At 67.0% G+C, this 115,343-nt stretch carries 106 protein-coding genes and 1 riboswitch (2 of these 107 only partly in view); of the genes, 44 read left to right on the top strand and 62 right to left on the bottom strand.

Going from position 1 to position 115,343, the window contains the following annotated elements; translation table 11 throughout:
- The 7 genes from GOPIP_RS21920 to GOPIP_RS21890 all read right to left on the bottom strand — a co-directional run.
- On the bottom strand, positions 1-926 hold the 5' portion of the coding sequence (locus GOPIP_RS21920) for an MCE family protein (RefSeq protein WP_035728673.1). The gene continues 322 nt to the left of window position 1, outside the view; only the first 926 of its 1,248 coding nucleotides appear in the window; the start codon lies at positions 924-926; the stop codon falls past the left edge of the window.
- The gene (locus GOPIP_RS21915; protein WP_006371998.1) at positions 923-1,984 is read right to left on the bottom strand and encodes an MCE family protein; all 1,062 of its coding nucleotides are present in this window, start codon (positions 1,982-1,984) and stop codon (positions 923-925) included. Before GOPIP_RS21915 ends, GOPIP_RS21920 begins: the two co-directional genes overlap by 4 nt.
- Positions 1,977-3,158 (bottom strand): MCE family protein, encoded by a 1,182-nt coding sequence (locus GOPIP_RS21910; protein WP_006371997.1) that lies wholly within the window; start codon positions 3,156-3,158, stop codon positions 1,977-1,979. Before GOPIP_RS21910 ends, GOPIP_RS21915 begins: the two co-directional genes overlap by 8 nt.
- A gap of 3 nt (positions 3,159-3,161) precedes the next feature.
- Positions 3,162-4,013, bottom strand: coding sequence for an MlaE family ABC transporter permease (locus GOPIP_RS21905; protein WP_006371996.1), 852 nt, complete (start codon positions 4,011-4,013; stop codon positions 3,162-3,164).
- Between the two features lie 4 nt (positions 4,014-4,017).
- A complete protein-coding gene (locus GOPIP_RS21900) occupies positions 4,018-4,782 on the bottom strand; it encodes an MlaE family ABC transporter permease (RefSeq protein ID WP_006371995.1) in 765 nt (254 codons plus the stop codon).
- A gap of 82 nt (positions 4,783-4,864) precedes the next feature.
- The gene (locus tag GOPIP_RS21895; RefSeq protein WP_006371994.1) at positions 4,865-5,758 is read right to left on the bottom strand and encodes a 3-oxoacyl-ACP reductase; all 894 of its coding nucleotides are present in this window, start codon (positions 5,756-5,758) and stop codon (positions 4,865-4,867) included.
- Positions 5,759-5,857: 99 nt separating this feature from the next.
- The gene (locus GOPIP_RS21890) at positions 5,858-6,049 is read right to left on the bottom strand and encodes a ferredoxin (protein ID WP_006371993.1); all 192 of its coding nucleotides are present in this window, start codon (positions 6,047-6,049) and stop codon (positions 5,858-5,860) included.
- 113 nt (positions 6,050-6,162) lie between these two features.
- On the opposite strand from GOPIP_RS21890, the gene GOPIP_RS21885 reads away from it, so the two are divergent.
- The 4 genes from GOPIP_RS21885 to GOPIP_RS21870 all read left to right on the top strand — a co-directional run bounded on the left by GOPIP_RS21885 (position 6,163) and on the right by GOPIP_RS21870 (position 12,004).
- Positions 6,163-7,380: an acyl-CoA dehydrogenase family protein gene (locus tag GOPIP_RS21885; RefSeq protein ID WP_006371992.1), complete on the top strand. Its 1,218-nt coding sequence runs from the start codon at positions 6,163-6,165 to the stop codon at positions 7,378-7,380.
- A 35-nt stretch (positions 7,381-7,415) separates the two neighbouring features.
- Complete coding sequence (locus tag GOPIP_RS21880) at positions 7,416-8,564, top strand: acyl-CoA dehydrogenase family protein (RefSeq protein ID WP_006371991.1); 1,149 nt, start codon at positions 7,416-7,418, stop codon at positions 8,562-8,564.
- Positions 8,565-8,580: 16 nt separating this feature from the next.
- Positions 8,581-10,116 (top strand): AMP-binding protein, encoded by a 1,536-nt coding sequence (locus GOPIP_RS21875; RefSeq protein WP_006371990.1) that lies wholly within the window; start codon positions 8,581-8,583, stop codon positions 10,114-10,116.
- A gap of 598 nt (positions 10,117-10,714) precedes the next feature.
- The gene (locus tag GOPIP_RS21870) at positions 10,715-12,004 is read left to right on the top strand and encodes an HNH endonuclease (protein ID WP_006371989.1); all 1,290 of its coding nucleotides are present in this window, start codon (positions 10,715-10,717) and stop codon (positions 12,002-12,004) included.
- 309 nt (positions 12,005-12,313) lie between these two features.
- Here GOPIP_RS21870 and GOPIP_RS21865 read toward each other — a convergent pair whose 3' ends face one another.
- Together GOPIP_RS21865 and GOPIP_RS21860 are read right to left on the bottom strand one after the other, a co-directional pair.
- Positions 12,314-13,453, bottom strand: coding sequence for an NAD(P)H-dependent flavin oxidoreductase (locus GOPIP_RS21865; RefSeq protein WP_006371988.1), 1,140 nt, complete (start codon positions 13,451-13,453; stop codon positions 12,314-12,316).
- Positions 13,450-15,114 carry an acyl-CoA synthetase gene (locus GOPIP_RS21860; RefSeq protein WP_006371987.1) on the bottom strand — a complete coding sequence of 555 codons (1,665 nt, stop codon included), beginning with the start codon at positions 15,112-15,114 and terminating at the stop codon, positions 13,450-13,452. Before GOPIP_RS21860 ends, GOPIP_RS21865 begins: the two co-directional genes overlap by 4 nt.
- Before the next feature lie 81 nt (positions 15,115-15,195).
- Here GOPIP_RS21860 and GOPIP_RS21855 point away from each other — a divergent pair, with 81 nt between their 5' ends.
- The gene (locus GOPIP_RS21855; RefSeq protein WP_014361509.1) at positions 15,196-16,017 is read left to right on the top strand and encodes a crotonase/enoyl-CoA hydratase family protein; all 822 of its coding nucleotides are present in this window, start codon (positions 15,196-15,198) and stop codon (positions 16,015-16,017) included.
- A 51-nt stretch (positions 16,018-16,068) separates the two neighbouring features.
- Positions 16,069-17,484, top strand: a complete 1,416-nt coding sequence (locus tag GOPIP_RS21850; protein WP_006371985.1) for a cytochrome P450 — start codon at positions 16,069-16,071, stop codon at positions 17,482-17,484.
- 7 nt (positions 17,485-17,491) lie between these two features.
- Here the strand turns inward: GOPIP_RS21850 and GOPIP_RS21845 are convergent, their stop codons facing one another.
- On the bottom strand, positions 17,492-18,529 hold the full coding sequence (locus GOPIP_RS21845; RefSeq protein WP_006371984.1) for an LLM class F420-dependent oxidoreductase: 1,038 nt from the start codon (positions 18,527-18,529) through the stop codon (positions 17,492-17,494).
- A gap of 133 nt (positions 18,530-18,662) precedes the next feature.
- Between GOPIP_RS21845 and GOPIP_RS21840 the strand changes: the two genes are divergently transcribed.
- From GOPIP_RS21840 to GOPIP_RS21830, 3 genes are read left to right on the top strand one after another with little or no spacing between them, the layout of a single operon-like run.
- Positions 18,663-19,652 carry a Zn-ribbon domain-containing OB-fold protein gene (locus tag GOPIP_RS21840; protein ID WP_006371983.1) on the top strand — a complete coding sequence of 330 codons (990 nt, stop codon included), beginning with the start codon at positions 18,663-18,665 and terminating at the stop codon, positions 19,650-19,652.
- A 40-nt stretch (positions 19,653-19,692) separates the two neighbouring features.
- A complete protein-coding gene (locus tag GOPIP_RS21835; protein ID WP_006371982.1) occupies positions 19,693-20,739 on the top strand; it encodes a thiolase family protein in 1,047 nt (348 codons plus the stop codon).
- Entirely contained in the window at positions 20,739-21,917 is a 1,179-nt protein-coding gene (locus GOPIP_RS21830; protein ID WP_006371981.1) for a thiolase family protein, read from the top strand. The genes GOPIP_RS21835 and GOPIP_RS21830 overlap by 1 nt, the downstream gene beginning before the upstream one ends.
- 85 nt (positions 21,918-22,002) lie before the next feature.
- Here the strand turns inward: GOPIP_RS21830 and GOPIP_RS21825 are convergent, their stop codons facing one another.
- The 3 genes from GOPIP_RS21825 to GOPIP_RS21815 all read right to left on the bottom strand — a co-directional run bounded on the left by GOPIP_RS21825 (position 22,003) and on the right by GOPIP_RS21815 (position 24,924).
- On the bottom strand, positions 22,003-22,962 hold the full coding sequence (locus GOPIP_RS21825; RefSeq protein ID WP_231386585.1) for a hypothetical protein: 960 nt from the start codon (positions 22,960-22,962) through the stop codon (positions 22,003-22,005).
- Between the two features lie 208 nt (positions 22,963-23,170).
- Positions 23,171-23,620 (bottom strand): nuclear transport factor 2 family protein, encoded by a 450-nt coding sequence (locus tag GOPIP_RS21820; RefSeq protein WP_006371979.1) that lies wholly within the window; start codon positions 23,618-23,620, stop codon positions 23,171-23,173.
- Positions 23,617-24,924 (bottom strand): cytochrome P450, encoded by a 1,308-nt coding sequence (locus tag GOPIP_RS21815; protein WP_035728627.1) that lies wholly within the window; start codon positions 24,922-24,924, stop codon positions 23,617-23,619. The genes GOPIP_RS21820 and GOPIP_RS21815 overlap by 4 nt, the downstream gene beginning before the upstream one ends.
- A 337-nt stretch (positions 24,925-25,261) precedes the next feature.
- Here GOPIP_RS21815 and GOPIP_RS21810 point away from each other — a divergent pair, with 337 nt between their 5' ends.
- Entirely contained in the window at positions 25,262-26,425 is a 1,164-nt protein-coding gene (locus GOPIP_RS21810) for a steroid 3-ketoacyl-CoA thiolase (protein ID WP_006371977.1), read from the top strand.
- A 4-nt stretch (positions 26,426-26,429) separates the two neighbouring features.
- On the top strand, positions 26,430-26,915 hold the full coding sequence (locus tag GOPIP_RS21805; protein WP_006371976.1) for a nitroreductase family deazaflavin-dependent oxidoreductase: 486 nt from the start codon (positions 26,430-26,432) through the stop codon (positions 26,913-26,915).
- Between the two features lie 28 nt (positions 26,916-26,943).
- Here GOPIP_RS21805 and GOPIP_RS21800 read toward each other — a convergent pair whose 3' ends face one another.
- Positions 26,944-27,555: a TetR/AcrR family transcriptional regulator gene (locus GOPIP_RS21800; RefSeq protein ID WP_026919857.1), complete on the bottom strand. Its 612-nt coding sequence runs from the start codon at positions 27,553-27,555 to the stop codon at positions 26,944-26,946.
- 122 nt (positions 27,556-27,677) lie between these two features.
- Here GOPIP_RS21800 and GOPIP_RS21795 point away from each other — a divergent pair, with 122 nt between their 5' ends.
- From GOPIP_RS21795 to GOPIP_RS21785, 3 genes are read left to right on the top strand one after another with little or no spacing between them, the layout of a single operon-like run.
- Positions 27,678-28,940, top strand: coding sequence for a cytochrome P450 (locus tag GOPIP_RS21795; RefSeq protein WP_006371974.1), 1,263 nt, complete (start codon positions 27,678-27,680; stop codon positions 28,938-28,940).
- 43 nt (positions 28,941-28,983) lie between these two features.
- Positions 28,984-29,814, top strand: coding sequence for a glycosyltransferase family 2 protein (locus GOPIP_RS21790; protein WP_006371973.1), 831 nt, complete (start codon positions 28,984-28,986; stop codon positions 29,812-29,814).
- Positions 29,774-30,622 carry a glycosyltransferase family 2 protein gene (locus tag GOPIP_RS21785; protein ID WP_244421197.1) on the top strand — a complete coding sequence of 283 codons (849 nt, stop codon included), beginning with the start codon at positions 29,774-29,776 and terminating at the stop codon, positions 30,620-30,622. Before GOPIP_RS21790 ends, GOPIP_RS21785 begins: the two co-directional genes overlap by 41 nt.
- Positions 30,623-30,644: 22 nt before the next feature.
- Here the strand turns inward: GOPIP_RS21785 and GOPIP_RS21780 are convergent, their stop codons facing one another.
- The 4 genes from GOPIP_RS21780 to GOPIP_RS21765 all read right to left on the bottom strand — a co-directional run bounded on the left by GOPIP_RS21780 (position 30,645) and on the right by GOPIP_RS21765 (position 35,988).
- Positions 30,645-31,991, bottom strand: coding sequence for a condensation domain-containing protein (locus tag GOPIP_RS21780; RefSeq protein ID WP_006371970.1), 1,347 nt, complete (start codon positions 31,989-31,991; stop codon positions 30,645-30,647).
- Positions 31,988-33,355 (bottom strand): condensation domain-containing protein, encoded by a 1,368-nt coding sequence (locus GOPIP_RS21775; protein WP_244421196.1) that lies wholly within the window; start codon positions 33,353-33,355, stop codon positions 31,988-31,990. Before GOPIP_RS21775 ends, GOPIP_RS21780 begins: the two co-directional genes overlap by 4 nt.
- An 80-nt stretch (positions 33,356-33,435) precedes the next feature.
- Positions 33,436-34,914 (bottom strand): condensation domain-containing protein, encoded by a 1,479-nt coding sequence (locus GOPIP_RS21770; RefSeq protein ID WP_006371968.1) that lies wholly within the window; start codon positions 34,912-34,914, stop codon positions 33,436-33,438.
- A gap of 54 nt (positions 34,915-34,968) precedes the next feature.
- Complete coding sequence (locus GOPIP_RS21765; protein WP_014361522.1) at positions 34,969-35,988, bottom strand: alpha/beta hydrolase; 1,020 nt, start codon at positions 35,986-35,988, stop codon at positions 34,969-34,971.
- A gap of 263 nt (positions 35,989-36,251) precedes the next feature.
- Here GOPIP_RS21765 and GOPIP_RS21760 point away from each other — a divergent pair, with 263 nt between their 5' ends.
- From GOPIP_RS21760 to GOPIP_RS21740, 5 genes are all read left to right on the top strand, one after another.
- The gene (locus GOPIP_RS21760) at positions 36,252-37,244 is read left to right on the top strand and encodes a daunorubicin resistance protein DrrA family ABC transporter ATP-binding protein (protein WP_006371966.1); all 993 of its coding nucleotides are present in this window, start codon (positions 36,252-36,254) and stop codon (positions 37,242-37,244) included.
- A complete protein-coding gene (locus GOPIP_RS21755; protein WP_006371965.1) occupies positions 37,241-38,110 on the top strand; it encodes an ABC transporter permease in 870 nt (289 codons plus the stop codon). Before GOPIP_RS21760 ends, GOPIP_RS21755 begins: the two co-directional genes overlap by 4 nt.
- A complete protein-coding gene (locus tag GOPIP_RS21750) occupies positions 38,107-39,459 on the top strand; it encodes a non-ribosomal peptide synthetase family protein (RefSeq protein WP_006371964.1) in 1,353 nt (450 codons plus the stop codon). The genes GOPIP_RS21755 and GOPIP_RS21750 overlap by 4 nt, the downstream gene beginning before the upstream one ends.
- Positions 39,456-40,700, top strand: a complete 1,245-nt coding sequence (locus GOPIP_RS21745; protein ID WP_006371963.1) for a glycosyltransferase — start codon at positions 39,456-39,458, stop codon at positions 40,698-40,700. The genes GOPIP_RS21750 and GOPIP_RS21745 overlap by 4 nt, the downstream gene beginning before the upstream one ends.
- 91 nt (positions 40,701-40,791) lie before the next feature.
- Positions 40,792-41,871, top strand: a complete 1,080-nt coding sequence (locus GOPIP_RS21740) for a DUF5685 family protein (RefSeq protein WP_006371962.1) — start codon at positions 40,792-40,794, stop codon at positions 41,869-41,871.
- Between the two features lie 20 nt (positions 41,872-41,891).
- Here the strand turns inward: GOPIP_RS21740 and fadD8 are convergent, their stop codons facing one another.
- Positions 41,892-43,529: a fatty-acid--CoA ligase FadD8 gene (gene fadD8, locus GOPIP_RS21735; protein ID WP_026919855.1), complete on the bottom strand. Its 1,638-nt coding sequence runs from the start codon at positions 43,527-43,529 to the stop codon at positions 41,892-41,894.
- A gap of 159 nt (positions 43,530-43,688) precedes the next feature.
- Here fadD8 and GOPIP_RS21730 point away from each other — a divergent pair, with 159 nt between their 5' ends.
- Entirely contained in the window at positions 43,689-44,345 is a 657-nt protein-coding gene (locus GOPIP_RS21730; protein ID WP_006371960.1) for a GNAT family N-acetyltransferase, read from the top strand.
- Between the two features lie 30 nt (positions 44,346-44,375).
- Here GOPIP_RS21730 and GOPIP_RS21725 read toward each other — a convergent pair whose 3' ends face one another.
- From GOPIP_RS21725 to GOPIP_RS21715, 3 genes are all read right to left on the bottom strand, one after another.
- On the bottom strand, positions 44,376-44,747 hold the full coding sequence (locus tag GOPIP_RS21725) for a DUF8021 domain-containing protein (RefSeq protein ID WP_006371959.1): 372 nt from the start codon (positions 44,745-44,747) through the stop codon (positions 44,376-44,378).
- A 31-nt stretch (positions 44,748-44,778) separates the two neighbouring features.
- Positions 44,779-45,678, bottom strand: a complete 900-nt coding sequence (locus GOPIP_RS21720) for an SDR family oxidoreductase (protein ID WP_006371958.1) — start codon at positions 45,676-45,678, stop codon at positions 44,779-44,781.
- A 64-nt stretch (positions 45,679-45,742) separates the two neighbouring features.
- Positions 45,743-46,552, bottom strand: a complete 810-nt coding sequence (locus tag GOPIP_RS21715; RefSeq protein ID WP_006371957.1) for an SDR family oxidoreductase — start codon at positions 46,550-46,552, stop codon at positions 45,743-45,745.
- A gap of 73 nt (positions 46,553-46,625) precedes the next feature.
- On the opposite strand from GOPIP_RS21715, the gene echA20 reads away from it, so the two are divergent.
- From echA20 to GOPIP_RS21695, 4 genes are read left to right on the top strand one after another with little or no spacing between them, the layout of a single operon-like run.
- Entirely contained in the window at positions 46,626-47,396 is a 771-nt protein-coding gene (gene echA20, locus GOPIP_RS21710) for a (7aS)-7a-methyl-1,5-dioxo-2,3,5,6,7,7a-hexahydro-1H-indene-carboxyl-CoA hydrolase (protein WP_006371956.1), read from the top strand.
- A 1-nt stretch (position 47,397) separates the two neighbouring features.
- The gene (locus GOPIP_RS21705) at positions 47,398-48,327 is read left to right on the top strand and encodes a CoA transferase subunit A (RefSeq protein WP_006371955.1); all 930 of its coding nucleotides are present in this window, start codon (positions 47,398-47,400) and stop codon (positions 48,325-48,327) included.
- On the top strand, positions 48,324-49,082 hold the full coding sequence (locus GOPIP_RS21700; RefSeq protein WP_006371954.1) for a CoA-transferase subunit beta: 759 nt from the start codon (positions 48,324-48,326) through the stop codon (positions 49,080-49,082). Before GOPIP_RS21705 ends, GOPIP_RS21700 begins: the two co-directional genes overlap by 4 nt.
- A 1-nt stretch (position 49,083) precedes the next feature.
- Positions 49,084-50,214: an NAD(P)H-dependent flavin oxidoreductase gene (locus tag GOPIP_RS21695; RefSeq protein WP_006371953.1), complete on the top strand. Its 1,131-nt coding sequence runs from the start codon at positions 49,084-49,086 to the stop codon at positions 50,212-50,214.
- Here the strand turns inward: GOPIP_RS21695 and GOPIP_RS21690 are convergent.
- A complete protein-coding gene (locus GOPIP_RS21690) occupies positions 50,201-50,770 on the bottom strand; it encodes a TetR/AcrR family transcriptional regulator (protein WP_006371952.1) in 570 nt (189 codons plus the stop codon). The two genes, GOPIP_RS21695 and GOPIP_RS21690, sit on opposite strands and share 14 nt — an antisense overlap.
- A 42-nt stretch (positions 50,771-50,812) precedes the next feature.
- Here GOPIP_RS21690 and zapE point away from each other — a divergent pair, with 42 nt between their 5' ends.
- A complete protein-coding gene (gene zapE / locus GOPIP_RS21685; RefSeq protein WP_006371951.1) occupies positions 50,813-51,799 on the top strand; it encodes a cell division protein ZapE in 987 nt (328 codons plus the stop codon).
- On the opposite strand, the gene GOPIP_RS21680 is transcribed toward zapE, so the two are convergent.
- Positions 51,770-52,195 carry a DUF7832 domain-containing protein gene (locus tag GOPIP_RS21680; RefSeq protein ID WP_006371950.1) on the bottom strand — a complete coding sequence of 142 codons (426 nt, stop codon included), beginning with the start codon at positions 52,193-52,195 and terminating at the stop codon, positions 51,770-51,772. The genes zapE and GOPIP_RS21680 overlap by 30 nt on opposite strands.
- A 122-nt stretch (positions 52,196-52,317) precedes the next feature.
- On the opposite strand from GOPIP_RS21680, the gene GOPIP_RS21675 reads away from it, so the two are divergent.
- Both GOPIP_RS21675 and GOPIP_RS21670 read left to right on the top strand, forming a co-directional pair.
- Complete coding sequence (locus GOPIP_RS21675; RefSeq protein WP_006371949.1) at positions 52,318-52,968, top strand: NAD(P)-dependent oxidoreductase; 651 nt, start codon at positions 52,318-52,320, stop codon at positions 52,966-52,968.
- A gap of 146 nt (positions 52,969-53,114) precedes the next feature.
- Positions 53,115-53,951, top strand: a complete 837-nt coding sequence (locus tag GOPIP_RS21670) for an SDR family oxidoreductase (protein WP_006371948.1) — start codon at positions 53,115-53,117, stop codon at positions 53,949-53,951.
- Positions 53,952-53,958: 7 nt separating this feature from the next.
- Here the strand turns inward: GOPIP_RS21670 and GOPIP_RS21665 are convergent, their stop codons facing one another.
- Positions 53,959-55,554 (bottom strand): acyl-CoA synthetase, encoded by a 1,596-nt coding sequence (locus GOPIP_RS21665; RefSeq protein ID WP_006371947.1) that lies wholly within the window; start codon positions 55,552-55,554, stop codon positions 53,959-53,961.
- Between the two features lie 139 nt (positions 55,555-55,693).
- Here GOPIP_RS21665 and GOPIP_RS21660 point away from each other — a divergent pair, with 139 nt between their 5' ends.
- Positions 55,694-57,301: an AMP-binding protein gene (locus GOPIP_RS21660; RefSeq protein WP_006371946.1), complete on the top strand. Its 1,608-nt coding sequence runs from the start codon at positions 55,694-55,696 to the stop codon at positions 57,299-57,301.
- A gap of 246 nt (positions 57,302-57,547) precedes the next feature.
- On the opposite strand, the gene GOPIP_RS21650 is transcribed toward GOPIP_RS21660, so the two are convergent.
- The 5 genes from GOPIP_RS21650 to GOPIP_RS21630 form a co-directional block, all read right to left on the bottom strand.
- Positions 57,548-58,138 (bottom strand): TetR/AcrR family transcriptional regulator, encoded by a 591-nt coding sequence (locus GOPIP_RS21650; protein ID WP_014361540.1) that lies wholly within the window; start codon positions 58,136-58,138, stop codon positions 57,548-57,550.
- Between the two features lie 51 nt (positions 58,139-58,189).
- Positions 58,190-59,698, bottom strand: a complete 1,509-nt coding sequence (locus GOPIP_RS21645) for an aldehyde dehydrogenase family protein (RefSeq protein WP_006371944.1) — start codon at positions 59,696-59,698, stop codon at positions 58,190-58,192.
- Positions 59,699-59,965: 267 nt separating this feature from the next.
- Positions 59,966-61,123 carry an acetyl-CoA C-acetyltransferase gene (locus GOPIP_RS21640; RefSeq protein WP_026919854.1) on the bottom strand — a complete coding sequence of 386 codons (1,158 nt, stop codon included), beginning with the start codon at positions 61,121-61,123 and terminating at the stop codon, positions 59,966-59,968.
- 22 nt (positions 61,124-61,145) lie between these two features.
- The gene (locus tag GOPIP_RS21635; protein ID WP_006371942.1) at positions 61,146-61,967 is read right to left on the bottom strand and encodes an SDR family oxidoreductase; all 822 of its coding nucleotides are present in this window, start codon (positions 61,965-61,967) and stop codon (positions 61,146-61,148) included.
- Positions 61,964-63,214, bottom strand: coding sequence for an acyl-CoA dehydrogenase family protein (locus GOPIP_RS21630; protein ID WP_006371941.1), 1,251 nt, complete (start codon positions 63,212-63,214; stop codon positions 61,964-61,966). Before GOPIP_RS21630 ends, GOPIP_RS21635 begins: the two co-directional genes overlap by 4 nt.
- Positions 63,215-63,257: 43 nt before the next feature.
- Here GOPIP_RS21630 and GOPIP_RS21625 point away from each other — a divergent pair, with 43 nt between their 5' ends.
- On the top strand, positions 63,258-64,805 hold the full coding sequence (locus GOPIP_RS21625; protein ID WP_006371940.1) for a FadD3 family acyl-CoA ligase: 1,548 nt from the start codon (positions 63,258-63,260) through the stop codon (positions 64,803-64,805).
- Positions 64,806-64,926: 121 nt separating this feature from the next.
- Positions 64,927-66,447 (top strand): bifunctional aminoglycoside phosphotransferase/ATP-binding protein, encoded by a 1,521-nt coding sequence (locus GOPIP_RS21620; protein ID WP_006371939.1) that lies wholly within the window; start codon positions 64,927-64,929, stop codon positions 66,445-66,447.
- Positions 66,448-66,475: 28 nt separating this feature from the next.
- Here the strand turns inward: GOPIP_RS21620 and lysS are convergent, their stop codons facing one another.
- The 14 genes from lysS to hpt form a co-directional block, all read right to left on the bottom strand.
- The gene (gene lysS / locus GOPIP_RS21615; protein WP_006371938.1) at positions 66,476-68,011 is read right to left on the bottom strand and encodes a lysine--tRNA ligase; all 1,536 of its coding nucleotides are present in this window, start codon (positions 68,009-68,011) and stop codon (positions 66,476-66,478) included.
- Between the two features lie 129 nt (positions 68,012-68,140).
- The gene (locus tag GOPIP_RS21610; protein ID WP_006371937.1) at positions 68,141-68,560 is read right to left on the bottom strand and encodes a hypothetical protein; all 420 of its coding nucleotides are present in this window, start codon (positions 68,558-68,560) and stop codon (positions 68,141-68,143) included.
- Between the two features lie 231 nt (positions 68,561-68,791).
- Complete coding sequence (locus tag GOPIP_RS21605) at positions 68,792-69,592, bottom strand: type III pantothenate kinase (RefSeq protein WP_006371936.1); 801 nt, start codon at positions 69,590-69,592, stop codon at positions 68,792-68,794.
- 33 nt (positions 69,593-69,625) lie between these two features.
- Positions 69,626-70,060 (bottom strand): aspartate 1-decarboxylase, encoded by a 435-nt coding sequence (gene panD, locus GOPIP_RS21600; RefSeq protein ID WP_006371935.1) that lies wholly within the window; start codon positions 70,058-70,060, stop codon positions 69,626-69,628.
- A gap of 70 nt (positions 70,061-70,130) precedes the next feature.
- The gene (gene panC / locus GOPIP_RS21595; RefSeq protein ID WP_035728667.1) at positions 70,131-71,051 is read right to left on the bottom strand and encodes a pantoate--beta-alanine ligase; all 921 of its coding nucleotides are present in this window, start codon (positions 71,049-71,051) and stop codon (positions 70,131-70,133) included.
- A gap of 32 nt (positions 71,052-71,083) precedes the next feature.
- On the bottom strand, positions 71,084-72,142 hold the full coding sequence (locus tag GOPIP_RS21590) for a Rossmann-like and DUF2520 domain-containing protein (RefSeq protein ID WP_035728620.1): 1,059 nt from the start codon (positions 72,140-72,142) through the stop codon (positions 71,084-71,086).
- Between the two features lie 192 nt (positions 72,143-72,334).
- The gene (locus GOPIP_RS21585) at positions 72,335-73,606 is read right to left on the bottom strand and encodes a DUF6779 domain-containing protein (protein WP_006371932.1); all 1,272 of its coding nucleotides are present in this window, start codon (positions 73,604-73,606) and stop codon (positions 72,335-72,337) included.
- A gap of 126 nt (positions 73,607-73,732) precedes the next feature.
- The gene (locus GOPIP_RS21580; RefSeq protein ID WP_006371931.1) at positions 73,733-74,275 is read right to left on the bottom strand and encodes a DUF3180 domain-containing protein; all 543 of its coding nucleotides are present in this window, start codon (positions 74,273-74,275) and stop codon (positions 73,733-73,735) included.
- Positions 74,272-74,829: a 2-amino-4-hydroxy-6-hydroxymethyldihydropteridine diphosphokinase gene (folK, locus tag GOPIP_RS21575; RefSeq protein WP_006371930.1), complete on the bottom strand. Its 558-nt coding sequence runs from the start codon at positions 74,827-74,829 to the stop codon at positions 74,272-74,274. Before folK ends, GOPIP_RS21580 begins: the two co-directional genes overlap by 4 nt.
- Positions 74,826-75,197, bottom strand: coding sequence for a dihydroneopterin aldolase (gene folB / locus GOPIP_RS21570; protein ID WP_006371929.1), 372 nt, complete (start codon positions 75,195-75,197; stop codon positions 74,826-74,828). The genes folK and folB overlap by 4 nt, the downstream gene beginning before the upstream one ends.
- The gene (gene folP, locus GOPIP_RS21565) at positions 75,197-76,084 is read right to left on the bottom strand and encodes a dihydropteroate synthase (protein WP_014361552.1); all 888 of its coding nucleotides are present in this window, start codon (positions 76,082-76,084) and stop codon (positions 75,197-75,199) included. The genes folB and folP overlap by 1 nt, the downstream gene beginning before the upstream one ends.
- Entirely contained in the window at positions 76,081-76,695 is a 615-nt protein-coding gene (gene folE / locus GOPIP_RS21560) for a GTP cyclohydrolase I FolE (RefSeq protein WP_006371927.1), read from the bottom strand. The genes folP and folE overlap by 4 nt, the downstream gene beginning before the upstream one ends.
- Positions 76,696-76,732: 37 nt before the next feature.
- Positions 76,733-79,114: an ATP-dependent zinc metalloprotease FtsH gene (gene ftsH, locus GOPIP_RS21555; protein WP_006371926.1), complete on the bottom strand. Its 2,382-nt coding sequence runs from the start codon at positions 79,112-79,114 to the stop codon at positions 76,733-76,735.
- A gap of 513 nt (positions 79,115-79,627) precedes the next feature.
- On the bottom strand, positions 79,628-80,197 hold the full coding sequence (gene hpt, locus GOPIP_RS21550; protein WP_006371925.1) for a hypoxanthine phosphoribosyltransferase: 570 nt from the start codon (positions 80,195-80,197) through the stop codon (positions 79,628-79,630).
- Between the two features lie 350 nt (positions 80,198-80,547).
- Between hpt and GOPIP_RS21545 the strand changes: the two genes are divergently transcribed.
- Complete coding sequence (locus tag GOPIP_RS21545) at positions 80,548-81,294, top strand: DUF8020 domain-containing protein (RefSeq protein ID WP_035728617.1); 747 nt, start codon at positions 80,548-80,550, stop codon at positions 81,292-81,294.
- A gap of 35 nt (positions 81,295-81,329) precedes the next feature.
- Here GOPIP_RS21545 and tilS read toward each other — a convergent pair whose 3' ends face one another.
- From tilS to dacB, 3 genes are read right to left on the bottom strand one after another with little or no spacing between them, the layout of a single operon-like run.
- On the bottom strand, positions 81,330-82,280 hold the full coding sequence (gene tilS, locus GOPIP_RS21540) for a tRNA lysidine(34) synthetase TilS (RefSeq protein ID WP_006371923.1): 951 nt from the start codon (positions 82,278-82,280) through the stop codon (positions 81,330-81,332).
- Complete coding sequence (locus GOPIP_RS21535) at positions 82,259-83,335, bottom strand: Rv3626c family coenzyme F420 biosynthesis-associated protein (RefSeq protein WP_006371922.1); 1,077 nt, start codon at positions 83,333-83,335, stop codon at positions 82,259-82,261. Before GOPIP_RS21535 ends, tilS begins: the two co-directional genes overlap by 22 nt.
- A complete protein-coding gene (gene dacB / locus GOPIP_RS21530) occupies positions 83,326-84,753 on the bottom strand; it encodes a D-alanyl-D-alanine carboxypeptidase/D-alanyl-D-alanine endopeptidase (protein ID WP_006371921.1) in 1,428 nt (475 codons plus the stop codon). Before dacB ends, GOPIP_RS21535 begins: the two co-directional genes overlap by 10 nt.
- A gap of 159 nt (positions 84,754-84,912) precedes the next feature.
- Here dacB and GOPIP_RS21525 point away from each other — a divergent pair, with 159 nt between their 5' ends.
- Positions 84,913-85,425 carry an inorganic diphosphatase gene (locus tag GOPIP_RS21525; protein ID WP_006371920.1) on the top strand — a complete coding sequence of 171 codons (513 nt, stop codon included), beginning with the start codon at positions 84,913-84,915 and terminating at the stop codon, positions 85,423-85,425.
- An 88-nt stretch (positions 85,426-85,513) separates the two neighbouring features.
- Here the strand turns inward: GOPIP_RS21525 and GOPIP_RS21520 are convergent, their stop codons facing one another.
- The gene (locus GOPIP_RS21520) at positions 85,514-87,226 is read right to left on the bottom strand and encodes an MDR family MFS transporter (protein WP_006371919.1); all 1,713 of its coding nucleotides are present in this window, start codon (positions 87,224-87,226) and stop codon (positions 85,514-85,516) included.
- Positions 87,223-87,753 (bottom strand): MarR family winged helix-turn-helix transcriptional regulator, encoded by a 531-nt coding sequence (locus tag GOPIP_RS21515; protein ID WP_006371918.1) that lies wholly within the window; start codon positions 87,751-87,753, stop codon positions 87,223-87,225. The genes GOPIP_RS21520 and GOPIP_RS21515 overlap by 4 nt, the downstream gene beginning before the upstream one ends.
- A gap of 186 nt (positions 87,754-87,939) precedes the next feature.
- On the opposite strand from GOPIP_RS21515, the gene alc reads away from it, so the two are divergent.
- A complete protein-coding gene (alc, locus tag GOPIP_RS21510) occupies positions 87,940-88,923 on the top strand; it encodes an allantoicase (RefSeq protein WP_006371917.1) in 984 nt (327 codons plus the stop codon).
- Between the two features lie 19 nt (positions 88,924-88,942).
- On the opposite strand, the gene GOPIP_RS21505 is transcribed toward alc, so the two are convergent.
- Positions 88,943-89,374, bottom strand: a complete 432-nt coding sequence (locus GOPIP_RS21505; RefSeq protein ID WP_006371916.1) for a hypothetical protein — start codon at positions 89,372-89,374, stop codon at positions 88,943-88,945.
- Positions 89,371-90,675: an aminotransferase class V-fold PLP-dependent enzyme gene (locus GOPIP_RS21500; protein WP_006371915.1), complete on the bottom strand. Its 1,305-nt coding sequence runs from the start codon at positions 90,673-90,675 to the stop codon at positions 89,371-89,373. The genes GOPIP_RS21505 and GOPIP_RS21500 overlap by 4 nt, the downstream gene beginning before the upstream one ends.
- Positions 90,676-90,692: 17 nt before the next feature.
- Positions 90,693-90,806: riboswitch (SAM riboswitch) on the bottom strand.
- Positions 90,807-90,896: 90 nt separating this feature from the next.
- Between GOPIP_RS21500 and GOPIP_RS21495 the strand changes: the two genes are divergently transcribed.
- A complete protein-coding gene (locus GOPIP_RS21495) occupies positions 90,897-91,994 on the top strand; it encodes an isochorismate synthase (RefSeq protein WP_006371914.1) in 1,098 nt (365 codons plus the stop codon).
- 94 nt (positions 91,995-92,088) lie between these two features.
- Positions 92,089-94,470, top strand: a complete 2,382-nt coding sequence (locus GOPIP_RS21490; protein ID WP_006371913.1) for a serine/threonine-protein kinase — start codon at positions 92,089-92,091, stop codon at positions 94,468-94,470.
- 30 nt (positions 94,471-94,500) lie between these two features.
- Here GOPIP_RS21490 and GOPIP_RS21485 read toward each other — a convergent pair whose 3' ends face one another.
- The 5 genes from GOPIP_RS21485 to GOPIP_RS21465 are packed head-to-tail and all read right to left on the bottom strand — an operon-like array spanning position 94,501 to position 97,933.
- Complete coding sequence (locus tag GOPIP_RS21485; protein ID WP_006371912.1) at positions 94,501-94,983, bottom strand: GNAT family N-acetyltransferase; 483 nt, start codon at positions 94,981-94,983, stop codon at positions 94,501-94,503.
- The gene (locus GOPIP_RS21480) at positions 94,977-95,810 is read right to left on the bottom strand and encodes a hypothetical protein (RefSeq protein ID WP_240524002.1); all 834 of its coding nucleotides are present in this window, start codon (positions 95,808-95,810) and stop codon (positions 94,977-94,979) included. Before GOPIP_RS21480 ends, GOPIP_RS21485 begins: the two co-directional genes overlap by 7 nt.
- A 22-nt stretch (positions 95,811-95,832) precedes the next feature.
- Complete coding sequence (locus tag GOPIP_RS21475; RefSeq protein ID WP_006371910.1) at positions 95,833-97,032, bottom strand: O-succinylhomoserine sulfhydrylase; 1,200 nt, start codon at positions 97,030-97,032, stop codon at positions 95,833-95,835.
- Complete coding sequence (locus GOPIP_RS21470) at positions 97,029-97,442, bottom strand: rhodanese-like domain-containing protein (RefSeq protein WP_006371909.1); 414 nt, start codon at positions 97,440-97,442, stop codon at positions 97,029-97,031. Before GOPIP_RS21470 ends, GOPIP_RS21475 begins: the two co-directional genes overlap by 4 nt.
- The gene (locus tag GOPIP_RS21465; RefSeq protein ID WP_006371908.1) at positions 97,439-97,933 is read right to left on the bottom strand and encodes an Rv0361 family membrane protein; all 495 of its coding nucleotides are present in this window, start codon (positions 97,931-97,933) and stop codon (positions 97,439-97,441) included. The genes GOPIP_RS21470 and GOPIP_RS21465 overlap by 4 nt, the downstream gene beginning before the upstream one ends.
- 120 nt (positions 97,934-98,053) lie before the next feature.
- On the opposite strand from GOPIP_RS21465, the gene GOPIP_RS21460 reads away from it, so the two are divergent.
- Both GOPIP_RS21460 and GOPIP_RS21455 read left to right on the top strand, forming a co-directional pair.
- Positions 98,054-99,106, top strand: coding sequence for an ABC transporter substrate-binding protein (locus tag GOPIP_RS21460; protein WP_006371907.1), 1,053 nt, complete (start codon positions 98,054-98,056; stop codon positions 99,104-99,106).
- A 157-nt stretch (positions 99,107-99,263) separates the two neighbouring features.
- Complete coding sequence (locus GOPIP_RS21455; protein WP_006371906.1) at positions 99,264-100,655, top strand: FAD-dependent oxidoreductase; 1,392 nt, start codon at positions 99,264-99,266, stop codon at positions 100,653-100,655.
- Positions 100,656-100,855: 200 nt separating this feature from the next.
- Here GOPIP_RS21455 and GOPIP_RS21450 read toward each other — a convergent pair whose 3' ends face one another.
- On the bottom strand, positions 100,856-101,401 hold the full coding sequence (locus tag GOPIP_RS21450; protein WP_006371905.1) for a hypothetical protein: 546 nt from the start codon (positions 101,399-101,401) through the stop codon (positions 100,856-100,858).
- 206 nt (positions 101,402-101,607) lie between these two features.
- On the opposite strand from GOPIP_RS21450, the gene GOPIP_RS21445 reads away from it, so the two are divergent.
- From GOPIP_RS21445 to GOPIP_RS21435, 3 genes are read left to right on the top strand one after another with little or no spacing between them, the layout of a single operon-like run.
- Positions 101,608-102,642, top strand: coding sequence for a FecCD family ABC transporter permease (locus tag GOPIP_RS21445; RefSeq protein WP_035728614.1), 1,035 nt, complete (start codon positions 101,608-101,610; stop codon positions 102,640-102,642).
- Entirely contained in the window at positions 102,639-103,784 is a 1,146-nt protein-coding gene (locus GOPIP_RS21440; RefSeq protein ID WP_006371903.1) for a FecCD family ABC transporter permease, read from the top strand. The genes GOPIP_RS21445 and GOPIP_RS21440 overlap by 4 nt, the downstream gene beginning before the upstream one ends.
- A complete protein-coding gene (locus tag GOPIP_RS21435; RefSeq protein ID WP_006371902.1) occupies positions 103,781-104,626 on the top strand; it encodes an ABC transporter ATP-binding protein in 846 nt (281 codons plus the stop codon). Before GOPIP_RS21440 ends, GOPIP_RS21435 begins: the two co-directional genes overlap by 4 nt.
- A 34-nt stretch (positions 104,627-104,660) precedes the next feature.
- Here the strand turns inward: GOPIP_RS21435 and GOPIP_RS21430 are convergent, their stop codons facing one another.
- From GOPIP_RS21430 to GOPIP_RS21415, 3 genes are all read right to left on the bottom strand, one after another.
- Positions 104,661-105,140, bottom strand: a complete 480-nt coding sequence (locus GOPIP_RS21430) for a DUF456 domain-containing protein (protein ID WP_006371901.1) — start codon at positions 105,138-105,140, stop codon at positions 104,661-104,663.
- Between the two features lie 12 nt (positions 105,141-105,152).
- On the bottom strand, positions 105,153-107,003 hold the full coding sequence (purT, locus tag GOPIP_RS21425; protein WP_244421195.1) for a formate-dependent phosphoribosylglycinamide formyltransferase: 1,851 nt from the start codon (positions 107,001-107,003) through the stop codon (positions 105,153-105,155).
- A 107-nt stretch (positions 107,004-107,110) separates the two neighbouring features.
- Positions 107,111-107,452, bottom strand: a complete 342-nt coding sequence (locus GOPIP_RS21415; RefSeq protein ID WP_006371899.1) for a UBP-type zinc finger domain-containing protein — start codon at positions 107,450-107,452, stop codon at positions 107,111-107,113.
- Between the two features lie 34 nt (positions 107,453-107,486).
- On the opposite strand from GOPIP_RS21415, the gene GOPIP_RS21410 reads away from it, so the two are divergent.
- Together GOPIP_RS21410 and GOPIP_RS21405 are read left to right on the top strand one after the other, a co-directional pair.
- Entirely contained in the window at positions 107,487-109,082 is a 1,596-nt protein-coding gene (locus GOPIP_RS21410) for a Na+/H+ antiporter (protein WP_006371898.1), read from the top strand.
- Positions 109,083-109,244: 162 nt separating this feature from the next.
- The gene (locus tag GOPIP_RS21405; RefSeq protein ID WP_244421194.1) at positions 109,245-109,910 is read left to right on the top strand and encodes a hypothetical protein; all 666 of its coding nucleotides are present in this window, start codon (positions 109,245-109,247) and stop codon (positions 109,908-109,910) included.
- A gap of 68 nt (positions 109,911-109,978) precedes the next feature.
- Here the strand turns inward: GOPIP_RS21405 and GOPIP_RS21400 are convergent, their stop codons facing one another.
- Together GOPIP_RS21400 and GOPIP_RS21395 are read right to left on the bottom strand one after the other, a co-directional pair.
- Positions 109,979-111,550 (bottom strand): adenylate/guanylate cyclase domain-containing protein, encoded by a 1,572-nt coding sequence (locus tag GOPIP_RS21400; protein WP_006371896.1) that lies wholly within the window; start codon positions 111,548-111,550, stop codon positions 109,979-109,981.
- 41 nt (positions 111,551-111,591) lie between these two features.
- On the bottom strand, positions 111,592-113,076 hold the full coding sequence (locus GOPIP_RS21395) for a PucR family transcriptional regulator (RefSeq protein WP_035728662.1): 1,485 nt from the start codon (positions 113,074-113,076) through the stop codon (positions 111,592-111,594).
- Between the two features lie 154 nt (positions 113,077-113,230).
- On the opposite strand from GOPIP_RS21395, the gene GOPIP_RS21390 reads away from it, so the two are divergent.
- Together GOPIP_RS21390 and speB are read left to right on the top strand one after the other, a co-directional pair.
- The gene (locus GOPIP_RS21390) at positions 113,231-114,739 is read left to right on the top strand and encodes a purine-cytosine permease family protein (protein ID WP_006371894.1); all 1,509 of its coding nucleotides are present in this window, start codon (positions 113,231-113,233) and stop codon (positions 114,737-114,739) included.
- A protein-coding gene (gene speB / locus GOPIP_RS21385; RefSeq protein ID WP_006371893.1) for an agmatinase crosses the window boundary here: on the top strand, positions 114,736-115,343 show its 5' portion. It continues 382 nt past the right edge of the window; only the first 608 of its 990 coding nucleotides appear in the window; its start codon is at positions 114,736-114,738; its stop codon lies off the right edge, out of view. Before GOPIP_RS21390 ends, speB begins: the two co-directional genes overlap by 4 nt.

Genomic DNA, 115,343 nt, shown 5'->3' with positions numbered 1-115,343 from the left:
TTGAGGATGTCGAGCACCTTGTTGAACTTGTCGAGCACCGGCGTCAGCTGGGCGTTGTTGTCGTTGATGAATCCGCTGATCTGCGCGGCGACATCGCGTGTGCCGCTGATGAGCTCGGCGATCGCCGCACGCCGGAACTGCAGCTCGCCGAGCAACATGTTGGCGTCGAGGAGCAGTTGGTTGAGCTGCTTGCTGCGGTCACCGATGACCTGGGTGACACCGGAGGCCTTGGCCAGCAGCTCACGCAGCGCATTGTCGCGGTCGGCGACCGCCTTGGACAGCTTCGCGACACCGTCGACGGCGCCCTGGACCTGGTCCGGGGTGGCCGAGAACGTCACCGACAGAGTGTCCAGCGCCTTGTTGAGTTCGGCGGTGTTGGTCTGCGAGAGGGTGTCGGTCGCATTGTCGAGGGCGTCGGTCAGCGAGTACGGGGCGACGGTGTTGCGGTTGGGGATCTCCCCACCCGGCTCGATCCGCCCGGTCCCGTGCGGCAGGATCGTCAGATTCCGTCGGCCCAGGACGGTTTCGGTCTTGATCGCGGCCTGGGTGTCGGTACCCATCGAGACCGTGTCGTTCATCCGGAAACTGACGGCGGCCTTGGTTCCGGCGTCGGTCGACGCCAGGCGGATACCCTCCACGGTGCCCACGTCGACCCCGGCGACGGTCACGATGTCGCCGGTGACCAGACCGCCCGCGTCGTCGAAGTAGGCGGTGTAGGTGCTGATCGGCGAGATCAGCGGCAGCTTGTCCATCTGCAGGGCCACCACGACCACCATCGCGGTCACCACGATGCCGATCAGACCGATCTGCCTGCGGGTCCGCCCGCCACGCTTGTTCTCGCGGGCGACATCGGCCTCATCCGACCCGGACCGATTGCTGCGGAACAGATTCCCGAACGGACCCCTACTCGTTCCCGACGTACTCATGATTGCGACGAACACCTCCCCCCGGCCTTGGTGGTGTCCCCCATGACGTCGTTGGAGGTGAAGAAATACTGTTTGCCGTCCGGACCACTGAGCAGCAGGCGAATCCGGCAGAAGTAGATCTGCAACCAGGCGCCATAGCTACCGAGATTCGAGAGCATCTTGTAGTCGTTGGGCAGGCGCGGCAGCAGCGACCGCAGGAACGGTTCGGCCGCAAGCACATTGTCCGAGGCGACGCCGATGCTGGTCAGGGTGGACTTGAGTCCGGGGCGGGTCGACGACAACAGGTCGGCGAGTCCATCGGTCACCTGCGCGGTCTGGGTCAGCGAGTTGCCGATGGTGCCGCGCTGCGCCGACAGTCCGGTGATGAGCATCTGCATCTGGTCGAGGCTGGTGTCGAGGCCACCGCGGTCGCCGTCGAGGGTGCCGAGCATCTGATTCAGGTTGTCGATGACGCTGTCGATCAACTGATCCCGGTCACCGAGGGCGTTGGTGAACGAGGCGGTGTCGGCGAGCAGTTTGTTCAGCGCCGGACCCTGCCCCTGGAAGACGGCCACCAGCGAGGTCGACAGTTCGTTGACCTCGTTGGCGTCGAGGGTGCGGAACAACGGTTTGAATCCGCCGAGGAGCTTGTCGAGGTCGAGTGCCGGTTCGGTCTGCGAGGCCGGGATCTCATCCGATGGCGCGAGGGTGTCGTCGGGGTCGCCGGGTCCCTGCTGCAACTCGAGATACCGGTCGCCGGTGAGGTTTTCGTAACGGATCAGCGCGCGCACCGACTTGGGCAGCTTGTACTGGTCGTCGACGGAGAACTTCACCAGCGCCTCGTTGTCGGGGGTCAACGAGACGTTGTCGACCGAGCCCACCTCGACACCGGCGATCTTGACCTTGCTGCCCGACTTGATCTGCGAGGCGCTGGTGAACAGCGCCCGGTAGTCGTCGGAGCTGCCGGACCGGTAGTTGCTGAACACGACGACGAGTCCGATGAACACCAGCACCATCACGATGGCGAAGGCGCCGAGTTTGATGACGGTCGCGCGGAACGCGCGTGCGCGGTTATCCAAGGTCGGGCTCCCCGAACAAGAGCTGGAAGAGCTTCTCCCGGTTGACCTTCGGCGTCATCCGCGGCTGGTAGGGCACCGGCGCGTTGTCGGTCACGTAGAACTTCGAGTGCTCGGTCGTGTTGGGATTGCTCAGCCCGCCCGCGCAGGTCGGAGAGCCCTGGGCGTCGACCCGCGGCAGACTGTTCGGATAGGTGTAGGGCTCCTTGCCCGGCAGCAATCCGGCGTAGAGCTTCAACATGCCGTTCTCGCCGCCCTCGTAGGGTTTGGCCATGTCGGCACCGATCGCCGTGGTGCGCAGGAAGCACGAGATACCCGGTGACTGGTATCCGAGAAGCTGTGACACCGGGTCGAATTGGGACAGCGTCGCCATCAGGTCGGCCTTCGACGGGGCCAGGACGTCGTTGTTGATCGTGTTGGCCATGCCGGTCACGTTGATCAACAGCGCATCGAAGTTGGAGGCGTTGTCGCGCAACGTGTTCCCCGTGTACACCGCGTTGTCGATGGTGCGCATGAGATCACCCATCACATCGCCGTAGACATTGGTCACCGTGGCCGTCTGGCGGATCAGCTCGTCGAGTTCGGGCAGATGCGGATTGGTCTTGCCGAGCAGCCCCGACAGCGTGCCCAGCGAATTGCCGATGTCGGCGCCACGGCCGGACAATGCCGTGTTGACCGCGCCGACGGTGGCGTTGAGTTTGTCGGGCTGGATGTCGGCGAGTACCGCGACCAACTGCTGATAGACGGTGTTGAGTTCGACGACGACGTGTTGGGCGTCGATGTTCTGGCCGGGCTGCAATTGTCCACTCGGTCCCGTCGTCGGCACCTCGAAGTACACCGACTTGGCCCCGAACACGGTGTTGGACTTGATCTGTGCGGTCACGTTGCCGGGGATCTGCGACATCTGATCGGAGTTGATGTCGAGGGCGAGCACCGCGTGGTCACCGGTCTCGGTGATCGATTTGACCGTGCCCACCTGCACCCCGCGTAGGCGCACCTTGGCGTCGGGACTCATCACCAGGCCGGCACGCGGCGCCTGCAGGGTCACCCGCTCGGTGGAGGCGAACCAACCGAGGAACGACCCGGAGGCGGCGGCGATGATCGCGATCAGCCCGCCCACCATGATGACCGCGGCCAGCTTGCGTACCCAGTTACTGCGTCCCTGTCGACTCGCCATCCCTCAGCCCGCCAGATTGAACTTGCCGTCGGACCCGTAGATGGCCAACGAGGTGAGCAGGGTGATGACGACGACCACGACCAGCGACGCGCGCACCGCGTTGCCGACCGCCACGCCCACGCCGACGGGACCGCCGGTCGCGTTGTAGCCGTAGTAGGTGTGGATGAGCATGACCGCGATCGCCATGCAGATGGCCTGCACGAACGACCACAGGATGTCCGACGGGATGAGGAAGGTGTCGAAGTAGTGGTCGTAGACGCCGGGTGACTGTCCGTAGATGAACACCGTCGCAAACCGGCTGGCGAGGAAGGAGGCCAACGAGGCCAGCGAGTACAGCGGGATGATCGCGATCATCCCGGCGACGATGCGGGTGCTCACCAGGTACGGGATCGAGGCGATGGCCATGGTCTCGAGGGCGTCGATCTCCTCACTGACCCGCATCGCGCCCAATTGTGCTGTGGCACCGGCCCCGATCGTCGCGGCCAGGGCGATGCCGGAGATCACCGGGACCGCGATGCGCACATTGATGAACGCGGAGAAGAAGCCGGTGAGCGCCTCGACACCGATGTTGGCCAGCGAGCTGTAGCCCTGCACGGCGATGGTGCCGCCGGTGAACAGGGTGAGGAAGCCGACGACCACGACGGTGCCGCCGATCATCGCGAGAGCGCCCGTACCCATGGAGATCTCGGCGATCAGCCGCAGCGTCTCCTTCTTGTAGAGGCGGACCGCACGCGGGATCGACACGACGCTGTCCCAGTAGAACAGCGCCTGATCGCCGATCTGGTTCCAGTCCTCGCCTGCGCGCTTGACCGCAACGCGCGCGGTGCGCAGCCGGGTGGTGAACGGAAGTACCATCGCTCTACCCCGCCGTCGCCTTCAGCCCGACCGCGGTGACCACGACGTTCACCACGAACAGCGCCATGAAGGAGTAGACGACGGTCTCGTTGACCGCGTCGCCGACACCTTTCGCGCCGCCCTTGACGTTGAGTCCCTGATAACACCCGACCATGCCGGCGAACAGGCCGAACAGCGCCGCCTTGACCATCGAGATCATCAGCTCGCCGAATCCGGTGAGCAGCGTCAGATTCGCGATGAACGCACCGGGATTGACGTCCTGCAGGTACACCGAGAAGACGAACCCGCCGCCGATGCCGATGGTGCACACCAGGCTGTTGAGCAGGATGGCGACACCGGTCGAGGCGATGATGCGGGGCACGACGAGGCGGTGCACCGGGTTGATGCCGAGCACCTTCATCGCGTCGATCTCCTCGCGGATGGTGCGGGCACCGAGGTCGGCGCAGATCGCCGTCGCCCCGGCACCGGCGACGATGAGCACCGTGACGATGGGGCCGATCTGGGTGATCGTGCCCAAGGCGGCGCCCGCGCCGGAGAGATCCTGGGCACCGATCTCGCGCAGCAGGATGTTGAGGGTGAAGCTCACCAGCACGGTGAAGGGGATCGCGACGAGCAGCGTCGGCACCATCGACACACGGGCGATGGCCCAGGACTGTTCGACCGTTTCCCGCCATTGGAATGGCCGGCGGAACAGTTCCCGGACCGAGTCGACCCCGAGTGCGACGAAGTCGCCCACCCCATCGAGGGGTCCCGCCAGCCTGCTCAGCACAGCACTCCTCAAGCCTTGGAACTCACGCGCAACATATCACTGGGTTCGGTCAATACTAGGACACTTGACCCACAACAACCGGTCAGGACATCAGGTCGCGGGCCGAGAACGTCCGACGCGGGTCGCGGTCGGCGAAATAGCTGCTCAGCGTCTTGGCGAGATCCCCGTCGTCCCATGCATCCCCCTCCGCGGTGAAGACCTCATCCACAGTGGGCGCGGCCATCACCATGACTCGGGGACCGTACACGACGAATACCTGCCCCGTGACCGAATCGGCGTCCGGACCGGCGAGGTAGGTGACGAGCCGGACGACGTGATCGGGCGAGAGCGGATCGACACCGTCGCCGGGTGCGTCACCGAAGACCCCCGCGGTCATCGCGGTGCGCGCCCGCGGGCAGATCGCATTGGCGCGAACCCCGTAGCGGCCCAACGCCCGTGACGCCGACATGGTCAGCGCGGTGATGCCGGCCTTGGCCGCGCCGTAGTTCGCCTGGCCCTCCGGTCCGAGCAATCCGGCCTCGCTGGAGGTGTTGACGATGCGCCCGTAGACGGGACCGCCGGCGGCCTTGGATTCGGCTCGCCAGTGGGCGGCGGCGTTGCGGGTGAGCAAGAAGTGGCCGCGCAAATGGACCCGGATGACCAGATCCCAGTCGTCATCGGTGAGGTTGAAGAGCATCTTGTCGCGAACGACCCCGGCATTGTTCACCACGATGTGCAGCCCGCCGAGCTCGGCGGTTGCCGTGCGCATGATCTCGGCGGCGGTGGCCGAGTCCGAGATGTCACCGGGCACCGGTACCGCGGTGCCCCCGGACGCGGTGATCTCGTCGATCACATCGCTCGCGTCGAGCGCGTTCGCGAGGTCGTTGACGATGACCGTCGCACCGTGTCCGGCGAGCCCGAGAGCCTCGGCGCGACCCAATCCGGCACCCGCGCCGGTGACCACCGCGACGCGCCCCTCCAACGATCCAGCAGCCACTGCCAACCCCTCCAGCCGAACGCGGTGTGAACGAAAACTAGAACCTGTTCTAACACGCTAACCGGTCGGGGCGTCAAGCCGGGGCGGTTTCGGCGAAATTCACTCCTCGATCGACAGCGCCGACTTGGGGCAGTTGGCGACGACCTGACGCAGTTCCTCCTCGCGACCCTCGGGTACCTCGTCTTTCAGAATGACCAGGTAGTCGTCGTCATCGAGATCGAAGATGTCGGGTGCCATCCCGACACAGATCGCGTTCGATTCGCACAGGTCGAAATCTGCCTTGATATGCATCGACTCGCTCCTCCTCAGCGTGCCCGCTGGTTGACGGGCTGTGCCAAACAGGTTAGAACGTGTTTCAGATATTGGCGAGTCCCCCACCGATCGATCCACGACGGAGTCCACCCATGCGCATTGCCTACACCGACGAGCAATCGGCGCTGCGGCGCGAGTTGCGCGCCTACTTCACCGATCTGATGACCGAGGACCGGCGGGCGGCACTCACCGGCGGCGACGGTGAACTCGGCGAGGGCGACGCCTACCGCGACGTGGTACGTCAGATGGGTGCCGACGGCTGGCTGGCACTGGGGTGGCCGACCGAGTTCGGCGGCCAGAACCGCTCGATGATGGATCAGCTGATCTTCACCGACGAGGCAGCGATCGCCGGCGCGCCGGTACCCTTCCTGACGATCAACTCGGTGGCACCGACGATCATGCACTACGGCACCGACGAGCAGAAGGCATTCTTCCTGCCGCGCATCGCCGCGGGCGAATTGCATTTCTCCATCGGCTATTCCGAGCCCGGTGCCGGCACCGACCTCGCCGGGCTGCGGACCACCGCAGTGCGCGACGGTGACGACTACGTCATCAATGGGCAGAAGATGTGGACGTCGTTGATCGCCTACGCCGACTACATCTGGCTCGCATGCCGCACCGACCCGGCGACCCTCACCGACGAGGGGCGAGCCCGTGGACTCAAACGCCACCACGGCATCTCGGTGCTGATCGTGCCCGCCGACGCCGATGGGTTCTCCTACACCCCGGTGCACACCATGGCCGGTGTCGACACCAGCGCCACCTACTACTCCGACGTCCGGGTGCCGGTCAGTTCGCGGGTCGGTGAAGAGGGCCGGGGCTGGTCGCTGGTCACCAATCAGCTCAACAACGAACGGGTGGCACTGTGCAGTGCCGCCCCGATCCAGACCGCGCTGCGGGAGACGCTGGCCTGGGCGCAGCAGACGAAAACCGGTGACGGACAACGCCTCGTCGACTCCGAATGGGTTCGTCAGAACCTGGCGCGGGTGCACGCCAAGGTCGAGTTCCTCAAGCTGCTCAACTGGAAGATCGCCTCCGCGGCCAGCTCCGGTGGCGCGCCGAGCCCCGCCGATGCCTCGGCCACCAAGGTCTTCGGTACCGAATTCGCCACCGAGGCCTACCGATTGCTGATGGAGGTCGTCGGTCCCGCCGCAACCATTCGGGCGGGCAGCCCGCGAGCACATCTCCTTGGTCGTCTCGAACGCTTCCAGCGCACCTCGCTGATCCTCACCTTCGGTGGCGGTACCAACGAGGTCCAGCGCGACATCATCGCGATGACCGCCCTCGGCCTGCCCCATCAGCGACGCTGATTGCCGCCCACCCACATTGAAGCGAGAGCAACACAATGGATTTCACACTCCCCGAAGTGACCGAGGACCTGCGCGGACTCGCCCGTGACATCACCGAGAAGGTGAGCACCGACGACCGCGTGGCGCGGCTCGAGGCCGACGACGCCGCACTCGACGATGTGCTGTGGCGCGAACTCGGTGCGGCCGGACTCCTCGGCCTCGAGGTGGGGCCGGAGGTCGCGGGCGACGCCGGTGCCGGCCAGTCGATCCTCGAATCGATCACCGTCGCCGAGCAATTGGGCCGCGGGCTCGCTCGGGTGCCGTACGGAGTGCACGCCATCGCCGCACTTCCCGCGATCGCCACACACGGTTCGGTGGCCCTTCGGGGGCGCCTCGTCGGCGACGCCGCGACCGGCACGGCCGTGCTCACCGTCGCCCTCGAGGAGGACCTCGGAACCGGCTCCGATCATCCGCAGACCCTGCTGAGCCGCACCGAACACGGTTGGGCCCTGACCGGATCCAAGGTCAACGTCGCCTATGCCGGTGCCGCCACGGCGATCGTGGTCAACGCGATGTCGCCGGACGGGGTTTGCGCGGTGGTCATCGACGCCGACGCCGCGGGGATCGGACTCACCCCCACTCCGGCGACCGGGAAGACGCCGACCTTCGTCGTGGATTTCGACGGCGTGGTCGTCGACGACGATCACGTGTTGGATGGTGGCGCGGGTACCGTCGCCGACATCGTCGACCGCGCAACCCTGGCGGTGTGTGCCGATCAGTCCGGAAACCTCTCCCGTGCATTGGAACTCACCGCCGCCTATGCCGTCGAGCGGGAGCAGTTCGGTAAGCCGATCGGGTCGTTCCAGGCGGTCGCCCAGCGACTCGCCGACGGCTACATCGACACCCAGGGACTGTCGCTGACCACGCTCGCCGCGGCTTGGCAGTTCACCCGGATCGCCGACGCCGACGAGGACAACGACGACGGTGGACTGCACGTCGCGGTGCAGACCGCCAAGTTCTGGGCATGTGACGCCGGACATCGGGTGGCACACACCGCGGTCCACGTCCATGGAGGCGTCGGCCTGGACACCACCCATCCGGTACACCGGTATTTCCTGCGCGCCAAGCAGAACGAATACACCCTCGGTTCGGCACCGATCACGCTCGCGGCCATCGGCGACGTGCTGGCAGCGGCGCCGGCCTGATGACCGAGCCACGTCCATGACCGAACCGTCGACGGCGGTCGCGCTCGGGTCGTCGACCGCGACGATCACCTCCCTGTTGCCGGCGCTGACCGATGTCGAGGACCGTGGCATCGAGCACGAGGGCGGCTTCCTGTCGTATGCGGAGCACCTGCGGCGATCCGCGGCCTGCGCGCGGCGCCTGCGCGATCAGTTGGGCGACACCGCGACTCCCCATGTCGGGGTGTTGCTGGACAACGTCGTGGAGTTCAGCATCCTGGTGGCCGCGGCCGCGCTCGACGGCCTGGTGGTCGTCGGTCTCAACACCACGCGGCGCGGTGCCGCGCTCGCCGCCGACATCGCCCGCGCCGACTGTCGGTTCGTGCTCGTCGACGACCACACCGCACCGTTGTTGGCCGATGTGCCACTCGATGTCCCGGTGCACCGGGTGAGCCGCTACACCGAGCCCGATTCCGTGGTGGCGTCGGTGATTCCCCGAGAAGCATCCCCGGACGAGTTGCTGATGCTGATCTTCACCTCGGGCACCACCGGCGACCCGAAGGCCGTGCGCTGCACCCAACGCACCTTCGCCGCGGCCGGGGTGATGCTCGCCGAACGGTTCGGGATCGGCCCCGACGACGTCGTCGGACTCTCGATGCCGATGTTCCATTCCAATGCGATGATCGCCGGATGGTCGGTGGCACTGGCCGGCGGTGCGTCAATGGTGTTGCGCCGCAAGTTCTCCGCGAGCGGATTCGTTGCCGACGTGAGACGTCACGGGGTCACCTACGCCAACTATGTCGGTAAGCCGCTCAACTACATCCTCGCCACCCCGGAGTCGCCCGACGATGCGTCGTCGAGTCTGCGCATCATGTACGGCAACGAGGCCTCGGCGGCCGATCGGGAACGCTTCGCCGCGCGTTTCGGCTGCCGGGTGGTCGACGGTTTCGGTTCCACCGAGGGTGGCGTCGCGATCACCCGCACCCCCGATACTCCCCCGGATGCGCTGGGCCCCATGCGCTCTCCCGTAGCGGTGGTCAACCCGGACACCGGTGCACCGACGCGTATCGGAGAGATCGGGGAGATCGTGAACACCTCGGGGCCAGGCCTGTTCAGCGGCTATTACAACGACCCGGACGCGACCGCCGAGCGGATGCGCGGCGGCATCTACCACACCGGCGACCTGGCCTGGGTCGATGACGCCGGTTACCTCCACTTCGCCGGCCGCCTCGGCGACTGGATGCGCGTCGACGGCGAGAACCTGGGAACCGGACCCATCGAGCGAATTCTGCTGCGCCATCAATGCATCCGCCAGGCCGCCGTCTTCGGTGTCCCTGTCGAGATCGGCGACCACATCGAGGCGGTGCTGGTGACCGACGGCGATCTCGACCCCGTTGAGTTCACCGATTTCCTCTCTGCACAAACCGATCTCGGGCCGAAGCAATGGCCGCACCGGATTCGCATCGTCGACGCTCTACCGGAGACGGCCACCTTCAAAACCCTCAAGCGCCGGCTGCGGGAATCCACCGAGCCGCCGACCTGGGTCCGCATCGACGGCCGTTATCAGCGGCCCTGACGTCCGAGACGGTCGAGAACACAGTCGGCACAAAAGGTCTCGAGGCTCGTCGCTATCGCTCCTCGGCACCTCGACCACCGGGGTGGGACGAGCATCGGATGAGACGGGCCACGGGACGGGAAGGCCGAACGTCCTTCGATCGCATCTTCCCCCGCTGGTCGAGGTGCGAGCCGCGTGCGGCGAGCCTCGAGACCCGGCGAGATAACAAGCCTCCCAGCCACATCCATCCACCCCGGCTCCTGAACGCGCACCGAACTCGTAGACTCCGCCTTTGCACGAGCCGCGCCTGAGCGCTGACACCGCGTACCGCGTTCCCCGATGACCGAGCAAACCCTCCTGATCGATGGTCGAGGTGCGAGCCGCGTGCGGCGAGCCTCGAGACCCGGTGAGATAACAAGCCTCCCAAGCACATCCGTCCACCACAGCAAGAACCGCCCCCTACCAGACCCCACCGACAGAAAACTGCCGCCAGCCCACCACCGAAACCCGTTGTCCACAAGCACCTTTCCCCACCCAGAATCATCGAACACCCTTGCCCTGATCCATATGTTCGAGTATGATGGAGTCATCACACCGATCAGCCACCGGGGAGGGGCCCATGATCGACACCACCGCAACTCTTGACGTCAAAGATGTTGACGCCGAGGCAATCTTCGCCAACATCGTCACCCAGCTCAGCGACCTGCAATGGGATCCGGAGATGACCGGCCCTCAAGCCTTCGGCGCGATGAAACAAGTCCTGCTACTGCGGAATTTGGTTGATCACCACGCCACATCACTTACCGGTGAGATGGATCGCCTGGGGGTGGGCGATCACAAGACCACCCGGCTTCGGGAGTTGTTGATCAGCATGGGTTTCGCACCCGCCGTCGCAGGTCGGTATGTGCGGATCTCGGCCACCACCGATGTGGATCTGTTGTTGGCGCATGCCGCGGACGGGTCCATCTCCTCCGAACACGTCGATGCCATCGTCCGCGGATTGGCGCACATCGACACCCGATGCCCCGAACCTTTGGACACCGTGCAACGGTGTGAATACCTCCAAAAGCTGCTGTCGCATTACTTCGCGGGTTTCACCCCCGCCGAGATCAACATTTACGCGCGGCAGTTGGGTAACGAGTTGGCGGCCGAAACACCTGGCGGGTTACCGGCCGCGGAGGACAAGACGATCAACTCCTACACCGACCGCATCACCGACGACGGCCGGTTGGAAATCTCGGCGAACCTCGACATCATCGCCGGGGAGAAAACCAGAACTCTGATGGAAACCTTGTCGGCGCCCAAGCCTCAACCCGACGGCTCCCCCGATCCCCGGACACCCGAACAAATCTGCGCGGCCGCGTTCGAAACGATCGTGGAGTTGGCAGCACAAGGCCTAACGGACACCACGTTCTCGGCCAAACCCACCAACGGCCTGTTGTGGACCTGGTCAGCGGACAACCCGGCACTCGGCGGGGATTTGCAGAATATGGGTGCCATCACCGAAGCCACCGCCCGTATGTTGTCGTGCGACACCACCATCACCAAAATCATCCTCAACACCGACGGCGTACCCCTCGACGTCGGACGCCAGGAACGGTTGTTCACGCCCGGCCAACGGAAAGCGTTGTTGGTGCGGGATCGCGGGTGCATCAAATGTGGTGCACACGCCGGGCGCTGCCAAGGACACCATTTGCACCATTGGGCCGATGGTGGGCCCACCGACCTAGATAACGGTTGCCTACTGTGCACCAGCTGTCACGACGACGTGCACCACCACGGCTGGGACATCATCATGGGATTCGACCGGCACCCCTGGCTGATCCCACCCGCCAGCATCGACCCGAAGCGCCGACCAATACCGTCCTACCACCGACGCACCATGCGACTCGACGACGCAGCAGCCTGACCCGAAGCGCCTCTACTACAGCCTGATTCCCCCGCACCCGGCCCGGCCGGGACCGCATCTGTTGTTTGAGAACTTCATAGAGAATTCCCCACGCCCGATGGTCGAGGTGCGCGTGCCACCGTGGCCCGGAATCCTTTCGGCACAAGGGGTCTCGAGGCTCGTCGCTATCGCTCCTCGGCACCTCGACCATCGGAGTGGGACGGCCGTCGGGCAGGTAGGGTGGGGCATCACAGATCGATGGTCGAGGTGCGAGCCGCGTGCGGCGAGCCTCGAGACCACCTGCGCCAAGGCTGGTTTCGTACCGAAGCGCTACCCCTCCAATGTTTTCTGCATCCGGGCGACGGATTCCTCGTATTCGGCGACCATGTCGGCGATCAGCTCGGCGACCGGGGTGATCGCGTTGAGGCGTCCGACGATCTGACCGGCGGGCATCGCCACGACCCCGGGGTCGCTGGACGCGGAGATTCGGGCGTGCGCCTCGGAGACGAGGATGTTCTGCAGCGGCATCGGCAGCGGCTCCGGTGCGCCCTGGGCATCCCACGCGTCGGTCCACTTCGTCTTGAGCAGTCGAGCGGGCTTGCCGGAATAGATGCGGCGGCGCACGGTGTCCCGCGAGCTCGCGTCGAGCAGCGCCTGCTGCACGGTCGACGGCCCCTCCTGTCCCTCGGGCACCCCGAGTTTGTACTCGGCGGCGGTGAGCCAATAGGTCCCCATCCAGACACCTTGTGCGCCTAGGGCAATCGCGGCAGCGATCTGTCGGCCGCTGCCGACGCCGCCGGCCGCAAGCACCGGGGCCCGGTCGCCGACGGCGTCGACGAGTTCGGGCCACAGGATCATCGACGTCACCTCACCGGTGTGACCGCCACCCTCGTATCCCTGGGCGATGACGATGTCGACTCCGGCGTCGACGTGATGCAGCGCATGATCTTTCGCGCCCGCCAGGGCGGCCACCGACACACCGTGGTCGTGGGCGGTGGCGATGACGTCGGCGGGGGGTGACCCGAGGGCATTGGCGATGAGCTTGATCTGGCCGTACTTGTCGGCGTGGGTCATCGCGACGTCGACATGCGAACGCGCCACCGAATGCAGCCAGCCGAGTACTCCGGCATTGACCCGGTCGCCGTCGGGCAGCGGCGGCACACCGAGGTCGTCGAGCGTGCGTTCGACGAACGCGCGATGCTCGGGCGGGATCATCGCGTCGAGGTCGGTGTGGCTGCCCTCGGTCGGGATCTTCGCAGGCATCACGATGTCGACGCCGAACGGCTTGCCGTCGGTGTTGTCGTGCATCCACCCGAGGACCTCGTCGAGTTCCTCCGGATCGTTGAACCGCACACACCCCAGGACGCCGAGGCCACCGGCCCGGCTGATCGCCGCGGCCACGTGTTGGCTCGGCGTGAATCCGAAGATCGGGTAGTCGATCCCGAATCGTGTTGCCAGTTCTGTCTTCATCGAGTGGCCCCTTTGATCTCTGTGTCTGCTGTCTCATCGGCCGGGCGGCTCTCGGTGACCGACGCCGCCCACCGGTAGTCGGGCTTGCCCGCCGGTGATCGCTTGATCTCATCGACGAACCACACGCTGCGCGGCGTCTTGTAGCCCGCCAGTTCTTTGCGCACCACATCGGCGAGCTCTCCGAGCGTCGGCCGCGCCGAGTCACGCGCGGCGATCACCGCGGCGACTCGCTGCCCGAACCGGTCGTCGGCGACCCCGACGACAACGGTGTCGAAGACGTCGGGGTGTGCCTTGAGTGCCGCCTCGACCTCTTCGGGATAGACCTTCTCGCCGCCGGTGTTGATCGACACCGATCCGCGGCCCAGCATGGTGATGGTGCCGTCGGCCTCGACCCGCGCGAAGTCCCCCGGAATCGAGTAGCGAATCCCGTTGAATTCCTTGAACGTCTTGGCCGATTTCTCCGGATCGTTGTGATAGCGCAGCGGGATGTGACCGGTGCGCGCGAGCACCCCGACCTCACCGGTGCCGGGCTCCACCTGGGTCCCGTCCTCGCGCAGCACGTGGGTTTGCTTGTCGGCGTTGACCCGTGGCGCCCCGACGTGTGACTCACCCTTGACGACGGCGGCCATCCCGCCGAATCCGGTCTCCGACGATCCGATCGCGTCGATGATGACGGCGTTCGGGAAGCGTTCGAGGAACTGCTCTTTGATGCTCGGCGAGAACAGGCACGCGGACGACGCCACGGAAACGAGTGTGGAGGTGTCGTAGTCGCGCTGACCGAGCGCCTCGATCATCGGTCGCCCCATGGCATCTCCGGTGATGAACATGACGTTCACCCGGTGCCGGCCGACCGCCTCCCAGACGGCGTGCGCGTCGAAATCGGGATACACCACCGCTTTTCCGCCACCGAAGAGCGCCTGGAACACCGCCCACTGCGAGCCTCCGTGGATGAACGGCGGGATCGGGAATCGGACGAGTTGTCCGCCCGCGGCGCCGGTGCGCGCGTGCTCCCACTCGTCGGTGACCGGCTCGCCGGTGTACCAGTCGATGCCGCCGCCGAGAACCCGCCAGACGTCGGCCTGCCGCCACACGACACCCTTGGGTTTGCCGGTCGTGCCGCCGGTGTAGAGCATGTACAGGTCGTCGTCGGAGCGCTCCTCGAAGTCACGCTCGATCGATTCGCCTGCGATCGCGTCGTCGTAGAGGACCGGGGCGGCGAGCGTCCCGATCTCGACGTCACTGCCATCGGGGATGACCACGCGGTGGGCGACGACCGGCCGCACACCGCCGGCCGCGTCGCGATTCGACAACACGTTGCACACCCGCGTCGAATACTGACGTTCGTGGATGAGCACGGTCATCCCGGAGTCGGAGAAGATGTGGTCGAGTTCGGCCTCGACGTAGCGGTAGTTGACGTTGACCATCACCGCCCGCGCCTTGAAGATCGCGACCATCGCCTCGATGGATTCGATCGTGTTTCGGCTGTACAGACCCACTCGGTCACCTGGCTGCACGCCCAGCGAACGAAGGTGGTGCGCGAGGGCGTTGCTGCGGGCCTCGAGTTCGGCATAGGTGCGCGAACGGTCGCCCGATTCGACGGCGGTGCGGTCCGGCATGAGGTCGACCGCATGCTCGATGAGGTCCCCGATGGTGAAAGCCATGACACAAAACTAGAACGTGTTATCGTTTCCGGCAAGAGCACGTTCCTCCCACATGCCACTTCCACCGATCTGGGGGTCGAGATGACCACGATGTCGCATGCCGAATCCGCCACCGACGAGGCGCCACACTGTCTGGTCGAGCAACGCGGACACGTTCTGATCGTCACCATGAACCGCCCCGCCGCCCGCAACGCGCTGTCCTCGGAGATGATGGCGATCATGACCGAGGCCTGGGACCGGGTCGACTCCGATCCCGAGATCCGGGCGGCGATCCTCACCGGCGCGGGGGGCGCGTTCTGCGCCGGCATGGACCTCAAGGCCATGTCGCGCAACGCTCCCGGCGACACGGTCAAACAGGGCGCCTGGGACCCGGCGTCGCTGCCTGCGCTGCTCAAAGGCCGCCGACTGACCAAACCGCTCATCGCCGCCGTGGAGGGCCCGGCGATCGCCGGCGGTACCGAGATCCTGCAGGGCACCGACATCCGGGTGGCCGGCCGAAGTGCCAGATTCGGTGTATCCGAAGCACGTTGGGGACTCTTCCCGCTCGGCGGCAGCGCAGTACGGCTGGTGCGACAGATCCCCTACACCGTCGCCTGTGACATTCTCTTGACGGGCCGTCACATCACCGCCGACGAGGCCAAGGAATACGGTTTGATCGGCCACGTCGTCGACGACGGCGCCGCCCTCGACAAGGCTCTCGAGCTCGCCGATGCGATCTGCGCCAACGGTCCCCTCGCCGTACAGGCGATCCTGCGGACCATCCGCGAGACCGAGGGGATGCACGAACTCGACGCCTTCGCCATCGAGGCGCCGATCGGCATCTCGGTGTTCCAGAGCAAGGACGCCAAGGTCGGCCCGAAAGCATTCGCCGCCAAGGAAAAGCCGGTCTTCACCGGCGAGTGACGTCGGGCGACGTTGACACCACCGCCCACGACGAGCATCGTCGAGGATGTGTTGCGACGCCCGCTGAAAAACGACTGGTCCGGCCAACGATTCCCGCATGCCGGCACCCGGCGCCCGGTCATCGGTGACCTCGGGGTCTCCGATCCGCGTAATCCGGTGTTGAGCATCCTCGAGTGGGGCCCGGGCCTCGGCCCGATCTTCGAGATGCAGATCTTCCGGCAGAAGTTCGTGTTCGTCGCGTCGGCCGAGCTCTCCGCCGAACTCTGCGATGAGACCCGTTTCTGCAAGGCGTTGCCACCGGCGATCACCGCGCTGCGCCAGTACGCCGGCGACGGTTTGTTCACCGCGCGCAACGACGAACCCAATTGGCAACTGGCGCATGAGCTGTTGATCCCTGCATTCACCAAGTCGGCGATCCGCTCCTACCACCCGACGATGATCTCCACCGCGAGTGAACTCTTCGACTATTGGGACCGTCGCGGTGGCGACACCGATGTCACCCGGGACATGACCAAGTTGACCCTCGAGACATTGACGCGCACCGCTTTCAGTCAGGATTTCGGCTCGTTCTCCTCTGCGCAGCCGCATCCGTTCATCGGTGCGATGATCCGCGCCCTCGAGACCGGCCGACGCAAGGGCGGCTTGGGTACCGCTCCGGGTGGCCGATTCCTGATGCGCTATCTCGACCGCCGCAACGCCGAGCACCAGGAGTACGTCGACTCACTCCTCGACGGGGTGATCGCGGCCCGCGCAGGCGATCCGAACCGTGACGATCTACTCGGCATCATGCTCAACGTCGCCCATCCCGAGACGGGCGAGAAGCTCTCGATGCTCAACATCCGCTACCAGATCCTCACCTTTCTGGTCGCGGGGCATGAAACCACCTCCGGGGCATTGTCATTCACCCTGTACTACCTCTCCCAGAACCCGGAGTGCCTCGCGCGCGCCCAGGCCGAGGCCGACGAGATCCTCGGTACGGATCCGTCGGCGATGCCGGAGTTCGAGCAGGTGCCGAAGTTCCGCTACATCCGACGCTGCCTCGATGAGGCGCTGCGGATCTGGCCGACCGTCCCCGCCTTCGCCCGCAGCCCGCGGGAGGACACCGTGATCGGCGGTCACCACCGGATGCGGACCCAGGACTGGGCGATCGTGCTGCTGGGCCTGGTGCACCGCGATCCGCAGGTGTGGACCGACCCCGACGTCTACGACCCAAATCGGTTTCTCTCGGCGAACATCAAGAAGCGGCCCGCGCACACCTACCAGCCGTTCGGCACCGGGGTGCGCTCGTGCATCGGACGCCAGTTCGCCCTGCACGAGGCGGTGTTGGTGCTCGCGAGCCTCCTACACCGATACGACCTGCGCGCCGACCCCGACTACCAACTGACCGTCGACGAGCGTCTCACCATGGTGCCCAAGGATTTTCACTTGTCGCTGAGCGAGCGCCGGGTGTCGGCGACCGCGGGTTGAGCGTGGTTCAGACCAGCCCGGCCAAGGCCTCGATGGTCTCGACGTCACGCGCGGTGACCATCAGCATGTCGACTCCGGCAGCCTCCCACAAGGAGATCTGCGCGCGTACCTCGTCGGCGGTGCCGGCGATCAGGGTTTCGCGGACCATCTCGTCGGGCACGGCCGCGATCGCCTCTTCCCTGCGGCCCGCCCGGAACAGACGGCCGATCTCCTCGACGGCGTCGCCGTAGCCCATCCGTGTGTAAAGCGCGGCGTGAAAGTTCTTCTGCTCGGCCCCCATTCCGCCGACGTACAGCGCCGTCGACGGACGGTACCGCTCGACGGCCGAGGCGACGTCGTCGGTGACGACGACCTGCACGGTCGCCGCGACCTCGAACTCCTCACGCGTTCGTCGCGCCCCCGGTCGGGCGAAGCCCTCGGCCAACCACTGCTCGTACTGATCGGCCAGGGCGAGACTGTAGAAGATGGCGAGCCAGCCATCGGCGATCTCCGCGGTCTGCGCCACGTTGCGCGGCCCCTCGGCACCGAGCCAGATGGGGATGTCGGCCCGCAGCGGATGGGTGATCGGCTTCAGTGACTTGCCCAGGCCGGTCGATCCGGGCGCGTCTGTCGGATACGGCAGCGGGTAGTGCGGCCCGTCGCTGCGCACCGGTGTCTCGCGCGCCAGCACCGCGCGGACGATCTCGACGTATTCGCGGGTCCGGGCAAGGGGTTTGGCGAATGGCGCGCCATACCAGCCCTCCACCACCTGCGGGCCCGACACCCCGAGTCCGATGATGTGGCGGCCGCCGGAGAGGTGGTCGAGGGTGAGCGCGGCCATCGCCAGGGAGGTCGGCGGTCGCGCCGACAGCTGGGAGACCGCCGTGCCCAGGCGGACACGGGACGTGGCCGATCCCCACCACGCCAGCGGGGTGTAGGTGTCCGAGCCCCACGATTCGGCGGTGAACACGGCGTCGAAGCCGTTCGCCTCGGCGGCCGCGACGAGCTCGGCCGCGCCGGCGATGGGACCGGCTCCCCAATATCCCAGTTGCAAAGCCAGTTTCACGGTCGATGCCGTCCTCTCGGGGTTGTCGATCCTCGGCGTGCCGACGTGCGTCTTGTGCCCAATACTAGAACGTGTTCTACTCGATTGTGTGAGCAGCATCGCAACCAGTGACCGTCCCGGAGTCCCAGACCCGGTGGCGGTCGTTCCCGAACCCGAGACCCCCGTCCTCACCGCACCGCTGACCAACACCTTCGGGTACACCCGGTCGCTGGGTCCGGTGCTGTCGCAGTTCGCGCTCGGTCTGCGCGACGGCCGGATCGTCGGCTCACGCGCCGCGGATGGCACGGTCTCGGTGCCGCCGGTCGAGTTCGATCCCGGATCGGGTGCCCCGACCACCGATCTCATCGACGTCGCCGCCACCGGCACCGTCGTCTCGTGGACGTGGGTCGACCAACCCGCCGCTCCCCAACCGCTCGACGTGCCGTTCGCCTGGGCGTTGATCCGCCTCGACGGCGCCGACACCGCTCTCTTGCACGCCCTATTGGTGGATTCGGCCGACGACGTGACGACGGGGCTGCGCGTGCACGCCGTCTGGCGCGCCGCACGGACCGGCCGAATCGACGACATCAGCCATTTCGCCCCGGGTGAGACCGCAACGCCGGCCGAACCGAATACCGCCGAGGTCGACGCCGGCGAGCGCGTCGTCATCACGACCCCGATCACCACCACGATCACCCACTCGGCCACCGAGGAGGAGTCCTGGTACCTGGAGGGGCTCAAGGCCGGCAAACTCTACGGCTCCCGGATCGGGTCGGGCGTCGACGCCGGCCGGGTGTACTTCCCGCCGCGCAAGGTCAGCCCGTCCGACGGTGCACCCGCGGTGGAGCGGGTCGAGTTGGCCGACACCGGGATCGTCACCACCTTCTGCATCGTCAACGTCCCCTTTCAGGGACAACGCATCAAGCCGCCGTACGTCGCCGCCTACGTGCTGCTCGACGGCACCGACATCCCGTTCCTGCATCTGATCCTCGACTGCCCGGCAGACGAGGTCCGGATGGGGATGCGCGTGCAGGCGGCGTGGGTCCCCGAGGACGAGCGTGAACTCTCGTTGGGCAGCATCAGCCACTTCCGGCCGACCGGTGAGCCGGACGCCGACTACGCCTCCTACCGCGAATTCCTCTGAGCCCGAACACTTTCTCGCCCATCACAAAGGACATGTCGTCATGACCCTCCCCCGGATCGCGATCGTCGGGTTCGCCCACAGCCCGAATGTCGTCGGGACCCACGGCACCACCAATGGGGTGGAAATGCTGATCCCCTGTTTCTCCAAGCTCTACGCCGATCTCGGCATCAGCCGGACCGATATCGGCTTCTGGTGTAGTGGATCGTCGGATTACCTTGCCGGACGCGCTTTCTCGTTCATCTCGGCCATCGACTCGATCGGTGCGATGCCGCCCATCAACGAGTCGCACGTCGAAATGGACGCGGCGTGGGCCCTCTACGAGGCCTGGGTGAAGATCGCCACCGGCGAGGTCGATCTGGCCCTGGCCTACGGCTTCGGCAAATCGACTGCCGGCGACATGGATCTGACCCTGGCGCTGCAGACCGACCCGTACACGGTGGCACCGCTGTGGCCACAGGCCCGGTCGCTCGCCGCACTGCAGGCCCGCGCGGGACTCGATGCCGGAACGTGGACCGAGGCCGACATGGCGGCGGTGGCCGCCCGTACCACCGGCGCCTCGATGGACGACCTCCTGGGTGCCGACTACGTCGCGAATCCCTTGCGCGCCCACGACATCGCGCCCTACACCGATGCCGCGGCGGCGGTCATCATCGCCTCCGAGCGTCGGGCGCGTGAGCTGGTGGCCAATCCCGCGTTCATCACCGGGTGGGATCATCGCATCGACACCCCGAATTTCGGCGCGCGGGACCTGACGGTGTCGCCGTCGACGACCCTGGCCGGCGATACCGCGTTCGGCGACCGGAGCCGCGCCGTCGACGTCGCCGAGATCGCGGCACCCTACACGCATCAAGAACTGATCGTGCGCAACGCGTTACGCCTGCCGGAGTCGGTGCGCATCAATCCGTCCGGCGGTGTCCTCGCCGGGAACTCGCTGTTCTCGGCCGGATTGCAACGGATCGGTTACGCCGCGAACGAGATCCTCGGCGGCAACGCGCAGACCGCGCTCGCGCACGCGACGAGCGGTCCACTGCTGCAACAGAACATGGTGGTCACCTTGGGCGCCGACACCGCGGGAGACGAGAACTGATGGCACACAACAATCGGGCGGCGGTTCTGGGCACCGGCCAGACACACTATGTCGCCAAACGGCACGACGTGACGATGGCCGGGATGTGCCGGGAGGCGATCGACGCGGCGCTGGCCGACGCGAAGGTCTCGATCGATGACATCGACGCCATCGTCATCGGCAAGGCCCCGGATCTCTTCGAGGGCACCATGATGCCCGAGCTGGCGATGGCGGAGGCGCTCGGCGCCGTCGGCAAACGACTGATCCGGGTACACACCGCGGGTTCGGTCGGTGGTTCCACCGCCAACGTCGCGGCGTCACTGGTATTCGCCGGGGTGCACCGTCGGGTGCTGGCCGTCGCGTGGGAGAAGCAGTCGGAGTCGAACGCCATGTGGGCGTTGTCGATTCCGGTGCCGTTCACCAAGCCGGTGGGCGCAGGCGCGGGCGGATTCTTCGCGCCCCACGTGCGCGCCTACATCCGGCAGTCCGGTGCCCCCGAGCACATCGGTGCGATGGTCGCGGCCAAGGACCGTCGCAACGGCGCCCTCAATCCGCTGGCACACCTGCATCAGCCCGACATCACCACCGAGTCGGTCATGGCGTCGCAGATGCTCTGGGACCCGATCCGCTACGACGAGACGTGCCCGTCGTCGGACGGGGCGTGCGCCGTGGTCATCGGCGACGAGCAGATCGCCGATGACGCTGTGGCACAGGGAACTCCGGTCGCATGGATTCACGCGACCGCGATGCGTACCGAGCCGTTGGCCTTCGCGCACCGCAACGTCGTCAGCCCACAGGCCGGTCGGGATGCCGCCGCGGCACTGTGGAAGGCCGGCGGCATCGACAACCCCGTCGAGGAGATCGACGCCGCCGAGATCTACGTGCCCTTCTCCTGGTTCGAGCCGATGTGGTTGGAGAACCTGGGTTTCGCGCCGGAAAACCAGGGCTGGAAGCTGACCGAGGCCGGCGAAACCGAGATCGGTGGACGCATCCCACTCAACGCCTCCGGCGGCGTGTTGTCGTCGAATCCGATCGGCGCGTCCGGCATGATCCGCTTCGCCGAGGCTGCGATCCAGGTGATGGGCAAGGCCGGAGCACACCAGGTGCCCGACGCCCGCAAGGCCCTCGGCCACGCGTATGGCGGTGGTTCGCAATACTTCTCGATGTGGCTCGTGGGGTCCGACAAGCCACAGCACTGACGTCTGTCTCGGATTCTTCCCCAAGGATTTCGTTGTTCCCCTGGAAATTGTCAGGGGAGGAATGGGTTTCTTGGGGAAGAACAGGTCAGCCAACGATTCCTGCGCGGCGGAGAGCCCCGAGGATCTTGCGGACGAAGGCGTCGGGGTCGCGCAGATCCTGCCACGTCCACCGCACCACGACGATCCCGCACTCACGGATCGCGTCCTCGCGCAGCTTCTCCGCGTAGATGACGTCCTCGGCAAGCCGATGCCCGCTGGCCGCCGAGGCACGGTGATACTTGAACCTGCCGTCGAACTCCCCGACGACCAGCAAACTTCCCTGCGAGTCACGCCACCCGAAATCGCAGCGTTTCACCGAGCCGTCGGCGACGACGACCTCCGCCTGGAGCTCGGGCCGCGGCACCGACTTCGACTCCATCATGACACCGCGGCTCAGCGACTCGCCGATGCTCTCGGATCGATCGTCCGCCAAAGGCAGGGCGCTGCGCAGTAACGCAATTCCGTGCTGTCGCCGCATACCCGCTGCGACACCTTCAAGGTCGACGGAAATACCACGCTTACGGCCCTGGTAGAGCCCGGAGTCGAGAGCGCACAACGCTTGCCGGAAAGTGCCTTCCCGCGCGACGTCACAGACGGTACGTGCGATCGACGTCACGAGAACTCCGTTGGCCTCGACGAGATCGGTCGGAGTGATGTGGGCTTGGTGAACGATCAGACTCTGCGTGGTACGGCCTGAGGCTTTCGAGGTGAAATGAACCTTCGAGGTATCGCTGTCCAGCAACGGAATGCCCAGCAGCGCCGCCGCCGACTGATGGCTCGGGTAACGCCGTTCCCCGCCGATCCGAACCGCCGCGAGGACCGAATCGCGATACCGCTCTTCGCGAACCGCAAACTCATCGAGCTCGCAGTCGCCTTTCACCGGGACGTACCCACCCCACCCCACACGCGCAAGAGTCCCGTCGCGTAGACCACGTGCGATCTCGGCGTCGGTCGCACCTCGCTTGATCGCATCACGTCGCAGGATCAGACGGTCGTCGGAATTCATGGGGATGAGCATGCCCGAGAACGAGCAGGCGTGGTCAAGCTCATCCACAGCTGTGGATAATCGCCTTTCCACCGGGATCCTGGCGATTCTTCCGCAAGAAATCCGTTCCTCCGCAGGAAATTTCGCGGGGAAGAACGAGAAAGTAGGGGAAGAAGATTCTTCCCCTACTTTTCATGGGTCGAGCGCTCCGAGCGGGTGAGAGGGTCCGCTAAGCCGGGCGCACCGAGTTGATCGTCTTCTCGACCTCCCAGAACGCCCGCAGCGCAGCGAGTTTCCCGTTCTCGTCGGCGCGATAGGTGAACACACCGTGGGCTTCGGAGACGTGACCGGCGATGTGGGTGACGATCTTACCGACGTAGGCGACCTCGTTGCCGCAGATGATCTCGTCGTCGAAGACGAACTCGATGCTCTCGGTGGTCGCTATCGACAGATCCCAGAACTCCGAGATCCGTTGGTGCCCGCTGAATCCGACGCCCTCGGCGTCGAACATCGACGGCCCGACCGGGTCCTCGACCTTCGCGTCGGCGGCGAAATTGTCCACCCAGGCCTGCTTGTCCCGGGCCTCGACGAACTCACGCGAGCGCCGTCCGGCGACCACCGCCGGATGGTTCTCCCGATCGATGTTCAGATACGCTGGTGCGGTTTCGGAATGAGTCATTTCGTCCCGTAGTCGACCCGGAGTTCCTTGACGCCGTTGATCCAACCGTGCCGCAGGCGACGCGGTGCCTCCAGCCTACTGATGTCGGGCACCAGGTCGGCCAGCGCGTTGAACATCAGGTTGATCTCCATCCGTGCCAGGTTCGCACCGACGCAGAAGTGCGCACCGTTGCCGCCGAAACCGACGTGCGGGTTGGGATCTCGCAGGATGTTGAACTCGTAGGGCTTCTCGAAGACCTCGTCGTCGTAGTTCGCCGAACCGTAGAACAGCCCGACGCGCTCGCCCTCGGCGATGTCGACGCCGCCGACCTGCGTGTCGCGCTTGGCGGTGCGCTGGAAGCAGTTGACCGGCGTGGCCCAGCGGACGATCTCGTCGACCGCGGTGGCCGGCCGCTCCCGCTTGAACAGCTCCCACTGATCGGGGTGCTCGAGGAAGGCGTTCATGCCGTGGCTGATCGCGTTGCGCGTGGTCTCGTTGCCGGCGACGGTCAGCAGGATGAAGAAGAAGCCGAACTCGGCCTCGTCGAGCGACTGGCCCTCGATATCGGCGTTGACCAACACGCTGACGATGTCGTCGACCGGATTCTTGCGGCGCGCCTCGGCCATGTTGTAGCCGTAGCCGAGGATCTCCGCCGACGCCATCTGCGGGTCCTCGCCGAACTCCGGGTCGTCGTAGTTCATCATGTTGTTCGACCAGGTGAAGAGCTTGACCCGGTCGTCCTCGGGCACACCGAGCAGATCGGCGATGGCCAACAACGGCAGGTCGACGGCCACATCGTGGACGAAGTCTCCGGTGCCCTGTTCGGCCGCATGCCTCACGATCGTCCGGGCCGCGTCATCGAGCTTGTCCTCGAGCGCCTGCACCGCGCGCGGCGTGAAGGCCTTGGACACCAGCTTGCGCAACCGCGTGTGGTCGGGCGGATCGTGGTTGATCAGCAGAGCCTTGGTGACGTCGAGCTGCTCCTGGGTCATCTCGTCGTCGAAACGCATGATCACGCCCTTGGACGCGGTCGACCAGTCGGCGTTGTTCTTGGAGATCTCGCGGATATGGGCGTGCTTGGAGATCACCCAATAGCCGCCGTCGTGGAATCCGCCGCCCTTGCCCTCGCGCTGCGCATTCCACCACACCGGGGCCGTCGAACGCAGGGCTGCGAACTCCTGGACCGGGATTCCCTGTTCGAGCAGGTCGGGATTGGTGAAATCCCAGCCCTCCTGCGTCATGAACGGGCTGCTGCCCGCGTCTTCCGTTGACGACGTCGCCCCGCTCGGCGACTCCCCCGCGGAAACGTTGACGGTCTTGACCACTGTCACACCACCTGTCGTTACCTGTAGTGAGATGAGAACGGATTTCGGTCTCACTTGTGTGATCCACGGTACACAAGAAACCCGGACTACACGAGAACCTGTTCTACTTTTTTCTGGACGGTCGCCCCAGTCCACGCCGCCTATACAGTGTTGGGCGACCGTCCCACTTCGACTTTTCTGGACTGATGTCCAGGAAACTGTCCCTTTCGCCCCTTCCCCGACCCATCGGCGTCGCCATATCGATCCCGAGGCTGGACGCAAACGAGAACATGTTCTAATTTGAGCAGGACAGTGCCGGTCGTCAGACGGCAGCGAACCTCGTAGGAGAGGAACCACCATGGGTGTTCCGGTGATCGTGGAAGCAGTGCGGACGCCGATCGGAAAGCGGGCCGGCTGGCTATCGGGTCTGCATGCCGAAGAGCTCCTCGGGATGACCCAGCGCGGCCTCATCGAACGGGCGGGCATCGACCCGGCCTTGGTCGAACAAGCGATCGGCGGCTGTGTCACCCAGGCCGGCGCCCAGGCGGGCAACATCACCCGCAAGGCCTGGCTGTCGGCGGGTCTGCCCGAACACACCGGCGCGACCACGATCGACTGTCAGTGTGGGTCGGCGCAGCAGGCCAATCATCTGATCGCCGGACTGATCGCGACCGACACCATCGAGGTCGGCATCGCCTGCGGCGTCGAGACCATGACACAGGTGCCACTGGGCGCCAACGTCGGGACGAATGCCGGTCCCTACCATGCCGATTCGTGGCACATCGACCTGCCCAACCAGTTCGAGGCCGCCGAGCGCATCGCGCGCCGACGCGGCATCACCCGCGCCGACATCGAGGCGCTCGGACTGCGGAGCCAACAGCGTGCGCGAATCGCCTGGGACGAAGGACGTTTCGACCGCGAGGTACTCGCGCTCAAAGCACCGGAACGCACCAAGGACGGTGAACTCACCGGCAACATCCTCGACGTCGTCCGCGATCAGGGGCTGCGCGAGACGACCGCGGAGTCGCTGGCCGGACTCAAGCCGGTGATCGAGGGCGGCATCCACACCGCCGGGACCTCGTCGCAGATCTCCGATGGCGCCGCGGCGATCCTGCTGATGGACGAGGGGCGCGCACGGGAACTGGGCCTCACCCCCCGGGCTCGGCTGCGCGCGCAGGCGCTCGTCGGCGCGGAGCCGCACTACCATCTCGACGGTCCGGTCCAGGCCACCGAACGAGTACTGAGCAAGGCCGGAATGTCGTTGTCGGACATCGACCTCGTCGAGATCAACGAGGCGTTCGCCTCGGTGGTACTCAGTTGGGCCCAGGTCCACGGCGCCGACATGGACAAGGTGAACGTCAACGGCGGCGCGATCGCACTCGGACATCCGGTGGGTAGCACCGGTTCCCGGTTGATCACCACCGCCCTGCACGAACTGGAACGCACCGACAAACAGACCGCCCTGATCACGATGTGTGCGGGCGGGGCGATGGCCACTGGCACGATACTGGAACGCATCTGAGCCGGTGGATGCGAACAACCGTCCACCCCAACTCGATTCGCCTGTTGTCGCGCAGCTGATCAAGGTGGGCTCGCGGCTCAACACGGTGGTCTACCGCGCCACCGGTGGCCGCCTGGGCAACACGTGGCGAATCGGGGCGGCACTGCACAAGCCGGTTCCGGTGTGCCTGTTGACCACGACCGGCCGCAAGTCTGGTAAGCCTCGCACCGCACCGTTGCTCTATCTGCGCGACGGCGAGAACTTCGTCGTGGTGGCCTCACAGGGCGGACTGGCGCATCACCCGGCGTGGTATCTCAACCTGCGCGCCAACCCGGCGGTGACCATCGAGGTCGGGCGTGATCGCCACGAGTTGCGGGCCCGCACCGCCGATGAGGCCGAACGCGCGCGCCTGTGGCCGAAACTGGTCGACGTGTATGCCGACTTCGACACCTACGACGCCTGGACCGAACGCGAGATCCCGGTGGTGATCTGCGAACCCGCCACCGGCTGACGCCGCCTCGGACCTCGGCCGGGCGGGCTCAACGAATTCCGCTCGGAAGTGCACGGATCGCCGATCCCAACCAGCGGTCGAGGAACTCTCGGCGATCCGGAGCCGAGTGCGCGTGGCCGGGGTCGATGATCAGTGATTGCAGGGTGCGCAAGACGATCTCGACGAGGATCTCGATGTCCTGGTCGCCGTAACCGCGTGCGGTCCAGTCGACATCCATCCGCTCGATCATGCTGCGCGCGAATACGCGCGCGTTCTCCGAGGTGATCTGTCCGATCACCGGGAGGCTCTGATGTCCGGGCAGCAGCAGGATGCCCATGTAGCGGTCGTCGGCGAGCGCCTCCAGCACCGCTGAAACACCCTCGACCACAGCCACATCCGGCTCGGTGAGTCCCGCCAAGCGGCCGGCGATGCGGTCGAGGAACGCTCCGACGGCGTCGATGGCGGTTGCCGAGAGCAACGCCTCGGTGCTCGGGAAGTAGCGATACACCGTCTGGCGGGTCACGCCGAGTCGTCGCGCCACGTCGGTCAGACGCGTGGCCTCTCCCTGTTCGTCGATGACCTCTCGGGTGGTCGCGAGAATGCGCGCGACCGCCTCCTCATCGGTGGCGGGTACCGCACCGGCCCATCCGTGCGTCCGCATCAGCGTGCCCCATGGTCGATCGGCCTCACCGGGCACTCGCGCGTCATGAGAATCCACCCTAATCGGCGAACGACGCCGAGATGTTTGACCATACAGATATTCTTCTGGTGTATGGTGTGGTGATGCAGACCACATCGGCCCGTCCGTTCGACGCGGGCATCGACTTCACCGATCCCGACCTCCTCGAACGCGGTATCCCCCTTGTCGAGTTCGCTCATCTGCGCCGGACGGCACCGGTGTGGTGGAACGCCCAGGAGGAGGGCAAGGGCGGCGGATTCCACGATGGCGGATTCTGGGTGGTCTCGAAGCATGCTCACGTCCGCGAGGTCTCACGCAATCACGCGCTGTGGTCGACCAATGCCAACGGCGCGATCATCCGCCTCCCCGAGTACGTGACGGCCGATCAGATCGAGTTCACCAAAGCGCTTCTCATCAACCACGATCCGCCGTCGCACACGCGTCTACGCAAGATCGTCTCGCGCATCTTCACGCCGAAATCCGTTGGTGCGCTGACCGACACGTTGCAGGAGTCGGCACGCCGGGTGGTCACCGAGGCCGCGGCGCGCGGCAGCGGGAACTTCGTCGACGACGTCGCCGTCCACCTCCCGTTACAGGCGATCCTCGACCTCATCGGTGTACCCACCGCCGATCGACCGAGAATTCACGAACTCGTCGACGCCATCATCAATTCCGACGATCCGGATCAGCTGATCGATCCCACCACGGCGAACGCCGAATTGCTGGGTTACGCATACCAGATGGCCGAGGATCGGCGACGTAATCCGCGTGAGGACATCGTCACCACCCTGGTGCAGGCCGACATCGACGGTGAGGCCCTCGACGAGATGGAGTTCGGTTTCTTCGTCATCCTGCTGATCACCGCCGGGAACGAGACCACCCGAAATGCGACCACACACGGAATGAATGCGTTTCTCGATCATCCCGCCCAGTGGGAGCTGTTTCGCCGTGAGCGGCCCGCCTCGACGATCGATGAGATCCTGCGCTGGTCGACGCCGGTCAACGCCTTCCAGCGAACCGCCCTCGCCGACACCGAACTCGGTGGCGTCGCGATCACCGCTGGGCAGCGGGTCGGACTGTTCTACAGCTCGGCCAATTACGACGAGGACGTCTTTTCCGACCCATTCACCTTCGACATTCTTCGTGACCCCAATCCCCATCTCGCGTTCGGCGGGAATGGGGCACATTTCTGCATCGGGGCCAACCTCGCCCGCCTCGAGCTGAACCTCATCTTCAACGCCATCGCCGACGTGCTGCCCGACATCTCCCGGGTCGGGCCGATGCGGCGGGTCCGATCGGGCTGGCTCAACGGGGTCAAGGATCTCCCGGTGGACTACGGCACCCTCTCCCGGGTGCCTGGTCCCTGACGCTCGGTGGCCACGACGCGAAAGGCCACATAGACTTTCGTCCATGGCCGACGAATCCGATTCCACAGCCGACCACCTCTGCCCATCGACGCCCGCAGTCGCGGTGATCATCCCCGCATACAACGAGGAACGCCTGATCGTCGACACCCTGCAGGCCTTGCAGGATCAGGAGTTCGACGCCCCACTGCATCGTGAGGTCCTGCACGGATTCCGCGTGGTGGTGGTCGACAACAACAGCACCGATCGCACCCCGGACCTCGTCCGCGAGTTCATCGAGGCCGGAACCCGGTTCCCCACCGAATTGATCTCCGAAACCGAAAAGGGTTCGGGCTGTGCGGCCGACACCGGCGCGCGTCACGCCATCGCTTCCGGAGCTCGCTACATCGCGCGCACCGACGCCGACTCGCATCCGGCGCCGGACTGGCTCGCCACCCTGCTGACCCCGCTGTTCGCCGGGAAACGGCTCGTCGGCGGCCGGGTGAAAGCCCGTGACGACGAAGACGTCTCACCGTTCCTGTTCAACGCGGTCGGCAAACTCTGGCGGGTCGGCCACGCCGTGGAGTACCTGCGGACCGCCCGCGGACCGGCCGCCGCCCGCCGCAGTTATGCGGTGGTGGGCAACAACATGGCCATCGACGTCGAGATGTACCTGGAATCCGGCGGCTTCCCGCGGACGCGGATGGAGGACGTCGACGACGACACCGTGTTACAGAGTCGCGTGCGGTCGCTGGTGGGCCCCAAGGGAATCGCCTTGCAGAAGAATGCCCTGGTCTACACCTCGCAACGCCGCCAACAGGCCTTCGGGATCAAGGGCCTGCTCGAATGGTATTCGGGTGACCGCAGTTCCACCGACCTCGCCGCCGATGTCCGCTGAGCCCCGCGTGGCGGTGATCGTGCCGGCCTACAACGAGCAGCGTCTGATCACCTCGACGCTGCGCGCCCTCGACGCCCAACGCTTCGATACCGTGCTCGAACGTCAACTGCTGAACGGTTTTCGGGTCATCGTCATCGACAACAGCAGCACCGACACCACCGCAGAGGTGGTCGAGAAGTTCATCGCCGAGGGCACCCGCCGGCCGTTCGAGCTGATCACCGAGACACAGAAGGGCATCGGATCGGCCGTCGACACCGGCGTACGGCACGCCATCGACACCGGCGCGGTGTTCGTCGCCCGGACGGATTCGGATTCGGTCCCCGATCCGACGTGGCTACACGAGCTGCTCCAGCCGTTGCTGGCCGGCCGGCGACTCGTCGGCGGCCGATTACGGGCACGCCACGACGAACCGTACTCGCCCGTTCCCTACGACCTGCTCGGCCTGCTGTGGCGAGTCGGACACCTGCAACAGAAGTGGCGGACCCGACACGAACCCCCGTATGCGCAGCGGACTTTCGGGGTTGTCGGCCCGAACTGCGCCTTCGACACCGAGGTCTACCTGGCCGCAGGCGGGTATCCGCGACTGCCTCTCGAGCAGGTTTCCGACGACTGGGAGTTGCAACAACGTGTACGCAAGGTCGCACCGAAGTCCGCGGTGGCCCTCGCACCCCGTGCCATCGTCCGCACCTCCCAGCGACGTGTACGACATCTGGGCATTCGTGGGAATTCGGCGTGGTACGCCGCCGACCATCGGGGCGGACGAGCCGACCTCGCGGAGTCGACGGGTCAGGCGATCGACATCCGCTGAGCAGTGACGCCGGTATGAGATCTCATGCCATACCGTGTGCCTGCGCAGCAGGCATCGTGACACGATCGACGATCTCACCGATCACCGAAACCGTCTCGGACAGAACGGCGTCGATGATCTTCTCGGCCTGATCGGTATCGGGATAGCGAACCCGCACATGGATGCCGCTCTCGTCGCGCCACAGCCACCACTGCGCGTTGTCGGTGTCGTGATCGCCGGAGAGTTGACGGACCTCGACGCCGTCGGCCGGTGTGTACCAACGGGTGTAGTCCACATAGGACAGCATGAACACGTCGTCTCGGCTGCGGCGCAACCGATCTCCGAAGGTCTGATAGACCGGGGTCAATCCGATCTCGGCCAGCGGTGTCGCCTCGGCCACCCGTCGTGCGTTGATCCGGCTGAGCTCCAACGGATCACCACTACCTGCGACGCGCATCGGGATGTTGTCGACCACCCAACCCACGAAGCGTCGGTCCGTCTGGGGTCCGGCCGGGATGATCGTCGACATCTCCTCCGGGCCTCCGGACCGATGGACGGCCACTCCGATGGCGGTCAGCAATGCCGAGAGCGTACGGCCGCCGAGGCGTCGGATACCGGAACTGAGTTCGGGGGCGTCGTCGGCGGCCACCAGTGTGCGCATCGCGGTGCGCATCGGCTTGCGCTCCCCCGGGCCGACGCCGAGATCCAAGGGGAAATCCGGTATCTGCCAGTCGGATTGTTCGAGAAAGCGTTCCCAACCGGCCAGCCGCGGGTCGTCGGCGGGCACGTTCGGAACACGGATGTGGGCGCGCACCTCGTCGAGACCCGATGCCGCGGGTCGTAACGGGCGTTCGGCGAGAACATCGGTGATGTCGGCGGCGATCACCGTCAACGACCGGGCGTCGACGTAGGCGTGGTCGAAGGCGCAGATCACCGTCGTCGAGTCCGGCCGGCAGACGGCGGACAAGAAGTGCCCACCGGATCGGAGTGGATTACACGCCGATGCCGTTCGTCGCAGTACTTCGTCGGTGAGTGCCTGCGCGTCCCAGTCGCGCGCATCGATCTCGTCGTCGACCATCGCCAGGACTTCCTGATGATGTTGGCGCACATAGTCGTCGCCGGCGACGAAATGGCTGCGCAATGCGTCATGACGCGACATCAGCTCCGATGCCATGCGGCGCAGCAGTTCCCGGGGCACCGATCGGGGTAGATCGACGACGAGGGTCATCCAGCCCAGGTGACCCTCCTGCACCGAGTCGAGATGGAAACGCTCGTTCTCCGAGACCGCCATGACCGTCACAGCCGACGAGTTCGCCGCTCCGCACTCCGGCACCCACTGCACGAAGCAGCCGGGTTGCACCGAATAGTGTTCCAGGCTCGCCAGTTTCATACCGCTGCCCCGGTCGCGCCGGTGTGCGGTGCGGGCCGCTCGGCACCCGCGGCGAAGTCGTGCAGGATATCGGCGATCGCGTCGAGGTAGTTACCGATGTTCCGCCGGGCGGTCGCGTTGTCGGGGATCTGGGTCTCGACCGTCACGCAGTCGGTCATCCGGCTCACCCAGAGGTTGGCGTTCTTGGTCTTTCCGACACCGGGGAAACCGACCGTCGTCCGCACCGTCGGGTCCTCGACCCCCGGCAGCCGACGATGATCGAGGTAGGTCACCATCTGCGGCGAACCCGTGATCGGCGGCAACTCACCGGTCTGTGCCAACACCCCGAGTACCGCACCCACCGGCGCGGCTGCGGCGGAGCGGGCGTCGCGGACGGCGTCGGTGGCCGCCCCGATCAGCGACACGAAGTCGGCGTCGGGGTCCACCTCGAAACAGATCGGCGCAAAGTTGCACAACCAGCCCTGGGTGCTTTCGTGCCCGGGGGGACGCGTCGCCAGGGCGGTCGTCGTACAGAACAGGCGATCACCGGTCACCGCGAACTGCGCCGATGCCATTGCCGCGTACAGACACCCGGTGAAGGTGCAGCCGGTCCCGGCGAGCCGCTCGTCGATCCGGGCGGCGTCATCGGCGTCGATCAGATCGCGACGGGCACGGACCGCCGGTACGGCGGTGTCACCGTCGAGCCCGAGATCGAGCGGCGAGGTCGGAACCCCGCCCTTGGCCCGCAGTGCCGCCCGCCAGGTGTGGACGCTGTCGGCGTCGGCGGCGACCGCCGCGGCCGACATCGCCTCGGCCCGGATGAAATCCGCGTACTTGCCGACCGACGGCAGATCCGCGGGCTCGCCGTGCACCCGTGCCCGGTAGAGCGCGACGATCTCGGCGAGCGCGAGCCACACCGAGTATCCGTCTCCGTGGACATGGTCGGCGCCCAGATAGAACGTGAAACCCCGCTCACCCGCCGCCGCCCCGAATGCCATGGCGGGTACCGAATCGAAATCGGTCAGCGAGGTGATGCGTTGCGCCGCATACTCGCCGACCGACGCCTCGTCGAGGACGAGGTCGGGGTCCGGCACGGTGGTGACCATCTCCACCGAATCCGGTGGCGCGACCACGCGGGTGATCCCCGATTCGTCGACCACGTAGTGCGCACGTAGTTCCTCGTGGCGCCGCACGAAGTCGGTGAGCGCCTGCGCCATGACCTCGGCGTCGAGCGGCTCGTCGAAACGCGTGAGGGAGCCGATGATCGCCCGATGCGGTTCGCCGCGTAGACGAGCGGCGACCGCGGTCGCGAGGTGATCGGACTGCAGGAAGGTTCCCGCACCCGAGGGAGACGAGCCGAGTCTGGCCCGATCCGGGGAGCGCATGGTCCACTCCACGACGGACCCACCCGGAAACGCCTCGCGCAGAAGCGGTCCGAGCTCACCGGGTGGTGAGAACCGCACCGTCACCGGCGCCGGCCGGTCAGTGCGGAGGTATCGGCGAGGACGACCGGGCAGTCGCCGTCGGCGATCACCGAGCGCAGTATGGCGTGGAACGTCGAGAGGAACGCCTCGACTGCAGCGCCCTGCGGACCGGCGGTGAACCGGGCGGAGACGTTGAGGCCGTCCGGGATTCGGTTGATCCAGAAGTACACCTCATCGGCGTCGGCGGTGGCGCTGCGCAGGACGCGGGCATTGCGCGCGTCCCACTGGTCGGCGCCCTCGGCACGTCGCAGGTCGATGTAGGAGATGACGAATCCCGGCGGGGTCACGTCGCCGCCGATCAGGTCGGCAATCGGGGCGAACGGAGCGCTGCCGGCATCGCGGTACCGTCCGACACTCGCCGCCACGGAGGGCAGTGCCTCACGGAATGTGGTGGCACCGCCCAATCGGGCGTGCATCGGGATCACACCGACGAACCATCCCACCGCCTCGCCCCACTCGGGGCCGGTGCGGGTGTGGACGGGGCTGATGAACCGCAGATCGTCGGCCCCGCTGCAGGCGGCACCGGCCATCGTCAGCGCCGTGTACACACCGACGGCCATCGAGGTGCCCGCGGCTTTGCACACCGTGTCGAACGCCTTGGTCTGGGCGGGATCGAGGAGATATGTCGACAGGCTCGACTGGTATCCGTCGTCGGGGATGCGAGGGCAGGTGATCGTCGGAGAATGGCCGTCGGGAACCTCGAAACGAGGGAAGGTCGGCATCGGCCCCGGCTGCGCGACCGATGTCGGGGTCTCGAAGAACTCGCGCCACAGGGTGACGGCGATGTTGTTGGCGTCGATCTGCTCGCCGAGATCGCGTTCGGCGTCGGCGAAATCGAGGTAGCTGCCGTAATCCAGCAGATTGTGCGGCGTTGCGTCCAGTGCGGCCTCGTACAGGGTGGTGAGCTCGCGGATCGCGAAAACCTGTGTGTAGGCATCCATCACGGTGTGGTCGGCGGCGAAGACCAGCAAGAAACGATTGTCGTCGCCGTCCGGTTCGACGGTGACCGCAACGCAGTGGGGCCACCGGAGCGGTGACACGGTGGTGTTGAAGTACTCCTGCACGCAGGCCTGGGCGTCGTCAGCGCTCATCGCGTCGCCGAGTGCGCTCGTGCGGACCGAGATCGCCTGGGCCCCGGTGGTGATCCGGGTCAGATCGTCCTCGGGGCCGGTACCGGCATCGGTGCGCACCGACGACCGGAACGCCTCATGTCTGCGGTACCACTCCTCGATGGCGGCCGCGAGTGCCTCTCGATCGAGGGGACGGTCGATCATGAACGCTGTGCCGATCCATTCGCTGTACCAGTCGGCACCCATCGTCTGGGCGCGGCGCGCGTGCTCGAGGTGCATGTAGGACAGCCGCCGCGGATCGGGCTGCCAGGCGGTGGCGTCGGCGGTCGGCTCCCACGCGGTCACCCGACCGCCGGGAATCCGATAGTCGGCGAGCTCTGTGTATTCCATCGAAACCTCCGGTAATGATCGTGTGAACGGGACGGAGCAATTGTTGAAAGCGCATCAACTGTTCAAGCCGCGGGCAATGGTGGGCCAACTCTGCGTCTGCTGGTCGCGCCAGTACGGCCAGGAGTGCGTTCCCGGATCGACGTATCGAATCGTCGCGGGAATGCCGGAGGCGACGAGTCGGGACTGCAATTCCCGTGTACACAGGTAGGTACCGAATTCGATTCCACCCCCGACGACCTGGCGATTCGCCGGGTCACTGTTTCCCGGGTACCCCGGCTCGTCGTACTTGCCGGGCATCCCGGTTCCACTGGAGACATACACCGTCGTGCCGCGCAGATTGCCGGCCAGCGACACCACGTCGTGCGCGGCCCATTGGGGATCGTTGGGAGGGCCCCACATGTTGTCGGGGTTGCCGCCGAATGCGGTGACGATTCCCCGCGGATACGTCTGTCCGGCCAGGCCGGTGGTGGTGTAGCAGCCACTGTAGGAGGCGACCGCCCGATAGAAACCCGGATGGCGTGCGGCGAGCACCAACCCGGCACCCGCACCCATCGAGATGCCTGCGATCGCCCGCTTGCCGTTACCGTTGAACGTGGCATCGATCAGCGGCGGCAGCTCGTCGATCAGGAATGTTTCCCATTGGTAGCGGCCGAGTTTGGGATCATCACGTTCCCAGTCGGTGTACAGGCTGCCGTTGCCCGCCAGCGGCATCACGACGTTGACGTTCTTGTCGGCGTAGAAGCGCCTGGCATCGGTCTTGCGCAACCACATGCTGTTCTGCGGGTCTTCTTCACCGAGGCCGCTGAGCAGGTACAGCGACGGACGAGTCCGGTCGGCGTGTGCCGGGGTGAGCACCTGCACCTTGATCGTCTTGCGCATCGCCGGGGAGTACACATAGAGGGCGGTGAGGTCGGTCCCCTCCGACGCCGTCCGTACGATGGACGCCTTCTGCGGCGTCGCGTATGCGGCCCCCGGCTCACCGACGACCCCGGTCATCACCGCGGCAGCGACGACCAGAAGACCCGCGGAAACGCGGAAACGCCACCGCGAACGGCGACCAGAATCACCCGACAAATCAGCACCTCGCGAACAGTGAACAACCGAGAAATGTGGCTCAGATAGACCGCCAGCACGCTCAAGATAACCCGAACCCGCGGTATTCGTCACAATTTCTTTCTCCGGATCAATGAATTACGTTGTCGAACCATGTGGCGCTTTCTGCGAGATTCCTGTGAAATCACCCGTGGCGGGTAAACCAAAGCAGACTTTGAATGGCGCCGAATCGTCCGGATCTCGGTAGGCTACGTATCGCAATCGCGTCGAGAAAGGAGCCCGGCATGGTCGTTTTGCCTTCGACCGCCATCGAGGCCGCGTCGCTGCGCAAGACGTTCGGGCGGGTCACCGCGGTCGATGACGTCTCCCTGTCGGTCCCGACCGGCTCGGTGTGCGGACTGCTCGGCACCAACGGCGCAGGTAAGACCACCACGGTCCGCATGCTCTCGACGCTCCTCCGCCCCGATGGGGGCAGCGCGCGCATCTTCGGCCGCGACGTGGCGACCCAGGGCACCGCCGTGCGCTCCCTCATCGCATTGACCGGTCAGTATGCATCGTTGGACGAGGATCTCAGCGCCGAGGAGAACCTACGATTATTCGCCGAGCTGCGTGGTTTCAGCAAAGTCCGAGCGCGTTCTCGTGCCGACGACCTGATCGGACAATTCGGACTTTCTCACGCCGCCCGCCGTGCGGTCTCCGGCTATTCCGGCGGAATGCGCCGTCGCCTGGATCTGGCGTGTTCCCTGATCACCGCGCCGCCATTGCTGTTTCTCGACGAGCCAGCCACCGGCCTCGATCCGGCGACCCGGGCACGGGTGTGGCAAGCCGTGCGTGAACTCGTCTCGGGCGGCACTACGGTACTGCTGACCACGCAATATCTCGACGAGGCCGACAAGCTGTCGGATTCCATCGTCGTGATGGATTCCGGACGTGTCGTCGCCGAGGGCACGGCCGACACCCTCAAGGAACGCATCGGCACCAAGTCGCTGCACGTGATCATCACCGACGCCGCACAACTGCCCCGCGCGGCCGGGGTCTTGCAGCAGAGCCTGGGTACCGAGGTGGCGCAGGTGGCCGGCGAGGCACGACTGTCGGCGTCGATCACCGATCCCGGACTGGCGGCGCGCGCTGTCGCCGATCTGGAGGCCGCGTCGGTCGGTATCGTCGAATTCTCGGTTCAACGCCCGACGCTCGACGATGTGTTCTTCGCCCTCACCGGCGATCCGGCGACCCACGATGCAGCGGGCAACGAGATCTCGTGGCAGGACGCCTCATGACCGAAGACGTGCTGGGCGCCCGCACCATCGAGACCGCCGACGCCATCGAGGGTGCCGAGAACCCGGCGGTCGGCATCGAATGGCCGATCACCCCACTCGATCGGGTGCCGCTCTCGCAGGCGCTGCGACAGATCCTCGCCCTGGCACGGCGAGGTTTCCTGCGGATGCGCCACTCGCCGCAAGGCCTCATCGACGTCGTCGTCGTACCGATCGTCTTCACCGTGATGTTCGCCAACATCTTCGGCGGTGCGGTCGCCGGTGGCGTCGGAAATTACCTGCAGCTCTTGGTTCCCGGCGTGTTGGTCTCGGTGTCGGTGACGACGTCCATCGTCACCGGAACCCAATTACGGGAGGACATCGACAGCGGCGTCTTCGACCGGATCGTGTCGATGCCGATCGCTCGGATCGCCCCCTTGGCCGGACTGCTCATCGCCGACACGGCGCGCTACCTCATCGCGACCACGGTCTCGCTGGCGGTGGGTCTGGCGATCGGTTATCGACCCACGAGCCCCCTCGGTGTGCTGCTCGGCGTGGTCCTCGTCGTCTTCGCCGCGTTCTCGTTGAGCTGGATCTTCGCCCTCATGGGTGTGCTGCTGTCGAAGGTCTCGGCGATCCAGGGCATCTCGATGCTGATCCTCATGCCGATGACGTTCACCTCCAACGCCTTTGTGCCGACCTCGACGATGCCCGGATGGCTCGGGGTGATCGCCGAGATCAACCCGATCTCACACCTCATCTCGTCATTTCGCGCACTCGCCAATCACGGGCAGTTCACCGCGGACGTCGGATGGACACTCCTCGGCTGTTGCGTGATCCTGGTGATCTTCGCCCCCGCGACCCTGCGCGCCTACCTCACACGCCTATGACCAACCACGACAGGGACATCCGGCGTCGCCCCACCGAGCGTTTGGGTACCGAGCGCCTGGGTACGGAGCGCCTGGGCACCGACGACGACCTGTTCATCCGCATGGAGCACGCCCTCGGACTCGGTGTCATCAACCAGGGGGCATGGCGATTCGACGGCCGTCTCGATCCGGATGTCTTGTCCACCCTGGCGACTCGGCTACGGTACGGGCGTCTGTCCCGCCTCGCACGACGTCGCCCGCCTCCGGTCCGTGATCGCTGGCACTACACACCGGCAGCGGGGATGACCCACTTCGAGAACGAGCCCGTCGCCGAGGGTGACGCCGTGGCATGGGCGCGACGGCAGGCCGAGCGCGGGGTCGACAGCGTCGACGGACCGGCGTGGCGACTGACCGCCGCGTACTCGGCGGACGGGCGCTCCACCCTGGTCTCGCTGATCGCCGCACACGCCGTCGCGGACGGATGGTCGATGGTGACCGCGGTCGAAGAAGCCGTTCGCGGAAACGATTACGCCGTCACCACCGAACCGGTGGGTCCACTCGACGACGTCATCGACGGTGCGCGGACCGCCGCTCGAGCCGCGCTGGCCACGGGTCGACTCATCGCCGGCACGGTCGGGTCCCGGCGCGAACCCACCCCGGCCGGCCCGGTGCGACCGGCGGGACTCATCGCGGAGGAACCCTGCGGAATCCTGTTGAGCATCCCGGCCGACGACTACGCGCGCGCTGCCGCACGTGCGCACGGCAGCGCGAACGCGTTGTTCGTCGCGATCATGGTCGGACTCCTCGCCGAGGCCGGGATCGTGGGACCCGATGACGTTGTTCCCGTATCGATTCCGGTGTCGATGCACCCCGAGGGGGACCGTCGGGCCAACGCCACCACCGGGACGACGGCCCGGATCCGGGTATCCGACGACCGCTATCACGATCTCACCGCGATTCGGGTGGCCTGCAAGGAGGCCTACCGCAGCGTGACCACGGCCGCGTCCTCGATGGGGAACCTCTCGCAGATCGCGCAGGCGCTCGGCGACGGGCTGGTGCGACGCCTGGCCGCCAACGGCTCGACGCCGATGTGCCTGGCGTCGAACCTCGGCGAATTGTCGCCCGAATTCTGCAGCCTGGGAAGCGGACTCGATGCCGAGATCGCGGTGCGCGCCTTCACCGGCCGGCCGGCGGGCACGGCCGACTTCGGTGGCGGTGTGAGCGGATGGTTCGGCGTCGGACCCCGTGCGATCGGGCTGGCGGTGACGTCCCTCGATCCGCGGCTGGCCGCCGATGACGCCGCCCTGGCGGCCCTGGTGCGCGCCGAGTTGAAGCGATGGGAACTCGAGGCGAGCGAGTGGGGCGGATGAGAATCGCCTTCGCGCTGCACGGCAGCCGCGGCGATGTCCAACCGGCGGCCGCGGTGGCCGCCGAGTTGGTGCGGCGTGGTCATTCGGTGCGATTGGCCGTGGCGGCCGATCTGGTGGAATCCTTTGCACGAACGATGATTCCGACCACCGAGCTCTGTCCGTCGACCGCGGATCTGCTCGCCAGTCCACTGATCCGCAACGACCTCAAGTCGCGCAATCCGCGCACCCGATTCCGGGCGCTGCGCGAGGTCAGCGCGTACGGGGTGGAGCAGTCCGAGCGGGTGATGGCCGAGCTCGCCGACGAGTCGGACGTCCTCGTCACCGGCCTGCTCGCCCAGGACCGGGCCGCGACCATCGCCGAGAGCCGCGGGATCGCCTTCGTTCCCCTGCACTACTGCCCGGTGCGTGTCTCGGGCTCGGTCTCGCCGGTGTATCGGGATGTGCCGCAGTTGGTCTCACGCGTGGCATGGACGCTCGCCGATCGGGTCATGTGGCGCTCGACCCGCGGCGCCGACCGCCGACTGCGCGCACGTTTGGGGTTGCCGCCGGACCGGCGCCCATTCAGCAGACGTCTGCGCGCGGACGGAACCCCCGAAATCCAGGTATATGACCCGGTCCTGTTCCCCGACCTGCCGCGCGAGTGGGGATCGCAGCGCCCCTTCGTCGGATTCCTGTGCCCGGACAAGGAGATCCGGACGGCGATCAACGACGGCCTGGACCGGACCGACGCGGCCATCGGTTTCGCCTGCTCGGGACCGCCGCCGGTCTATGTCGGTTTCGGCAGCATGCGAACCCCCGTGGACCGGATGGAGTTCGTGGTCACCACCCTGCTCGATCGAGGTCTGCGAGTGATCGCCCACACCGATCTGGACCTTCCGATCACGGATTCCCGTCTGTTCCGGGTATCCGGAACGGTGGATCACGAAGCGCTGCTGCCGCATTGCCGCGCCGCGGTGCACCACGGTGGCGCCGGGACGACGGGTTCGGTCCTGCGGGCCGGGATTCCGTCAGCCGTCGGATGGTTCAGTGCCGACCAACCGATCTGGGCGGCCGCGTTACGCCGCTGCGGTGCGGGTACCGGAAGCCGGTTGAGCCGGATGAGTGCTGACGATCTGTCGGTGCTGACCGACCCGGGCGCGCAAGCAGCCGCACGTCGGATCGCCGAGCGACTCCTTCCCCCGCATCATGCGGTCGACGTCGCGTGCGAGATCATCACGACCGCCGCGGCGTCGACGACCTGAGTTGTCGACCACCGAAGGGTTGTCGTCCGCCTGAAGGACACGGCTGCGACTCGGATGGCGTCGAGCCGGAGCGTGATGTTTGGATGGCGGCATGTTCGGGGTCCTCACACCTTGTCGTCACCGTCTGGGAGACGAACTCGCCGACCGGTGGCGCGCACATCTTTGCGGGTTGTGTCTGGCGTTGCGCGACGGTCACGGCCAAGCCGCGCGACTGACCACCAACACCGACGCGGTGATGATCTCGATCCTCACCGAAGCCCAATACGGCGGTGCGGCAACGACCACACGAGCGGGCCGATGCCCACTCCGGTCCCTGCGGACGGCAACGGTGGTGACCGCCACCGACCCGGGTATCCGGCTGGCGGCCGGCGCGTCGCTCACCTTGGCCGCGGCCAAGGCCGACGATGTCCGCGCCGAGCAGCGCCTCGGACTCGCGCCACACTCACCGATGAGGTCGGCAACCGCCCGGGTGATCGGATCACGGTTACATGCGGCGGCGTCGAATGCACCGGTTGTCGACGTCGAGCGCATCCTGCTCACCCTGCACCGTCAGCCCGAGATCGAGTGCACTGCCACATCTCTCGGCGAGATCACCGATCCCAGCGGCCAGGCGTGCGCCGAGGTGTTCGCTGCGACCGCCGATGCCTCGGGCGTGCCGGACAACCGCGCCGACCTCGCGGCCATCGGTTACGACTTCGGCACGATCGCCCACCTGCTCGACGCCGTCGACGACTATCACGCCGACGCGCTCGATGGTGCATACAATCCATTGCGCGCCACCGGAACCGAGGTGACGACGGCGCTGGCCGAGTGTCGCGACCGGCGTGACCGGATCACCGAGCGATATTCCCGGCTCCGACTCGACGACGACCGGTTGCTGCGGGCAGTATTCCTCGACGGTCTACGGCACGCGATCGCCCGCCGGATGCATGCGCGGACCCGGTGGCCCGCCACGCGACCACCGGACTTCCCCGACTCCTGGCCCTATCCCCCGCCGTTCCCACCGAACCGACGATTTCGTGATCGCCTCGGCCCGTTCCTGTGGACCGGCTGCACGGGCCGGGCGTGCTGCGCCGACCACTGGAATCACTGCAGTGACAAATTCACCGGCCCCTGCTGCAACGACGACTGCGGGGATTGCTGCGACTGCTGCGACTGTGATTGCACCTGAACGCTTTCGGTCGATGCCGCTCAGCCGACCCCGCGTCCGGCCGACTCCCAGAACTGTGCGCGCAACGCCTTCTTGTCGGGCTTGCCCAGCGCGGTCAACGGCAGCGCGTCGGCGAAGATCACCTGCTTGGGTGACTGCACCGCACCCTTGCGTTCCTTGACCGCACTCTGGATCTCGGCGGTGATCCGCGCCCGTCCCGCATCGTCGGATGCGGCGTCGGCACGCAGCACGACGACCGCGGTGACCGCCTCGCCCCATTTGTCGTCGGGTACCCCGATCACGCCGACCTGTGCGACGGAAGGATGTTCGGCGACAACGTCTTCAACCTCCCGCGGAAAGACGTTGAAGCCGCCGGTGACGATCATGTCCTTGGTGCGGTCGACGATGTACCAGAAGCCGTCGTCGTCTTCCCGGGCGACATCACCGGTCCGCAGCCAACCGTCCCGGAAGGTCGCCGCGGTCTGCTCGGGTAGGCCCCAATAGCCGCCGGCGAGAAGCGGTCCGGCCACACAGATCTCGCCGGGTTCACCCGGCGCGACGGGCGCGTCGTCGGGGCCGAGGAGCGCGGTGCGCAGGAAGGCCGACGGCCGGCCACAGCTCGACAGTCGGCGGGTGTCCTCGCCCGGTTTCGGGTGGTCGTGCTTACCGAGGTAGCTGATCACCATGGGGGCCTCGGACTGCCCGTAGTACTGGGCGAAGATCGGACCGAAACGTTCGATGGCCTCGGCGAGCCGCACCGGATTGATCGGCGAGGCACCGTAATACACGGTTTCCAGCGACGAGAGGTCACGGGTTTTCGAGTCGGGATGATCGAGGAGCGCATAGAGCATCGAGGGCACCAGCATGGTGGCGCTGATCTTCTTCTCCTCGATCGTCGCGAGAACCTGTGCGGGGTCGAACTTCGACAGCACGATCATCGTGCCGCCCTTCATCAACGTCGGCACGAAGAACGCCGCACCGGCGTGCGAGAGCGGCGTACACATCAGGAACCGTGGTCGCTCCGGCCATTCCCACTCCGAGAGCTGGATCTGGGTCATCGTCGCCATCGCCGACGCGGTTCCGATGACACCCTTGGGTTTTCCGGTGGTCCCGCCGGTGTAGGTGATCGACACGATGTGATCGCCGGGCAGCGCCGCCGCGGTCAGCGGGCGGGGCGAGAACGTGTCGGCCTCGGCGATGATGTCGCGACCGTACGCGGACAGTTCCTCCGGCACCGGCCCCAGGGTGAGGACCTGCTTGAGGCTGTCGACGCGGTCCACCAGCGCCACCGCCCGCTCGACGAACATCGGCACCGGATCGATGACCAGTGTGGTGACCCCGGCGTCGGAGAGCACGTAGGCGTGATCGTCGAGCGAGCCGAGCGGATGCAGCGCGGTGCGCCGCCAGCCCTGGGTCTGCCCGGCACCGATCACCAGGAGTACCTCCGGACGGTTGAGCGCCAGGAGTCCGACCGCGGTTCCCGATCCCGCCCCCACCGACTCGAAGGCCTGCACGTACCGGCTGACCGCGTCGGCCATCTCGCCACCGGTGAGTTCGGTGTCGCCGAGCTCGAGCACCTTGTGGTCGCGATGCCGTCGCAGGGCCGCGACCATGAGATCACCCAGATGGACCCCGCTGCGCAACGGGTCGTATTCGGTCACAGAGCTGTCCTCAGTCATACGACCAGACTAGGACGTGTTTCAGAACTGAGGAAGGGTGTGGCAAAGATTCGTCGATGACGTGCACAGATATCGCCGATCGTAGGAGAGAATAGGACTAGAACGTGTTACAGATCGAGTCTGCCCTCATGGGCGGCGACTCCACACTAGGATCGAGTCATGACTGACCTGGACCTGGCGACCTCCCGTCGCGACATCACCGACGCACTTCTGACCGCCCTCGAGCGGCGCCACGAGGTTCTCGACACCATCGTCGAGGCCGACAACCACTCCGAGGCGGTCGCCGCGATTGCCGAGCTGCTGGACAAGTCCCAGCTCGGGGCCGAGGCGATCCTCGACATGAAACTCGATCAGCTCACCAAGGACGAGCGCCGCAAGAATCAGGCCGAACTCGACGACCTGAACTCGGCGCTGACGTTCACCCTCGCCGAGCGACCGGCCTCGAGCGGTGACACCCTCGATCTGCGCCCGTTCTCCCCGGAGGAGGACGCCGACCTCTTTGCCACACGTACCGCCGAACTCGGCGTGGCCGGTGACGGCTCGGGCGCTCCCGCAGGCGATCTGGCCGAGGAACTGAGCAAGGCGACCGCGCGCGTCGACGACGAGGAAGCCGTCTGGCTCGTCGCCGTCGAAGGGGAGTCCAAGGTGGGCTTCGTCTTCGGCGAGTTGACCTCCGGCGAGGTCGATGTGCGGATCTGGATTCATCCCGAGCACCGCAAGAAGGGTTACGGCACCGCCGCCCTGCGCAAGTCACGCTCGGAGATCGCGGCCTACTTCCCGGGTGTGCCGATGGTGGTTCGGGCGCCTGGCGCCTGAACGGTGGTGACCTCGTGCGGGTCGGTGCGCTCAGCCGACCCGCCGGGGCAGCCCGAATCGGGCGACGATCGCGCGAATTCGGGTGTCCTCGTCGATGACGAAGGTTTCCGACACCGGCGCCGCGAGCCCCAGCATCTTCGGTGCGACGTGTACGAGGTAGCGGGTGGTGACGCTGTGCCCGTCGACGGTGGCCTCGAATCCACTGACACGGTGGATCAGCCGGAACTGCGGTCCGCGTTCCAGACTGCGTGCGATATGAGGTCCGTTGCGCCCGGTCTTGACACCGAATTCGACTCGGGTGCAATCCGGATGCAGGTCGACCCCGCTCGCGTCGTGACTGACCAGTGCGTCGACATAGGCCCGTGCCGCCGCGACACGGGCCGCCGCCACGGAGTCGGTCATGGTTCCCCCAAGAGGTATCTGCCCAACGGTGTCAGCGCGCGCCGTAGACCGGCATCGGCACCGGCGCCTTACCGATGATCTCGGCGATCACCGGGCCGAGTTCGGACGATTCCCAGCGCGCACCCTTGTCGCGTTCGACGCTACGCTGCCAGCCGTCGGTGATCGAGATCTTGCCGCCTTCCACCTCGAAGACCCGACCGGTGACCTCACCCGACTGCGGCGAGGCGAGCCAGCACACCAGCGGCGAGATGTTCGCCGGATCCATCACGTCGAAGGAGCCGTCGTCGGGGGCGGCCATCTGCGCGGCCATCGCCTCGCCGGCACCGAGGGTCATCGCGGTGCGTGCCGCCGGTGCGATCGCATTGACCGTGACACCGTAACCGCCCATCTCGGCGGCCGCCTGAACGGTCAACGCAGCGATACCGGCTTTGGCCGCGACGTAGTTACCCTGACCGACCGAGCCGTACAGGCCCGCCCCGGACGAGGTGTTGACGACGCGGGCGGTGCGCGGGCTGCCGGCCTTGGCCTGCGCCCGCCAGTAGGCGGCGGCATGACGCAGCATCACGAAGTGCCCCTTCAGATGCACGCGGACCACGGCGTCCCACTCCTCCTCGGCCATCGAGACCAGCATGCGGTCACGCACGAATCCGGCGTTGTTGACCAGGACGTCGAGTGCGCCGTATTCGTCGACGGCCGTGGCGATGATGCCGGCCGCGGTGTCCCAGTCGGCGACGTCTCCGGTGGCGGCAATCGCGTCCCCGCCACGGTTACGGATCTCGTTGGCCACCGCGTCGGCGGCCTCGGCCACGAAGTCGTTGACGACCACCTTGGCGCCGTCGGCGGCGAAGGCCACCGCATGGGCCCGGCCGATTCCCTGACCCGCACCGGTCACCACGACCACACGACCCGCATTGGACGCGCTCTCAGCCACTGTTGTTGTCCTCTCAGATGTTTCGGTTCACAGCGTAGTTGTACAGATCAGGCGTCCGGGCAGATCAGACGTCGTTGCCTGCGTTCGCGGCGGCGAGGAAGGCCGGTAGCTCGCCCCCGCCGTGGACGGTCAGTGTGGCGCCGGTGATGTAGCCGGCCAGTGGCGAGAGGAGGAACGCCGCGGCGGCGCCGACATCGGCGGGGCGCGCCATGCGACCCATGGGAATCGTCCGGCCGACCGCGGCGATGCCCGCGTCGTCGCCGTAGTGCAGGTGGGCCTGCTCGGTTTCGACCGGTCCGGCGACGATGGAGTTCACCCGAACCCGGGGCGCCCATTCCACGGCGAGTGAGGTGGTGAGACTGTCGAGTCCGGCTTTGGCGGCCCCATACGCGGAGGTACCCGGGGAGGCGCGATGCCCACTGACGCTCGAGATGTTGACGATCGCGCCACCGCCCTCCTGACCACGCATGACGGCCTGCGCCGCACGCGCGACGATCAGCGGGGCAAGCAGATTCAGTTCGACGATCTTGCTCGCGAAGCGTGGTGAGGCGTCGGCCGCCAGCGCGAACGGCGACCCGCCCGCATTGTTGATCACGCCGTCGATCCGCCCGTGGGTCTCCACAATTCGCGCGAGGGTGGCGGCCACGGCGTCCTCATCCCGCACATCACACGGCAGAAATGTTGCAGCGGAAACTGATTCGAGCTCGTCACTCGAATGTCGAGCGCAGGCCACCGGGGTCGCGCCGAAATCGGCGAGGGCGGCAACGATGCCGAGTCCGACACCTCGGGCACCGCCGGTCACCAACACGACCCGTCCGGCGAGCCCGAGGTCGTATCGGCCCGGCCGTCCGGTCACCTGTGCCCCTGTCGTCATGGGTGCTACCCTACCAAAGAACCAAGCAATTGCTTGGTTGGTTTTCTTCAGCGCTTCGCCGAGAGGAGCACGCGTGCCGATCACCACTACCCGCACCGATGGCGGGGTCGTCACCGTCACCGTCGACTACCCGCCGGTCAACGCGCTGCCGTCGTCGGCGTGGTTCGACCTCGCCGAAGCCATCACCGCAGCGGGCAACGACCCCAGCACGCACGTGGTGATCCTGCGGGCGGAGGGCCGCGGTTTCAACGCCGGCGTCGACATCAAGGAGATGCAGGCCACGGAGGGATTCGGGGCGTTGATCGCCGCCAACCACGGCTGCACCGCGGCGTTCAGCGCGGTCTACGACTGTGCCGTCCCGGTGGTCGTCGCGGTCAAGAACTTCTGCGTCGGTGGCGGAATCGGGCTGGTCGGCAACGCCGACGTGATCGTCGCCTCCAAGGGCGCGGTCTTCGGTCTTCCCGAGGTCGATCGCGGGGCACTGGGCGCCGCAACACATCTGGCGCGCCTGGTTCCCCAGCACATGATGCGCACCCTCTATTACACGGCCCAGAACGTCACCGCCGAACAACTCCTGCACTTCGGCTCGGTCCATCGGGTGGTGGCCGCCGACGAACTCGATTCCGCGGCACTCGATGTCGCTGAGAAGATCGCCGCCAAGGACACCCGGGTGATCCGCGCGGCAAAGTCGGCGATCAACCACATCGACCCGGTGGACGTGAAGGCCAGCTACCGCCTCGAGCAGGGATACACCTTCGAGCTCAATCTGGCCGGCGTCGCCGACGAACACCGCGACGAGTTCGTGGCGACCGGCAAGGCCCTCAACACAGGAGGACACGCCTGACATGGCAGCAACACCCACCCCATCAACACCCACCGCGTCAACACCCACCGACAAGACGAGCACTCTCGACGATGTCATCGGCGAGCTGCGCGACGGGATGACGATCGGCATCGGCGGCTGGGGGTCGCGGCGCAAGCCGATGGCACTCGTCCGGGCGTTGGCCCGCTCGGCGGTGACCGATTTGACCATCGTCACCTACGGTGGACCCGATCTCGGATTGCTGTGCGCCGCAGGCAAAGTCCGACGCGTCTACTACGGCTTCGTCTCCCTGGACTCCGCCCCGTTCTACGATCCGTGGTTCGCCCACGCCCGCACCACCGGCGCCATCGAGGCACGCGAGATGGACGAGGGCATGGTCAAGTGCGGTCTGCAGGCCGCCGCGGCCCGGTTGCCGTTCCTGCCGATCCGGGCCGGACTCGGTTCCGACGTGCCGGCATTCTGGGAGGGTGAGCTCAAGACCGTCGAGTCCCCGTATCCCGACCCCGACGGCCGCACGCAGACGCTCATCGCGATGCCCGCCCTGCGACTCGACGCAGCCTTCGTCCACCTCGATCTCGCCGATGCCCGCGGCAACGCCGCCTACACCGGTGTCGACCCGTACATGGACGACCTGTTCTGTGCCGCCGCAACGCGCCGATATCTGGAGACCGATCAGCTCGTCGACACCGAGGTGCTCGTCAAATCCGTTCCCACCCAGCGTCTTCTGCTCAACAGGATGAATGTCGACCGGGTGGTGCATACCCCGAATGGGGCGCACTTTTCTTTCGCGGGGGACTACGGTCGCGACGAGGCGTTCCAACGGTTCTACGTCGAGCAGGCCAAGGACGCCGACACGTGGGCCGCGTTCCGCGCGCGCTTCCTCGACGTCGACGAACCCACCTATCAGCGCGAGGTTGTCGCCTGGCGTGCCGAACAGGAGGACCGCAAGTGACCACAGCGACCACCGGGGTCACCCGGGCCGAGTACTGCGTCGTCTCCTGCGCCGAGATCTTCCGTGGCGCAGGCGAGATCATGGCGTCGCCGATGGCGCCGATCCCGCTACTCGGGGCCCGTTTGGCGCGGCTGAGCTTCGCGCCCGATCTGCTCATCACCGATGGGGAGGCGTTGATCCTCGCCGACACACCGGGCATCGGCAAAACGGGCGCCATCGAGGGGTGGATGCCGTTCTCCAAGGTGTTCGACGTCGTGGCCTCGGGCCGGCGCCATGTGGTGATGGGCGCCAACCAGATCGATCGTTTCGGTAACCAGAACCTGTCGGCGTTCGGCCCGTTGCAACACCCGACCCGACAGATGTTCGGCGCCCGTGGCGCTCCCGGCAACACCATCAACCATCCGACGAGCTACTGGGTCCCACGGCATTCGGCACGCGTGTTCGTCGACGCCGTCGACATCGTTTGCGGACTCGGCTTCGACAAGGTCGACCCCGACAACCCCGCCTTCGACGACGTCGACATCGCGCGCGTCGTCACCAATCTCGGTGTCTTCGACTTCGGCGGGCCCGACCACACGATGCGTGCACTGTCGCTGCACCCCGGGGTGAGTGCCGAGGAGGTCGCGGAGAACACCTCCTTCGAGATCGACGGACTCGCCGAGGCCCCGACAACGCGGGAACCCTCCGACGAGGAACTCGGCCTGATCCGGGATGTGCTCGATCCCAAGGGTGTTCGCGCCAAAGAGGTGCGGTGAGATGACCGGCGATGAGAGGACCGGCTCTGACACAACGGGTGCTGGGCGCGCCGCGCCCCTGCCGACGAGCTTCACCGACCTCGTCGGCGTCGAGTACCCGATCGTGCAAACCGGGATGGGCTGGGTGTCGGGGCCGTCGCTGACGTCGGCAACGGCCAACGCCGGCGGTCTGGGAATCCTCGCGTCGGCAACGATGACCTACGACGAACTCGAGGCGGCCATCGCCAAGACGAAAGCGTTGACCGACAAGCCCTTCGGGGTCAATATCCGCGCCGACGCCACCGACGCACCGCAGCGGATCGACCTGCTGATCCGCGAGGGCGTCAAGGTCGCCTCGTTCGCGCTGGCGCCCAAGAAGGAGCTGATCGCCAAGCTCAAAGAGCATGGTGTGGTGGTGATCCCGTCGATCGGCGCGGCCAAGCACGCGGTGAAGGTGGCCTCCTGGGGCGCCGACGCGGTGATCGTGCAGGGTGGCGAGGGCGGCGGACACACCGGACCGGTGGCCACCACGTTGCTGCTGCCGTCGGTACTCGATGCCCTCGCGGAGAACGGATCCGACATGCCGGTGGTGGCGGCCGGCGGATTCTTCGACGGCCGCGGACTCGCCGCCGCTCTGGCGTATGGCGCACAGGGGGTGGCGATGGGGACGCGGTTCCTGCTGACCTCGGATTCGGCGGTGCCCGACGCCGTCAAGCAGGAGTATCTGGCCCGTGGCCTCGGCGACACGGTGGTGTCGGTGAAGGTCGACGGGATGCCGCATCGGGTCTTGCGTACCCCGCTCGTCGAGGCACTGGAGAGCGGTAGCGCCGTCAAAGCCCTTGTCGCCGCGGCCCGTAACGCCAACGAGTTCAAGCAGCTGACCGGGATGCGCTGGACGACGATGCTGCGCGACGGCCGCGCCATGCGACGCTCCGGAGAACGCACCTGGCAGCAGATCATCATGGCAGGCAACACCCCGATGTTGTTGCGCGCGGGACTCGTCGAGGGCGACACCCGCGCGGGCGTCCTCGCCTCGGGTCAGGTCGTCGGCATGATCGACGATCTGCCCAGCTGCGACGAGTTGATCCAGTCGATCATGATGCAGGCCCACGAGCGGCTGCACGCACTCGCCGCGCCGGTCAGCGCAGTGTGAGGAGTGTTCGCGTAACGAGATCGGCGACGATGCCGCGACGCGAGGAGTGCGGCTCATCGCGGTCGAGACCTTGGGTGTGGCTGTAGACCACTCCCTCCAGGACGGTCACCAACCGCCGGGCCGCCACGTGCGGCTGCGCGGACCCCAGCGACTGCATCAGCCCCGCGGCAGCGTCCTCGGAGAAGAAGCAGCGGCGCAGGCGCCCACGGACGTCGTCTCCGATTCCGGCGTCGAGTAACAGTGCCTGGCGCGCGGTCACCTCGGCCACGCGGTCGGTGACGAGTTCGGTGACGTAGTCGCTGATCACCTCGACCGGATTGGTCTGTCCGGCGGACAGTTCGAGCGTGCCGCGGAACCGCTCACGGGAGATGGTGATCAGCCGGTCGGCGGCGGCCAGCAAGAGCGCTTCGCGAGTGCGGAAGTAATACGAGGTCGATCCCTTCGGTAAGTCGAGCCGACGATCGATCGCCTGATGGGTGAGCGCGTGTGTTCCCCCGGACGCCGCGAGTTCCAGCGCGGCATCGGCGATTCGTGGGCGACGGTCGGGACGGGGCACACATCACATGATAGCCAGACTCTACGATGATAGAGTTTGGGAATGTTCGGTCGTCGAAAGCAGTCCGCGCCGCTGGTGGGTGACGACGTTGTCGTCGAGGCCGCGACCCGGGCCGGCTTTCGACTCGATCCAACCCAACTCGTTGCTGCACAGCATCTCTCGGGCCGTGATCATCTCTATCTCTCCGGGCCGGTAGGTCGAGGGAAGACGTGGCTTGTCGACACCTACCTCGGCGCACTGCCCCCGAAGTGGGTACGGCGGCTGCATTGGCACGAGTTCGGACGTGATCTCGATGCGTTGATCAAAGACCGCGGCGTCGAGGGAGCGCTGGCGACGATCACGTCGGGTGTCCGGGTCCTGTGTTTCGATGAATTGACCGTCGACGACCGCGCCGACGGGATCTACGTCGACGCGGTGATCCGGCGAGCGATCGAGCGCGACATCCGCCTGATCATCACGTCCAATCATCGACCTTCTGATCTTATGCCCCACCCGTTACTCCACGCCTCCTTCCTGCCGACCATCGACTTCATCGAAACACACTGTATGGCGGTAGAACTCGACGGCGGTACGGACTACCGCACGATTCGCCGTCCGAACCCGCGCCGCGACCACGGCTTCGCCGGCGGTCTGTGGATCACCGTGAACGGCACACCAACACAACGGGTCTCGCAGTCCACGTCGGTCAACGGACGAACCATCTCCGTGTGGGACTCGACTCGCGACCATCTCGGGGTGACGTTCGGGGAGATCTGTGGCCGCCCGCTCGGTGCCGCCGACTATCTTCGCCTTGCTCACCGATACCGTTCGTGGACCGTCAGCGGCGTGCCCGGTCTGGCCACAACCGACCGCCAGAGTGCCCGTCGCTTCGTCCACCTCGTCGACATCCTCTATGACCAGGAGGCGGAACTGAACATCGAGTGTGCGCTCGACAGAACAGAATTCGCCCTTTGCGCCGCTCTGGATCCCATGTCGCGGGCCCGCGTGACGAGCAGACTGTCAACGCTCGGCGAGTCTGCCGCCTTGTGACTCCCACTCCGCGTACAACTCGTCGAGCAACGCGCCGATCTCCTCCACGGTGTCCCAGGTGTCGGGTACGCGGTAGTCGTTGTCGTACCGGGCCATCAACTCGGTGCCGGGTAACGCCCGGAGATACGCGTCGTAGCACTGCTCGGCGAAGAGATTTCCGCGCGGAGTGAGGTTGTTGACGTTGATCTGCGAGACGAAGTGTGTCGCCACGAACCCGGTAGGACGGTCGGTTTCAGAGGTGGCGTCGGCGATCGCGTCGGCATGGTCGTCGGCGGGCACCAACCCGCGTCTGCACGCCCAGCCCATGAAGGCCGCGATGTGGATGGCGCCCGCGGACTCATCGAGGCCGAGGTCGATCACCGAATCCGTGTGCCACTCGGCATCGTCATAGGTCACGACGGTCAGCGTAGGGTGCGGAGCCCGACCCGCCCAGCCATGTCGACCGGACGACGGACCGAGCCGAGAAAATCCCGCAGACCCGCGGAATAACTGCGGACCACGGTCCGGTTACATCCGGTATGAGTTCTCACATCGCCATTTTCGGAGGCACCGGGTACGCCGGTGGTCACATCGCCGCAGAGGCCGTTCGCCGCGGCCATCAGGTCACCTCGTACAGCCGCTCCGGCGCACCCGCAGACCCCGTCGACGGCGTGACCTACGACGTCGGATCGCTCGCCGACGCCGACTTGGTGAATCGTGTCGCCGAGACCGCCGACGTCGTGGTGATCGCGGTACACGGTGCCGATGTGGATGGGAAGCCTCTCGTCGATCTGATTCCTTCGGTGACCGCGGCGGCGCTCGCGCACAACACACGCGTCGGTGTGGTCGGAGGAGCGGGTAGTTCGTTGGTGGCCGAGGGCGGTCCACGGCTGGTCGACACCCCCGACTTCAACGACGAATGGAAGCCCGAGGCGCTGGCCCACGCGGATGTACTCGACGCACTACGCGCCGGCCCCGAAGAGCTCGACTGGTTCTATGTCTCCCCCGCCGCCCTGTTCGGGTCCTGGGCACCCGGTGAGACCACCGGTAGCTATCGCACCGACGATGATCTCCTGGTGACCAAGGACGACGGCAGCTCGGAGATCTCGGGTACCGACTACGCTCGCTCCTTCGTCGACGAGATCGAGCAGCGCGCGCATGTCCGGAAGCGGTTCACCACCGGACACTGACGACCTTACCGGCGACACCGCCGGTGGCCGGTTGCACCGAGTGCCGAACCGACGAGGACCCGAAACGCCCAGGCACGATGCCGGTGTAGCATCCGAACCGATTTGCCGCATCGGCGGCAACTCGGTCGACGCCAGAGGGGGCTCGCGTGTCCGGACATCTCACCGAGAAGGTCATCATCATCACCGGTGCTGCAAGCGGCTTCGGCGCGCTCATCGCCGAGAAATGTGCGGCCGGCGGCGCGCGGGTCGTCGGGGTCGACGTCAACGAGGCGGGCCTCGGAGCCGTCATCGACGGCATCCGCGACGCCGGCGGGCAGGCACTGGCGATCGGCGCCGACGTCACCGATCTCGCCCAGATGCGCGATGTGGCAACACAAACCGTCGCGGAGTTCGGGGCTGTCGACGTCATCGTCAACAATGCCGGCGTGATGCCGCTGGCGTTCTTCGCCGACCACGAGCGGGCCGCCGACCGTTGGCATCGGGCCATCGACATCAACATCAAAGGCGTGCTCAACGGCATCTCGGCGGTCTACGACCAGATGATCGAGCAGGGTCGAGGCCATGTCGTGAACATCTCGTCGATCTACGGCAACGCGGGCGTCGCCGGGTCCGGGGTGTACAGCGCGACCAAGGCGGCGGTCAACGCGCTGTCGGATTCGCTGCGCATCGAGACCAAGGGCAGGATCAAGGTCACCACGGTGCGCCCCACCGGCGTCGCCGGAACCAACCTGGCCAGCTGGATCGTCAACGGCGCAGCCATCTTCGGGATGGTCGGGCAACGCGCGGCACAGTACGCCGAGCACACCAAGCAGATGATCGCGGGCACGCTGCCCGACGAGCTCACCGACCCCGACTCCGCCGAGTACTGGTTGATCACACCCGACGAACTCGCCGACGCCGTCGTCCATGTGATCGATCAACCTTGGGGCATCAGCCTTTCCGACGTCACCGTGCGCGCGAGTGGCGAGGACTACCTGTACTGACGCCCCGCTACCCCGCGATCGAGTTGTGCTCGACGCGCAGGTCCTTCTTGAGGATCTTGCCGCTCGGGTTCTTCGGCAGGGCATCGGCGAACACGATGTATTTCGGCCGCTTGTATCCGGCGAGGATCGGCTCGAGATGGGCTGCAACGGCCTCTTCGGTGAGGGTCACGCCATCTTTCGGGACGACGACGGCGGTGACCGCCTCGATCCACTTCGGGTGTGGCACACCGAAGACCGCGACCTCGGCCACCCCGTCGAGCAGATAGATGGCTTCCTCGACCTCACGTGAGGCGACGTTCTCCCCACCGGTCTTGATCATGTCCTTCTTGCGGTCGACCACCGAGAGGTAGCCGTCGGCGTCGATGATGCCGAGGTCGCCGGAGTGGAACCATCCGTTGCGGAATGCCGCTGCGGTCTTCTCCTCGTCCTGGTAATAGCCCAGCGCCGCATGGGGACTGCGGTGCACGATCTCGCCGACCTCCCCCACCGGTACCGGATTGTCGTCGTCGTCGACGACCTTGGTCTCGACGTTCAATGATGCCCGCCCGGCCGACCCGGCGCGGTCGATCTGCTCATGCGGCTGCAGAATGGTTGCCAGCGGCGACATCTCGGTCTGGCCGTAGAAGTTCCACAACAACACCTCGGGCAATCGGCGCGACACCTCGCGCAGGATCTCCACCGGCATCGGTGAGGCGCCGTAATACCCCTTGCGCAACGACGACAGGTCGCGCGTGTCGAAGTCGGGGTGACGCAGCAGCGAGATCCAGACCGTCGGCGGGCAGAAAAGTTTGGTGACACGCGCGGACTCGATGGTCGCCAGGATCGTCGCCGGATCGGGCGCGGGCAGGATGATGCTGGTCGCCCCGAGGTAGATGTCGGTGGAGAAGAAGCAGTCGAGTTGCGCGCAGTGATACATCGGCAGCGAGTGGATCTCGACGTCATCACCCGACATGCCGCCGTCGACGATGCACGAAACATACTGCGTGATCAGCGATTTGCTGGAGAGCAGCACACCCTTGGGCCGGGACTCGGTGCCGGAGGTGTACATCATCCGAACCGGCTCGTCGTCGCCGACGACGATGCCGGGAGCAGTCACGTCGCCGGTGGTCATCCATGCGGTGGCGTCCTCCCACCCGTCGGCAGGCGCGGCACCGGACAACGCGATCCATCCGCGGATGTCGACCGCGGCGGCGGCGAGGTCGATCGCCGCGATGACCGTCGGCCCGAGAGCATCCTCGACGACGAGGCCGCGTGCCCCGCTGTGGGTCAGGATGAACGCGATCTCCTCGGCGCCGAGCCCGAAGTTGATCGGCACCAGGATCACCCCGAGGCGGGCGGTCGCGAAGTTGAGAACGCCGAACTGCCAGCAGTTGTGACTGATCAGCGCCAACCGGTCTCCGCGTTGCAGACCGCGCGCGGCCAGGGTGTTGGCGCACCGGTTCACCGCGGAATCGAACTCGGCGAACGTCAGTTCCGTGTCCCCGTCGATGATCGCGATCTTGTCGGGGCTGCGCTGGGCGCTGCGATGCAGCAACGCGCCGATCGAATGCTCGCGCGCCGTCCGGATCGCGGCGTCGGTCGATTCGCTGAATTCCGATCCCATCACTGCCTCCGTTGCCCGCGGGGTGTCGTCGACCTCACAAATTACTAGGTCGTCCAACCATGCGGAACCGCCCGCCACCCATCCGCTCCGTTGTTGGCACATATTGATCGATTCGTTTCTTTGAGGCAGAATCCTGTCGGTGACCCACAGCCTCGCCGGCCTGCGCCGGATCGCCGTCGAACTCCGCGCCACGGGCCGGCTCGCCCGCGCCGGCATCCTGCCCGGCCCGACCGAACTACCCAGGTCGCTTCGCGCCGCTCGAGCCGGCGGTGGAGCGATGCTGACCGAGGTGCTCGCCGCCCGGTTCGGCGACTCGGTCGCCGTCGTCGACCGCGGGGTTCCGCTGACCTACCGTGACCTCGCCACCGCCACCCGCCGGTGGATCACGGTGTTGCGTGACCTCGACACCACCCGCGAACGCCCGACCGTCGGCATCATGTGCCGCAACAGTGCGCAGCTGGTGATCGCCCTGCTCGGAGCACTCGCCGGCGGTGTTCGGGTGGTCTTTCTCAACACCGACATGGGTTCCACGCAGCTGACGACCATATGCGAGCGCGAGCACATCGATCTGTTGCTCCACGACGACGAATTCACCGGTCGGCTGTCGGAGCTCACGGGAGTGCGCACCATCCGCACCGAAGACCTCGACTCGGTGCTCGCCGCCGCCGACGATTCCATTCCCCCACGCGCGCATGGCAATCCCGAGCTGGTCATCCTCACCTCCGGAACCTCCGGCGTGCCCCGCGGCGCAGCCCGCAGCAGTTCTCCGCTGACCATGCTCTCGACGCTGGCCGGACTGCTGGAGAAGATCCCGCTGCGTCGATCCGACGTGATCTACCTGGCGCCGCCGGCATTTCACGGATGGGGCCTGATCGCCACCCTCACCGGACTGCTCGCCGGGGCCACCCTCGTCTTCGACGGGCGGTTCTCCGCCGAGCGTGCCGTGGCAACGATGCTTGCCGAGAACTGCACCGCCTTCGTCGCGGTACCGACGATGCTGAAGCGGATCATGGATCTCGACGACGCAGTGCTGCAACCACTATCCGGTCGTCTGCGCATCCTCGGGTCGGGCGGCGCGCGACTCGACCCCGATCTCGTCACCGCCGTCACCGAACGGTTCGGCCCGGTGTTGCACAACCTCTACGGCGCCACCGAGGTCTCCTACATCACCATCGCCACCCCCGCCGACCTCGCGCACGACCCGTCCTGCGCCGGGTCCGCTCCGCTCGGTGTCCGGGTGGCGATCCTCATCGACGGCATGCCCGTCGGACCCGGACGGGTCGGCGATATCTACGTCCGCACCGGAGCCCAGATGCGTTCGTATACCGATGGAAGCTCCAAACACAGCGTCGACGGCATGGTCGCCACCGGCGACACGGGTTACCTCGACGGCGCCGGCCGCTTGTACGTCCGCGGTCGATCGGACTCCATGATCGTCTCCGGCGGTGAGAACGTCTACCCCGAAGAGGTCGAACTCGCACTGCACCGTCACCCCGGTGTCGCCGACGCCACGGTCTTCACCGTGGACGACGCCGATTTCGGTCAACGGCTCTCGGCGGTGGTCGCCCGCCGCGCGGGCCACGACGTCGACGACACCGCCCTCAAGGAACACATCGGCCGGGAGCTGTCGCGCTCACGTGTCCCGCGCGACATCGTCTTCGTCGACGAGATCGCCCGCACCGCAACCGGAAAGGTCACCCGCGCCTGGCTCGACGAGGTGACCGCCGGCAACTCACACGTCGGCTGAGACCGTCATCGTCCACCCCGCCGCGGCGTTGCGCCGCGTCCAGAAGTCGACGTAGGTGCCACCGCGCGCCAACGGTTCGTCGCGCCGTCCGATGTCAGACCCGCGCGGTCTGCACCGGCCCGTCGAGCAGCAGGCCCGACCCAGTTCCACGATTCCCACGAACGGGACGACCGTTGCCGCCGAGGCGATCACCTCGTTAACGCGGACAGCCAGCCGGAAGCAAGGGTTACCTAAGTCAAGGAGATCTCAGCGCGGCAGGATGCCGTCGAGGACCACCGACAAGTATTGGTCGGCGATCTGCTCCACGCTCAACGATCCGCCCGGCCGATACCAGCGGACCGCCACCCACACCGTGTCACGCAGGAAGCGGTAGACGAGTTCGACGTCGAGGTCGGCGCGGAACTCACCATCGGCGACCCCACGCGCCAGCACCGAATGCCACAGCCCGCGAAACTCTTCATTGCGGTCGCCGATATAGGAGAAACGATCTTGCGGGGCAAGGCGCTTGGCCTCGTCCTGATAGATGGCCACAGCATGGTGATCGGCGTCGATGGACTCGAATGAGGCAATCACCAACTGCCGCAACGTCTCGGCGGCCGACAGACCGGCGTCGGCGATCTGCCGATAGCGGGCGAACAAGGCGTCGAGGAAACCCCGCAGGATCTCGTCGACCATCGACTCCTTGGAATCGAAGTGATGATAGAGACTCCCCGAGAGAATGCCTGCGGCATCGGCGATGTCACGCACGGTCGTCGACCGCAGACCCTGCTCCGCGAACATCCGACTCGCCGTCGTCAGCAGTTCGTCGCGTCGGGAAGTTCCGTTACGTGGCGCCACCCCCGTACCCTAGCAAGCGCTTGGGTACGGGGGTGGCTCCCGTGAGAGGATTCAGCGCTTGCGCACCTTCTTCTGCGCTCGCGCATTGAGCTTGGTCCACAGCTTCAGCTGTCCGTTGGCCATCTTCTTGTCGCGATTGGTGAACGGCGGCGACATCATCTCGGCAACGGTGAACGGCATCGTCGAGAACGCCACGGCGCGTGCATGACTGAAGGTCTCGAAGCCGGTCTTGCCGTGGTAGCTGCCCATCCCACTACGCCCGATGCCACCGAACGGCAGTTCGGCACCGAACATGTGCAGGGCGAAGTCGTTTCCGTTGATCGATCCGCTGCGGGTGTTGTCGGCCAGCCGTGCGAAGTTGTCGTTGTCGTCGCCGCACCAGTACATCGTCAGCGGGTGCGGATGGCCGGCGATGTAACTGATCGCCTCGGTGAGATCCCGGTACGGGTAGACCGTCAGCACCGGACCGAAGACCTCGTCCTCGGTGATCTTCATCCCCGACTTGACCCCGGTGAGCAGGGTCGGCGGGATCTTGCGACGCTCGGCCGACGGCAGCGGTTCACCACCGGGGATGACCTGTCGCTTCTCGGCACCGAGTGAGACCGCGTCGTCGATCAGCCCGATGATGCGCTCGTAGTTCTTCTGGTTGATCGTCGAGGTGTACTCGGGATTGTCGTAGATCGTCGCGAAGTTGGCGGTCCAGCGGGCCATCACCTTGTCGGTGAACTCGCCGAGTTTGGCCTCCGGCACGAAGACGTAGTCGGGGCACAGGCAGACCTGACCGCCGTTGACCATCCGGGCGTCGGCGAGCATCTTTGCCGCCTTGTCGATGTCGGCGGAGACGTCGACGACGGCCGGGTTCTTGCCGCCGAGCTCGAGGGTGACCGGCACAAGGTTCTTTGCGGCCTCCTGGGCCACCGAGGAACCGACCTCGGGCGAACCGGTGAAGAACATGTGGTCGACCTTGAGTTTCGCGAAATCCGATCCCGACCCGTGCTTGGGCGTGATGACCGCGAGTTCCTCGATCGAGAAGTAGTCGGGGGCGTACTTGGCGATCACGCCGGTGGTGCGCGCGGTGATCGACGACGGTCTCATCAGCACCCGGTTGCCGGCCGCGAACGCCGACGCCGCGGGCACGAAGGTCAGCTGCAGCGGGAAATTCCAGGGGCCCATGATGCCGACCACGCCCAGCGGATCGTGACGCACCCGCTGCTTGAAGCCGAGGGCTCCCTGCACGCGCGCCGAGACCGAATCGGCCATCCACTCCTTGACCCCGCGGCGCTGGTGGGTGAGGTCGATCATGCAGCCCGCGACGTCCGCGGCGATGCTCAGTTCCCTTGGCCGCGAACCGAAGTCAACGGTCAGCGCCTCGGCGATCTCGTCACCGTGATCGAGCAGCAGCGACGACAGCCTGGTGATGCGGTCGATGCGGGTCGCCGCGTCCGGGATACCGTCCCGCAGGAACGCCGCACGCTGGATCTCGAGCAGTTCGGTCATCGAATGCGCCTCCGACGAGACACGTCCCTCGATCTTGCTGGTCACGTCAGCAGGTTTGGTCATTCGCCACCCTCCCAAGGTCGAGCGGCGTCTCGCGACCGTCGCTGAGACGTTTACGCTCGCTCGTTCCTCCATAGTATGCGTCACGTCACAGTGATGTGGCTACACGTGTTCCCAGATCCCTCGCGACAGCACTCGTCATATCGCCGACAGCGCTCGATTTTGCGCCCACAGCGCTCGAGTTTGCGCCGATAGCGCTCGCCATGGCGTCGACGGCGCTCGGCAAAGCGCTACCGGCATCGTGGCGGGCGGTGTCGGCGAGTTGACGGGTCAGCCCAGCCGCTCGATGATGGTCACGTTGGCCGTGCCACCGCCCTCGCACATCGTCTGCAGCCCGTACCGGCCGCCGGTGCGTTCGAGTTCGTTCAGCAGGGTGGCGAAGAGTTTGGCACCGGTCGCACCGAGCGGATGGCCGAGGGCGATGGCACCGCCGTTGGGGTTGACCTTCGCCGGGTCGGCGCCGGTCTCCTTGAGCCAGGCCAGCACCACCGACGCGAACGCCTCGTTGATCTCGATGACGTCGATGTCGTCGATGGACAGGCCCGTCTTGTCCAGCGCGTACGCGGTTGCGGGGATCGGCGCGGACAGCATCATGACCGGGTCGTCGCCGCGCACCGAGAGGTGATGGATGCGGGCCCGCGGGGTCAGCCCGTAGTCGGTCAGCGCCTTCTCGGACACCACCAGCGCGGCCGATGCGCCGTCGGAGATCTGCGAGGCGACGGCGGCCGTCAGGCGCGATCCTTGCGCCAACGGTGCGAGCCCGGCCATCTTCTCCAGCGATGTCTGGCGCGGACATTCGTCGACGACGCAGTCACCGAGCGGCGCGAGCTCGTTGTCGAAATGACCCGCGGCGATGGCCTGTGCCGCGCGCTGATGTGACTGCAGCGCCCACGCCTCCATGTCCTCACGGCTGATGTCCCAGCGCACTGCCATCGCATCCGCGCCCGCGAACTGCGAGATCTCGGCGTCACCGAAGCGCTCCCGCCACCCGGCGGATTCGGCTGTCGGCGTGGTGAATCCGAACTCCTGACCGGCGATCATGGCCTGACTGATCGGGATGGCGCTCATGTTCTGCACACCGCCGGCGAGCACCACGTCCTGGGTACCGCTCATCACGCCCTGCGCGGCGAAATGGATCGCCTGCTGCGAGGATCCGCATTGCCGGTCGACGGTGGTGCCCGGGATGGCGAGCGGCCCACCGGCGGCGAGCCACGCGGTGCGGGCGATGTTGCCCGCCTGTGGCCCGATGGCGTCGACGCAACCGAAGACGACGTCGTCGACGATCATCGGGTCGATGCCGGTGCGCTCGAGGATCGCGGTGATGACGTGGGCGCCGAGATCGGCGGGATGGGTCTTGGCCAGCGAGCCGTTACGCTTGCCGACCGGTGTGCGGACGACGTCGACGATGTAGGCCTGGGGTGACATCAGTTCTCCTGGTGGGTGATCGGGGTCAGGCTCGCTGGCTGGAGATCGAGACGACCTCGCCGGTGAGATAGGTGGTGTAGTCGCTGGCGAGCATCGCGATGGTGGCCGCGACCTCCCAGACCTCTGCGGCACGTCCGTAGGCTTCGTGCGCGGCGAGCTCGTCGAGCAGTTCGTCGCTGGTGACCTTCGCCAGGAAGGGATGTTTGGCTATCGACGGCGCGACCGCATTGATGCGCACCCCAAAGTCGGCGGCTTCGACTGCGGCACAACGGGTCAGTGCCATCACACCGGCCTTGGCGGCGGCGTAGTGGGCTTGTCCGCGTTGGGCGCGCCAGCCCAGTACCGAGGCGTTGTTGACGATGACGCCGCCGTGTTCCACGGCCCGGAAGTAGCGCAGGGCAGCACGAGTGGCGCGGAAGGTGCCGTTGAGGGTGATGTCGACGACGCGGTCCCACTGTTCGTCGGTCATGTCGGCGACCGGCGTCTCACCGCCGAGTCCGGCGTTGTTGACCAGGACGTCGATGCGGCCGAGTTCGTCTGCGGCACGGGTGATCAGCGCATCGACCTGCGCGGTGTCGGAGACGTCGCAGGTTGCCTGTGCGACCGTCCGGTCACCGAACTCCGCGGACAGTTTCTGGGCGGCCTCGCCGAGCCGGCGTTCGTGCCAGTCGCTGATGAGAACATCGGCACCTTCGAGCAGTGCCCTTCTGGCGGTGGCGAATCCGATGCCGGTTCCCGCGGCCGCGGTGACCACGACCTTGCGTCCCGACAGGAGTCCGTGCCCGGGCGTCTCCGTCGGTGGGTCGGCCAACGGTGAACGACGGTTCTCGGTGTCCGGGATGGTCATGCACGGGCCTCTCGGGGTAGGCCGAGCACACGCTCGGCGATGATGTTGCGCTGCACCTCGTTCGAGCCGCCGTAGATGGTGTCGGCGCGAGTGAACAGGTACAGCCGTTGCCATTCGTCGAGTTCGACGTGTTCGGGATCGGTGAGGTCGTTGAACGCACCCTCGGCGGTCGTGGCGGGTCCGATCAACGCCGACGCTCCGCGCACGGCCATTCCCAGCTCGCCGAGATCGCGATGCCAGTTGGACCACAAGAGTTTTCCGACCGAGTCGGCACCGGGAACGCCGTCGAGCACCGCCGGCGCATGGGCTCGCATCACGCGCAGGCCGATACCGGCGCGCGCGATGCGGGTGGCGATCTCGGGATTGTCGAGGGCACCGTTGCTGCGCGCGAGATCGGTGACCGCGTCGAGTTCACGTGCGAAACCGACCTGCTGTCCGAGGGTGGAGACGCCGCGCTCGAATTGCAGCAGTCCCATGGCGACCTTCCATCCGTCACCGGGCTCGCCGACGATGTTGTCGGCATCGGTGACCGCATCGTCGAAGAACACCTCGTTGAATTCCGATGTGCCGGTGAGCTGTTGGATGGGCCGGACGGTGACGCCCTCCTGATCGAGGGGGACGAGCAGAAAGCTCAGCCCCTTGTGCCGCGTCGAGCCCGGCTCGGTGCGACAGAGCACGAACGCCCACTGTGCGACGTGCGCCAAGGACGTCCAGATCTTCTGCCCGTTGATCTGCCACCGTCCGTCGGCCGGACTCGCCGTGGTCGCCACGCCCGCGAGATCCGAGCCGGCACCCGGCTCGGAGTAGCCCTGTGCCCAGAGTTCGGTCACGTCGACGATGCCGGGCAGGAATCGCTGTTTCTGCTCGTCGGTCCCGAATTCGATGAGCGTCGGACCGAGAAGCTCTTCGCCGAGATGGTTGACCCGGGCGGGCGCATCGGCGCGCGCGTACTCCTCGTGGAAGATGATGCGCTGGGCCAGCGTGGCACCGCGGCCGCCGTAGCGCGTCGGCCAGCCCAAACACGTCCATCCGGCGCGCGCGAGGTGACGATCCCACTCGAGGCGCTCGGTGAAGAACTCGTGTTCACTGCCGGGACCGCCCCGACCTCGCAACGACGCGAAGCTCCCGGCGAGGTTCTCCTCGAGCCACCCCCGGACCGCCACGGCGAACTCCGCGTCGGCGTCGGGCGTCCGAGCTGCCCATTCACCGAGATCCAGGGATCTGTCGGCGAGATCGATCGAGGTCATGGCCGCTAGCATAACCTACCAAGCAAGTGCTAGGTTGGGGAGCATGGAGAGCGTCTCGACGACCCCGTCCGCGCTGCGTCGGGCGGCCCGCGAGTGGCCGGATCGTCTCGCCCTCGTCGATACCCAGTGGAGCAGTCCGGTCGAGTACTCGTGGTCACAATTGCATGATCGGGTCGTCGATACGGCCGCCGCCCTGATCGCGTCGGGGGTGGAGCACGGGGATCGGGTGGCGGTGTGGTCACCCAACAGCCATCACTGGCCGGTTGCGGCACTGGGCATCCATTACGCCGGTGCGGTGCTCGTACCGCTCAACACCCGCTACACCGCCGGCGAGGCCGTCGACGTGATCGAGCGGGCAGGGGTGCGTGCCGTCGTCGTCTCCGGCGAGTTCCTCGGAGCCGATCACGCTGCCGAACTCATGACCACCCATCGCGATGCGATGCCGGACCTCGTGGTGCGGATTGGCTTGTCGGACAAGGGCGCGGCGCCCGACGGCGCACTCGACTGGAGCGATTTCCTCGACCGTGCCACCGACGAGACCCGCGCGCAGGCCCGTGCGCGCGCCGACGCCGTCACCCCCGACGACCTCTCCGACATCCTGTTCACCTCGGGTACCACCGGCACATCCAAAGGCGTGCTGGCCGAACATCAGCAGACCGTCGCGGGTTCACACGCGTGGGGCGCCAACGGCCGCCTGTCCCCCGACGACCGCTATCTCATGGTGAACCCGTACTTCCACACCTTCGGCTACAAGGCGGGCATCCTGCCGTGCGTGCTGTTCGGGTCGGCGATGTTCCCGCAAGCCGTGTATTCGCCCGCCGAGGCGATGAAGCAGGTTGCTGCGCAACGGATCACCGTCTTCCCGGGAGCGCCGACGATCTTCCAGACCATCCTCGACGACCCCGCTCGCGAGAGCCTCGATCTCTCGTCACTACGGCTGGTGGTGACCGGTGCGGCGATCGTTCCGGTCGTCCTCGTCGAACGCATCCAGCGTGACCTCGGCGTCGACACCGTCATCACCGCCTACGGGCTGACCGAGGCCAGCGGGTTCGTCTCCACCTGCACCCCGGACGACGATGACGAAACCGTCGCAAGCACCTGCGGGCGCGCTTTCGACGGCATGGAGATCGCGGTGTCGGAGCAGGGTGAGGTACTCGCGCGCGGAAAGATGGTCATGCGCGGCTACCTCGACAACCCCCAGGCGAAGGCCGAGACGATCGACGCCGACGGCTGGCTGCACACCGGCGACATCGGCACCATCGACGAACGCGGTAATCTGCGGATCACCGACCGCCTCAAGGACATGTACATCTGCGGCGGCTTCAACGTCTACCCGGCCGAGGTCGAACAGACCCTCGCCCGCCTCGACGGCGTCACCGAATCCGCCGTGATCGGCGTCCCCGACGACCGACTGGGTGAGGTGGGCCGGGCCTATCTCACCGTCCGCGACGGCGCCGACCTCGACGAAGACCGTGTGATCGCCTACGCCCGCGAACATCTGGCGAACTTCAAGGTGCCGCGGTCGGTGGTCTTCCTCGACGCCTTCCCGCGCAACGCGGCCGGGAAGATCCTCAAGCGCGAGTTGGGGTGAAGGTTCTTCCCCTAGCTTTCGGTTCTTCCCCTGGAGATTTCCCGGGGAAGAAGGGGAAAGTAGGGGAAGAACGGCGAGGGCCCGGTCGGCACGATCCGAGCGACTGTGGTCGGATGGGACTGTGTCGACCAACCCCGACCCCACGACCGAGCTCCTCACCGCGGCAGGCGCCCTCGACCCCGACCTGCCCACCGATCGGATCGTCACCCACGGCGCCGTCGTCTTCCTCAACGGCACCCACGCATGGAAGATGAAACGCCCTGTGCGCCTGCGGTTCTTCGACTTCTCCACCCCAGAGCTACGCCACGACGTCCTGCAGCAGGAGCTGACACTCAATCGCCGGTTCGCGCCCGAGGTCTATCGCGCCGTGCATGCGATCCGACGTGCCGATGACGGCAGCCTCACCCTCGACGGACCCGGCGAGACCGTCGACTGGGTACTCGAGATGACACGCTTCGACGACGACGCACTCCTGGTCCACCGTGCCGAGCCCGGCAACCTCGACGACGCGTTTCTCCGAACGCTCGCCGAGAGCGTCGTCGACCTCCATGCGTCCTCGCCGATCCGCGACGATCCGCACGGTGCGGCCCGGTTGCAGGAGGTCGTCGACGGGAACCTGGCGAGTATGTCGGTCTTCCCTGATGTCATCGATCCCGCTGCGGCGCGGCGTCTGACGAGCCGCATCACCGCGATGATCACCGAGCGCTCCGAGACCCTCGACGCCCGGGCCCGCCGGGGGCGGGTGCGGCGCGTCCACGGCGACCTGCACCTGGGCAACATCGCGATCATCGACGGCCGTCCCGTGCCCTTCGACTGCCTGGAGTTCGACGAGGAGATGGCGACCACCGACGTGCTCTACGACCTCGCGTTTCTGCTGATGGACCTGTGGGCGCGGGACCTGCGACATGAGGCGAACGTCGTCGTGAACCAGTACCTGGACCGCTCCCCCGACGACGAGGACGGGTTCTGTCTGCTGCCGATCATGCTCGCCGTGCGGGCGACGGTCCGTGCGCACGTCAGCGCCGCCGCGGACGCCGTCGACGACGCCACGCGTTACCTGTCGCTCGCGCTGGGGTTCACCGAGCCGGTCGCGCCGCGGCTGATGGCGATCGGCGGTGGGTCGGGCACCGGGAAGACCACCGTCGCCCGCGCGATCGGTGGGGACCTCGAGCCCGCGCCGGGTGCACGGATCCTGCGCACCGACGTCCTGCGCAAGCGGCTCGCCGGTGTCGGCGAGACCGAGAAGCTCCCGCGCTCGGCCTACACACCGCAGGCCCGGTCGGCGGTCTACGACGAGCTGAACCGGCTGGCCACAACGGATCTCGCAGGCGGCATGAGTGTCGTCGCCGACGCCGTCTTCGGCAGAGCCACACAGCAACAGGCGATCGCCTCGGTGGCCACCGAGACCGGCGTCGACTTCACCGGATGGTGGCTGGAACTCGATGAGGCCGAACGCATCTCCCGCATCACGCATCGGGGGCCCGATGCCTCCGACGCCGACGAGTCGGTGGCGAGAGGGCAGACCGCGACACTCGAACCGCCTGACGAGTGGATCCACGTCGACGCGCACGCCGACCCGTCGTTCTTCCTGAGGAATTCCGTTCGTCCGCAGGAAATCTCCCGGGGACGAACGAAAGAGTAGGGGAAGAACGTTCTTCCCCTACCTTCGCTCAGCTGATCGGCTTGACCAGCGGGAACAGGATCGTTTCGCGGATGCCGAGGCCGGTCAGCGCCATCAGCAGCCGGTCGATGCCCATACCGGTGCCCGCGGTCGGCGGCATGCCGTACTCCATGGCGGTGAGGAACTCCTCGTCGAGGCGCATGGCCTCGTCGTCGCCGGCGGCGGCCAGACGAGCCTGGTCGACGAAGCGCGCACGCTGGATGACCGGGTCGATGAGCTCGGAGTATCCGGTGGCCAGCTCGAATCCACGGACGTAGAGGTCCCACTTCTCGACGACGCCGGGCACGCTGCGATGCGCGCGGACCAGTGGCGAGGTCTCGACCGGGAAGTCGCGGACGAACACCGGCTGCGAGAGCTTCTCGCCGACCATGTGCTCCCACAACTCCTCGACGAGCTTGCCGTGCCCGTAGCCCTTGCCCTTCGGGATCTCCAGACCGACCTTCGCCGCGATGTCCAGCAACTCGTCGACGGTGGTACCGGGATGATCGGCGCCACCGTCGGGCACGATCTCTTGCCCGAGCGCCTCCGACAGTGAGGGATACATCTGCAACGACGTCCACTCGCCGGAGAGGTCGTAGACCTCGCCGTCGGGCATCGTCGGGGTCAGTGTTCCCAGGGCACCTTGCGAAACCTCTTGGACAAGTTCACGAGTCATGACCGCGGCGTCGTCATAGGTGCCGTAGGCCTGATAGGTCTCGAGCATCGCGAACTCCGGCGAATGCGTGGAGTCGGCGCCCTCGTTGCGGAAGTTGCGGTTGATCTCGAAGACGCGCTCGATACCGCCGACGATGCAACGCTTGAGGAACAGTTCCGGCGCGATCCGCAGGTAGAGATCGATGTCGAAGGCGTTGGAATGGGTGACGAACGGCCGCGCCGCGGCGCCGCCGTGCAGGGTTTGCAGCATCGGCGTCTCGACCTCGAGAAATCCCCGCTTACCCAGCGCCGCACGCAGTTCGGCCATCACCGAGATCCTGGTGCGGGCGATCGAGCGCGCTTCCGGCCGCATGATGAGATCCACGTAGCGCTGCCGCACCCGGGTCTCCTCGTTCATCTCCTTGTGCGCGACGGGCAAGGGACGCAACGACTTCGAGGCCATCTCCCAGGCGTCGGCCATCACCGACAACTCTCCGGTGCGAGAGCTGATCACCTGGCCGTGGACGAAGACGATGTCGCCGAGGTCGACCTCGGCCTTCCAGCGCGCAAGCGACTCCTCGCCGACGCCGTTGAAGGAGATCATCGCCTGCAGTTGGGTGCCGTCGCCTTCCTGCAGCGTGGCGAAGCAGAGCTTGCCCTTGTTGCGCAGGAAGATGACGCGGCCGGCGACGCCGACCATCTCACCGGTCTCGGTGCCGGCCTCCAGGTCGGGGAATTGTGCACGGATCTCCGAAAGTGCATGCGTGCGCGGGATCGCCACCGGGTAGGCCTCACGGCCCTCGTCGAGAATCCGTTCCCGCTTCTCCCGCCGGATGCGGAGTTGTTCGGGGGTCTGCTCGTCGGCAATCGTCTCGTCGGGCGCGTCACTCACGTCCGTGAGCGTATTCGGTGGTGGTGGCGTCCACCAAGTTCGGCGAGCTGTCCGTTCGGTGCGCCCGCCATCAGCGCCCCCGCTGTCAGGTGCCCCGCTGTCAGTGCACCGCTGTCAGGTGCCCCGCTGTCAGTGCACCGAGAAGATGTCGAGCTCGGCCTGGCTGATCCGGCCGTTGATACCGGCGCGGCGCAGGCCGCGGTGACCGCCGACCACGAACACCGCCCCGCTCACCCCACGCGCCTGCAGATGCCAGCTCAGCCATTCGGCTTCGTGGCCGTCGTCGGAGACGAGAATCCAGCGGGCGTCGTGGGTGGCCGAGCGCAGTGCCGTCGGCGATCCGGGGGTGAGCAGATCGAGTGCCTCGGCGGCGTCGAGTGCGAGTGCCCCGATCAAGGCCCCATCGGCCTGACGCTTGCGGTGGCTGCGGATGTCGACGGGAACGGCTCCAGCCGCGACAGCCTCGGCATAGTGGCTGACCTGCAGCGACAGCAGGCCGTTGGGTGCGGGAGCAGAGACGGGTGCGAGAACCTGGACCGATGCGGTCATGGTGAGAAACCTCGAGTGATCGAAAAGTGAGCGGGGAGCGCGAAGGAGGGCGGCCGCAGATGCGGACTCAGCCCTGACAACACTCCTGACAGCTCTTGATCACGTCGGACAGTTTGCCACAGTGAACGCCAGCGGGTCCAGGGTCAGCGGGGTTTTGTGCACCGGGCGAGCAAAAGTCGATCTGCTTCCCTCGCGTGGGCGCTGTCGGCGCGGTGGCGAGCGCTGTCGGCGCTATTTGCGTCGCACGGCCGCCTTGGTGCGTTCGTGCACCAGACGCAGGCCCTCGAGGGTGAGATGGCTGTGGTGGGTGGTCAGCGTCGGGCACTCCTCGAACATCAGGGGCGCCAGGTAACCGGTGGCCACGACGGTGACGTCGTCGCCGTCGAAACCGGCGACCGTGGTGCGGATGCGGTTCACCAGGCCGTCGATCTGACCGGCGAACCCGAACAGGATGCCCGACTGCAGGGCCTCGACCGTGTTCTTCCCCAGGACGCTGCGCGGCGGCATCAACTCCACCTTGCGCACGGTGACGGTGTGTTCGCTGAGCGCCTCGACACCGAGGTCGACGCCGGGTGCGATGGCGCCGCCGAGGAACTCGCCCTTGACCGACACCGCGTCGACCACGGTGGCCGTCCCGCACGCCACTACGATGGTCGGCCCGCCGTAGGTGTGATAGGCCGCAAGGCAATTCGCGACACGGTCGGTCCCCACCTCTTTGGGATTGTCGACCAGTAGCGGAACCCCGGTGCGCACACCGGGTTCCAGGATGACGTTGTGCGGGTTGTCGAAGTACCGGCCGACCATCACCCGGACCTCGCGCAACAGCGACGGTACCGTCGACAGCGCCGCGACACTGGTGACCTGCTCGATGTCGGAGCCGAGGAGTCCCTGGATCAGCAACGCCAATTCGTCTGCGGTGCGCTCGGGTTCGGTGTGCAGGCGCCAATCGCGGACCAATCGCGCATGCGCGCCCGTACCGGCGAACACGCCGAGATGGGTGTTCGTGTTACCGATCTCGACGGTGAGCAGCATCAGCGGGGGCCGACCGTCAGAGGGTGGCCGACCTCACGCATGAGTGGCGGCGAGGTCGTCGGCGTGCCGGGGATCGCGCAATCCCGAACCCTCGGGCGCGCGGGCCGGGTCGGTCCCCTGCTCGAGAACCCGGTTGTGTTCGTCGACGAAGACCACGTGCGGTGCGTACTCGGCGATCTCCCGCTCATCGAGGATGCCGTAGGCGATGATGATCACCAGGTCGCCGGGGTGGACGAGATGTGCTGCGGCCCCATTGATCCCGATGACCCCGGTACCTCGCTCACCGGCGATCGCGTAGGTCTCCAGGCGGGCACCGTTGGTGATGTCGACGATGGTGACCTGCTCACCCTCGAGGAGATCGGCGGCCTCGAGCAGGTCGGCGTCGATGGTCACCGATCCGACATAGTGCAGGTCGGCCTGGGTCACGGTGGCGCGGTGGATCTTCGAGGTCATCATGGTGCGCAGCATGTGCGGTTCCTCCGATGTCGTGGACAGGGTTGGCAGAGAAGTGGTTTGAGTCGCAACGGTTGTCGACGGGTCATTCGGACCTGGCCTCGCGTTCTTCGAGGCTCAATCCGATCGCGACGCCGACGTTGTCGATCAGCCGCGCCGCGCCGAGGCGGGCCGCGACCAGCAACCGCCCGTGGCCCTTGTCCGGCGGTTCTTCCAACGACCGGCCCCGCAGGGCGAGATAGTCGAGTTCGATCTCGGGCTCCGAGGACAAAACCTCCTGCGCCACAGCCAGAATGGCGTCGGCGCCCTTCGGAGCGGCGTGCGAGCCCGCGGTCAGCGCGGCCGACAGGGTGGTGGCGAGTTGGCGCTGCTCGGCGGAGAGGTAGCGGTTGCGCGAGCTCATCGCGAGGCCGTCGGCCTCGCGGACGGTGGGGACACCGACGATCTCGACGTCCATGTTCAGGTCGGCGACCATCTGACTGATGAGCACCAGTTGTTGGTAGTCCTTCTCCCCGAAGTACGCCGTGTGCGGCGCCGCGATGTGCAGAAGTTTGTTGACGACGGTGAGCATTCCGGCGAAATGCCCTGGACGCGAGGCACCGTCGAGGATATCGCCGGCCGGTCCGGGATGGATCATGGTGCGCCGGCCATCGGGATACATCGCCGCCTCGGTGGGCGCGAAAACCAATTCCACGCCCAACGGCGCCAACAGCTCGAGGTCGGCGTCGAAGGTCCGCGGATAGGCGTCGAGGTCCTCGCCGGCACCGAACTGCAGCGGATTGACGAAGATCGACACGATCACGACGGTGTTGCCGCGTTCCTTGGCCGCGCGGACCAGTTCGAGGTGCCCGGCGTGCAGGGCACCCATCGTCGGCACCAGGGCGACCCGTCGTCCGGTGCTGCGCAGTGCCGCGCTCACCCGGTGCAGTGCTGCCGGATCACGGTGCACCGTCAGGGTTCCGGGGGTGAAGAGGTTCGCCTCGTCGGCGATCACGTGGGCACTCATCGCTGCTCCCGTATTCATCTGGGCCTCAGGATTCATCTGGGCCTCAGGGCATCGAGGACCGCCTGCGGCGCATCCGACTGGTGGGCGGCGCGGCGGGCCAGCACACGGTAGGCCTCGGCGATCGAATCCCCATCGGTATCTGCACCGTCGGTGTCCGCACTGTCGGCATCGGCGTCGGGCAGTGCCCGCAAGGCGGCCAGGTGCGCGGCGACGGCAGCGCCATCCCCGCGTGCGACGGGGCCCGTCAACGCCGACGCTCCGAGGTCGAGCACGTTGTGCAGCGACGCGGTCACCAGCGGTCCGAGAATGCGTTCGGCCAGGCGCACCGGGTTTCCGTCGACGGTGGCGGTCGACTGCCCGGTCCCGGCGGGACCGGCGATCGCATGGTTGAGTGCGGTCACCGCATCGTTGATGAGCGCGACGAGATGGTTGGCACCGTGGGCGAGCGCCGCGTGATACAGGGTGCGGTCGGCCTCGGCCACCCGCACCGGCTCACCGCCCATCTCGATGACGAGGGCCGCGGCGATCGCGTCGCCGACCTCATCACCTGCGGTGATCCCGAAGCACGCCCGCGTCAGCCGCGAGGTGTCGTCGGCCGTGCCGACGAAGGTCATCGCCGGGTGGATCGCGAGTCCGGTCGCACCCAACGCGGTCAGCGGGGCGAGGATGCCGACGCCGTGCGCCCCCGCGGTGTGGGCCACCAGGGTGCGCGGGCGCAACCTGCCGGTGGCGGCGATGTCGGCGATCACCGACGGCAGGACGGCATCGGGCACCGAGATGAGGAGGAGTTCGGATCGGGACACCACGTCGGCGAGGTCGAGGATCGCCGACTCCGGCAGCCGCTGCTCGACCCGGCGGCGCGATTGTGGTGAACGCGCGACGACGGCACCGACCACGTGTCCGGCACGTTCGAGCGCTTCCCCGAGCGCCGTGCCGACTCGTCCGGCGGACACGATGCCGACGGTCAGTCGGGCGGGGGTGGGGAGGTTGGTGATCCCGGGGATCGCGGCGCTGTGGTGGGCATACCCGTCTCCGCCCGGCCTGGGTAGGCCGGCAGACGCCGCACGGGCGTCATCGTTCGACGAGGTCACCACTGTCCTCCGGGTCGTTCCAGTCCCGAGGGCTGCCGGGCGGCGTCCACAGCGGGTGTGGGGCGCCGCGACGGCCGGGTACCGGACGTTGCAGAGTCAGGGTAGGCGTTGGCGACAGCCCGGATCCATCCCGTGTGACGGGGCTCACCGCACCGGGCCGGTCAACAGAGCGGTGGTGTTGCGGGGACGCGATCAGTCGCGGCGACGGCGACGGCCGCCGCCCGCGGCGTCGGTGTCGCGGAGTTGCTTGAGCAGTTCCGACACCGGAAGCCCGTTGGAATGCGCGCTGTCGGCGTCGTCGACGGGATCCTCGACCGCCACCGGCTCCGGCTGCTCCTCGGGGCGTCGCCGACGCCCCCCGCCACCGAATGTGGTTGCTGCGCCTGCGGTTTCGTGTCGACCACGCGACCACGCGGGGATCGGACCATCGGCAGTCCGGGCCCCGGCAGCCTCGGCGGCGCTGCCCGGCGTGGACACCTCGGTGCCGGGTCGATCCCATTCGTCGGTCGGGGTGTCATCGACGAACGCAGCGGGCTCATCGACGGCGTCGTGACCGGACTGCTGGGGAGCCGTCTGCTCGGGACCGGTCTGTTCACGTCCCGCCTGGTCGCGACCGGGTTGTTCCGGGGCTTCCGACGTCGCGGAATCCTGTGCATGATCGGCCGTCGACGTGGCGAAGCGTCCCGACAGCGGGTCGTCGGTGACGATCGGGATGACCTCGGTCATCTCGTTGGGGTCGGCCTTGCGCTCCACGTGGCGGCCGTCGTCGGCGGCCGGAACGGTCTCGGCGAAATCGCGTGCGGCGACCACACCATCGTCGGGGGCGTGAAAATCGGCGGCGCCGAAGCCTTCCGGACGGTACTGATCCGGCGCGTAGCCCTGCGAGCCGTAGGCGCCACCATGTCCACCGAAGGCGGAGTCTCCGCGCCCGGAACTCCCGTAGGGCGCGGAATACTGGTGGGGATCGAGCCCGCCGCCGCCGAGGCCGGAGGCGAGCTCGCGCAGCTTCTCGTTGGGCAACGCGACCTGATCGTCGGGGAGGGCTTCACCGAGCAACCGTTCGAGGCTGGCGCGCAGCGAGATCACCTGTTCCTTGAGGGAGGCGAGTTCGGCACCGGATTCGGCGGCGACCTCCTTGCGGATGGTGGTCTCGACGTCGAGCTCATACTGACGACGCGCGGCGATCTCCCGTTCGAGCTGGAGTTCGTACACGAGCCTCAGGTCGCGGCTCTTGGCCTCGGCGGTCTCGGCCTGCTTACGGAATCGGGTCACCAGGATCGCGCCGATGACCGCGGCCCACAGCGCCGCGATGACGGCGAGACTGCCCGAGATCGACAGGTTGTCGGTGAAGATCATCAGGATGCTGGCCGCCAGGGCCAGCACGATCAGCAGCCCCAGCAGCCACTGGCCGACCGAGCGGCCGGCGCGCCGGGGGTCCGAGGAGCGGCCGGTGGAGGTCGTCATATCTGTGCAACTTACCCGTTGACCTGTCTTTGGGTGTACAAGCCCGGCGGAGAGTCACGAATCGTCGATGCGCTATGGCGCGGCGTGAGTGGCGCCGCCGGAATCATCGGCGTCGCCGCGGACTTCTCAGGCCGGGCCCGGTCGCGTGTGACCGTTGCCGTTGACGGAATTGTCGTCGGGGTCGTCGGGCGCGCGGCAACAGTATTCGAGCCAGAGGGCGGCAACGGTGAGCACCACACCCCCGATGAGGCCGACGACCGCGGCGGGCGTGTCGTGTTCGGCGGCGCTCACGCCGGTCTGATTGAGCAAGAAGACAAGCACCCCGCCCCACAACCCGGTGGCGATCGCCCCGAGAATCGCCGACGCCTTGGCAAGCGCGACCACCCTGGCTGCGGTCAGCGGGTGCAACTGCCCGCGGGCCCGGCCGACCTGTTTGCCCTCGACGCGTGCCCGCACGATGAACCCGGTGACCGCCTCGATGACGGCGAGGACGTAGAGGACGATGCCGGCCAACGCCGGGATCGGCGGGACGCTGGAATAGTTGTAGCGCACCAGAATCCACGCGGTGACGCCGACGATGACGGCCACGAGGACCAGGTCGAGGGGCTTGGTGGGTCCCATCCCCTGGTGCTCGTCGTCGTCCCTCTTGGGCGCGGAGGGCTCGCTCATCGCAGTGCGGACCTCGACAGCGGCCCGGTCCGGCGTACCCCGTCGCGCTCGTCGGTGGGCAGGGCTGCGGCCAGCTCGGCGACCCGCCGGGGCCCGGCCTCGGTGAGGAGTTCGGCGTCGGGATCGATCTGCAGCCAGGGCAGCAGCACGAACGCACGCTGATGGGCCCGCGGATGCGGCAGCGTGAGGTCGGGGTCGTCGGAGTGGACGGTGCCGTCGGCGGTGTCGACCGTGATGACGTCGACGTCGAGGGTGCGGGGTCCCCATCGCACCTCGCGGGTGCGGTGCGCCCGATTCTCCAGGTCGGCGCCGATCCGCAGCCACTCGTGCGGCTCCCGTTTGCCCTCCACGATCAGCGTGATGTTGCAGAAATCGTCCTGCTCGACCCCACCCCACGGCGCGGTCGCGTACACGTCGGACACGGCGACGACGCGGATATCGGGGCCTGCGGTGGCGAACCCGTCGGGCACCAGCGCCAAGGTGGCCACCGAGTCGCCGATGTTGGACCCCGCGGACAGCACCGCGCGGCTGTGGCCGACGGGGACGGTGCTCACTTGACCGACTTCCGCGACCGACGGGTGACCACCGCGATGTCGTCGAAGGCCAACGGGATCGGCGCCGACGGCTTGTGCACGACGATCTCGCAAGCCAGGATGCGCTCGTCGGCCATCACCGCGTCGGCGATCTCCGCGCCGACCGTCTCGATCAGATTCCGCGCCGGGCCCGCGACGATCGCATGGATCTGGTGGGCCAGCGCACCGTAGTCGACGGTGTCGGCGAGGTCGTCGCTGGCTGCCGCGGAACGCAGGTCGGCCCACAGTGTGGCGTCGACGATGAAGAGCTGACCGTCATGGCGTTCATGCTCGAAGACACCATGATTGCCACGGACCCGCAGCCCCTTCAGCTCGATCCGATCGGCCATCAGCGCTCCCCTGCCTGTACGTGGGCGTGTACCCGACCGCATCCACCTGCTCGCCAGGCCGCGGCCACGAGGACCGCGTCGCGGCTGGCGGCGACGTCATGGACCCGCACCCCCCAGGCCCCGCCGGCAGCGGCGAGGGTCGACACCGCTGCGGTGGCGACGTCCCGACCGGCCGGTGGCCGGTCGGCGCCGCCGGCGGCCAACAACGTGCCCAGGAAACGTTTACGAGACGCGCCGACGAGGATCGGAAAACCCAGTCCGACGAACGTCGGCAACGCGTGCAGCAGCGCCCAGTTGTGGTCGGCGGTCTTGGCGAAACCCAGGCCCGGGTCGAGGATGATCCGATCCGGGTCGACGCCCGCGCTGACGGCGGCATCGACCTGGCCGAGCAGTTCGCGACTGACCTCGGCGACGACGTCGTGATAGCCGCCGACGTCGTCGACCCGGTGAGTGAAGCGGCGCCCGGCGTCGGAGTCGTCCCCGGCCGGACGCCAGTGCATGAGGATCCACGGCAGCCCGGCATCAGCCATCACACGGGCCATATCGGCGTCGGCACGGCCTCCGGACACGTCGTTGACGATGCGCGCACCCGCCTCGATCGCAGCCGCGGCGACCGAGGCGCGCATGGTGTCGACGGAAACCGTTGCCCCGAGGTCGGTGAGCGCGGAGATCACCGGGGCGACCCGCGCCGTCTCGATCTCCGGATCAACGCGAACGGCGCCGGGACGGGTGGATTCACCGCCGACGTCGATGAGGTCGGCGCCGTCGTCGAGCAGTTGTTGCCCGTGCGCGAGCGCGGCGTCGAGATCCAGGTAGCGGCCGCCGTCGGAGAACGAGTCGGCGGTGACGTTGATGATGCCCATCACCTGGGTCGGCGCGGGACTCACCGGGTGATGAGGTCGAGCGCTTCGCCCCGCGAGACCGCACTGGTCTTGAACAGACCGCGCACCGCCGACGTGGTGGTCCGCGCGCCCGGCTTGCGGATGCCACGCATGGCCATGCACAGGTGCTCGGCCTCGATCACGACGATCACGCCGCGCGGATTGAGCCGTCGCACAAGGGCATCGGCGACCTGGCTGGTGAGACGTTCCTGAACCTGCGGACGTTTCGCGTACAGATCGACCAGTCGCGCCAGCTTGGACAGACCGGTCACCTGCCCGCTGACGCCCGGGATGTAACCGACGTGCGCGACCCCGTGAAAGGACACGAGGTGATGTTCGCACGTCGAATACAGCGGGATGTCCTTGACCAGCACCAACTCGTCGTGGTCCTCGTCGAAGGTCGTCGCGAGCACCTCCGACGGATCGGTGTAGAGCCCGGCGAACATCTCCCGATAGGCGTTGGCGACACGGGTCGGGGTGCGCCGCAACCCTTCTCGATCCGGGTCCTCGCCGATCGCGAGGAGCAGTTCACGCACCGCGGCCTCGGCCCGGGCCTGATCGAACTCCCGCACCGGTTCCGCAGCCGAATCCGGACCCCGCTGGTCGAGTGTCGTCACATCCGTCCCCTTCGATCGCCTCGAGTCGCCACCGGACTCAGGCGCCGGTACCGTTCACGTCTTTTCCGGTCTCGTCCGGCCGCCCGGAATGCCCGTTGGCACCCGGGCCACTCCCGTTGCCCCCGTAGCCGTTTGCGCCATTTGCGCCATTGGGCTCGGTGCCGCCGTTGACCCCGGGGCCCTGCTCGCGCGGCGGCCACCCGGGCGCCGACCAATCACGCGGGGCGCCGTAATCGGGCCACGTCCCGGCCTGATGGCCCGGCTGGGGCTGCCCCTGCGGCGGGTATTGGGGCGGATAGGACTCGGGCGGATACGACTGCGGTGGATATGACTGGGGCGGATACGGATTCTGCTGCGGCGGGAACTGCCCCGGATGCGGATACCCGGGTGCCGCCTGCGGAGGATACGCCGGTGCCCCCGGTTGTCCTCCAGGAGGGCCAACCGCGCCGACCGGCTCGGGAACCTTCACCGGCTCCGGCGGCGGCCAAGGCTCACCACGCTCGATCGCGAGCTCACCCGGCGTCTTTACCGGCGGCTTGTCACTCGGCGTGCGCTCGCCGAAATCGTTGAACGTGGTGATCCGCGGCCGCTTCTCGACCTGCGAGAAGATCTTCTCCAGATCCTTCCGGGTCAGCGTCTCCTTCTCCAACAACTCGCTGGCGAGCACATCGAGGGTGTCGCGGTACTCCGAGAGAATGGCCCACGCCTCGGTGTGCGCAGCCTCGATCAGCCGGCGCACCTCCTCGTCGATCTCGCCGGCAACCCCCGCGGAGTAGTCGGTCTGGTTGCCCATCGAACGGCCGAGGAACGGATCACCCTGCTCCTGCCCGTACCGGACCGCACCGAGCTTGGCGCTCATACCGTATTCGGTGACCATCGCCCGCGCGATCTTCGTCGCCTGATCGATGTCGGACGACGCGCCCGTCGTCGGCTCGTGGAACACCAACTCCTCGGCGGCACGACCACCCATCGCCATCACCAGGCGGGCGATCATCTCCGAGCGGGTCATGATGTCCTTGTCCTGCTCGGGTACGGCCAGCGCATGACCGCCGGTGCGTCCACGGGCCAGGATGGTCACCTTGTAGATCGGGTCGAGATCCGGCATCGCCCACGCGGCCAACGTGTGACCGCCCTCGTGGTAGGCGACGACCTTCTTCTCGTGCTCACTGATGATGCGGCTCTTACGACGCGGCCCGCCGATCACACGGTCGACGGCCTCCTCGAGCATCTCCGCGGTGATCGTGTGCTTGTTCTCACGAGCGGCCAGCAACGCCGCCTCGTTGACCACGTTGGCCAGATCGGCACCGGACATGCCCGGGGTCCGCTTGGCCAGACCGTCGAGATCGGCGTCGGAATCGATCGGCTTGCCCTTGGCGTGCACGCGCAGGATCGCCCGGCGCCCGGCCATGTCGGGATTGCCGACCGGGATCTGCCGGTCGAAACGACCCGGACGCAGCAACGCCGGATCGAGGATGTCGGGACGGTTGGTGGCCGCGATCAGGATGATGCCCTGCCGGTCCCCGAAGCCATCCATCTCGACGAGCAGCTGGTTGAGAGTCTGCTCGCGCTCGTCGTGACCACCGCCGAGACCCGCACCACGCTGACGCCCGACCGCATCGATCTCGTCGACGAAAATGATGCACGGACTGTTGTTCTTGGCCTGCTCGAACAGGTCACGCACACGGGAGGCACCGACACCGACGAACATCTCGACGAAATCCGAACCCGAGATCGTGAAGAACGGCACCCCGGCCTCACCGGCGACCGCGCGAGCCAACAACGTCTTACCGGTACCGGGCGGACCGTAGAGCAACACGCCCTTGGGGATCTTCGCGCCGAGCGCCTGATAGCGCGTCGGATTCTGCAAGAAGTCCTTGATCTCGTAGAGCTCCTCGACCGCCTCATCCGCGCCGGCGACATCGGAGAACGTGGTCTTCGGCATGTCCTTGGTGAGCTGCTTGGCGCGCGACTTGCCGAAGCCCATCACGCCGCCACGACCACCACCCTGCATGCGACTCATCACGAAGAAGAACAAACCGAACAGCAACAACATCGGCAGCAGGAAGATCATGATCTGCCAGAACACCGACTGCTCGTTGACATTCGTCTGATACGGCGCACCGGTCGCCTTGACGTCGTTGAAGATCTCCTCACTCGCCGCCGAGGGATACTTCGTCGAGATCTTGGTCGACTCGTCATCGCCGACCTTGACCGGCGTATTGGTCTCGATACGCAGCTGCTGCTCACGGTCGTCGATCTGAATCGACTTGGTGTTCTTCGTGTTGAGCTGCGTCAACGCGACCGAGGTGTCGACGGCCGTGTAGTCGCGATCATTGTCGCGCCAGACGCTCCAGCCCCAGAAGGCGAGCACGATGACCGCCACGATGGCGAGATTGCGGAAGACTGTCTTGCGGTTCATGCCAGTGAGGGGTTGGTCGGCGGTGGTGACACCCGACCGGTCCCGTTGGTCCTTCCCATCGATTCGTGACCACAACAAGCCGAGTTGACGCGGACAAATCGTGCAGACGCACGCCGAGCATCGACCGTGATCGTTGTGATAAGGCTACCGGTCAACGATCGCGCAGGTAAAACCGTTCCCTGTGTTTGTTGGCGCCGCCTCCGGCGTCGCGGGTGCGTGCGCCCTTTAGCACCGCTCTTCGTCGATCGCGCACATTGTCGCTACGCTCCTCGTGCGCTCCTCCTCATCGCGGCGCGGCACACGCACGTTGTGGGGCATTGTCGCTGCGCTCCTCGCCGGCTCCTCCTCATCGCGGCGCGGCACACGCACGTTGTGGGGCATTGTCGCTGCGCTCCTCGCCGGCTCCTCCTCATCGCGGCGCGGCGCACGCACGTTGTGGGGGGGCTTTGTCGCTGCGCTCCTCGCCACGCCGCCACCATCGGCAACCGTTACCCGTCGCCGCGAGGGGATCGCTCAGCCTTGGTACACGCTCGGGCGCAGCCGACCGATGAACGGCAGGTCGCGATAACGCTCGGCGTAGTCGAGGCCGTACCCGACCACGAACTCGTTGGGGATATCGAAACCGACCTCGGCGACGTCGACCGGCGAGCGAACCGCCTCGGGCTTGCGGAGCAGCGTGCACACCTCCAACGACTTCGGCGAGCGGGTCGCCAGGCTCTTCATCAGCCACGACAAGGTGAGCCCGGAGTCGATGATGTCCTCCACGATCAGGACGTCGCGCCCGGCGATGTCGCGGTCGAGGTCCTTGAGAATGCGGACGACACCCGACGACGACGTCGCCGAACCGTAGCTCGACACCGCCATGAACTCCATCTGCGACGGAATGGGCAACGCCCGCGCGAAGTCGGTCATGAACATGATCGCGCCCTTGAGCACACCGATGAGGACGAGATCGTCCTCGATACCGGCGTAGCGCGAGGCAACCGACTCGGCCAGCTCGGCGGTGCGCTGTTTGATCTGTTCCTCGGTGATCAGCACCGCTTCGATGTCGTCGCCGTAATGGTGTTCGATCTCGTTCGCCACGGCCTCTAGCTTGTCATGCCCGACGACCGGGATGGATCCGACGTCGGCGAGCGCCGTCGGGCGTCAAGGAAGAAAGGCAAGGGCGTGCATTTTGTCCGCCGTTTGACGACATAACATCACAACTCGATAACGCGACGCCACAGCGGTCACATCTCACGCGATTTTTTGGACTTCTGACGCATTCAAGTTGAACAATCTCCAAAGCAGTAAGAAAACCTGTGCACCGAAACCCCGGACATGCCCCGGCAATGTCCGGATTCCATCATTCCGCCCGGACGATGACGTCCACGTTTGCCCCACTCGGCATTCTTCGTCGCCCGGATCGGACCGACCCGCCGAATGGACACCCCATGCACACCTCATCGCCACCACCGACAGACCACAGGAGCCCGAGCGGCCGATCCCGGCACCGCAGCATCATCCTCTTGGTCGCGATTTCCCTTGCACTGGTGTTGATTTCGCGTGGGACCCCGGCCAATGCAGCGCCGCCGACCCCGGTGGGCTACACGCTGTCGAGCACCAGCACGTCGCTCACCCTGACGTTGCAACACGGCACATTCAAGCGTGGCCAGAACTCTCTGGCAATCGTCGACAATGCCGGTTCGGCGGTTTTCCAAATGCCGTTGAGCTACCGCCTCGAGGACCGGGAGTACCCGATTGCGGCGCAGATTTCCGGCAATTCGGTGACACTCATTCCGTCACACCGCGTGGCCGACTCACGATCAATCGATCCACAATTGGTGGAACCCGTTCGCGCCGCCGCAGGAAAGCAACTCGTCGACGCCCCGACGACCCGGCAGGAACGCGACAATCAGGCATTGGCGCAATTCATGCAAATCCTCGGCGCAGGCACCACGATCGGGACACTGGTGGGCACCATCATCGGCGCGATCGTCGGCGGCGTCATCGGTTGCGCGATCGGACTGGCCGCCGCGGTCATCGGCTGCCTGGTGGCCGTCGTCCCCGCAGCGGGTCTCGGCGGTGTCGCGGGCACGATCGTCGGCGGTGGCGGCACCCTCGTCGTCGCGGGAATCCAGTACCTGCAGACCATCAACTCCCCGTTCGTCCCACCCCGGACCAGCTCACCCCAGAAGTGAGCCGGTCCAACCCCGCACGCCCGGGTCCGGCGACGTCAGCGCGGTGAGTCCCGCACCGTGAGTACGTCGCCGACCCGGGCGACCTCACGTCGGGACCCGCCATCGCCGCCGACGGCGACACCGCCCTGACCGTGCCAATCGACGACCAACGCGTCCACGGCACCGATCACCCGGCTCGTCGGCTCGGTGGCCCCGACGTCGAGAAGCCACCGCCGGATCACCCTGGTCCGCACCGCGGCGGCGAGATCTCGCACCCGCTCGATCGCCAGGCCCGCGTCGGTGCGGGCGGCACGGTGATACTCCTCGGCGAGCGCGTCGAGGGCGTCGGTGTCGGCGCGTAACGCATCGGCCGTGCGGCACAGCGCCTCGACGACACCGCCGTGGACGACGTCGTCGAGCAGCGGCAGGACCTCCGAACGCAGACGCACCCGGGTGAACCGGGGATCACGGTTGTGCGCGTCGGCATGTGGAGCCAGCCCGAGTTCGGTGCAGGCACCGACGGTCTGCGCACGCCGGACACCCAGGAAGGGCCTTCCCCACGGCGCCGACCACGCCCGCATCCCGGCGATCGAACGCGCGCCCGAGCCGCGTGCCAGTCCGAGCAGAACTGTCTCGGCCTGATCGTCGGCGGTGTGGCCGAGCAGCACCGGCCATCCGTCCCGGGCCTCCTCGAGTGCCGCGTAGCGGGCCGTCCGGGCCGCTGCCTCCATCCCACCCGCGGTGCCGACACTCACCTCGATCAGCTGCGCGCGGGCACCGAGCCCGCGCGCCGCCACGGCCGCGGCGTCGGCGACATGCGCCGACCCATGCTGGAGCCGGTGATCGACGACGAGCGCACGAACCTCGAACCCGGCGCGCACGGCGGCCGCGGTCAGCGCCAGCGAATCCGGACCGCCGGAGAGTCCGACGCAGACCTGCCGGTGGCCGTCGAGGTGGTCGGCGGCGAATCGCTCGACCGCCCGGGTCAGAGCACCCGCGCTATCCATTTCGCCGGTTCGTCGATCTCGGCGGGCAGCGGCATCGTCTCCGGCGAGGTCCAGATCGTGTTGAAGCACTCCATGCCCACCGTCGAGACCACCTCGTCGACGAATGCCTTACCCCGAATGTATTGGGCCAGTTTGGCATCCATACCGATGAGGGCACGGATGATGCGTTGCACCGGATTCTTCGGTCCCGTGCGCCGCTTGTCGAACGCCGCGCGGATCGACGCCACGGTGGGTACCTGCGCCGGGCCGACGGCGTCCATCACGTGATCGGCGTGGCCTTCGAGCAGGGTGCCGAGCATCAGCATCCGATTGAAGGCGTCGTACTGTTCGGGCGTCTGCAGCAACTGCATCGCACCGATCACGCCCTTCTCCCGGGGCTTGCCGCCCTTGAGCGCGCCGGTGATGCGTTCGACGACGTCGGAGATCGACTCGCCGGCGTCGGAGGTCAGCACCTCGATGTTGTCGAGCATGTACTGCCGCAACCACGGGTTGGCCGAGAACTGCACCCGGTGGGTCACCTCGTGCAGACACACCCAGAGCCGGAAGTCCGACGGGACCACCTTCAGCGTCCGCTCGACGCCGACGATGTTGGGCAGCACCAGCATCAACACACCCGGGTCGTCGGCGGTCCCCGATACCGACTCCTCCGGCGGCGAGAACGGGTCGTACTGTCCGAGGATCGCGGTGGAGAGGAAGGCCAGCAGACCCGAGGCCTGCAGCCCGCCGATGCGCCCGCTCAGACCGGGTGAGTCGTCGGCGCCACCTGGCCCCGAGAGCATCGATCGCATGGATTGCCCTGCGGCGTCGATCCATTCGTCGCGTTCGAGCACGCGTGCCGCGGGCACCGCGAGGCCGTCGGCGAGACCGGTGACCTCGCGGACCGGCGCCTCGGCGCGCACCGCGGCGTCGGCGAGTTCGACCCGGGCGGCCATCCGCGTGTAGTCGGTCATCTTCGGGCCGGGCCGCGAGAGTTTCTTACCCACCGTGGACGCGAGGCCCCAGTCGATCTTGGCGCCGACCGACTCCAGATCGTGGTCTGCGTGATCTATCGACATCCGCACTCCCTCAGGTCGCCGGGGATGGCGTCGAGTGCCGGGCGGGCGTCGGCCGGGGAGGTTCCCCCCGACATCAACGCGAACGACAACACCCGCCCATCGACGGTTTGCACTATGCCGGTCAACGAACTGACGCCGGTCAGAGTTCCGGTCTTGGCCCGCACCCAGCCCGCTGCCGGGTTGTCCGGTTCGTCGAAGCGGTCGGCGAGGGTCCCGGTGCCACCGGCGATCGGCAGGCCCTCGAGGATCGGGCGTAGTTTGGCGTTGCGGGCACCACTGGGGCTGTTCGAATCGTCGGGACCGCTGATGGCGCCCATCAGGGTGTCGAGGAATGCGGCCGGGATCTTGTTCTGATACGAGAGCCCCGACGAATCGTGCAGGGTCACCCCGGAGGTGTCGAAACCGTTGTCCCGCAACGTTTTCACCACCGCTGCGGCGCCTCCGGACAAGGTGGCCGGACCACCCTGGGACACCGACAACTCGATGGATAGCGCCTCGGCCATCACGTTGTCGGAGAAGCGGTTCATGTCGTCGACGCGGGTGAGCAACGGGGCCGAGGACACCTTCGCGAGGGTCTGCGCACCCGCCGGCGCGGTCGTCTCGGTGACGTCGGTCGACACCCCGAGGGCCGTGGCGAGCGCCTTGCCTGCGGCGACCGCCGGGTCGGCGACGCGCGGCGAGTACTCGTCGAGCGGTCGCGCGGTGCGGCCGCCGTCGATCATGAGCGGCTGGATCGGGGTGATGTCGCCGCCGGCGATGTCGGCGCGATCCCACGTCGGGTCCATCGACGGTCCCGTGTACGCGCTGACGTCCACGGCCACCGACCGCACGTCGACCCCGGAGTTCTTGATCTGGTCGGCGAGCTGCGAGATCCGGGCCGGGTTGGTGTAGAAGGTGTCGACCCCGGGCGGCTGGGCGCTGAGCGTCGGGTCCCCCGCGCCCTTGAGGATGATCTGCCCGTCGGGCCCGGCGAGCACGGTGGTGGTGATGCGCTGATCGTGGGGCAGGGCGAGCAGCACCGCCGCCGCGGTGAGGATTTTCGCGTTCGACGCCGGGGTGCGCGGCTGGTCGGCGCCCTGCGACCACAGCACCGTCCCGGTCAGCGCGTCGCTGATCTGGCCGGTGAGGGTGCCCAGTGCGGGCGCTTTGAGCGACGCGGCGATGGCTCGCTGGACCCCGGCCGGGGTCGGTTCGGGCGCGGTCGCCGACACCGGGTCGATGGCGGGCGTGAAGGCGATCGGCGCGGGCCGGTCGGGGGTGCCCGGCGGAAGTGGGTCGGGTTTGGTCAGCTGCAGGTAGGTGAACACCCCGCCGACCGCGATGACGGCGACCAGAGCGATCGAGAGCAACGACCAGATGAGGCGCCGACGACGCGTCCGCGGCCGGTTCACCGCGGCGCTTCCGTGATGTGCACCCACACAACCTCCGGGTCTCGACGTTCCTTCATGTGGACCTAACAGTATCGTTGAGGCGATTCGCGCCGCCGACTCGCACGATGAGCCGATACCTGCATCCGGCGTTTCGGGCAGCGGCGGCCGCGCTCACCCCAACGACAGTGCCACGATCAAGGAGGACGCGTGGAATTCGATGTGACCATCGAGATCCCCAAGGGAAGCCGCAACAAGTACGAGGTGGACCACGAGACGGGCAAGATCTATCTCGACCGCTACCTCTACACCGCGTTCGGTTACCCCGCCGATTACGGCTACATCGACAACACGCTCGGCGAGGACGGCGACCCGCTCGACGCCCTCGTCCTGCTGCCGGAGTCGGTGTACCCCGGTGTGATCGTCCGGGCCCGGATCGTCGGCATGTACACCATGACCGACGAGGCCGGTGGTGACGACAAGCTGCTGTGCGTCCCGGCCAAGGACGTGCGCTGGGATCACATCCAGGACATCGGTGACGTCCCCGAGTACGAGCTCAAGGCGATCGCGCACTTCTTCGAGCACTACAAGGACCTCGAGCCCGGCAAGCACGTGAACCCGGGTGGTTGGGTTGGTACCGCCGAGGCGGAGAAGGTGGCGCAGGAGGCCATCGAGCGTCTCGAGAAGCAGCCACACGACGCCAACGAGCCCTCGCGCGGCTGACGCTGGCTTTCGAGCACGAGAACGGCGCCCGTCCCCCGATCGCGGGGGCGGGCGCCGTTTCTTCTCACGCCGGGGGCCGAGCCGGTGTCTACTGCGCGGGGCCGGTCGACTCCGGGTCGCCGAGCGGTTTACCCCTGCGCAGCGGCAATTCCTTCCACGTGACGGTGCCTATGATCGCGAGCAACGAGATGATCGAGACCGTCAGGAACACGCGGTCCATCGAGTTGGCGAAGCCCTGTTTGATCGGTTGGGCCAGCTCGGTGGGGAGCTTGCTGATCACCGAGGTATCCGACATCACGCTCTCCGATGCCGAGCCACCCCCGGCACCCGGATTCTGCGCCGCACTGATGAGACCCTTGGCGAATCCGCTGACCTGCGGGTCCGGACTCGACGCGGCGGTCATCACCGCGGTGCGGTACTGCGGAGCCGCCGCCGCGGTGACCATCTCGTCCTTGATGTTGGGGCCCATCAAGCTGAACAGCATCGAGAAGAACACGGCCACACCGAGCGTCGCACCGATCTGCCGGAAGAAGGTCGCGGTACCCGTCGACAGTCCCATGTCCTTGGGCGGCAGGATGTTCTGCATGGCCAGGGTGATCGGCTGCATGAGGTTACCGAGCCCGAAGCCGAGGAAGAACGCGTAGATCATGACCAGCCACACCGGCGTCGACAGTCCGACCGTGTGCAGCATGAACATCATCACCGTGATCAGGACCGAACCCAGGATGGTGAAGATCTTGTACCGTCCGGTCCGCGAGATCAGCTGACCCGACAGCACCGACCCGGTCATCAGCCCGAGCACCATCGGCAGCATCTGCAGGCCCGCGACCATCGGGCTCGACCCGCGCAGCACCTGGAAGTACTGCGGCAGCATCGAGATGCCGCCGAACATCACCGCGCCGACGACCATCGAGACGACGATGCCCTGCGCGAAGACGCGATTCTTGAAGACGCGCAACGGGATCAACGCGTCATCGCCCATCAGGTGCTCGATGAACACGAACACCGCGAGCCCGACCGCGCCGACGATGTAGCACAGCCAGGACCAGCCCGACAGCCATCCCCATTCGCGGCCCTGTTCGGCGACGATCAGCAGCGGTGCGACGGTCACCGCCAGCGCGGTGGCACCCCAGTAGTCGGTGCGGCCACCGACGCCCTTGTTCTGGTCGTAGTTGAGGACCCGGTAGACCACGGCGAGGGCGAGGATGCCGATCGGCACATTGACCAGGAACACCCAGCGCCACCCGGAGACCCAGAGGATCGAGGACTGCCCGGCGAACAGTCCGCCGAGCACCGGTCCCAGCACACTGGAGGTACCGAACACGGCCAGGAAGTAGCCCTGGTACTTGGCACGTTCGCGGGGCGGGACGATATCGCCGATGGTCGTCAGCGCCAAGGTGAACAGGCCGCCGGCACCGAGACCCTGGAAGGCGCGGAACGCGGCGAGCTCGTACATCGAGGTCGCCATACTGCAGGCCAGCGAACCGATCACGAAGATCGAGATGGCCAGCAGGAAGAACGGCTTACGCCCGTAGAGGTCGGAGAGCTTGCCGTAGAGCGGTGTGACGATGGTCGAGGTGACCAGGTAGGCCGTCGTGACCCAGGCCTGCATGTCGTAGCCCTGCAGATCGTCGGCGATCGTGCGGATCGCGGTCGAGACGATCGTCTGGTCGAGCGCCGCGAGGAACATGCCGAGCATCAGGCCGGTCAGCACCGTCAGGATCTGCCGGTGCGAGAGTCCCGCTCCGGCGTGCTCCTCCGGGGGACTCACCGCAGAGGTGGTGACGTTGTCGTTGGTCATGAGTTCCTCGTGGTCGTAGGGGCTGGGGGGATACGTGGTGATTCGGACGCCGGTGCCGTCTCGGATGGCCGGCGTTCGCACGCGGGCGGGACCAGGGTCTCGGCGGCGTCGACGAAGCGGGTGAGAAGGGTTACCAGGGTCGCCATTTCGTCGGCAGACCACTCGCTCATCGCGGAGTTCACCGCCGAGCGGCGGCCCGCGCGCATCGACTCGACGCGGTCACGTCCGGCGTCGGTGACGACGAGCAGCGTCGCGCGCCCGTCGTGCGGGTCGGCTTCGCGTCGGATGAGCCCGAGGTCGACGAGTTGACTGACGTGCCTGCTGACCGTCGACGGATCGGCGCCGAGTTCCGCGGCCAGCTCTCGCGAGCGCATCGGGCGTTTGGCCAGATGGAACAGGCCCTTGAAGGCCGCCGTCTCGAACTCACCGTCGGGCGTACGGAAGGTCGTGTGGACCGCGCGGTCGCGGATACGGATGTAACGCGCGAGTGTGTCGAAGAGCTGATCGATGTCGCGATCTCCGAGCATGCCGATCCCCCGATCGATGACGATGTCCGATTTCCTTGCCGACTACAACTAGTTGTTGGCTACATGTAGTTGGCGGCCGCAAGTATGCGCTCGAGTTCGTCGTCGTGGCAAATCCCATTAGGATCGACGGTCGTGACCCCTGTACCCCCACCGACGTCATCGGGTAACCGTCCGCACTTCACGTCCATGCCTGACCTGGCCTTACGGGACCTGGGCGGCGCCGTCGTGTGGACCAACGACGACCTCTTCGCCGAGGCACAGAACCTGATCAAGACACCCCCGGCGCAGTATCAGCCCGCGACGTTCGGTCACAAGGGTCAGATCTACGACGGCTGGGAGACACGACGGAGGCGGGAGGCGGGAGTCGATCAGGCGATCGTCCGGCTCGGCGCGCCGGGTGTCATCTACGGCGTCGTCGTCGACACCGCGTGGTTCAAGGGCAACTATCCGCCGTTCATCTCCGTCGAGGCCGCCGCCAAGGAGGGCGTCGTCTCCGTCGACGAGCTGCTGACCGATACCGAGTGGGTCACCATCGTCGAGAAGAGCCCCGTCGACGGCGACACCCGCAACCCGTTCCGGGTCGATGCGAAGGACCGCTTCACCCACGTGCGTCTGACGATGCATCCCGACGGCGGTGTGGCCCGATTCCGGGTGCACGGGCGCGGCGTACCCAACCCGCACTTCTTCCGTTACGGCCATTTCGATCTGGCCGCGCTGGAGAACGGTGGCCTGATCACGGCCTGCTCCAACATGTTCTACAGCTCGCCCAACAATTTGCTCATGCCCGGCCGTGCACGGCACATGGGCGAGGGGTGGGAGACCTCGCGTCGGCGCGACGACGGCAACGACTGGGTGCAGGTGCGCCTGGCCGGGCAGGGCCGGGTGAGTCTCGTCGAACTCGACACCAGCTACTTCCTGGGCAACGCGCCCGGCGCGGCGATGGTCCGCGGCCGCGATGGCGAGGACGGCGAGTGGTTCGAGGTGTTGGGCCGCACCGACTTACAGCCCGACACCCGTCACCGGTTCGTCATCGATCTCGACCGCCCGATGACCGAGGCGCGCATCGATGTCTATCCCGACGGCGGCATGGCCCGACTCAAGCTGTACGGCCTGCTGACCGACGAGGCGCAGACCGAGCTCGTCGAGCAGTGGGAGCGCGGCGAGGCCTGAGCACTCCTGCGCAGAGATATCAAGCCGCGCGCCGCTCCGCGAACGACGGCAACACCAGCTCGCGCACGCGGTGCCGCGTCGCCGAACCGTCGAGTGAAACGAGGATGACGGCGTCGGCGACCTCGGCCGCGTAGATGTCGCGGATGAGGGTCACCAGACCGCTCGGCGTGCCGACGTAGCGCACGGTGCCGCCGTCGATGTCGTCCGGGATGTGTGCGACCGCCGCCCGCGCCGATGCGGCGCTGGGCGCGATCGCCACCTCCACCTCGAGTGCGACGGAGAAGTTCGCGGTGTCACGGGTGCCGGCCCGCAGCAGTGAGCGGGCCCGCTGGGCGTCACGCAGCGTGGGTCGACGGACGACGATCGCCGAGGAGTCGGCGGGAATGTCGTCGGCGAGCGCGACCCGCAGCGATGGCCGTCCGATGCTGATGCGATCGAGTTCGATGGTCATGCCGGGTTCCCTCCGGGTGAGGTCGAGATCAGTTGTGCCAGAGCGTCGATCAAGCGGTCGATGTCGGCGGCCCCGGTGCCGAGGCCGAAGCTCGCGCGCACGGCGCCGTCGGGGTGGCCGAGGCGATTGAGGATCGGGTGGGCGCAGAACTTTCCGTCACGCACGCCGATGCCGTGTTCGTTGCTGAGATACTCGGCGACGGCGCGCGGCGCAATACCGTCGACGCCGAACCCGGCAATCCCGACGCGATCGGTGATGTCGTCGAAGATGCGCAGTTCCTCGACGCCGTCGAGGCTCGCGAGCCCGTCGTCGAGACTGCAACGCAATTCGTGCTCGTGCAGGCCGATCGCCTCGAAGCCGATCTCGGTGATCGCCTCGCAGGCGGCAGCGATGGCGATGGCGCCCAAGACATTCGGCGACCCTGCTTCATGTCGCGCGGCACCGGTGTGCCAGGCGGTGGCCGCGCAGTTCTCGTCGGGGCCGTCGACGACGCTGACCTGCGCCGACGCCCCACCGCCGGCGAGGTAGGGGTCGGCGGCGTCGAGCCAATCCGACCGTCCGATGAGCACTCCCGCGCCGTACGGCGCGTAGACCTTGTGACCGGAGAACACCAGGTAGTCGATACCGTGGCTGACCATCGACACCGGCCGGTGGGCGACGAGCTGGGCTGCGTCGACGAGTATGTGCGCGCCGTGTCGGTGCGCGATGGCGGCGATGCGTCCGATCGGCAGGACCTCCCCGGTGACGTTGGAGGCCGCGGTCACCGCGAGCAACGCCGCGGGCGCCGCCGCGAGTTCGCATTCGAGTGCGACGAGGGTGTCCTCGATGCCCGGGCGCGCGGTCACGATGCGGGCCGTCCCGGAGTCGCGCGAGACCCACGGCAGCAGGTTGGCGTGGTGCTCGATGTCGAGAACCACGACGTCGCCAGGGGTGCAGTGGGCCGCCAGATTGATCGCGTCGGTGGTGTTGCGGGTGAACACGACGGTGTCGTCGGCACGCCCACGCACGAAGCGCCGCACCGTCTCCCGGCACTGCTCGTAGCGACGGGTGGTGACCTGGGACAGATGGCCGGCGCCGCGGTGGACGCTGGCGTACTGGTGCAGCGACGCGGCGACGGCGTCGGCAACCGCGGTCAGGGCGGGGGCGCTCGCCGCATAGTCGAGGTTGGCGTAGGCCACCTCGCTCCCGTCGACGAGCGGCACCTGTTGTCCTGCGCCGACGACCTCGGCGAGCGGCTCGATGGACGACGGATCTGCGCCCACGGTGGCGGCGATCGATGCGGGGGTGACGACAGCAGTCATCGAAAAATCTCCTTGGGAATCCACGCTTGCCGTGTCCGGGTGGTACACGGCCAGGTCGTCACCCGGAGCACCCCACCGCGGAGGAGGGTTGCCGACCAGCGAGCCGGGGCTTGTCACTGGCACTCATGACCTGCACCAAGGGTGGCCTATCACGCGGGAGGGTGTCAATTTTCACTCAGCGTGGGCAAAATCCCGACGCCGTCCGGCGCTAGGTTGGTCGAGTGAGCGGCGAACGTGTGGACGATGAGGGAACGGGGCCTGCTCCGTTCGTGTTGTCGCGCCCGCACGGGGTGGTTCGCGCCGAGGGCGTCGCGCGACGGTTCACCGCGGTCTCCGACGCCGTCGACGCGCTGCGATCCGGTGCGGTGGAGTCGGTGGTCGGTGCGCTCCCGTTCGACCCCGCAGATCCGGCCGCGCTGTTCGCACCCACGCGGCTATATCGGGAACAGGCGCTCGGTGGGCGCGCCCCCGTCCGTCATTCACTGACCCACTTCGTCGAGATCCCCGACGCCCCCACACATCGGGAGCGGGTGCGGCGAGCGGTGGCCGCCATCGACGCCGGCGACCTCGACAAGGTGGTGCTCGCGAGAACCGTTGGTGCGGTGCTCGATTCGACGGTAGAGATCGATGAACTCCTCGGCGCGCTGGCGCACGGCAACTCCGAGCACAATGCGTTCGCGGTCGACAGCGGCCACTCGTGGCTCCTCGGCGCGAGCCCGGAGTTGTTGCTGCACAAGAGTGGCCGCGAGGTGACCTGTCATCCGTATGCAGGTTCGGCTCCACGCTCGTCGGACCCGGACGCCGATCGCGAGGCCCGGGAGAAGCTCGCCGCGTCGGGAAAAGACCATCGCGAGCATGCGTTCGTCGTCGAGCATCTGCGTGAACGGTTGGCGCCGATCAGCGAGGAGCTTTCCGTCGCGACCCGACCTCAATTGCTCTCCACCGGCGAGATGTGGCATCTGGCCACACCGATCCGCGCCCGCCTCGCCGATCCGGATGTCGGCGCACTCGACCTGGCCCTCGCCCTGAGCCCCACCCCGGCGGTGTGCGGGACACCGACCGACGCTGCGGCACAGTTCATTCGGGATCACGAGGAACCCCGCGGACTCTACGCCGGCGCCGTCGGCTGGGCCGACGCGCGTGGCGACGGCGAGTGGATGGTCACCATTCGTTGCCTCGAACTCGACGCCGACCGACAAACCTTTCGCACGTGGGCCGGCGGCGGTATCGTCGCCGACTCCGATCCCGATGCCGAACTCGCCGAGACCACCGCGAAGCTGCTGACGGTATTGCGAGCGTTGGGAATCTCGGGAATGTGACGTCGTCATTCGCAAGACCGACACGGTGCGAGGGCGCGTGTTGCAACCTCCGAACGTCGGATATATTGGCGCGTTGATCGAGCGGGGAGGGCCAGTGCTGCAACCGGGAGCGAGTTTCGCCGGATACACGATCGAACGTCTCCTCGGCGCAGGCGGAATGGGTGAGGTCTACGTCGCACGACACCCACGCCTGCCACGATCCGACGCACTGAAAGTGCTGGCCTCCTCCTTGTCGGACAACGATCAATTCCGCCGCCGATTCGAACGCGAAGCCGACGTTGTCGCCACCCTGTCCCATCCCGGAATCGTGACCGTTCACGACCGCGGCGAAGCCAATGGGCACCTCTGGATCGCTCTGCAACTCATCGACGGCACCGACCTCTCCGAAGTCCTACGCACTCACGGCCCGATGCCCGCTCCCGAGGTTGCACGCATCGTCGCTGCCGTCGCCGACGCGCTCGATTACGCCGGTAGCCGAGGCCTGGTCCACCGCGACGTCAAACCCGCCAACATCCTCATCGAGACCAACGGGCGATTACAACTGACCGATTTCGGCATCGCCCACACCCGTACCGACACCAATACCCGACTCACCGCGACCGGCACCACCATCGGCACGCTTGATTACGCGTCCCCCGAACAACTCCGCGGCCTCTCCCTCGACAGCCGATCCGACCAGTACTCCCTGGCTTGCACCGCTTTTCACTTACTCGCCGGGCATCCACCGCACGAGGACACCAACGCGGTGGCAGTCATCACCCGCCACCTCGAACAACCACTACCCAGTCTGCGACACACCCGGCCGGAACTCTCCCACGACGTCGACGCGGTCCTCACCCGCGCCACCGACAAGGACCCCGCGCGCCGCTTCTCCTCGAGTTCGGAGTTCGCCAACGCATTGGCTGTGGCACTGCGACAAACTACTTCGACACCGCGACAAACGATTTCGGCACCGACGCCGACGCCGGCGCCGACCGTGCGTCCGCAACCGGATTCCGGCCATCCGGGCAGGCCGCCGGTCGTCTTCGGGTCCGTCCAACAGGCCCCTGCGCCCGGGTGGCCGGTGCCGGCTCCGCCTCGTCGGCGACGCCGGCGTCCCGGTCGGCTCACCATCGCCCTGGTGCTCGGCCTGGTCGCGGTTCTCGCGATCACCGGCGGAGTACTCGGATGGCATTTTTACGAGAAGTCGGTGGCAGGCGCACACGAGTTGGCCGATCTCACACATGTTCCCGCCTCACCGCTGAGCCCGTCCCTGGCCACCAAACCGGCGCGGGTGAAATGGACGTATTCCGGCGCGGGGATTCTCGGCGGCACCATCCAACTGGCGATCGGCGCGCACGACGCGGTCACCGAGGGATCCGAACCCGCGGTATTCGACGTCCTCGACGCCAACACCGGAAAAGTGTTGCGGAGCATCTCCGTGCCGGTCATGGGCCCCGACGGCTACGTCGCCCAACCCTGTGTCGTCGCCGCGACGATTGCTGCCTGCCCGATGACCAACACGACGGAAGTTCTGCTCGACCTACAACGAGGAACCGTCGTCGGCCAGGTGACCGCCGACCAGATGGTCGCCGCCGACACCGGCTTCTTCGCGCTGAAGCAATCCCCGGGCGACGACGCCAACCGGACGACGGTGATGAGCGTCGACTCCTCCGGAAGGGTTCGATGGCAGGAAGACTCGCGCGAGTATGCGCTTCCGGCGACCGGCAGCGGGAGTGCGCTGATCAATCCGGTACAACAGCCAGGTTCCTTCCAGGGCCCCGCAGTCGAGATCCGCCGCGCATCTGACGGCAAGGTCCTCTATCACCGCGTGCTCCAAGAATGGGAAGAGTCTCCGGCGTGGGCGCCTTTCCCTGGGGGTTTCGTGGTGGACGGAGCCAACGGTCCCGAATACTACGATCTGGACGGCAAGCGAACCGCCGTTGGCGCATCCGACTGGCATCCGATCGGAACACCGCTACGCGCCGGGATCAATGCACTACCCGCAGCCGGTCCGTCACTACCAGTTCTCAGCAAGGGTGACATCGACCGCATACCTCAGACGACAACCACCATCGGAGTGGCGAATCCCGCCACCGGAACCATTCTCTGGCAGAGCGAGACCGGCGGTGGCAGAGACTCGTCGTCGACGGCCGTCGGCGTGGGAACCGCAGCGCAGCTGACACTGACGACCAACAATTCCGGCACTTCCAGGGAAACAGAGTCCCACGCGCTTGCCCTCTACTCCGGATTCGTCCCCGACCACGTCTTAACCGACCTCCGGTCGCAGAGCCTGATCGCCGACGACGGCACCCGAACAGCCTTTGCGTCGAGCTCCGAAAACTCTTGTGAGACACCTATTTACCTTGCAAACGACTGCACCACGACCTTGACGGCTTACGGTTCGGACGGCAACCAGTTGTGGGACCTGAACAGCCAGGGCACTCCGGAGGGTTTCGCCGGGATGGTCTTCATCGGCACGAGTCGCATCATCTGACGGACGCAGATTACCGGTGGAAATGTCTGCTCAGCACGGCCTCTCGTACTCGACCTCATCGATGTGCACTCCCCAGACCTTCCCCGACCGCACCTGCCCCGTGGGAGCCCAGCCACGTTCGGCGTAGAAGTCCATGGCTCGCTCATTGCCCTTCAGCACGTGCAGCCGGGCGACCGGATAGCCCTGACGGGCGATCTCCGCCTCCGCGTGATCCATGAGGGCCGACCCGATCCCCGACCGCCAGTGATCCGGATCGACGTAGAGAGCCATCACCGTGGCATGCCCGTCGAGTTCGCCGATGGTCACGAAACCGGTGATACGGCCGGATGATTCGGCAACCCAGGTGTGGGGCCCGCGGTCGTCGTCAAAGGTGTAGTGCTCGGCGCGGTCTTCCGGGCGCATCGCCCGCAGTTCGGCGTCGGGCAGCAATCCGTGGTAGCCACGCTGCCACGAACGCACGTGCACCCGCGCCACCGGAAGCGCGTCGGCGGCGGTGGCTCGCCGGATCAGCATCGACGGTTGTTCTCGTCGTCGGCCAGCGCTCGACGAAGCTGGTCCGCAATATCCGGTCGGAACGTCGACATCTGCATCGCTGCGATCGCCTGCGCTCCGACGGTCGTCACGCCGAGCTCCGACACCAGCCGCCGGATTGCATCCTCCTCGGATTCGGCACGTTGCATGAGCGAGAGAACCTCTGCGGAACGATCGAGCGCTGTCACGCAGGCACGCAACACCTCTGATCGCTCCTGCCGCCCGACCTCAGGATCCGGTCGTGCCCGGCGCCCGCGTGGCGAAGGCGCTTCGACAACCGGCCCATCCCACTCGAAGAGTCCGTCCGGGAGCGAGGCATGCTCGGTGAGCTCGACGACTTCCGACGATCCCGAACCGGCCGACATCGTAAGCCGCACGATCACCCCGGTCGACTCGTCGATGGAGATCTCACCGTTCTTTCCGGAGCGGTCCCCCACCAACACCGCCCAGGCTCGACGGCCACCGACATCCACCGCTCGTGGCTCGTCGCGCACGACGACGTCACGACTCATGCTGTGCAGCAATGAGTTCTGACCGAGTAGCTGCAACGGGCTGACCCCGCGACCGAGTATCGGCATCCTGATATCGCCGTCCAGCAGCGTCATGTGGCCGTCGATGCGCACCAGCGATCTGTCACGACCGCTGAGATACACCGGCTCACCATCGATCTCGATACGCCACCGATCGGTCGGCGCATACCAGAACCGATAGGACTCATCGAGTTCGGTTCCGCGATCCGAGCCGAGGGATCTGAGGGCTCCCGAGACCATCACCGAGCCGGACGCCGCATTGCGCCCGATCAGTTCCACCCACGAGACCCCCATCCCCGAGCTACCCCAGCGCCTGATCCAGATCCGCGAGCAGGTCGTCGATCCCCTCGAGCCCCACCGAGAGCCGAACGACGGAGTCGCTCAAACCGATTGCGGCGCGCCCATCCGGCCCCATGGCCCGATGTGTGGTGGTCGCCGGATGCGTGATCAGCGACTTGGAGTCACCGAGGTTGTTCGAGATGTCGATCACGCGCAGAGCGTTGAGGACCTCGAAGGCACGCTTCTTGCCGTCGACGCCGTCACGGTCGTTGAGTTCGAAGGTCACCACCGTGCCACCGCCGGACATCTGTGCGGTCGCCAGCTCGTACTGCGGGTGCGAGGTGAGGAAGGGGTATTTGGTCCACCGCACACGCGGGTCGGCCTCCAGGAACTCCGCGATCCGCAGCGCCGAGGCCACCGAGGCATCGACGCGTAGCTTGAGCGTCTCGAGTCCCTTGACGAGGGTCCACGCGTTGAACGGAGAGAGCGCAGGTCCGGTGTGGCGCATCAGGGTCTGCACCGGCCCGTCGATGTACTCCTTGGTACCGAGCACCGCACCGCCCATCACCCGGCCCTGGCCGTCGATGTGCTTGGTGCCGGAGTAGACGATGACATCGGCCCCCAGGTCCAGTCCCTGCTGCAACAACGGGGTGGCGAACACGTTGTCCAGCACCACCTTTGCTCCTGCAGCGTGTGCGAGCTCGGAGACCTTCGCAACGTCGACGAGGCTCTGCATCGGATTCGACGGGGTCTCGAAGAACACCGCCTCGGCGGGCGTCGACAACGCCTGCTCCCACTGCTCGAGGTCTTCGCCGTCGACGAAGTCGGTGTGCACACCCCACCGGGGCAAGATCTCGTTGGCGACGACGAAGCACGAACCGAACAGACTGCGTGCGGCGACCAATCGGTCGCCGGCCTTCAGCAGCGCACCCAACGACACGAAGACTGCGGCCATTCCGCTCGCGGTGGCGAAACATGCCTCGGCACCCTCGATCAGCCGCAGCCGCTCCTGGAACATCTCGACGGTCGGATTGCCGTACCGGGAGTAGACGAAGCGCTCGTCCTCACCGGTGAACGCACGCTCGGCGGCTTCGGCCGAGTCGTAGACATAGCCGCTCGTCAGATACAGCGCCTCGGAGGTCTCGAAGAAACCCGACCGATCGAGCCCGCCCCGGACCGAGAGCGTCTCGGCCGAAACCCCCTCCGGCAGACCTCGGCTCACGACTGCCTCCACGGAAGGTCGAGGGCACGCCAACCCTTGGAACCACGGTGATCGAATTCGTCGAGCGGCCCCTCGAAGCCGTCGACGATGTTGTACGCCTTGGCGACACCGTCGGCCGTGGCCGCCTCGGCGGCACCGATCGAGCGATGCCCGGAGCGACAGATGAAGATCACCTCGTCGTCGTCGGCCACGCCGGCATCACGCAACTCGGCGATGAACCCCTCATTCGGAGTGCCGGTGGGAAAGGTGTTCCACTCGATGAAAAGTGGTTGCTTGCCTAGGATTTCGAGGTCAGGAACCCCGACGAAGGACCATTCGGCGCGGGTGCGACAGTCGACGAGTTTGGCCTTCGGGTTCTGCTCGAGCTTCTCCCACGCCTGCGTAGGAGTCAGATCTCCGGCATACGTCATGGCTTGCACACCTTCCAGTTCCCGTCTTCCCGAATCGCGGCAACCTTGGTCGTCTGCGTCTGATCGGACTTCTTGTCGAAATGCCAATGTACCGTCGCGGTCGCCCGGTCACCGGACACCTGCACGTCGCTGATCGTCGGAATCACGATCCGCCCGTTGGTGTCCAACGATTGTCGGTTCTGCGTCGCGAACTCCGGTTGCGATGGAAATCCTGCCGAATTCAGGTCGGCGCTGCAGGTGTGCTCACGAAAGGCTGTGTAGTCGACGTTGTTGCGCGCGGTGTACAGATCGTTGATCGCGTACTGCACCTTCGCCGAGTCACTCGCCCGGTCCTCCGCCGGACGGAACACGTACGAGAGCGCGATCCCGCCGGCCGCGAGTGCAACGACCACCAGGGCGACCCAGAACGGCCACGCGTTGCGCCATGACGGAGTGGCCGGCTCGTCCGGGACGACGTCCGGCTCGGCCCGCTTGGCTGCGCGTTTTGCCATGTCGGCGAGTGTATCGACGCAATCGGGACGCGAAGTGGGCGCCCTCGGCCGGCCGTGCCGCCGGTCACACGTGGTTAAGTGAGGCTATCCAAGGATGCAGAATCCGACGAAGGAGACGCCATGGTGCCCACCCGACCGGCCCGATTCGCCCGCCGACATCGAGGCCGACGCTCCGGCGTCGCGATCGCCGGGCTGGCGTTGAGTGCAGCGGTGGCACTCGCGGGCTGTAGCGCTCCCGCCGACGATTCCGCGTCGTCGAGTGCGCCAGCGCCCGAGGCCGGAGCGCTGCCGGTCACCATCGAGCACAATTACGGCTCGACCACCATCTCCACGCCGGTGACCCGCGTCGCCGCCATGGGGGTGGGCGACGGCGACACCCTGCTCGCGCTGGGCTTCCAGCCGGTCGCCATGGCCCCGTTCGGCACGCCGGCGAAGGTCCGGACCCCGTGGACGGAGAAGTTGCTCGGCTCCAACGAGCCGGTGTCGCTGCCCGAGGCCTCGCAGCAGTTCGGCAACGAGATCGCCAAGGCGCTGTCCACGAATCCCGACCTGATCACCGCCGTCGGCGCCGCGCCCACCAAGGAGCAGTACGACAAACTCGCCGCCGCGGTCCCGACCATCACCCGGCCCACGAACTACCCGGATTGGCAGGTGCCGTGGGACGTGCAGGCCGCCGAGATCGGGCGGGCCGTCGGCCTCCCGCACAAGGCCACCGAAACGATCACCGCGACCAAGAAACACGTCGCCGACCTGGCCGCCGCGCATCCTCAGCTCGAGGGCAAGACCGCGGTCGCGGTGAGCGCCTCGCCGGACGGCACCATCTCGATCTTCGGGCCCGGCGACGGCCGCGAGCAGATCCTGGAAAGCTACGGGCTGACCTTCCCGGAGGGCTTGAAGTCCGCGGTCACCAGTGGGTTCTACGGTTCGATCTCAGCAGAGAACATCGGCATGCTGAACCAGGCCGACGTCGTCGTCCTCGACTGGCAGGGCGCCAACGACCAGCTCCGCAAGAACGCCAACTGGACCGGCCAGCCGTTCGTCACCGGCGGCCGCACCACCTACATCAACCAGGAGGTCGGGACCGCGATGGGCGTGCCGACCGTGCTGTCCATCCCCTGGATCGCCGACCAATCGATCGCACAGATCGCCGACGCGGCGGGCCACGCGAGCTGACGTCGGCACTGACACGGCACGGACGGGTGTGAGGTCACCCTAACCGCAGATTTTGGGTACGGGCTGCCAGGGCCTACCGTAGAAGGGATAAGCGTCGACGCACCGCCTCGTACCGCGGGCGTCTGATCTCCGTCGAGAACCGAGGTACTGACACTCCATGACCGATCAAGCTCGCCCGCTGCGCGTGGCCATCGTCGGCGCGGGTCCCGCCGGGATCTACGCCGCCGACGCCCTGATGAAGTCCGACACCGCCAAGGACCGCGGCGTGTCCATCGACCTCTACGAGCGCATGCCCGCGCCCTTCGGCCTCATCCGGTACGGCGTCGCACCCGACCATCCCCGCATCAAGGGCATCATCACCGCCCTGCACAAGGTCCTCGACAAGCCGCAGGTCCGTCTGCTCGGCAACATCGACTACGGCACCGACATCACCCTCGACGAGCTCAAGTCGCACTACGACGCGGTGATCTTCTCCACCGGCGCCACCGACGACCGCGCTCTCGAAATTCCCGGTGTCGACCTCGAACGCTCCTACGGCGCAGCGCAATTCGTCGCCTGGTACGACGGTCACCCCGATTTCCCGCGCGAATGGCCGCTCGAAGAGGAGAAGGTCGCCGTCATCGGCGTCGGCAACGTCGCGCTCGACGTGGCACGCGTGCTCGCCAAGACCGGCGACGAACTACTGCCAACCGAGATCCCCGACAACGTCTACCAGGGCCTCAAGAACAACAAGGCCGTCGAGGTGCACGTCTTCGGTCGTCGCGGTCCCGCCCAGGCGAAGTTCACCCCGCTCGAGCTCAAGGAGCTCGACCACTCGCCGAACATCGAGGTCGTCGTGAACCCCGAGGACATCGACTACGACGAGGGCTCCGCTGTGGCGCGCCGCGGGTCGAAGATCACCGACCAGGTCGCCACGATCATCGAGAACTACGCGATCCGCGACCCCAAGCAGGGCGCCATCCACAAACTGTTCCTGCACTTCTTCGAGAGCCCCACCGAGATCCTCGGTGAGGACGGCAAGGTCGTCGGTCTGCGCACCGAACGCACCCAGCTTGACGGCACCGGCAACGTCAAACCGACCGGCAAGTTCACCGATTGGGACGTCACCGCGGTCTACCGGGCCGTCGGCTATCTCTCGGACAACCTGCCGCAGATCCCGTTCGACAGCCAGGCCGGCGTCATCCCGAACGAGGCCGGACGAATCTTCGACGAAGGCGCCCACCTGACCGGGCTCTACACCACCGGGTGGGTCAAGCGCGGACCCGTCGGGCTCATCGGCCACACCAAGGGCGACGCCAACGAGACCGTCGACTGCATCATCGAGGACATGACCAACGGCGCGCTGCTCGAGCCCGCCCATCCCGCCGAGGACGCCGTCATCGAGTTGCTCGAGTCCAAGGGCATCCCGTTCACCACCTGGGACGGCTGGTACCGACTCGACGAGCACGAGCGTTCCCTGGGCGCCGAACAGGGCCGCGAGCGCGTCAAGGTCGTCGAACGTGAGGACATGCTCGCCGCCTCGGAGCCGCACAAGATTCAAAAGGCCTGACTACGTCAGGGGTTCAAAAGGCCTGACACTCACTCCAGAGACACGGCTGACGAAAGTGGGGGAAGAATCTTCTTCCCCCACTTTTCCGTTCGTCCCCAAGCAATTTCCAGGGGACGAACGAAAAGCCTTGGGAAGAAGCCAGACACACACAGCGAGGGGCGAGACGGAGATCCGCCTCGCCCCTCGCTGACTGTGAGAGATCAGTTGGTGCCGCTGGGCGCGTCGGGCACTGTCTGTTGGTTGCCGGGCGCCTGCTGCACGTTGGCCCAGAAACCGAAGTTGTTGGTCGGGTTCTCGACCTCGGAGCCGATGGTGTAGCCGGAGATCGAGGACGGCCAGCAGCCAACCCAGGTGGTCTCGAGTTGTGTCGGCTGGAAGGCCTGACCGGGCAGGAGCTCACCCGAGACGGTGTTCCGCGCGGTCGACGGAACCGCACCCGCGGCGATGGCCTGCGCCTTGGTGCGCGCGGGCACCCGAATCGCGGCCCCACCGAGTTCGGTGATGGTGACGTTGTGCATGGTGGCGCCGCCGATGTTGCGGACACTGATCCAGCGATGCATACGCCAACCCGGCAGGTTGTCCCAGGTGGGTCCCCAGTTCTTCCAGTAGCAGTTCACCCCGCCGAACAGCGCCAGGTCACCCGGACCGGTTGCGGCCTGCGCTTCGCCTGCGGCAGCCATCGAGCCCCCGGCGATACCGGCGGCAACCGCAACCGCCGCGACGGCTCGCTTCATCGTCTTCTTCATGTCGACTCCTTCTTCGTCGAGCGGGCCCCGAAACCGTGGACGACCCCGAGGCTGCGAACTCCTACGACGCCCCCGCGCCGAAATGCGTACGTCTCCTTGTATCGCACTCTCACAGGTAACCGTTACGTAGGTCTCAGAATCGTTGCCGCACGGCAGCCGGATCGTCATCGAATCCGACAACCCGGGCTGAGGTAAGGTTGCCCTTCGTGCGACGCCTCACCGGACTACTGCTGATCCTCGCGGTGCTCGTGGTCGCCACCATCGGGTCGGTGTTGATCGGCACGAGAGAGATGCCGCTGGCCGCCACCTGGGATTCCTTCACTGCAGGCTGCTCGCAGATCTGCCAGGCCCTGATCCACCTGCACATGCCGCGGATCGACAAGTCCTCCGACACCGCGGGCATCGTCTGGGACCTGCGTGTGCCGCGTACCGTGCTCGGTCTCATCGTGGGTCTGGCCATCGGCGCGGCCGGCGCGATCACCCAGGGCCACACCCGCAACCCCATCGCCGACCCCGGGTTGCTCGGCGTCAATGCCGGCGCAGCCTGCGCGGTCGTCGGCGGTGTCTACCTGTTCGGTATCTCCTCACCGCTGGCCTACATGGCATTCGGGCTCGGCGGGGCGATCATCACCTCGGCCCTCGTCTTCGGGATCGCGGCACTGACCGGGACGGGTCCGATCACCCTCGTGCTGGCGGGCACCGGCCTGTCGGCGATGCTCGTGGCGATCACCTCGGCGATCGTGCTCAGCGACACCGCGTCGCTCGACGCGTGGCGTTTCTGGAGCGTCGGTTCGACGGCCGGCCGCAGCATCGACATCTTCTGGGCCGCATTGCCGTTCATCGGGGTCGGTCTGGTGCTGGCGCTGGCGTCGGGGTTCTTCCTCAACATCCTGAGCCTCGGCGACGACATGACCACGGCGCTCGGCAGCCGCGTGTTGGTGATCCGCGGCGTCGGCATCCTCGGGATCACCCTGCTGATCGGGGCGGCAACCGCCGCCTGCGGACCCATCGTCTTCCTCGGTCTGGTGGTGCCGCACATCGCGCGCGCGATCACCGGCGCCGACTATCGCTGGATCATCCCGTACTCGGCGCTCATCGGCGCCGCGCTGTTGTTGGTGTGCGACATCATCGGTCGCGTCGTCGCCCGGCCCGGCGAGATCCAGGTCGGCGTCGTGCTGGCCTTCGTTGGGGCGCCGTTCCTGATCGCCATGGTCCGCCGGACGAAGTTGACGAGCGTATGAGCACCGACACCGAAGCCGCGTCGGCCGCCGACCACCGGCCGGCCCACGCCTCGCGCCGCATCGTGCGTGTCGGACCGACCTCGTGGGTGTGGCGTCCGCGCATGGTGATCGCGGTGACCACCTCACTGCTGATCGCCTTCGTCCTGTTCCTGATGAGCGTCACCATCAGCGACTACCCGGTGACACCGATCGACGTGATGCGCATCCTGCTCGGTGGCGGTACCCGCATCGAGAACGTCGTCATCCTCGACGACGCCGTGCCGCGCGCGTTGGTGTCGGTGCTCGTCGGCTTCGCGCTCGGTATGTCGGGATCGCTGACGCAGTTGATCGCCCAGAACCCTTTGGCGACCCCCGACATGCTCGGCATCACCGCCGGGGCCAGCGTCGCGGCCGTCTCGGCGATCGCCTTCGGAACCGGGTGGGGCGCCGGACTCGCCGAGCTCGGCGTGCCCGCGTCGGCCCTCATCGGCGGACTGGGCACCGCCGTGGTGATGTACCTGCTCGCCTGGCCCGGACGCGGAGTCAGATCGGCCCGCTCGCTACGCTCCCGGCGCCGGGCCAACCACGCCATCAATCCACTGCGGCTGGTGCTCATCGGCGTCGGCATCACCTGGGTGCTGCAGGCCGCCACCTCTTATCTGCTCACCCGCGCCGAGATCCGCGATGTCGGCCGCGCCCAGACGTGGCTGGTGGGGTCGGTGGCCAACACCTCGTGGTCGAGTGTGTGGCCGGTCGCGATCGCGGTGGTGCTGGCCGTCCTCGCCGTCGGGGTGCTCGCCCGCCAGATCGACGCGATGAGCCTCGGCACCGACCTGGCGCGCTCGCTCGGCGTGCGGACGATGGCGGTCTCCGGTGCGATACTGCTGATCGCGGTGATCGTTGCGGCACTGGCGGTCTCGGCGGCGGGGCCGATCGCCTTCGTCGCACTGCTCGCCCCGCAGATCGCCATGCGCCTGACCGGCAGCGCCATCCCGACCCCGGTCGCTTCCGGGGCGATCGGCGCGATCCTCGTGGTCGGCGGTGACATCCTGTGCCGCACGGTACTGCCGTCGGGCCTGCCGGTGGGGATCGTCACCGCCGCGCTCGGCGGCCCCTTCCTGATCTATCTCATGGTCTCGATCTCCCGAAAGGCCACCGTATGAGCCGACTTTCCGCACGCGACCTCGTCGTCGGCTACGACGACCGCATCGTCATCGACGGCCTCGACGTCGACATCCCCGACGCGGCGATCACCACGATCATCGGACCCAACGGTTGCGGCAAATCGACGCTGCTGCGGTGTCTGGCGCGGCTGCTGCCGGCCCGCTCGGGCGTCGTACGCCTCGACGGCACCGACATCACCAGGATCAAGCCGAAGACCGTGGCGCGCACGCTGGGTATTCTGCCGCAGAATCCCGTTGCGCCCGAAGGACTTACCGTCGAGGATCTGGTCAGCCGGGGCCGTCACCCCTACCAGAAGTGGTATCAGCAGGCCTCCGCCGAGGACGAGGCCGCCGTCGCACTGGCCCTGGAACTGACCTCGACGACCGACCTCGCCGACCGCACCCTCGACGCGCTCTCCGGCGGTCAGCGCCAACGGGTCTGGATCGCGCTCGCGCTGGCGCAGGGCACCGACCTGCTGCTGCTCGACGAGCCGACCACCTACCTCGACCTCGCGCATTCCCTCGAGGTCCTCGACCTCGTGCACTCCCTCAAGACCGAGCACGGCAAGACCGTCGTCATGGTGCTACACGACCTGAATCTCGCTGTGCGCTACAGTGATTCACTGTTCGTGATGAATGACGGACAACTGGTCCGACATGGCTCACCCGACGAGGTGATCACCGCCGAACTCCTCGACGACGCCTTCGGCCTGCGCGCGCAGGTGGTCACCGACCCGGTCTTCGGTGGCCCGATGATCGTGCCGATCGGCGCGCACAGCGCCCGTGGGATGACCAGTGCACGCGGTATGACCGGTGCACGCGGGGTACTCAGCGAGCCGTAGGCCGGTCTGTCACAGGGCGGCTGCCCTGCTGTCGTCACAGGGCGATCGCCCCGGCCAGCCACGTCCCCGACGCGAGCAACGCGCCGAACAACTCGATACCGATCGTCACCACCGCCGCCTTGGTCGCCGCCACCGTGCCGCGCCACGCCGCGCCGGCCGTGCGGGTCCGCACGAGCTCGGAAACCAGTGCGCCGGCAATGAATCCGAGGAACAACCCGACGACGGGCACCACGAAGAACCCGACGATCCCCACCACCCCGCCGACCACGATGGTGCGGTTGGGGATCTCGTGCCGACGCAGAACACGGCCGGCGACAACGTATTTGACGATCTCACCGACACCGATCAGCACCACGGCGAGTGTGAACACCGCCCAGGCCCAGCCGCCGACGATGATCGCCCACACCAGGATCGACACCGCGACCAGCAGGGTGCCGGGCAGCACCGGGACGACGATCCCCAACAGCCCCACGGCAATACAGACACCGACGATCACCTCGCCGTACAGGGGCATGAATCGGCCGCTCTACTCGACCTTGGCCGGGGAATCCGACCCGGCCGCCTCCGGACGCGGCGCCCCTGGCCCCGCCGGGGGGCGCTGCCCCGGGCCCGGCGCTCCCGCGGGTCCGGGCCCACGCGGTCCCGGTGGCGGACCACCCTGAGGCCCGCCCGGACGCGGACCACCCGGTGGTGGTGCGACCGGAGGCGGTCCCATCGGCGGCCGGCCCGGGGGGCGTCCCGGCCCGCCGGGAGGCATCTGTTGTCCCGGCTGCGGGCGCGGCGGCATCCCCGGGGGCGGTCCACCCTGCGGCCCACCTGGCGGTGGCCCCACCGGCCCCCGTGGCGGAGGTCCGGCCGGGCGTGCCGGCGCCGGGGGCGGTACCGGTGTGGGAGCACCGCGACGCGCCTCACGCCCTGGCGCCGGGGTGACGATCGAAGCGGCCTGCACCGCACGTTCGCGGGCCGTCGTGACGTCGTCGGCGGTCGCGGTGACCACCCCGACGCGTCGTCGATGGAAGCTCTCGGGTTTGCCGAACAGCCGAATGTCGGTCTCCGGCACGGCAAGTGCTCGTGCGACGTTCTCGAAGCCGATCGCCTTCTCGTCGAGCTGACCGTAGATCACCGCCGACGCCCCCGGCGAGGCCAGCGTCACGTCGACCGGCAGCCCGAGGATGGCGCGTGCGTGCATCTCGAATTCGCTGAGTCGCTGGGTGGCCAGGGTGACCAGACCGGTGTCGTGCGGGCGCGGACTGACCTCGGAGAAATAGACGTCGTCGCCCTTGACGAACAGTTCGACGCCGAAAATGCCACGGCCACCGATCTTTCCGTCGCCGAGCGCGGTGGCGATCCGTGCGGCGATCGAGGTTGCGGCACCCAGCGCATCGGTGGTCATCTCGTGCGGTTGCCAGCTCTCGACGTAGTCGCCGTTGACCTGCTTGTGCCCGATCGGCGCGCAGAAGTGGGAGGTCAGTCGTCCGGTTGCCGGGTCGATGGCACGCACGGTGAGCAGTGTGATCTCGAAGTCGAAATCGACCCAACCCTCGACGATCACGCGTTCACCGGCGACGCGCCCACCCGTGGTCGCGCGCTGCCAGGCGGATTCGATGTCGGCGGCGCTCTTGAGAACGGTCTGCCCCTTACCCGACGACGACATGACCGGCTTCACCACACACGGGTAGCCGATCTGCTTGACCGCCACGGTCATCTCGTCGAGCGACCCGGCGAACAGGTACGGCGACGTCGGCAACCCGAGGTCCTCGTCGGCCAGTCGACGGATGCCCTCGCGGTTCATCGTTGCGATCACCGCCGACGCGGTCGGGATGACCTCGGCCAGCCCCTTCTTCTCGACTGTTCCGAGCGCCTCGGTCGCGATGGCCTCGATCTCGGGCACCACATAATGCGGGCGATACCTCTCCACCAGCGCGAGCACCGCGTCGCCGTCGGTCATGTCGATGACCTCGGCGTGATGGGCCACCTGGTGACCGGGAGCGTTTTCGTAGCGATCCACCGCGACCACCTCGACGCCGAGTCGCTGGAAGGCGATCACGAGTTCTTTGCCGAGTTCGCCGGCACCGAGCACCATCACCCGGGTCGCGGTCGGCGACAACGGTGTCCCGAGGATGTCGGGCGGGCCGACCGGTGCGGACGCGGGCCGACGAACCGCCTGCACCTGCGTGGGCGCCTGGGCGACCGCGTCCGCCTTCTGCAATCCGACGGCGGGCTCACCCGCCGGCTCGCCCCCCGGCACCGGCACCGCGACCACCGGCGCCTGCACGGACGACGACGGCGCAGATGACGACGGCAACTCCTGCGGAGACGGCGCGTCGGGACGCGAAGGCTCCTCAGAGGCGGCGCTGCTCTCGGTGTTCGAGGTCATTCTGTGGATTCTACGTGGCACCCGATCGGTGGGTCATCCACACCGCGCACGGTCGGCACCACTCGATACACGGCTGTGACCTGCGCGGACACCGGCCGACGATAGGTTCAGCCGACCACCTGATGGATGTAGCACCACCGCCAGAGTTCACCGGGTTCCGCCGAACGCATGACAGGATGCCCCGACGAGTGGAAGTGCGCGGTCGCGTGTCGGCGCGGCGAGGAGTCACAACACGCCACGTGCCCGCACTCCAGACACTTGCGCAGATGCGACCAGTGGTTCTCCCCGATGGCCATGCAGTCCTCGCACTCGTCGGTGTGTCCGGCAGCTGCGGCCGGATCGGTCGCGGGGTCGAGACCGATCTCGGCGAGTTCGGGACACCGCCCCGACGGGGTCGACGGCTGCGCCTTGGTCTCGGTGGTGCGGGAACGACGTCCTAACAGTGCCATGTGCCCATTATCGTCGCCCGGTAGGTTCAGGCGGGTGAGTGCATCACTCCTGCTGGTGGCCGCGGTATCGCTCGCGATCGCCGCCCTGTGCCGCCACTTCGGTTTGTCGGCCCCTCTGGTGTTGGTGGCGGTCGGCCTCGGGATCTGTTGGATCCCCGGGCTCCCCGACGTCGGACTCGACCCCGAGTTCGTGCTGTTCGTCATCCTGCCGCCGCTGCTGTACTCGGCCGCGCAGGACAGCTCGTATCAGGAGATCCGGGCCAACCGACGCGCCATCGGGCTGCTCGCGGTCGGGTTGCCACTGTTCTCGACGATCCTGGTGGGACTCGTTGCATGGGCTCGCATCCCCCATGTCCCGCTTGCTGCGGCGCTGGTTCTGGGTGCGGTCGTCGCTCCGCCGGACGCGGTGTCCGCGCAGGCGATCGGACGCCGCGTCGGATTGCCCCGTCGCATCATGACGCTGCTGGGCGGGGAGAGCCTGCTCAACGATGCAACCGCCCTCACCGCCCTTCGGGTCGCCCTGGCCGCGGCCATCGGCGCCACCACGACGGTGGTCAACGGCGTCTCCATGTTCCTGCTCGCCGCGGTGGGCGGTGTCGCGGTGGGGCTGGCGATCGGCTACCTGACCGCCCGCGTCCGCGACTGGCTGACCGACCCGACGATGGAAACGGCGATCGGGATCATGGTGCCCTTCGGCACCTACTTCATCGCCGAGGAACTGCATTCCTCCGGGGTGATCGCGGTGGTCACCGCCGGCCTGTTCCTCGGACAACGCTCGGTCCGACTCGGCTACGCCACCCGCATGCAGGACGACGCCGTGCGCCGATCCATCGATGCCATCCTCGAGGCGTTCGTCTTCCTGCTCATCGGTTTGCAACTGCCCGAACTGATCCGCGGGCTCTCCGGCCAGTCGTGGACACAGATCACCATCGACGCGGCCATCGTCCTCGCCGTCGTCATCGCGGTCCGCTTTCTCTGGGTGTTTCCGGCCACGTATCTGCCGCGGGTGTTCTCCCGGAAGGTTCGCGACGCCGAACCGGCACCCACGCCGAGCGCGGTGTTCGTCGTCGGATGGGCCGGGATGCGCGGCGTGGTCTCGCTCGCCGCGGCGTTCTCGATCCCGCTGTACACCGACTCCGGTGAACCGTTCCCGGCGCGCGCGGAAATCCTGTTCCTGACCTTCGTGGTGGTGGTCGGCACCCTGCTGATCCAGGGCACCACCTTGCCGTGGGTGATCCGGCGTCTCGGGGTGACCGGTGACGATCCGACCGAGGAGTTGCTCGCCTACGCCGGCGCGCAGGATCGCGCGACCCGTGAGGCCGAGAATCTGCTCGACCGCATCGAAGCCGAGATGGCACCCGATGACGTCCGTCGTCATCAGATCGGGTTTTTGCGCAAATGGGTCACCACACAACGCAATACGGCGTGGGAGGACCTCGGCCGGGGTCCCGAGGCGATCGGTGAGAGTCCGAACGCCGCAGGTAATCGCATCCGACTGAAGCTGGTGCGGGTGCAGCGCAAGGTGTTCATCGAGGAGCGCGACGCCGGCCGGATCGACGACGAGGTGTTGCGCAAGGCATTGCGCCGGCTCGACTTCGCCGAGGGCCTGACCGACCGCGACGACACCTGATCACTCGAGCGCCGGTATGACCGGTTGGTTCGCTTGGTCCGTGTGATCACGAGGATCCCAAGTGGGACAACTGGTTCAAATGGGGCGTCTGTGACTGAAGTTGCACCGAACCGTGATGGGACCACAACCGAATCACGGGCCGACCGGCAGTAGGTTGCCGATATGAGACGCCGGATGGCCGCGGGTGCGGCAGTACTCACCTGTGCCAGCGCAGCCTGGTTGGGCCTCGCAGCGCCGGCCCACGCGTGGACCACCGGCACCGCCCACGCCGGATCCGGGACGATGAGCGGCAACACGGTCACACTCTTCGGCGTCAACAACTCACCACTGGCCGGCGGACAGGGACAGTGCAGCGCCTTCGTGTATCCGATCTCGGCCCTCGGAGCACTCGAACAAGCCGCCCAGGTCGGCACGCAACGGGCAGCGGCGCGCGTACAAAACCAAGGGCCGCAGGTCGATTCGCTCAACAACCAGTACGACCAGGACATGTCGGGGGTGGGCACGCCGCTGGCCGTCGCCGACACGGTCACCGTCGGCGCGACCCCCACCACCCTGCTCACCTACCAGGGCACTGCCGCCCAGTACGCCGGATACGTCGTGTGCAGCTCCACCGCCGGACAGTCCAGCGATGAGGACTACACGGCCTTCCCGGTCTCCGCCTCGGCGCCCACCGCGCCCTCTCCCACCGCACCGTCGACCCCGGGCCACACCGACACCGACGGCGTACTGAACTCGGCGAGCAGCTGGATGAAGTGGTTGTGGACGTGCACCCAATCGAGCACCACGACCTGCGGCAACGCCCCTGCGCTGCCGGGCTTGACGCACTGACTGTTCGGGCACACTGACCGTTCGGGCACACTGACCGTTCGGGCGCGCTGCCGGCTCCAATGCGGCGGTCAGGATGCTTCGGACACCGGATCGCCCACCCCGGCCGCCTCGTAGACGACGGTCTCCTCGGTGCGCCCGCGGAGCGTGGCATGTTCGGCCTCACGCCACTTCTCGCGCTCGGCGGGCCGCGCGGCCTCCACGGCACGCCCGGATGCCAACGGGTGCCGCGGATTTCGTTTGGCGAGTTCGGACAGTCGCGCACTCTCGTTGACCGGGTCGCCGATCACGGTGTATTCGAAACGCTGGATCGCACCGACGTTGCCCGCCACAACCGGCCCATGGCTGACGCCGATGCCCGCCGACAGTTCCGGCACCTCCTCGCCGAGTCGTGTGGCGATCGTCCTGGCCGCCGCCAGGGCCGCACCGGCACAGTCCGACAACGCGATCGGCGCACCGAAGATCGCGAGCACCGCGTCGCCCTCGAACTTGTTGACCAGCCCCTTGTTCTCCTCGACGGCGGCGACGATCACCCCGAAGAAGCGATTCAGGATCTCCACCACCTCGACCGGTGAGCGCTCGGCGGCCAGTGTCGTCGAACCGATCACGTCGACGAAGACCGCGGCCACGACCTTCTCGGTGCCCCCGAGTTCGGGGTCGGAGGCCAGGGCGGCCTCGGCGACTTCGCGTCCGACGTGCCGACCGAACAAGTCGCGCATGTGTTCTCGTTCGCGCAGGCCGCCGACCATCAGGTTGAAACCGGCCTGCAGATCACCGAGTTCGGTGCCGTCGTAGACGACCACCTCGACGTCGTCGAGTTCTCCGGCTTCGACCCGGTGCAGCGCGGTACGCACGCTGCGGATGGGGCCGATGATGCTCAGTGACGACAACAGCGTCAGGATCAGTCCGGTGGCCAGGGCCGTCACCGCCAGTACCGCGACACCGACGAACATGTCGACCTTGGACGTCTCGGGCCGGAATGCTCCGAACAACACGACCAGCAGGATGCCGGTCACCGGGATCGCCGAGCCGACGAGCCACGACACGATCGCCCGGCTGCGCACCCCGCTGCGTTTGCGTCTGCGGTATCCGGCGCTGATGAGTTCGGCGGCCACGGGCCGCAACGAGAACTCGATCAGCAGATACGAGATCGCGACGACCACCACCCCGCTGAGACCGACGACGAAGATCGTCTTCGGGATCAGTTCGGGATGCGGAATCCCGAAGCAGAGGGTGAAGAAGATGACCGCACCGATCCAGAGGATCGCCTGGATGCTCACCAGGCGCCATGGTGCGCGACGGGCACGCCGCGCATCCCGTTCGGTCGGCGGCCGATCCCGGATCGCCCAACGCAGATCGCGCACGACAACGATCGTGCCCCAACCGATTCCGATGACGAACGCCCCGGCGACGTAGAGCGGCAACGCGAGAAAGTTGACCCACCAGAGATCGGGCTGGAACACCGACGGCTCCGGAATCCCCACCGACGACAGTGCGATGGCGATGATCGCGCCCACCAGGTTCGCGACGACGATCGACGCGGTCAACAGCGTCTGGATACGTAACCGCTGTTTGGACCCGCTCTCACTGGCCGACCCGAGCAGGATCGAGCCGTAGTCGCGCCTCCCCCGCTTCGGTGCCATGGAGCTACCCTGCCATACCCGAGTCCGTCACCGGGCTGTTGTCATACGCGGGGCAGCGCCGAGCGCGCCTTGAGCGCCAGCCAGAGTTCCATGCGGTCCTCGCCGTCGTCGAGCCTGCGCCCCGACAGCGTGGCGATGCGATCGATCCGATTGCGAACGGTGTTGCGGTGCACCGACAACCGGGCTGCCGCCGGGTCCCACGCGCCGTTGACGCGCAGCCACTCCTCGAGGGTCCGCATCAGTTCGACGCGCTCGCGCTCCTCGAGTTGATCGATCGGGGCGAGCACGGCGTCGGCGAATCCGCGGAGGAGCCGTGGCTCACCGAGCCCGATGAGCAGCTCGACGGTGCGGCCCTCGCGCGCATCGACCGGCCGACCAAGGCGTTCGCTGGCGCCCACCAGCGAGCGCGCCTGGGTCAGCGACACCGGCAACGACGCCACCGCGACCGGGGCGCCCAACCCGATCGGCGTGCCGGGAGCGATCGCGGTGAGCGTCGCGAGCAGCCCGTCGGATTCGGGGTGGGCGATCTCCACGAGCCGCCCGTGCGACCGGACGAGTCCGGCCGTCAAGGAGGACTGCAGGCGGAACAGCAACGCGTCCGCATCGTGGGGTGCGGGCGCGATCACCGCCGCGACGACGAGCGTCGTCCGCCAACCCAAGGAGTCCGCAAGCTGTTGTGCGCGTGCCGGTTTCAGGCCAGGACGAACCAGTTGGGCGAACACCGCACCTCGGCGCTGACGTTCGGGTTGGCCGGCGACGTGGCGACGTTGCACCTCCAACGCGAGCAGCGAGACGAGCACCGTCGACGAATGCCGCGCCACCGGATTGAGCTGGGCGTCCAACACGATGAACGCCAGCGCGACACCGGAGCCGACGGTGTGGATCTCTCGCCCGGCACGCAACACCCACGACTGTCCGGGCGGTTCGCGCGAGGCGGCCACCGCCAATTCCACGGCCTCCGTACGCGCCTGCTCCGAGGCCCCGGGAGAGGCCGCGATCAGCCGGCCCACACCGTCGCAGACCACACAATGCGCGCTCGACGCCTCGGCCCAGGTCTCCAGCAGCGCCGGCAACGGCGCGCTCGACGTGGCCACCGCGGTCAGTCGGCGATTGAGCTCCATCGCCTCCTCGAGATCGTGTCGCTGCTGGGCGGCCCGCTTCTCGAACACCCACTTGGTGATGGCGATGAAAGGCACCTCGACGGGGACCACGAGGAGCGGAACACCGATCTCGGCGGCCGCCGCACGCAGCGGCTCGGGGCAGGCGGCGTAGCGCGGGCCCAGACCCAGCACCAGGCCCGCGACACCACCGGCGCGGCAGTTGCGCACATACTCGCGACACCCTTGCTCGGTCATCTCCACCAGCAACCCGATGGTCATGAGCAGTTCCCCACCGCGCAGCCATTCGTGTGGGTCGGTCAGCTCGGAGACGTGCACCATCGTGACCTCGGCGTCGAGCGCCTCCCCTCCGGCCGCCACCTGCAGGTGGAGTTCGTCCGCTGCGGCGACCTCGCCGACGGTGATCATCGGATTCCCCTGGGCCCACTGTTGTACATATTGCCCAATCGTAATGACCGGATTGGACATTTTCGCACTGTCGGTGCAGGTCAGTGCGCCGCACTCTTGATGCACCGGCGACGACGCCACCCACCGAGTGTTCCGATCGACCCGAAAGCCCGTCATGACCCTCGATCTCCCCGCCGACGGCCCGACCGCCCGCGCCACCACCCGTCCTGCCATCGAGACCCGCTCCATCGACTACGTGCCCGACGACGAACGCCACGGCAAGGTCTCCGCACAGGGGCCGTTCTGGTTCGTCGGCAACTTCCAGCCGTTCACCCTCGCGCTGGGCTTCGTCGGCCCGGCGATGGGGTTGTCGTTGCTCTGGAGCATCGTCGCCGGCCTCGCCGGTATCGCCTTCGGCACATTGTTCATGGCGTTCCACGCCACGCAGGGCCCGGTCCTCGGGCTGCCCCAGATGATCCAGTCCCGAGCCCAATTCGGCTATCGCGGAGTGCTGTTGCCGCTGATCGGCACGCTGTTCACCTTCGTCGGCTTCAACGTCGTCGACATCGTGATCATCAAGTCCGGTCTGCAGTCCATCTTCGGCTGGAATCCGGTGGTGGTCGCCGTCGCGATGTCGGTGATCGCCGCCGCGCTGGCCATCTTCGGCCACGACCTACTGCACCGGGCGTTCAAGGTCCTCTTCTGGATCTCGTTGCCGCTGTGGCTGATTCTCACGATCGGCATCCTGGCCGGCTCGGTGCACGGGTCCCTCGGACCGGCCGGTCCGGGCGGCTTCACCCTCGTGGCGTTCCTGGTGCAGTTCTCGGTCGCGGCGTCCTACAACATCACCTACGCCCCGTACGTGTCGGACTACTCGCGGTACCTGCCCCGGGACACGCGCCCGTCCTCGATCATCGCCTCGGTGTTCCTCGGCGCTGCCGCCTCGCCGGCGTGGCTGATCCCGGTGGGTGCGTTCCTGGCGACCTACCTCGGTGCGTCGGACGCGTTGAGCGGCATCAATGACGGTGGCAATCAGGTCATCTCGGGCCTGGGTAGCGTCCTGGCGGTGGTCGCGACCCTGGTGCTGGTGGCGACGATGGGCCTCAATGCCTACAGCGGCATGCTGACCGTGGTCACCGCGATCGACTCGGTCCGCCAGATCTCCCCGACGCGCCGGCTCCGCGTGATCACGATTCTGGTCCTGACCGTCGTGTGGCTGGCGCTGTCACTGGCGTTGACCGATGCCACCGAATCACTGAACACCGCCCTGCTGATCATGCTCTACCTGCTGGTGCCGTGGACGGCGGTGAACCTCACCGACTACTTCTTCGTCCGCCGCGGCCACTACGTCATCGCCGACCTGTTCACGCCCGCAGGCGTATACGGCCGGTGGCCCTGGCGCGGTATCGGCGCTTTCCTGATCGGCATCGCCGCCGAGATCCCCTTCATGGACCTACCGTTCTTCGTCGGGCCCGCCGCGTCGGCGATGGGCGAGGTGGACATCGCCTTCGTCGTCGGTCTGGTGGTCTCGGGCGGAGCCTACGTGCTGTTCACCCGCACCCAGGATCTCTCCGCCGAAACCCGGCTCCTCACCGGCCACCCCGAACTGTCCGACCCGGCAGGTACCGGCGAGATCCGCACCGAGATCGCCGCAGAAGAGCACAGCATGGAGGAGAACTCATGAGTGACAACGTGATTGCCGGTCTCGACACCCAGTTCCCGGTCATCGACGGGGTGGTGGGGCAGGTCGATGCAGCACGCTTCCCCCGCTACGGCGCACCGGCCACCTTTGCCCGCCTGCCGCGTCGGGACCAGGTCGCCGATGCCGACGTGCACATCCTCGGCATCCCGTTCGACACCGGGGTCAGCTATCGGCCGGGCGCACGATTCGGCCCCGGGCACATTCGCGCATCGTCGAAGTTGCTGCGGCCCTTCAATCCCGCCCTCGGCGTGGCACCGTTCGCACAGCAGCAGGTCGTCGATTGCGGTGACCTGTCGGTTAATCCGTTCGCCATCACCGAGGCCATCGACACCATCAGCGCCGCGGCGAGAACCCTCGGCGCCGACGGCGCCACCCCGCTGATCCTCGGCGGCGACCACACCGTCGCACTGCCCATGCTGCGCGCGCTGCACGACCTACACGCGAAACCCGTTGCGGTACTACACTTCGATGCCCACCTCGACACCTGGAACTCCTACTTCGGTGCGCCCTATACCCACGGCACACCGTTCCGCCGGGCCAGCGAGGAAGGACTGATCGACATGGAACGCTCGATGCACGTCGGCAT

Origin of the sequence: Gordonia polyisoprenivorans NBRC 16320 = JCM 10675, assembly GCF_000241325.1 — a bacterium.
Lineage (GTDB): Bacteria > Actinomycetota > Actinomycetes > Mycobacteriales > Mycobacteriaceae > Gordonia > Gordonia polyisoprenivorans.
The sequence above is the reverse complement of the archived record's forward strand: the minus strand, read 5'-3'. Positions and strand labels throughout refer to the sequence as shown.

Coding starts and splice junctions, on each gene's coding strand:
- GOPIP_RS21635 (WP_006371942.1), bottom strand. CDS start 61,967: ATGACCATCCCGGACACCGAGAACCGTCGTTCACCGTTGGCCGACCCA.
- GOPIP_RS21465 (WP_006371908.1), bottom strand. CDS start 97,933: ATGGCAAAACGCGCAGCCAAGCGGGCCGAGCCGGACGTCGTCCCGGAC.
- fadD8 (WP_026919855.1), bottom strand. CDS start 43,529: ATGACTGAGGACAGCTCTGTGACCGAATACGACCCGTTGCGCAGCGGG.
- GOPIP_RS21585 (WP_006371932.1), bottom strand. CDS start 73,606: ATGACGACCTCCACCGGCCGCTCCTCGGACCCCCGGCGCGCCGGCCGC.
- GOPIP_RS21760 (WP_006371966.1), top strand. CDS start 36,252: ATGGTCGTTTTGCCTTCGACCGCCATCGAGGCCGCGTCGCTGCGCAAG.
- GOPIP_RS21795 (WP_006371974.1), top strand. CDS start 27,678: ATGCAGACCACATCGGCCCGTCCGTTCGACGCGGGCATCGACTTCACC.
- GOPIP_RS21500 (WP_006371915.1), bottom strand. CDS start 90,675: ATGACTGCTGTCGTCACCCCCGCATCGATCGCCGCCACCGTGGGCGCA.
- panC (WP_035728667.1), bottom strand. CDS start 71,051: ATGAGTGCCCACGTGATCGCCGACGAGGCGAACCTCTTCACCCCCGGA.
- GOPIP_RS21460 (WP_006371907.1), top strand. CDS start 98,054: ATGGTGCCCACCCGACCGGCCCGATTCGCCCGCCGACATCGAGGCCGA.
- GOPIP_RS21665 (WP_006371947.1), bottom strand. CDS start 55,554: ATGGGATCGGAATTCAGCGAATCGACCGACGCCGCGATCCGGACGGCG.
- GOPIP_RS21810 (WP_006371977.1), top strand. CDS start 25,262: ATGGGTGTTCCGGTGATCGTGGAAGCAGTGCGGACGCCGATCGGAAAG.
- GOPIP_RS21745 (WP_006371963.1), top strand. CDS start 39,456: ATGAGAATCGCCTTCGCGCTGCACGGCAGCCGCGGCGATGTCCAACCG.
- GOPIP_RS21430 (WP_006371901.1), bottom strand. CDS start 105,140: ATGCCCCTGTACGGCGAGGTGATCGTCGGTGTCTGTATTGCCGTGGGG.
- GOPIP_RS21790 (WP_006371973.1), top strand. CDS start 28,984: ATGGCCGACGAATCCGATTCCACAGCCGACCACCTCTGCCCATCGACG.
- GOPIP_RS21455 (WP_006371906.1), top strand. CDS start 99,264: ATGACCGATCAAGCTCGCCCGCTGCGCGTGGCCATCGTCGGCGCGGGT.
- GOPIP_RS21610 (WP_006371937.1), bottom strand. CDS start 68,560: ATGACCGCATCGGTCCAGGTTCTCGCACCCGTCTCTGCTCCCGCACCC.
- alc (WP_006371917.1), top strand. CDS start 87,940: ATGCCTGACCTGGCCTTACGGGACCTGGGCGGCGCCGTCGTGTGGACC.
- GOPIP_RS21770 (WP_006371968.1), bottom strand. CDS start 34,914: ATGGAATACACAGAGCTCGCCGACTATCGGATTCCCGGCGGTCGGGTG.
- GOPIP_RS21820 (WP_006371979.1), bottom strand. CDS start 23,620: ATGACTCATTCCGAAACCGCACCAGCGTATCTGAACATCGATCGGGAG.
- GOPIP_RS21470 (WP_006371909.1), bottom strand. CDS start 97,442: ATGACGTATGCCGGAGATCTGACTCCTACGCAGGCGTGGGAGAAGCTC.
- GOPIP_RS21880 (WP_006371991.1), top strand. CDS start 7,416: ATGGATTTCACACTCCCCGAAGTGACCGAGGACCTGCGCGGACTCGCC.
- GOPIP_RS21800 (WP_026919857.1), bottom strand. CDS start 27,555: ATGCGGACGCACGGATGGGCCGGTGCGGTACCCGCCACCGATGAGGAG.
- GOPIP_RS21890 (WP_006371993.1), bottom strand. CDS start 6,049: ATGCATATCAAGGCAGATTTCGACCTGTGCGAATCGAACGCGATCTGT.
- GOPIP_RS21825 (WP_231386585.1), bottom strand. CDS start 22,962: ATGAATTCCGACGACCGTCTGATCCTGCGACGTGATGCGATCAAGCGA.
- GOPIP_RS21855 (WP_014361509.1), top strand. CDS start 15,196: ATGACCACGATGTCGCATGCCGAATCCGCCACCGACGAGGCGCCACAC.
- GOPIP_RS21390 (WP_006371894.1), top strand. CDS start 113,231: ATGACCCTCGATCTCCCCGCCGACGGCCCGACCGCCCGCGCCACCACC.
- GOPIP_RS21740 (WP_006371962.1), top strand. CDS start 40,792: ATGTTCGGGGTCCTCACACCTTGTCGTCACCGTCTGGGAGACGAACTC.
- GOPIP_RS21885 (WP_006371992.1), top strand. CDS start 6,163: ATGCGCATTGCCTACACCGACGAGCAATCGGCGCTGCGGCGCGAGTTG.
- GOPIP_RS21405 (WP_244421194.1), top strand. CDS start 109,245: ATGAGACGCCGGATGGCCGCGGGTGCGGCAGTACTCACCTGTGCCAGC.
- GOPIP_RS21450 (WP_006371905.1), bottom strand. CDS start 101,401: ATGAAGAAGACGATGAAGCGAGCCGTCGCGGCGGTTGCGGTTGCCGCC.
- panD (WP_006371935.1), bottom strand. CDS start 70,060: ATGCTGCGCACCATGATGACCTCGAAGATCCACCGCGCCACCGTGACC.
- GOPIP_RS21875 (WP_006371990.1), top strand. CDS start 8,581: ATGACCGAACCGTCGACGGCGGTCGCGCTCGGGTCGTCGACCGCGACG.
- folB (WP_006371929.1), bottom strand. CDS start 75,197: ATGGCCGATCGGATCGAGCTGAAGGGGCTGCGGGTCCGTGGCAATCAT.
- GOPIP_RS21910 (WP_006371997.1), bottom strand. CDS start 3,158: ATGGCGAGTCGACAGGGACGCAGTAACTGGGTACGCAAGCTGGCCGCG.
- GOPIP_RS21905 (WP_006371996.1), bottom strand. CDS start 4,013: ATGGTACTTCCGTTCACCACCCGGCTGCGCACCGCGCGCGTTGCGGTC.
- GOPIP_RS21625 (WP_006371940.1), top strand. CDS start 63,258: ATGGAGAGCGTCTCGACGACCCCGTCCGCGCTGCGTCGGGCGGCCCGC.
- GOPIP_RS21505 (WP_006371916.1), bottom strand. CDS start 89,374: ATGACCATCGAACTCGATCGCATCAGCATCGGACGGCCATCGCTGCGG.
- GOPIP_RS21675 (WP_006371949.1), top strand. CDS start 52,318: ATGAGTTCTCACATCGCCATTTTCGGAGGCACCGGGTACGCCGGTGGT.
- GOPIP_RS21515 (WP_006371918.1), bottom strand. CDS start 87,753: ATGCTCGGAGATCGCGACATCGATCAGCTCTTCGACACACTCGCGCGT.
- GOPIP_RS21395 (WP_035728662.1), bottom strand. CDS start 113,076: ATGATCACCGTCGGCGAGGTCGCCGCAGCGGACGAACTCCACCTGCAG.
- GOPIP_RS21730 (WP_006371960.1), top strand. CDS start 43,689: ATGACTGACCTGGACCTGGCGACCTCCCGTCGCGACATCACCGACGCA.
- GOPIP_RS21605 (WP_006371936.1), bottom strand. CDS start 69,592: ATGCTGCTCACCGTCGAGATCGGTAACACGAACACCCATCTCGGCGTG.
- GOPIP_RS21440 (WP_006371903.1), top strand. CDS start 102,639: ATGAGCACCGACACCGAAGCCGCGTCGGCCGCCGACCACCGGCCGGCC.
- GOPIP_RS21520 (WP_006371919.1), bottom strand. CDS start 87,226: ATGACCAACGACAACGTCACCACCTCTGCGGTGAGTCCCCCGGAGGAG.
- GOPIP_RS21775 (WP_244421196.1), bottom strand. CDS start 33,355: ATGCGCTCCCCGGATCGGGCCAGACTCGGCTCGTCTCCCTCGGGTGCG.
- tilS (WP_006371923.1), bottom strand. CDS start 82,280: ATGGATAGCGCGGGTGCTCTGACCCGGGCGGTCGAGCGATTCGCCGCC.
- GOPIP_RS21535 (WP_006371922.1), bottom strand. CDS start 83,335: ATGTCGATAGATCACGCAGACCACGATCTGGAGTCGGTCGGCGCCAAG.
- GOPIP_RS21705 (WP_006371955.1), top strand. CDS start 47,398: ATGGCAGCAACACCCACCCCATCAACACCCACCGCGTCAACACCCACC.
- purT (WP_244421195.1), bottom strand. CDS start 107,003: ATGACCTCGAACACCGAGAGCAGCGCCGCCTCTGAGGAGCCTTCGCGT.
- GOPIP_RS21860 (WP_006371987.1), bottom strand. CDS start 15,114: ATGGCTTTCACCATCGGGGACCTCATCGAGCATGCGGTCGACCTCATG.
- GOPIP_RS21645 (WP_006371944.1), bottom strand. CDS start 59,698: ATGACCAAACCTGCTGACGTGACCAGCAAGATCGAGGGACGTGTCTCG.
- GOPIP_RS21715 (WP_006371957.1), bottom strand. CDS start 46,552: ATGACGACAGGGGCACAGGTGACCGGACGGCCGGGCCGATACGACCTC.
- GOPIP_RS21400 (WP_006371896.1), bottom strand. CDS start 111,550: ATGGCACCGAAGCGGGGGAGGCGCGACTACGGCTCGATCCTGCTCGGG.
- GOPIP_RS21580 (WP_006371931.1), bottom strand. CDS start 74,275: ATGAGCGAGCCCTCCGCGCCCAAGAGGGACGACGACGAGCACCAGGGG.
- GOPIP_RS21725 (WP_006371959.1), bottom strand. CDS start 44,747: ATGACCGACTCCGTGGCGGCGGCCCGTGTCGCGGCGGCACGGGCCTAT.
- GOPIP_RS21830 (WP_006371981.1), top strand. CDS start 20,739: ATGGCACACAACAATCGGGCGGCGGTTCTGGGCACCGGCCAGACACAC.
- GOPIP_RS21865 (WP_006371988.1), bottom strand. CDS start 13,453: ATGAAGACAGAACTGGCAACACGATTCGGGATCGACTACCCGATCTTC.
- GOPIP_RS21780 (WP_006371970.1), bottom strand. CDS start 31,991: ATGAAACTGGCGAGCCTGGAACACTATTCGGTGCAACCCGGCTGCTTC.
- GOPIP_RS21750 (WP_006371964.1), top strand. CDS start 38,107: ATGACCAACCACGACAGGGACATCCGGCGTCGCCCCACCGAGCGTTTG.
- GOPIP_RS21755 (WP_006371965.1), top strand. CDS start 37,241: ATGACCGAAGACGTGCTGGGCGCCCGCACCATCGAGACCGCCGACGCC.
- GOPIP_RS21870 (WP_006371989.1), top strand. CDS start 10,715: ATGATCGACACCACCGCAACTCTTGACGTCAAAGATGTTGACGCCGAG.
- GOPIP_RS21630 (WP_006371941.1), bottom strand. CDS start 63,214: ATGACCTCGATCGATCTCGCCGACAGATCCCTGGATCTCGGTGAATGG.
- GOPIP_RS21485 (WP_006371912.1), bottom strand. CDS start 94,983: ATGCTGATCCGGCGAGCCACCGCCGCCGACGCGCTTCCGGTGGCGCGG.
- GOPIP_RS21695 (WP_006371953.1), top strand. CDS start 49,084: ATGACCGGCGATGAGAGGACCGGCTCTGACACAACGGGTGCTGGGCGC.
- GOPIP_RS21415 (WP_006371899.1), bottom strand. CDS start 107,452: ATGGCACTGTTAGGACGTCGTTCCCGCACCACCGAGACCAAGGCGCAG.
- GOPIP_RS21835 (WP_006371982.1), top strand. CDS start 19,693: ATGACCCTCCCCCGGATCGCGATCGTCGGGTTCGCCCACAGCCCGAAT.
- GOPIP_RS21435 (WP_006371902.1), top strand. CDS start 103,781: ATGAGCCGACTTTCCGCACGCGACCTCGTCGTCGGCTACGACGACCGC.
- GOPIP_RS21545 (WP_035728617.1), top strand. CDS start 80,548: ATGCACACCTCATCGCCACCACCGACAGACCACAGGAGCCCGAGCGGC.
- zapE (WP_006371951.1), top strand. CDS start 50,813: ATGTTCGGTCGTCGAAAGCAGTCCGCGCCGCTGGTGGGTGACGACGTT.
- ftsH (WP_006371926.1), bottom strand. CDS start 79,114: ATGAACCGCAAGACAGTCTTCCGCAATCTCGCCATCGTGGCGGTCATC.